The organism is Waterburya agarophytonicola KI4 (assembly GCF_020640915.1).
GTDB lineage: Bacteria > Cyanobacteriota > Cyanobacteriia > Cyanobacteriales > Xenococcaceae > Waterburya > Waterburya agarophytonicola.
Map to the genome: position 1 here is coordinate 57,672 of NZ_JADWDC010000004.1, position 87,893 is coordinate 145,564.

At 38.7% G+C, this 87,893-nt stretch carries 80 protein-coding genes and 2 pseudogenes (1 of these 82 only partly in view); 38 read left to right on the plus strand and 44 right to left on the minus strand.

Annotation, left to right across the window (positions count from 1 at the left end; genetic code table 11):
* The 6 genes from I4641_RS02560 to I4641_RS02585 form a co-directional block, all read left to right on the plus strand.
* Positions 1-1,497: the 3' portion of a phosphopantetheine-binding protein gene (locus tag I4641_RS02560; RefSeq protein ID WP_229638861.1), read on the plus strand. 114 nt of this gene lie to the left of the window's left edge; only the last 1,497 of its 1,611 coding nucleotides appear in the window; its start codon lies off the left edge, out of view; the stop codon is at positions 1,495-1,497.
* Between the two features lie 9 nt (positions 1,498-1,506).
* On the plus strand, positions 1,507-3,429 hold the full coding sequence (locus tag I4641_RS02565) for an NAD(P)-binding domain-containing protein (protein ID WP_229638862.1): 1,923 nt from the start codon (positions 1,507-1,509) through the stop codon (positions 3,427-3,429).
* Positions 3,430-3,501: 72 nt separating this feature from the next.
* On the plus strand, positions 3,502-4,437 hold the full coding sequence (locus I4641_RS24080; RefSeq protein ID WP_229638863.1) for a VOC family protein: 936 nt from the start codon (positions 3,502-3,504) through the stop codon (positions 4,435-4,437).
* 92 nt (positions 4,438-4,529) lie between these two features.
* Positions 4,530-5,324 carry a hypothetical protein gene (locus I4641_RS02575; RefSeq protein WP_229638864.1) on the plus strand — a complete coding sequence of 265 codons (795 nt, stop codon included), beginning with the start codon at positions 4,530-4,532 and terminating at the stop codon, positions 5,322-5,324.
* Between the two features lie 67 nt (positions 5,325-5,391).
* A complete protein-coding gene (locus I4641_RS02580) occupies positions 5,392-6,753 on the plus strand; it encodes an efflux RND transporter periplasmic adaptor subunit (protein ID WP_229638865.1) in 1,362 nt (453 codons plus the stop codon).
* Between the two features lie 6 nt (positions 6,754-6,759).
* A complete protein-coding gene (locus I4641_RS02585) occupies positions 6,760-9,873 on the plus strand; it encodes an efflux RND transporter permease subunit (protein ID WP_229638866.1) in 3,114 nt (1,037 codons plus the stop codon).
* Here the strand turns inward: I4641_RS02585 and I4641_RS02590 are convergent.
* The gene (locus I4641_RS02590) at positions 9,868-11,553 is read right to left on the minus strand and encodes an MFS transporter (RefSeq protein ID WP_229638867.1); all 1,686 of its coding nucleotides are present in this window, start codon (positions 11,551-11,553) and stop codon (positions 9,868-9,870) included. The two genes, I4641_RS02585 and I4641_RS02590, sit on opposite strands and share 6 nt — an antisense overlap.
* 303 nt (positions 11,554-11,856) lie before the next feature.
* On the opposite strand from I4641_RS02590, the gene I4641_RS02595 reads away from it, so the two are divergent.
* Positions 11,857-13,440 (plus strand): ShlB/FhaC/HecB family hemolysin secretion/activation protein, encoded by a 1,584-nt coding sequence (locus I4641_RS02595; RefSeq protein WP_229638868.1) that lies wholly within the window; start codon positions 11,857-11,859, stop codon positions 13,438-13,440.
* On the opposite strand, the gene I4641_RS02600 is transcribed toward I4641_RS02595, so the two are convergent.
* Positions 13,434-15,437 (minus strand): CHASE2 domain-containing protein, encoded by a 2,004-nt coding sequence (locus I4641_RS02600; protein WP_263858100.1) that lies wholly within the window; start codon positions 15,435-15,437, stop codon positions 13,434-13,436. The genes I4641_RS02595 and I4641_RS02600 overlap by 7 nt on opposite strands.
* Before the next feature lie 61 nt (positions 15,438-15,498).
* On the minus strand, positions 15,499-16,179 hold the full coding sequence (locus I4641_RS02605) for a DUF928 domain-containing protein (protein ID WP_229638870.1): 681 nt from the start codon (positions 16,177-16,179) through the stop codon (positions 15,499-15,501).
* 218 nt (positions 16,180-16,397) lie between these two features.
* On the opposite strand from I4641_RS02605, the gene I4641_RS02610 reads away from it, so the two are divergent.
* Positions 16,398-18,689: a CHAT domain-containing protein gene (locus I4641_RS02610; protein WP_229638871.1), complete on the plus strand. Its 2,292-nt coding sequence runs from the start codon at positions 16,398-16,400 to the stop codon at positions 18,687-18,689.
* Between the two features lie 21 nt (positions 18,690-18,710).
* On the opposite strand, the gene I4641_RS02615 is transcribed toward I4641_RS02610, so the two are convergent.
* The 10 genes from I4641_RS02615 to I4641_RS02660 form a co-directional block, all read right to left on the minus strand.
* Positions 18,711-19,289, minus strand: coding sequence for a DUF2808 domain-containing protein (locus tag I4641_RS02615; RefSeq protein ID WP_229638872.1), 579 nt, complete (start codon positions 19,287-19,289; stop codon positions 18,711-18,713).
* 47 nt (positions 19,290-19,336) lie between these two features.
* Positions 19,337-20,092, minus strand: a complete 756-nt coding sequence (locus tag I4641_RS02620; protein WP_229638873.1) for a hypothetical protein — start codon at positions 20,090-20,092, stop codon at positions 19,337-19,339.
* Between the two features lie 6 nt (positions 20,093-20,098).
* Positions 20,099-20,260: a hypothetical protein gene (locus I4641_RS02625; protein ID WP_229638874.1), complete on the minus strand. Its 162-nt coding sequence runs from the start codon at positions 20,258-20,260 to the stop codon at positions 20,099-20,101.
* A gap of 106 nt (positions 20,261-20,366) precedes the next feature.
* Positions 20,367-20,660 carry a PepSY domain-containing protein gene (locus tag I4641_RS02630; RefSeq protein WP_229638875.1) on the minus strand — a complete coding sequence of 98 codons (294 nt, stop codon included), beginning with the start codon at positions 20,658-20,660 and terminating at the stop codon, positions 20,367-20,369.
* Positions 20,661-20,708: 48 nt separating this feature from the next.
* A complete protein-coding gene (locus I4641_RS02635) occupies positions 20,709-20,891 on the minus strand; it encodes a hypothetical protein (protein WP_229638876.1) in 183 nt (60 codons plus the stop codon).
* A 44-nt stretch (positions 20,892-20,935) separates the two neighbouring features.
* A complete protein-coding gene (locus I4641_RS02640; protein ID WP_229638877.1) occupies positions 20,936-21,631 on the minus strand; it encodes a rubrerythrin family protein in 696 nt (231 codons plus the stop codon).
* A 150-nt stretch (positions 21,632-21,781) separates the two neighbouring features.
* Positions 21,782-22,222, minus strand: coding sequence for a QcrA and Rieske domain-containing protein (locus tag I4641_RS02645; RefSeq protein ID WP_229638878.1), 441 nt, complete (start codon positions 22,220-22,222; stop codon positions 21,782-21,784).
* Positions 22,223-22,373: 151 nt separating this feature from the next.
* The gene (locus I4641_RS02650; protein WP_229638879.1) at positions 22,374-23,105 is read right to left on the minus strand and encodes a rubrerythrin family protein; all 732 of its coding nucleotides are present in this window, start codon (positions 23,103-23,105) and stop codon (positions 22,374-22,376) included.
* A gap of 237 nt (positions 23,106-23,342) precedes the next feature.
* Positions 23,343-23,948, minus strand: coding sequence for a carbonic anhydrase (locus I4641_RS02655; protein ID WP_229638880.1), 606 nt, complete (start codon positions 23,946-23,948; stop codon positions 23,343-23,345).
* Positions 23,949-24,137: 189 nt separating this feature from the next.
* Positions 24,138-25,175, minus strand: a complete 1,038-nt coding sequence (locus I4641_RS02660) for a bestrophin family protein (RefSeq protein ID WP_229638882.1) — start codon at positions 25,173-25,175, stop codon at positions 24,138-24,140.
* A gap of 254 nt (positions 25,176-25,429) precedes the next feature.
* Between I4641_RS02660 and I4641_RS02665 the strand changes: the two are divergent.
* Positions 25,430-26,605, plus strand: a pseudogene (locus I4641_RS02665) (IS4 family transposase).
* Positions 26,606-26,752: 147 nt separating this feature from the next.
* Here I4641_RS02665 and I4641_RS02670 read toward each other — a convergent pair.
* From I4641_RS02670 to I4641_RS02715, 10 genes are all read right to left on the minus strand, one after another.
* Positions 26,753-27,508: an MIP/aquaporin family protein gene (locus tag I4641_RS02670; protein ID WP_229638883.1), complete on the minus strand. Its 756-nt coding sequence runs from the start codon at positions 27,506-27,508 to the stop codon at positions 26,753-26,755.
* Positions 27,509-27,609: 101 nt separating this feature from the next.
* Positions 27,610-28,512: a metallophosphoesterase gene (locus I4641_RS02675; RefSeq protein ID WP_229638884.1), complete on the minus strand. Its 903-nt coding sequence runs from the start codon at positions 28,510-28,512 to the stop codon at positions 27,610-27,612.
* 142 nt (positions 28,513-28,654) lie between these two features.
* On the minus strand, positions 28,655-29,356 hold the full coding sequence (locus tag I4641_RS02680; RefSeq protein WP_229638885.1) for a VIT1/CCC1 transporter family protein: 702 nt from the start codon (positions 29,354-29,356) through the stop codon (positions 28,655-28,657).
* A gap of 59 nt (positions 29,357-29,415) precedes the next feature.
* Positions 29,416-30,762 carry a sensor histidine kinase gene (locus tag I4641_RS02685; protein ID WP_229638886.1) on the minus strand — a complete coding sequence of 449 codons (1,347 nt, stop codon included), beginning with the start codon at positions 30,760-30,762 and terminating at the stop codon, positions 29,416-29,418.
* Positions 30,731-31,408, minus strand: a complete 678-nt coding sequence (locus tag I4641_RS02690) for a response regulator transcription factor (protein WP_369426710.1) — start codon at positions 31,406-31,408, stop codon at positions 30,731-30,733. The genes I4641_RS02685 and I4641_RS02690 overlap by 32 nt, the downstream gene beginning before the upstream one ends.
* A gap of 582 nt (positions 31,409-31,990) precedes the next feature.
* On the minus strand, positions 31,991-34,921 hold the full coding sequence (locus I4641_RS02695; protein ID WP_229638889.1) for a two-partner secretion domain-containing protein: 2,931 nt from the start codon (positions 34,919-34,921) through the stop codon (positions 31,991-31,993).
* 94 nt (positions 34,922-35,015) lie between these two features.
* Positions 35,016-36,548, minus strand: coding sequence for a hypothetical protein (locus I4641_RS02700; RefSeq protein ID WP_229638890.1), 1,533 nt, complete (start codon positions 36,546-36,548; stop codon positions 35,016-35,018).
* Between the two features lie 109 nt (positions 36,549-36,657).
* Positions 36,658-36,852 (minus strand): hypothetical protein, encoded by a 195-nt coding sequence (locus tag I4641_RS02705; protein ID WP_229638891.1) that lies wholly within the window; start codon positions 36,850-36,852, stop codon positions 36,658-36,660.
* 41 nt (positions 36,853-36,893) lie between these two features.
* A complete protein-coding gene (locus I4641_RS02710) occupies positions 36,894-37,916 on the minus strand; it encodes an ABC transporter substrate-binding protein (RefSeq protein ID WP_229638892.1) in 1,023 nt (340 codons plus the stop codon).
* A 221-nt stretch (positions 37,917-38,137) separates the two neighbouring features.
* Positions 38,138-38,986: a hypothetical protein gene (locus I4641_RS02715; RefSeq protein ID WP_229638894.1), complete on the minus strand. Its 849-nt coding sequence runs from the start codon at positions 38,984-38,986 to the stop codon at positions 38,138-38,140.
* 306 nt (positions 38,987-39,292) lie between these two features.
* Here I4641_RS02715 and I4641_RS02720 point away from each other — a divergent pair, with 306 nt between their 5' ends.
* The 15 genes and pseudogenes from I4641_RS02720 (at position 39,293) to I4641_RS02790 (ending at position 55,859) form a co-directional block, all read left to right on the plus strand.
* A complete protein-coding gene (locus I4641_RS02720; RefSeq protein WP_229638895.1) occupies positions 39,293-44,212 on the plus strand; it encodes an NACHT domain-containing protein in 4,920 nt (1,639 codons plus the stop codon).
* A gap of 277 nt (positions 44,213-44,489) precedes the next feature.
* Complete coding sequence (locus I4641_RS02725) at positions 44,490-45,503, plus strand: tyrosine-type recombinase/integrase (RefSeq protein WP_229638896.1); 1,014 nt, start codon at positions 44,490-44,492, stop codon at positions 45,501-45,503.
* Positions 45,504-46,141: 638 nt separating this feature from the next.
* Positions 46,142-46,432 (plus strand): annotated as a pseudogene (locus I4641_RS02730) (multicopper oxidase domain-containing protein); the annotation flags it as partial.
* Between the two features lie 255 nt (positions 46,433-46,687).
* Complete coding sequence (locus tag I4641_RS02735) at positions 46,688-47,023, plus strand: four-helix bundle copper-binding protein (protein WP_229638898.1); 336 nt, start codon at positions 46,688-46,690, stop codon at positions 47,021-47,023.
* Positions 47,024-47,120: 97 nt separating this feature from the next.
* Complete coding sequence (locus I4641_RS02740) at positions 47,121-47,624, plus strand: DUF305 domain-containing protein (RefSeq protein WP_229638900.1); 504 nt, start codon at positions 47,121-47,123, stop codon at positions 47,622-47,624.
* 110 nt (positions 47,625-47,734) lie between these two features.
* Entirely contained in the window at positions 47,735-49,789 is a 2,055-nt protein-coding gene (locus tag I4641_RS02745) for a copper-translocating P-type ATPase (protein ID WP_229638902.1), read from the plus strand.
* A gap of 73 nt (positions 49,790-49,862) precedes the next feature.
* The gene (locus I4641_RS02750; protein ID WP_229638903.1) at positions 49,863-50,240 is read left to right on the plus strand and encodes a hypothetical protein; all 378 of its coding nucleotides are present in this window, start codon (positions 49,863-49,865) and stop codon (positions 50,238-50,240) included.
* A gap of 16 nt (positions 50,241-50,256) precedes the next feature.
* Positions 50,257-50,652, plus strand: coding sequence for a hypothetical protein (locus I4641_RS02755; RefSeq protein WP_229638904.1), 396 nt, complete (start codon positions 50,257-50,259; stop codon positions 50,650-50,652).
* Between the two features lie 3 nt (positions 50,653-50,655).
* Positions 50,656-51,327, plus strand: coding sequence for a hypothetical protein (locus I4641_RS02760; RefSeq protein WP_229638905.1), 672 nt, complete (start codon positions 50,656-50,658; stop codon positions 51,325-51,327).
* A 189-nt stretch (positions 51,328-51,516) separates the two neighbouring features.
* On the plus strand, positions 51,517-51,708 hold the full coding sequence (locus I4641_RS02765; RefSeq protein WP_229638906.1) for a hypothetical protein: 192 nt from the start codon (positions 51,517-51,519) through the stop codon (positions 51,706-51,708).
* 145 nt (positions 51,709-51,853) lie between these two features.
* Positions 51,854-52,255: a hypothetical protein gene (locus I4641_RS02770; protein WP_229638908.1), complete on the plus strand. Its 402-nt coding sequence runs from the start codon at positions 51,854-51,856 to the stop codon at positions 52,253-52,255.
* Between the two features lie 160 nt (positions 52,256-52,415).
* Entirely contained in the window at positions 52,416-52,610 is a 195-nt protein-coding gene (locus tag I4641_RS02775; protein WP_229638910.1) for a heavy-metal-associated domain-containing protein, read from the plus strand.
* A 24-nt stretch (positions 52,611-52,634) separates the two neighbouring features.
* A complete protein-coding gene (locus I4641_RS02780) occupies positions 52,635-54,917 on the plus strand; it encodes a heavy metal translocating P-type ATPase (RefSeq protein WP_229638911.1) in 2,283 nt (760 codons plus the stop codon).
* A gap of 21 nt (positions 54,918-54,938) precedes the next feature.
* On the plus strand, positions 54,939-55,454 hold the full coding sequence (locus tag I4641_RS02785; RefSeq protein WP_229638912.1) for a cupredoxin domain-containing protein: 516 nt from the start codon (positions 54,939-54,941) through the stop codon (positions 55,452-55,454).
* Positions 55,455-55,514: 60 nt separating this feature from the next.
* Positions 55,515-55,859, plus strand: coding sequence for a hypothetical protein (locus tag I4641_RS02790; protein WP_229638913.1), 345 nt, complete (start codon positions 55,515-55,517; stop codon positions 55,857-55,859).
* Positions 55,860-55,951: 92 nt separating this feature from the next.
* Here I4641_RS02790 and I4641_RS02795 read toward each other — a convergent pair whose 3' ends face one another.
* The 15 genes from I4641_RS02795 to I4641_RS02865 all read right to left on the minus strand — a co-directional run bounded on the left by I4641_RS02795 (position 55,952) and on the right by I4641_RS02865 (position 69,067).
* Positions 55,952-56,605: a tetratricopeptide repeat protein gene (locus I4641_RS02795; protein ID WP_229638915.1), complete on the minus strand. Its 654-nt coding sequence runs from the start codon at positions 56,603-56,605 to the stop codon at positions 55,952-55,954.
* 140 nt (positions 56,606-56,745) lie between these two features.
* On the minus strand, positions 56,746-57,900 hold the full coding sequence (locus tag I4641_RS02800; protein WP_229638916.1) for a ZIP family metal transporter: 1,155 nt from the start codon (positions 57,898-57,900) through the stop codon (positions 56,746-56,748).
* Entirely contained in the window at positions 57,897-58,976 is a 1,080-nt protein-coding gene (locus I4641_RS02805) for a multicopper oxidase domain-containing protein (RefSeq protein ID WP_229638917.1), read from the minus strand. The genes I4641_RS02800 and I4641_RS02805 overlap by 4 nt, the downstream gene beginning before the upstream one ends.
* 146 nt (positions 58,977-59,122) lie before the next feature.
* Positions 59,123-59,290 carry a hypothetical protein gene (locus tag I4641_RS02810; RefSeq protein WP_229638918.1) on the minus strand — a complete coding sequence of 56 codons (168 nt, stop codon included), beginning with the start codon at positions 59,288-59,290 and terminating at the stop codon, positions 59,123-59,125.
* Position 59,291: 1 nt separating this feature from the next.
* Positions 59,292-59,891, minus strand: coding sequence for a SanA/YdcF family protein (locus I4641_RS02815; protein ID WP_229638919.1), 600 nt, complete (start codon positions 59,889-59,891; stop codon positions 59,292-59,294).
* A 108-nt stretch (positions 59,892-59,999) separates the two neighbouring features.
* Positions 60,000-60,641 carry a cation diffusion facilitator family transporter gene (locus tag I4641_RS02820; RefSeq protein WP_229638920.1) on the minus strand — a complete coding sequence of 214 codons (642 nt, stop codon included), beginning with the start codon at positions 60,639-60,641 and terminating at the stop codon, positions 60,000-60,002.
* A gap of 49 nt (positions 60,642-60,690) precedes the next feature.
* On the minus strand, positions 60,691-61,221 hold the full coding sequence (locus I4641_RS02825; RefSeq protein ID WP_229638921.1) for a carboxypeptidase regulatory-like domain-containing protein: 531 nt from the start codon (positions 61,219-61,221) through the stop codon (positions 60,691-60,693).
* 14 nt (positions 61,222-61,235) lie between these two features.
* A complete protein-coding gene (locus I4641_RS02830; protein ID WP_229638922.1) occupies positions 61,236-62,294 on the minus strand; it encodes a tetratricopeptide repeat protein in 1,059 nt (352 codons plus the stop codon).
* Positions 62,295-62,432: 138 nt separating this feature from the next.
* On the minus strand, positions 62,433-63,359 hold the full coding sequence (locus I4641_RS02835) for a vitamin K epoxide reductase family protein (protein ID WP_229638923.1): 927 nt from the start codon (positions 63,357-63,359) through the stop codon (positions 62,433-62,435).
* Positions 63,360-63,402: 43 nt separating this feature from the next.
* Entirely contained in the window at positions 63,403-63,741 is a 339-nt protein-coding gene (locus tag I4641_RS02840) for a SpoIIAA family protein (RefSeq protein ID WP_229638924.1), read from the minus strand.
* 51 nt (positions 63,742-63,792) lie between these two features.
* Entirely contained in the window at positions 63,793-65,766 is a 1,974-nt protein-coding gene (locus I4641_RS02845) for a heavy metal translocating P-type ATPase (protein WP_229638925.1), read from the minus strand.
* 92 nt (positions 65,767-65,858) lie between these two features.
* Positions 65,859-66,254, minus strand: a complete 396-nt coding sequence (locus tag I4641_RS02850) for an ArsR/SmtB family transcription factor (RefSeq protein ID WP_229638926.1) — start codon at positions 66,252-66,254, stop codon at positions 65,859-65,861.
* A gap of 141 nt (positions 66,255-66,395) precedes the next feature.
* A complete protein-coding gene (gene rppB, locus I4641_RS02855; protein ID WP_229638927.1) occupies positions 66,396-67,745 on the minus strand; it encodes a two-component system sensor histidine kinase RppB in 1,350 nt (449 codons plus the stop codon).
* Positions 67,738-68,457: a two-component system response regulator RppA gene (gene rppA, locus I4641_RS02860; RefSeq protein WP_229638928.1), complete on the minus strand. Its 720-nt coding sequence runs from the start codon at positions 68,455-68,457 to the stop codon at positions 67,738-67,740. The genes rppB and rppA (I4641_RS02860) overlap by 8 nt, the downstream gene beginning before the upstream one ends.
* 364 nt (positions 68,458-68,821) lie before the next feature.
* Complete coding sequence (locus I4641_RS02865; protein WP_229638929.1) at positions 68,822-69,067, minus strand: hypothetical protein; 246 nt, start codon at positions 69,065-69,067, stop codon at positions 68,822-68,824.
* An 86-nt stretch (positions 69,068-69,153) separates the two neighbouring features.
* Between I4641_RS02865 and I4641_RS02870 the strand changes: the two genes are divergently transcribed.
* Positions 69,154-69,957, plus strand: coding sequence for a glutaredoxin family protein (locus I4641_RS02870; RefSeq protein WP_229638931.1), 804 nt, complete (start codon positions 69,154-69,156; stop codon positions 69,955-69,957).
* 39 nt (positions 69,958-69,996) lie between these two features.
* On the opposite strand, the gene I4641_RS02875 is transcribed toward I4641_RS02870, so the two are convergent.
* The 3 genes from I4641_RS02875 to rppA (I4641_RS02885) all read right to left on the minus strand — a co-directional run bounded on the left by I4641_RS02875 (position 69,997) and on the right by rppA (I4641_RS02885) (position 73,049).
* Entirely contained in the window at positions 69,997-70,620 is a 624-nt protein-coding gene (locus tag I4641_RS02875; protein ID WP_263858102.1) for an NYN domain-containing protein, read from the minus strand.
* Between the two features lie 322 nt (positions 70,621-70,942).
* Complete coding sequence (locus I4641_RS02880) at positions 70,943-72,334, minus strand: sensor histidine kinase (RefSeq protein WP_229638933.1); 1,392 nt, start codon at positions 72,332-72,334, stop codon at positions 70,943-70,945.
* Between the two features lie 28 nt (positions 72,335-72,362).
* A complete protein-coding gene (gene rppA, locus I4641_RS02885; protein ID WP_229638958.1) occupies positions 72,363-73,049 on the minus strand; it encodes a two-component system response regulator RppA in 687 nt (228 codons plus the stop codon).
* A 347-nt stretch (positions 73,050-73,396) separates the two neighbouring features.
* Here rppA (I4641_RS02885) and I4641_RS02890 point away from each other — a divergent pair, with 347 nt between their 5' ends.
* Complete coding sequence (locus tag I4641_RS02890) at positions 73,397-73,945, plus strand: DUF2808 domain-containing protein (RefSeq protein WP_229638934.1); 549 nt, start codon at positions 73,397-73,399, stop codon at positions 73,943-73,945.
* Positions 73,946-74,026: 81 nt separating this feature from the next.
* On the opposite strand, the gene I4641_RS02895 is transcribed toward I4641_RS02890, so the two are convergent.
* Positions 74,027-74,746, minus strand: coding sequence for a cytochrome b/b6 domain-containing protein (locus I4641_RS02895; protein WP_229638936.1), 720 nt, complete (start codon positions 74,744-74,746; stop codon positions 74,027-74,029).
* Positions 74,747-75,071: 325 nt separating this feature from the next.
* Here I4641_RS02895 and I4641_RS02900 point away from each other — a divergent pair, with 325 nt between their 5' ends.
* The 12 genes from I4641_RS02900 to I4641_RS02955 all read left to right on the plus strand — a co-directional run bounded on the left by I4641_RS02900 (position 75,072) and on the right by I4641_RS02955 (position 87,030).
* On the plus strand, positions 75,072-75,632 hold the full coding sequence (locus tag I4641_RS02900) for a manganese efflux pump MntP (RefSeq protein WP_229638937.1): 561 nt from the start codon (positions 75,072-75,074) through the stop codon (positions 75,630-75,632).
* 248 nt (positions 75,633-75,880) lie between these two features.
* Complete coding sequence (locus I4641_RS02905; protein ID WP_229638938.1) at positions 75,881-77,668, plus strand: efflux RND transporter periplasmic adaptor subunit; 1,788 nt, start codon at positions 75,881-75,883, stop codon at positions 77,666-77,668.
* 105 nt (positions 77,669-77,773) lie between these two features.
* Positions 77,774-78,208, plus strand: a complete 435-nt coding sequence (locus I4641_RS02910) for a FixH family protein (protein WP_229638940.1) — start codon at positions 77,774-77,776, stop codon at positions 78,206-78,208.
* Positions 78,209-78,260: 52 nt separating this feature from the next.
* On the plus strand, positions 78,261-81,446 hold the full coding sequence (locus I4641_RS02915; protein ID WP_229638943.1) for an efflux RND transporter permease subunit: 3,186 nt from the start codon (positions 78,261-78,263) through the stop codon (positions 81,444-81,446).
* 67 nt (positions 81,447-81,513) lie between these two features.
* Positions 81,514-82,092, plus strand: a complete 579-nt coding sequence (locus I4641_RS02920) for a DUF411 domain-containing protein (protein ID WP_229638945.1) — start codon at positions 81,514-81,516, stop codon at positions 82,090-82,092.
* Positions 82,093-82,097: 5 nt separating this feature from the next.
* A complete protein-coding gene (locus I4641_RS02925) occupies positions 82,098-83,555 on the plus strand; it encodes a multicopper oxidase family protein (RefSeq protein ID WP_229638946.1) in 1,458 nt (485 codons plus the stop codon).
* A 101-nt stretch (positions 83,556-83,656) separates the two neighbouring features.
* Positions 83,657-84,097: a heavy metal-responsive transcriptional regulator gene (locus I4641_RS02930; RefSeq protein WP_229638948.1), complete on the plus strand. Its 441-nt coding sequence runs from the start codon at positions 83,657-83,659 to the stop codon at positions 84,095-84,097.
* 35 nt (positions 84,098-84,132) lie between these two features.
* The gene (locus tag I4641_RS02935) at positions 84,133-84,465 is read left to right on the plus strand and encodes a hypothetical protein (protein WP_229638949.1); all 333 of its coding nucleotides are present in this window, start codon (positions 84,133-84,135) and stop codon (positions 84,463-84,465) included.
* 35 nt (positions 84,466-84,500) lie between these two features.
* Positions 84,501-85,061, plus strand: coding sequence for a Spy/CpxP family protein refolding chaperone (locus I4641_RS02940; protein WP_229638950.1), 561 nt, complete (start codon positions 84,501-84,503; stop codon positions 85,059-85,061).
* A 28-nt stretch (positions 85,062-85,089) separates the two neighbouring features.
* On the plus strand, positions 85,090-85,380 hold the full coding sequence (locus I4641_RS02945) for a PepSY domain-containing protein (protein WP_229638952.1): 291 nt from the start codon (positions 85,090-85,092) through the stop codon (positions 85,378-85,380).
* Between the two features lie 445 nt (positions 85,381-85,825).
* Complete coding sequence (locus tag I4641_RS02950) at positions 85,826-86,623, plus strand: ParA family protein (RefSeq protein WP_229638953.1); 798 nt, start codon at positions 85,826-85,828, stop codon at positions 86,621-86,623.
* Positions 86,620-87,030, plus strand: coding sequence for a carboxysome distribution maintenance protein McdB (locus I4641_RS02955; RefSeq protein ID WP_229638955.1), 411 nt, complete (start codon positions 86,620-86,622; stop codon positions 87,028-87,030). The genes I4641_RS02950 and I4641_RS02955 overlap by 4 nt, the downstream gene beginning before the upstream one ends.
* Before the next feature lie 206 nt (positions 87,031-87,236).
* Here I4641_RS02955 and I4641_RS02960 read toward each other — a convergent pair whose 3' ends face one another.
* On the minus strand, positions 87,237-87,458 hold the full coding sequence (locus tag I4641_RS02960; protein WP_229638956.1) for a hypothetical protein: 222 nt from the start codon (positions 87,456-87,458) through the stop codon (positions 87,237-87,239).
* 112 nt (positions 87,459-87,570) lie between these two features.
* On the minus strand, positions 87,571-87,893 hold a 323-nt coding region (locus I4641_RS02965), incomplete at its 5' end, for a hypothetical protein (RefSeq protein ID WP_229638957.1).

Below are 87,893 nucleotides of genomic sequence, written 5' to 3' on the forward strand. Positions count from 1 at the left end.
TTATATTCTTACGGGTTAGATTCCTTAAGAGTGGCTAAAATTATTGGTGAGATAGACAGCAATTTTCAAGTTAAGCTTTCTTTTGAAACTTTTGAGGAATTAAACACTGTTGAATCATTGGCAAAATTTATCTCAAAGGAGCTAGCAAGAGATATTCAGCCAGATTCAGAGTTAGTGCCTACTGGTGAAAGAACTTCTTCAAATGTTACTCAAGGTGTTTCTCGTACAACTGTTGTTGCTGATAGCCAAGTTTCCCCGAATAAAACTACCAAGGATACTGGAAATTTTTGGGAGCAAATTAATAAATTCCTAAAATCGGCTGGGCAAAAACCGTTGAACCAAGTTAGTTCCACCAAGAATGCACCAAAAATTGTTGGTATTGCTAGTAACTTTCCTGTTGAATATTTTGAGCAAAGAGATTTGACAAGTATATTTCTTGATAATCTCTTATCAGAAAACATAGATGTAGATCCAGAAGAAGTGAATCGTTTCTTTACCAATGTTACTCTCAAAGGTCGGCATTTTGCCCTATCACCTCTTAATGATTTAGAAAATAAGGAAGCACTAAGGGAAGGGATCGAAGCAGCAGTAGATTTGGCAGAAAATGCGATCGATAACTTGTTGCAATCTAAAGGTCTTAAACCTGAAGATATTTCTATGGTAGTTGAATCAAGTATATTACCAGCTACACCCTCCATATTTTCGAGGGTTATGAGTCGGTCTTCTTTCTCTAGTAATATCAAACGAATGTCTTTATATGGCGTTGGTTGTATGAATGGAGTTCATGGTCTATCAAAAATCAATGATTATCTTGAGGGGCATCCAACTGAAGCTGTAATTTTAATATCGGTAGAATTAGCTTCAGTACTTTGGCAGGGAAGTTTTCGGCAAGATCTACATCAATATTTAGCCAAATATTCCGAACATCCCGAACAGTATAGTTCATCGATCAAAATGACTCTTGTCACGGCAGCACTTTTCGGAGATGGTGCTGTAGCTCTTTTAATTGTCGGTTCTAAGCATCCCTTATACAAAAAATCTCTGGGAACAATTCAACCACAAATAATTGATACTAGAAGTAATTTAATTCCCAATACCAGCGATCTAATTGGTGTTGATATTTTGCTGAAAAATAGCTCCTTTAGAGCTATTGTCAAACCAGAAGTTCCAGATCTATTGCCTGACGCGATCGCTCAAACCATAGAACCTTTACTTGAGAAGAATAATCTGTCTCTCAAAGATATATCTCACTGGATTTTGCATCCTGGTGGTCCTAAAATTGTGCGGGCGATTGAAGAGAAATTTAACTTGAGTGAAGAGGCACTTTCACTATCATGGTTGACTTTGTTTGAAAAAGGGAATTTATCTTCAGCCCATGTTCTTTATATCCTTGAGCAGCTTTTATCGTCTTCTTGTCCACCTAATAGCGGTGAATTTGGACTCATGATAGCTATGGGACCAGGACTATCTCAAGAGGCTATTCTCCTAAAATTTTAATTACTAATCATGAATGCTACTCAAATAGGCTTTTTCAGTATAGTTGCTACGATTGTTATACAAAGAATTTTGGCAATGTGTCTTGGTAAAAAAAATGCCAAGTATCTGTATTCAGTTGGCGGTATAAAGAAAAGTGATAATTTAGTCAAATATGTCAGAGTCACGCAGATTTCTTGGTTATTAGCCGCTACTATTGAAGTCTATCTGACCGATCGTCGGGTTATCTATCCTTTAGCAATAACCGCAATCGGAGTAACGATAGCTAGCCAGATAATACGTATGCTTTCTGCGAAAGAACTTGGCTATTTCTGGACTCATCCTATAATTATCAAGAGCGATCGCTCAATAGTAAATACAGGAATCTACAGTTACATTAGACATCCAGCATGGTTGGCGATGGGTCTAGAAATTACTTTCGTACCGTTGATTCATAATGCCTATCTAACTGCCTTTGTTTTTACCGCGATTAATTTCTTTTTGAGCAGTAAGCGTATTGCAACAGAAGAAAAAATCTTGAGCGAAACAACAAACTACTCTATCTTATTGGGAAATACTCCTCGCTTTATTCCTCGATTTTCTCAATCCAAAACAAAAAATATTAACTGCTGCGATAAGCCTAACGGCATGGCTTCGAGACCGATAGGGAATCCTTTAGGGCAACGTGCATTAGTTATAGGTGCTGGTGCTGCGGGTTTGGCTGCAATGGACTCTTTGCAAAAAGCTGGTATTCTTTTTGATGCAGTCGAAAAATATAGTGAAATCGGTGGACTATGGAACTACAACAAGTCAGATAGTCCAGTTTCCCAAAATACTCATGCAATTGGTCATAAATCAATGCAAATGTATTCTGGATTATCTATGCCAGAGGATTATCCAGCTTACCCCAGTAATCAACAAATTCTTGACTATTTAATCGACTATGCGAAAAATAGGAAATTATATGAGCATATTCAATTTGGTATCTCGGTTGATAACCTTGAGAGGTTAGAGCAAGCTTGGCGTGTGACCCTGAGTAATCAAGAAGTGCGTACTTACAGGTGGGTTTTGATCGCATCGGGGCAACATAACGATCCTCATATTCCGCAATTTGAGGGAGAATTTACTGGAGAAATTATTCATTCTAGTAAATATAAACAACCCGAACAGCTTCTCGGGAAAAAAGTTTTAGTTGTTGGTGCTGGACAGTCAGCTATGGATATTTTGGAAGATTCGGCAACAACAGCCCAAAAAACAATACATAGTAGCCGTAGCAGCTTTTATATTGGTAATAAATTTATCTTTGGTTTTCCCGCTGAGAAAATTGCCAATTTTCCCATCATTAAAAGCATTCCCACTCAATTGATATTTAAGACATTAGCTTATGTATCTCCAATATTATTGCTGCTTCAGGGAATTAACCTGAGTAAACTAAATATTCCTCAGAATGACTTTAAAAATAGGGCTATCAAGCCAGTATTCAACCAAACAATCTACCAATATTATCTCCAGGGTGATTTAATTCATAAACCAAAAATTCAAACTCTCAAAGATAATTGGGTCATATTTGAGGATGGGTCTGCTGAAGAAATAGACTTTATTGTATGTGCTACGGGATTTAATGTAAGTTTTCCCTTTATAGAGAAAAAGTTTTTAAATTGGAGATCGGGAAAAAAGTTTCCCAGTTTATATCTCCACTGCTTTCATCCTAATTATGACAATCTTTTTGTTATAGGCATGATTCAGCCAATTGGTACGCATTGGCAGGTATTTGAAGCTCAAAGTCGCTTAGTTGCCAGCTACATTCAATCAAAGATTCAAAATGTACCTTTTTGTAAGATTGATCGACTAAAGCAAAATTTTGATTCAAATATTAAAGGTAAAAAGCTTAGTAACGAGTCTTTATTAGTTGATAAAAGATTGTACATTAAGCAAATTCAAAAATTAATTGCCTAACTACACAAAGCTTGGCAGGTAAATATTCTGTAAATTTTTGACGCGCAAAATTTAGCTTATTTGAGTATGAACGTGAATATAAAACCAGTTGATATTGCTTATGTTCGATATCAGCATCCCGATTTAGATTTGGCAGTAGAATTTCTCCAAGACTTTGGTTTTACGGTGACTCAAAAGTGCGGTCGCAAAATCTATTTAAGGGGAGAAAATTCTTCACCATATCTATATGTAGTAGAAAAAGGTGAATCACCAAGATTTATTGGTTTTGGATTAGAAGTACTGAATATCAACAGTCTTAAAGCGATCGCCAATTTAGAACAAGCTTCTCAGGTATATGAACTTGACGCACCAGGAGGAGGATATGCTGTAACGCTTAACGATCCCAATAATTTTAAAATTGATTTAGTTTGCGGAATTCAGAAAAGTGAGAGGACTGACCTTGAAGTCAACCCCTTACTGTTCAACAGTCCCACAGAGAAGAAACGTTTAAATAAACCCCAAAAGCTCAGGCAGCAACCAGCGAAAATAATGCGTTTGGGTCATATAGCTCTAGATGTCTTAGATTTAGCTCGAAGTCATGAATGGTATACAAATTTGTTGGGAATGCTAACTAGCGACCGAGTTTACTATGGACATCCTAGTTATCCTATAGCAGCTTTTTTGCGCTGTAATAATGGCAAGAATTTTGTAGATCATCATACTATTGCCATCAGCCAAAGTCAAAGTGCCATAATTCACCACGTTGGCTGTGAAGTACGAGATTTTGATGATCTACAAATTGGACATCAATGGTTGAAAAACAAACAATACAAGCACGTTTGGGGTGTAGGTCGCCACCTACTAGGCAGTCAAATATTCGACTACTGGCAAGACCCTTTCGGCAGTTTAATTGAACATTTTAGCGATGGAGATGTATTCGATGCAGATTTTCCAACTACCACACATCCTGGAAGCCTGGATATTTTATTTCAATGGGGTGGCCCTGTACCGCAAACATTTTTGGGGTAGCAATTTTAAAACATAGCTGTAGCCATAGAATTTTAAGACTTTGAAGTACTGAAAGACATAAATTATTTACACTCTTGACATAGAAATTAAAGATGAAAAACAAAAAAGTACCAGAAAAAAGAATTATATTAGGCGTTTTCTCTGCTGCACTATTTACTATAATCGGCATCCCATCGGTTATAGCTAGTGAAATTAGCCCGACAGTTAAAACGTTGTGTCGTAAGTTTCCTTTGAACTCAAAATGCCAAAGTTCGTTAACTCAAGCCTCAGCAATTGAACTTAATTTAGAGGCAAAAGTTGAGTCATTTAAAGACGAAAGTCTTTGCCGAAAATTTCCCCTAAATTCTCGTTGTGATGCTGTTCGAGGAAGTCAATCCCAAGAAACATTACACGCAATTAACCGAGAAAGCTTTTGTGGCAAGTTCCCCTTTAATTCCCAATGTCAAGAATCTGTAATTAAAGTATTCGAGCTTAATTTAAACCGTTCGGGAGAAGAAGACGAATGGGTTCGGATCGAACAGCAAGATAATAAAGTAAAGCTATTACACACTACTCAAGTCAAGAATGCTCTGGTTTCACAAGTGTTGAATAGTGGGTTGGAATTAATCCCTATTCCTATTCCACTGCCTCTTCCAGAACTGAATAAATATAGCTGGGATGACCATAGCACGATGCAAGTCGCTTTTAAAAGCGATCGCTGTAGAAGTAAAAACTGCATTATTTTAGGGAAAGATACTTTAGTTCTTCCCCAAGGCGTTGATGTATATGGTGGAGAATTTACTATTGATTATCGTGAAGAAGGTCTTGAGCGATCGGTGTCATTTAGAGTCCCTCCCAAAGTCAAAGCAAAGACTGAAGAGATGATAACGGTGAGATTCAATAATTAAGCAAAAATCTAGCCTTTATCAAAGCATGAAAATAAATCAACAGATTCATATCCCAAAATTATTGATAGTGGCAATAATTTTTCTGGGGTCTAGTATTGTTATTACTCAAGGATTGCTCCCCAGTGAAACAAAAGAGCAAGTAAATTCTGAAGTAGACAATCAACAGTTTGATTCTCAATCTGATTTTGATGTTCGTGGGGCAGCAGGTGCGAGAGTAAAAGAACAAAAGACAGAAAAAATTTCTGTTGAAACTGTAGGCAGCAACATTAAAGCAAATATCTTGCCTGTTGAAACTACTACTTTAAAATTAGTTAATTCTTATTCAAGGCATCAAACCTATACGGGGGAGGTAGTTCCATCGAGAACAAGTGAAATTGGTTTTGAAAATGGGGGGAAACTAGTTCGGATCTTAATTGAGGAAGGCGATCGCGTTTCTCTCAATACTCCTCTAGCTCAATTGGATACAGCAAATTTAGAAGCACAGCGTCAGGGATTAACTGCTCAAAAAAATGAAGCCCAAGCTAGGCTAGCTGAACTTAACAATGGCGCGACAAGTGAGGAGATAAACTCAGCCCAAGCTCAAGTCAGAGATCTAGAGCAACAGCTCGAACTAGAAAATATTAGAGCTAAACGTCGTGAATATCTATATTCTGAAGGTGCTGTTAATCGTGAAGAACTAGAAGAAATAACTTTCAACAGTAAAGCTCTTGCCGAACGATTGGCGAATGCGACCAGTAACTTGAAGCAACTGCAAAATGGATCTCGCATAGAGCAAGTAAATGCAGGGCAAGCAGTTGTCGATCGCCTGAGTGCCGAAATCAAAAATTTGGACATCACTATTGCCAACAGTACTTTACGTTCTCCCTTTGAAGGTATAGTTTCGGCTCGTAATTTTGATGAAGGTTCAGTAGTTAGCCCAGGTCAAGCAGTATTGAGACTAGTGGAAAACGAGGGGCTAAAAGTAAAAGTTGGTGTCTCGATTGAAGCAGCTCATCAACTACGAGTGGGAAGCTCCCAAACGCTTACTATAGGGCAGAAAGAGTACAAAGCCAAGATCGCCTCAATTTTGCCAGAGGTAAATGCTTCTACTCGCAATCTTACTGTAGTTCTGAAATTAACTTCAGCAGAAATTGGGCAAGTATCGCCCAAGCAGATTGCTAGACTCGATCTTATTCAAAAAAGCGAAGGGGAAGGGTATTGGTTGCCTGTTACTGCTTTAGTTAAAGGAGATAAAGGATTATGGTCTTGTTTTGCTTTAGATAAGAGCCAAGAAGACTTGAAGGTTGAGCGAAGATTGGTCGAACTAATAGAAACTCAAAATGAGCGAGTATTGGTTCGGGGGACACTTCAACCTGGAGATGAAATTATTACCGAAGGTACTCATCGTCTAGTTCCAGGTCAAGTAGTTAATGTTGCAACTGAGGGATAAATAAGTATGCTGACTTTGCTATATCGCAACAGTCGTTTATTGGCTTTAACAGTTATTTTAATTTTGGTTTGGGGCATTTCTTCTTATTTAGCTTTACCCAGATTGGAAGATCCAGAATTAGTATCTCGTAACGCTGTAATCAAAACCTTTATTGGAGGTGCGGATGCAAAAAGAGTAGAGGCATTAATTACCAATAAAATAGAAGAAAAACTAACAGAAATAGAGGAGATCGATAATTATCAATCGACCTCTAGTGCGGGAAGTTCGATTATTAGTGTTGAGCTAGAGGATAGTACTGAGAAAGAAGAAGTTGAAAAAGTTTGGGCGCAGGTACTTAATAAAATCGACCAAGTTAAGCCAGAGTTGCCTTCTGAGGCGAGCGAACCAGAACTAGAAAAAATTAAAGTAAAAGCCTTTGCCCTAATAACCTCAATAATTTGGCAGCAGGATAATGACCCAAACTATAGTATTCTTAATCGTCAAGCAGAAGTACTAAAAGAACGATTATCCAATATTTCAGGAACGGAAGAAGTAGAGCTTTTTGGTTTACAGCCTGAAGAGGTCTTGGTAGAACTAAATCAAGGAGCGATCGCCCTTTATAACCTTTCTGTTAGCGATATCTCTCATCAGATTGAGCAGAGTGATTCAAAAGTGTCAGCAGGTAGAATTAGCTCTAATCAGAGTAATTTGGCTATTGAGGTAGCTGGAGAACTAGATACAGTAGATCGAGTCAAAAATATTCCTTTAATTTCTAGCGATGGAGCGAAACTGATTCGTCTTCAAGATGTAGCAACGGTAACAAAAGGGGTTGTTGCTCCTGCTAATGAACTATCGGTAATTAGCGATCGTCCTGGAGTAACTTTAGCAGTTCATGTAGATCCAGAAGCAAGGTTAAATGTGTGGATCGAAGATGCTAATAAAATACTGGATGAGTATGGCGACCAATTGCCCCAGGGAATCAAGTTAAAGACAATAATCGATCAAAGTAATTATGTTTCCGAGAGAATTAACAATCTTATTTTAAATCTGCTATTTGGCGGAGCTTTAGTCTTTATTGTCACGACTGTCATGATGGGTTGGCGATCGGCAACCATTGTCGGAATTTGTTTGCCGTTATGTATTTTGATGGTCTTTGGTTGGATGAACGTAATGTCTATTCCTTTACATCAAATGTCAATTACGGGACTAATTGTGGCTTTGGGAATTTTAATCGATAATGCGATCGTCATGGTTGATGAGGTCAATGAGCGTTTGCGTCGTGGCTTAAAGCCAATCGGTGCTATTAAAAGCAGTATTTCCTACCTATTTGTGCCTCTGTTTAGTTCGACAATTACCACCGTTCTGGCTTTTCTACCTATCGCTTTGTTGCCTGGACCAACAGGAGAATTTGTCAGTACCATTGCTATAAGCGTTATTCTAGCGGTATGTTCGTCATTTTTGTTAGCAATGTTAGTTATGCCCACTTTAACTGTAAAGCTATACAAACAGGAGACGATCTATCAGCAATATTGGTGGCAGACAGGTATATCTTTACCATCTTTAACTCGTTGGTATAAAAAAACAATTAAGTGGTCTACTGCTAGACCAGTATTGGGTATTTGTTTGGCTTTATTCTTACCATTGATGGGATTCTTGAACGTAGGTAGCCTAAGACAACAATTTTTCCCTGCTGCCGATCGCGATCAATTGCAGATCCAGTTAGAGTTACCAGCAGCTACTGCAATTGCTCAAACTCAAGAAATTACCAAAAAAGTCCGTAAAAGCTTGTTGAAGTTTGAAAATATTAGAGATGTTCACTGGTTTATTGGTAGAAGTGTACCAAGATTCTATTACAACATAGCAGGCGATCGCGAACAAGAATCAAATTATGCCCAAGCCATTGTTCAATTAGATTCATTTGCTACTAGTAATTTAGCTAAAGATATACAAGCTCTACTAGATCGTTCTTTCCCTACGGCACGTATTCTAGTTAGACAGTTAGAACAAGGACCACCTTTTGATGCCCCAGTCGAAATGAGAATTTATGGCTCTAACTTAAATCAATTAAAACGATTGGGTGAAAAAGCACGAAATATCTTACTAGAAGTCGATAATATAACCCATACCCGTGCTAGTTTGGCTGAGGTAATACCCCAAATTAAAATAGAGCTAGATGAAGAGGAAGTAGTATTAGCTGGTTTAGATCGCAGAGCAATTGCTTCTCAGATTCAATCAAATTTCACAGGAGCAACTGGAGGATCGATCTTAGAAGCAAATCAAGAGTTACCAGTTCGAGTTAGACTGAGTGATTCGCAACGCGCTTCAAATATCAATTCTCTCAATTTACTACCCAACTTTAATCGAAGCGACGGTGAAATGACAGACATTTCTCTATCATCTTTAGGTCGTACTAGCCTCAAGCCAGAGTTAGCTCAAATTACACGCTACAACGGAAAGAGAGTTAATGTAGTCCAAGGTTTCTTAACTCCTGGAATTCTTCCAGAAGAAGCACTGAGCAATTTTGAGGAGAAATTGAAAGAGGCTAATTGGCAACTCCCAGGTGGCTATAGTTTTGAATTTGGTGGTGAAGAAGAAGAAAAAGAAGATGCTTTAAGCGGATTAGTTTCCACTATAGGTGTTCTGGTAATAATGATGATAGCTACTTTGGTATTATCTTTAAATTCTTTTCGTTTGGCTGCCGTTATTGGGGTGGTTGCGATCGCATCTTTTGGGCTGGGACTATTTTCTATTTGGCTATTTGACTATCCATTTGGATTTAATCCTATTGTTGGTACGGTTGGCTTGATTGGAGTAGCTATTAATGATTCAATTGTGGTGCTATCTGCTATTGGGCAACATTCCGAGGCAAAAAAAGGTAATAAAAAAGCTATTAGAGAAGTAGTTTTGAAATCAACCCGTCATGTAGTTACTACTACTCTGACTACTGCTGTTGGCTTTGTTCCACTATTACTAGTTGGCGGAGAATTCTGGCCACCCTTAGCAGTTGCGATCGCAGGAGGAGTTATCGGAGCAACCTTTTTGGCACTGTACCTGATCCCCGCAGCTTATTTGGTAGTCATTCCAGGCAAAGGAAAGAGGTTAGCCTATCTTCCTTGTGCAGAGCCTTTGGAGACTTCATAGATTACCTCTAACAAATTCTAGCTTCAGATTGAAAGCAAAAGCAGCGACAAGAATTGTAAATGCCCCTGTTATCAAAAAAGGAGTGCTGTAACTTTGGCTGACAAGAACCCCAGAAATCACAGGACCGATCGCGCTGGATATGCTGAAGTAAGATGAGTTAATGCTCAAAATTTCTCCTTGGTCTTGATTATCAGAATTGAGTGATAAAACTGTATCAATCAAAGGCATAGGGAAAGAATTTACCAAACCGAATGCAATGAGAATAATCACAAACCCCTGATAAGTTGGAAAAACGGGTAACAGCAAAAATGTTATTCCTCTTATGAAGAGAGAAACGCCAATGATATCAATCAGATTAAATCTCTTTCTCAATGGTTCGAGGGCAAATATCTGGGAAATAAAACCTAAGATACCTACCGAAGCAAATACAATGGCTAAACCTTTCGCATCTTGGTTCAGAACGTTGAGGAAAAATGGCTGGAAAGCAAAGGTAAAAATAGTAAAGCTAAGACCACTAAAAAAAGTCAAAATAAAAAGTTTTCCTATTCTGGGTTTACTGAGTGAGAAGACAACTTTGCCAAAAGTAAAATCTGACCAATCTAGTTGGAATTTTTGGCGTTGGAAATTAGTTTCAGGCAGAAAAAGTATAGTTAGCACTGTAGCAAATGCTGCGATCGCAGCACTGATCATAAAACTCATCCCCAAAGATGAAATCCCAGATAAGGTAGGTAACTGCTGCGCCAGATAACTTAATATTGGACCAATAACAAACCCCAATCTAAAAGTAGCTCCAAAGATACCAAAAGCCTTTGCACGTTGCTCTGGAGTAGTTATATCACTAATGACAGCACTAGCAACTGAGTTATTTCCTCCAGTTAAGCCATCTAATATACGGGATAAATATAATAGCCAAGCTACTCCTGCCATACTTGCAAGCAGATTAGCTATCACTGTACCCATCAAGCTAAAAACTAAAATATACTTACGTCCCAGGAGATCTGAAAGTTTTCCCAGAATTGGTGTACCAAAAAATTGAGACAGGGCAAAGGAGCTAATAAGTAAACTAGCCTGAAAGTCACTTAAAGCAAACTGTTTCGCATAAGGATAGATTAAAGGAATAATAATAGTAAAGCTTATTGAGTTAATCAAACCAATAAAGACTATTAACCAAAAAACTACAGGTAATCCAGAAGCAGGATTTACTTTACGTTGTTTACGGACAATATTCTCTTGTTCTGTGGATAAATAACCAGCAGAACTATTTTGAACTAGATTATTAATACTATCTGCTTGAACCAAAGCATATCCCTGGTGTACTGCTCGGATTACGGAAGCCAAATCTTCGCCAATATTATTCTTGAGAATATATCCTTTTGCTCCTAATTTGACGGTGTAGAGAGCAGTTTCAGGATTTTTGACATTGGTTAAGATAATTACTTTTGTTTTAGAAAAATGCTTATTAATTTCCTCAATAGCTTTAATTCCACCCATAACAGGCATGACCAAATCCATAATCACTACATCTGGTTTTTCTAAATTATTTTTCATTAGTTCTAATGCTTCAGATCCATTTGAAGCAAAGCCTAATAAAGTAATGTCTTTTTCTGTAAATAAAGATTTTTTAAGAATTTCCCAAACTAATTTGGAGTCATCAACAATTAATACTTTTACTTTAGTCATTTATATGTATTTTTATTCTTTGTTCGCCAAAGAGAAATTTATGTGAAAAAATTGCATTTAAAATAAGGAATGCTTATACTGAAGTGCCTAATTTAAGCTTTTAAATTGTATTGAATTTCTGTTAAATGTATTTGTGCGATCAACGGAAAAAGTATTAATATTCAATACTTTTTTAATTAAAATGACAATGTTGTCATAATACTTTTATTAGAAAAGGAAAAGTTTGCTTAAACATCTATAAAAAATAAGCTCAAATTAAAAGTTAATTTAAACCTTTTAAGTAAAACTATTAATATGGAATGAATGCTAAAAGGTCTGTATTTTATTAAGAAAATTGCTACTTTCTGTTTTGGGTTTACTGTTTTTGTAGTAGTTACATCAAGTTCTTCGTCAGCACAAGAAAAAGATTATTATTCAACATTAAATTTATTAATTACAGTAGATAAGTTAGAAATAACTGGAAATACTGTATTTAGCGATTTTGAATTAATTGATATAATTACACCCCTAGAAGATAATGAAGTCACACTAGATAGATTAATACAAGTAAGACGAGAAATTACTAACTACTATACGAAAAAAGGATATATAGCCACTGGTGCATTTATTCCTCCTCAAAATCTAAGTGATGGCAAAATTAAGATCGTAGTTATTGAAGGAAAGTTATCTGAAATAGTTTTCAAACAAGATAATATTGTTAACAAAAAATATATCATAAATCGCCTACCAGATAATGGCAAAGTATTAAACTATAACTCTTTAATAGCTTCCCTTAGTAGCTTACAAAAAAGCCGATTCATTGAAAATATTAAAGGAGAAACTACTTTTGTAGAAGTAGGTAAAATAAAGTTATTACTAGACATTAAAGAAAATCCTAGAATAACTAAAGAATTTAATTTGAGTAACACCTTCTCTTCTAGTATAGGTGAATTTGGGGGACAAGCTAAATTTCAGTTTAATGCTTTAGGAATTGGTGATTTATTAGAAACAAGTATTACTCGAACTCAAGGATTAGAGCAATTTACAGCTTTATATTCTCTGCCATTGAATCAATATGAGACTCAGTTAACACTGAAGTATATTACTGCTTCTAGTAATTTAGTTCTGGATGAGCTAGAGGAACTAGATATTAACGGAGAATTTACTTCTTATTCTCTAGAGTTAAATCAGCCAATTTCACTTGATATAAATCAGCAATTGGATATAAAAATTGGCTTTAATGTTGAAAGGAGTGAATCATTTATTCTAGATGATTTTTCTTTTTCTTTTGTTGATGGGTTTAATAATGGTATTAATAGAACTTCTGAATTATCATTTACTCAGCAATTTAGCAAAAAAGGGTTAAATAAATCATTTGTATTATTGTCTATATTTAATATTGGAGTCAATATTTTTGAGCCGACAATTACAGAGCAAGGAAGAGATTCGCTGTATTGGAACTGGCAATTTCAATCTCAAGGAATTGTTCGGTTAAGCTCAACATTTAACTGGATATCAGACTTTAAATTGCAGTTATCTCCCGATCAGCTTCTTCCAAGTAAGCAGTTCAGTTTGGGTGGAGTATCAAGTGTTCGAGGATATAATCGAAACTTATTTTTAGGTAATAATGGTATATCTATTGCCAACGAGATACAAACATCGATATATAAAACTTCAAACTCAGACTTTAGAATTATTGGCTTTATAGATAGTGGAAGAGTATGGAGTAGTTCAGCAGGTAATGCGATAAATCAAAATCTACTTTCATCTGGTTTTGGTTTGCAATATTTAAGTAATAAACTATTTAATATTAGATTAGATTATGCTTTTCCTCTGACTAATACAGATAATTTAGGTTCAGAATCATCCACTTCTAACCTTACTTTTTCAGTCCAGCTTTCTCAATAAATCTTCGGCAAGGAAATCATAAATATAGTGCCAGTCATTGAATTACTCTCTAAAGTTAGTTTTCCTTTTCGACAATTTATAATCTGAGAAACTAAATGTAAACCCATTCCATCCCCACGTCCCTCTTTAAAAGATACAAAAGGAAAAAATATCTTTTGTTGAAGTTCTTCTGGAATTCCCATGCCATTATCCTCTACTATGAGCTTAATATTTTTTGGAGTGTTAATAGTTTTTAATTTTATTTTAGGCTCAAAGCTTTTAGATTGATTTAATTCAGGATTAATTGCATATACAGCATTAGAAATGAGATTTTCAACTATAATCAACCAATCATCAATATGAACTTTTTGAGCTATGACTAATTCGTCATAGTTTGGCTCAATTGAGTAAGTATAATCTATACGCTGCTCGGATATAAATTGATTAATAAATTCATTTATTTTAAAGTTTAGGTCATGTACCTCTATATTATGAATAAAACTTGAATAAGTATAATTTAGAAAGTTCGCTGTGCGTTCTTGATAGCGATTAATTCTTATTATTCCTGCATCAATAGCTTGGTTTCTCGTAGTAATTGAGTCAATATTTTGTCTGAGTAAATTATCTAAAAACTCAATTTCGCTATTTTCAAAAAGAGATAAATTATCGTTTATTTTGCTTGCGATCGCCTTATTATTACGATGAATTCCCCTATTTGCCGAGGCAATTTGACGAGAAACCCCCCTAATATTATGTTTAAAGTCTTTCATCAATAACTTTAGGTAATGAAAATCTCGTTTTTCTTTCTGAGATTGACTAAATGTATTGAAACATATCCAACTCAATATGATGCCGATGATACTGGGGGTGATACTAATCCAAATTCCAAAGTTTTGAAAGCTAACTAGGCAAATAATGCAAAGTACTGCAATATATAAAATTCCATAAATAAAGGTTCTTAATCTAAGTTGACTAAGAGAGCCATTACTATTGAAGAAATCTTCGCACTTTTTGGCAATACTAAACATTGGAAGAATAAGTAGAGCATATTCGACCCATAAAGGAGCAGGATGTATCAAATTGCGATCGTCAAGGGCAGCACTGATTATAGAGCTTGAAACTTGTGCAACTATTTCCACTCCATTCATTAACTCTTCTCGCGTGGAAAACCGATCTAATGGTGTGCGATGAGTATCTCCATTATAGCTAGTTACATTACCTATAATTACTAAGCGATCGCTAAATAAGTTATCGAGATTTTTTGATTCTTTAAGAATTTCTGCTACTGAAATAGATTGAAAATTATCATCTAGCTTAGTCTTCCGCCAGTTAAGCAGAAATTTCCACTGAGAATCATCTTTCACAAATTTACTTGCACTTAGTTTTGTAGGAAATTTTCCTAAAACTATTGATTTATTATCTTTGTGGATATTTAATCCATCGATAATATTGTCTGCCAACCAGCCATCTTTAGCGAGGTATTGGTATGCCAAAGCGACTCCAATGTAAGGTATTTCCGTAGGATTTCCGTCTACGTCAATATTAGGAAAAGTATACGCCTTACGAACTCTAACATCAAGGTCTTGATATAGATCTGAAGCTGCCACACGACCATTTTTGGCAAGAACTGGTGTTGGTTCGATCTTGGGAAAGACAATTTTCTGAATTCCAATAATATTGGAATTATTCATAAACGTTCGGCTAAGAGAATTATAGGCTTGAATATTTGCTTCGCGATCGAGCTTAAATGATGGGACTGGAATGTCTCTATATAAATCCAATCCTAGAGTAATAGGATTATGTCTTAGAACTTTATTGAGTAAAAGATTAAGAGTGTTATCTGAAATAATAGATTCTTGCAGTGTATTAATGCTGTTTTCATCCCATTCAATTAAAGTAATTCTTCGATCGATAGGCTCTTGTTGCTGTATATAAAAAAGAAGGTCGTAATTAGCTAGCTCTATATTATGTATCATTCCAAATTGATGAATGGTAATAATAGAAAAGCTAAGATACATCGCCAGAAAAATAAATGGCTTTGCAAACTTCTTGGGGAGATTTTTGATTTTTTTGTTAAGGTTAAATATCCTTTTCAACTTTTAAATGCTTGAAAAATATGTTGTGACCTAAAAAAGTATTTACTTCTTGTTCTGGAGTATCCTGTACAACTAAATCAATTGTCTCGTACCAAAGACCATTTGCATTGTATATTTCTATTTTCTCAAGATTTGAAGTTGCATTGCTAAGTTTTGTAGCAATACTAGGAGCAATATTTACTCTTTCAATTCCTGCATTTAAAACTGTTTGATAATACTGTGGAGTATTTTTACAAGGAATTGCAATATACCACAAGTATACATTATTACTTTTTAGCTTTATATCCAGCGGTAAAGAAATTTTTTTGATTCCTGGTTCTTCAATCTTAATTCTTTTTTCCACTAAAGGTTGGGGAGTTGCTGGATCTATTAAGGTAAAAGCAACTGAGACAGATTCGTTAGCGCGAAAATATAAATATAATGAAGGGTTTTCAGAAATAGTTTGATGAGCTACTGAAAGGTTGGGTACAAGTAGCTCAATTCCATTGGCGGACGTTATTGATGGAATACATTTGGAACGAGATCCAGTGCCAATAGTTCGGCGTTGACTGACCTTAGTTGCCTTTTTAGATACTTTGAAGTTTCCAATCAAATTAGCTAAAGCAGTATCAGAAACAAAAAAAAAGTAGTTGAATACTAATATGCTTGTAAGTGCTTTCAACAAATTTTTGTGTATGATTATCAAAATATTTTAACCGTAAGGAGAGTAACCAGTATTAAGTTAATAGTTAATAATTTATAAGTCTCAATAGCTAGAATAAATGATACCTTAATAAAGCTCATAGTAAAGCTATCTGAGTTAAACTTTCATAATTGAAAATGGCAAGGCAAAATAACTGTTTAATATCATCTATTTTTATTTTTGTTACTGTTATATTCAGCTTGTTTTCATCTATCTCCGTTAATGCGATAGAGCGCGAAAAAGCTGATATTCACGAACGTGTAAATAAATTAGAAAAAGCAGGAAAATTTAGCCAAGTAATTCAAATATGGCAAGAACAAGCAGAGATATATAGAAATGAAAATAATTCAAATAAAGAAGCAGAAGTTTTATTTGCAATAGCTGAAGTATATAACAAAGTTGGTAATTTTGATCTTGCAATTGGTAAGCTAAACTACATCATTGATCTAAATATAAAAAAACCAAAGTTAAACGCTTTAGTTTTGGAAGAAATTGGTAATTCTTTTCAGGGGAAAGGTAAATATAAACAAGCAGTTTCTGCATATCAAAAAAGCCTAAGACTTAATAATTCATTATCCTGTTTAAATAATTTGGTTAAGACCTGGATAGTATTTATCGATAAGACTATGGTAGAACTGGAGGGAGTAAAGGAAAAAGAATACTTAGAATCTGATATATCACAGTATAACGATAGGTTACTGGAATACAATAGGGAAAAAAGATTATTTACCAATGCAGCTTCGAGATACAAGCTTGAGAAAAAAGTAGATATTTTGAAAAAATTAGCTTTAGAAAGAGCAAACGAAGCTGTAAAAATTAGAGTAGTTAATAATTCGTTGTCAGAAGTATATGCTCTGATTAATTGGCACAAATTAACCTCCCAATCTATTTCAAAAGCTCAATTATTTCATGCTCGTAAAATACTTGAGTCTGAGTTACCTTCTAGAGCCTTAGTTTTTTCCTTGATTAACTGGAGTAAAGTAGATATTGATAATAATATTTACTGGCTCAAAAAAGCAGAGGAGGTAGTTAGTTTAATCCAAGATCCAGTGGCTCAATCTCATGTAGCGCAGGAATTAGGACAATATTACTATGATAACGATCGGTTTGAAGCTGCATTACAGTACACGCAACAATCACAGTTAATTGCCCAATCCTATTTTTTGTTTGAGAACTTATATCGAGCGCAATGGCTAGCAGGAAAAGCTTATTTGAGGCTCAATCAGCGTAGTGACAGCCTAACTGCATATAAAAATGCGATCGCAGCTTTGGATACGGTAAATCAAAATATTACGTCCTGGGATTCTGTCCAAAAAGCAAAGTATAGGCTAGATACTAAGCCTCTTTATCATGAGTTAATCGATCTTTTACTAGGGCAGGAACGGGTAAGTAAGCAGGATATAAAGCAGGCTATATTCGTGGCTGATAAATTAAGATTTTCAGAGCTTCAGAATTATTTTGGTGATGACTGTTTTGAAGTTCGTAGCTTAGATTCTACCCAAGCTATTTTAGAAAAAGAAAAAAATGAGACGTTACTCTATTCGATAGTGCTAGATGATAAATCCTATGTAATCCTTAAATTACCTGACGGATCGTTTCACTTGAATAAGCTGGATATACCTAAGTCTGAAATTCAAAAGCTAGCTGTAGCATGGCGTAAAAATTTGACTGCTGGAAATACCAATAAATTTCAAATACAAGGTCGAGAATTATACGATTTACTAATTAGTCCTTTTGAGCAAAAGCTGGAATTATCAGAATTTGAGGTGCTAATTTTTATTCATGATGGTATTCTACGTAATCTTCCAATGGCAGCATTATATGATGGCGATCGCTATTTAGCCCAAAAGTGGGCAAGTGTTTCTTCTTTGGGTTTAAATATTGCAACAGAAAATCTCCCTTCATCTAATACTCAAGCTCTAATATTTGGATTGTCCCGCCCGAATCAGCCAGGATGGACAGATTTAGAAATGGTCGATCGTGAAGTTAATCTTGTTCATCAACTTATTGGAGGACAAAAATATCTTGATGATGATTTTACCGTTAGTAACCTAACCAATCGGCTGGATAAAAAATTCTATTCGGTAGTTCATTTGGCTACTCACGGCTACTTTGCGGGAAATGTAAAAGATTCTTTTCTGCTTGCCTATGATGGTCAAATATCAATTACAGATCTAGAAAAGATTTTGCAAAACCAAACAGCGATCGATTTACTAGTGCTGAGTGCTTGTGAAACCGCAATAACTAGCGATAGTTCATTACTAGGACTAGCTGGTGTTGCAGCTAGAAATGGTGTTAAATCTATTCTAGGAAGTCTTTGGCTGGTACAAGATGATTTGCAAAGTGAAATCATGGGAGACTTTTATACTTACCTAGCTAATTCTGATAATAATAAGGCTATTGCTCTACAAAAAGTTCAGCAGAAAATGATATCTCAATATGCCCATCCTCAAAATTGGGCTGCACTTAATTTAATCGGGGACTACCGATAATCAATTTTCTAATACGAGTCATTAAAGGCTAAAGTCATTATCGCTAGACTCGTCGAACTGCAAACGTGCTGCTCCCAAATATATCCCTTGAGATTTTTCTCCATCGGGATAAGCAGTAACGCCAAACAAATATGTACCACCAAAATCAGGATTGCGTTTCGGTTTAAGACCAACCGTAAAGGTAGTGCCAGCAGATATAGGTTTGGCAAAAGTTATCGTCACGGTTTCGGTTTCTTCATCAAAAGTAGCATTGGAGATCGCTATCTCTTCAGTTCTGTTTCTCGCTGTTCCTACTGCTGCAATCGTTTTATCGAGTTTATAATTAATATTATCTCCTCCTTGACGCAGATTTATAGTTATCTTTTGTACTGATTCTTTTGCTGCTTCAGGCAAAAAGAAGGTGAAATAATATTTAGCACCTCTTGCTCTAGTCGCTCTAAACGTAGTTATGGCATCGAGTAATTTAGGAGGATTAGCAAATGCCACTGTACCATCAGCTAGTTGAACCGCTTGAGTCGCTGGAATACTTGTCCCCCATAGACCTGCGCCCACTGCTATAAGAATTCCTAGTTGTTGGAAAGTCGATGTAATTTTGTTCATTGTGTTCTTTCTCTATTTATTAGTTTGAAATTGAATTGGAATACCGATTAATATCGGTTTCGACAGTATTTTGAAATTTCCGAACTACTTAAATCACCTAAATTTAGTGGTTTTAGTGGTTTATGATTACAACGATAGGCAACTATTAATCCAGAAATTTGAGGTAAAGTTTTCACAACGATACCCAAACTAATAACGACCATTGAAGCGATCGCTATTTTTTTGATTGATTTAGCATTAGCAGATTTTCTAGTTGAATTTAGCTTGGAATTGAGAATAAAAGAAGCTTTTGCATAAGATTCTGAAGTATTAACCGAGCTAGAGTTTTCTTCGATCTCGGCTAGTTGTTTCAGCAGCCATCGTTGAGTAAATACTGCTTTATATATAGGATTGGCAAATTTTAGCTTGCCAATTTTTTTTACTATTAGTCCAGAGCTTCTTAAGAGCAAATCTTCTGGAGAATTTATACTCGATAAAACTTTTTGCTGTAATATTTCCTGTAATCTAAGTAAAACTGCTTGTCGCTGTTTTCCTTCTCCCAAGGATTGCTCTATTTGCTTAAAATGGGATGCTGCTAGTTGATTTTGCCAGTCTCGAATGAGATAAGAATATACAAGTTGCTCGACAAATATCTTCTCTTGTCCAGGAGGTACTTTTCGTCGAGACTTAAGAACAAGCAGACAAATTTTATCGGTTAGCCAAGACTGAAATTCAGTCCAATACATAATTTCTTTGGCTATTGCACCAGGACGGCTTAAATTAGGTATTTTTTTGGCTTCAAAAACAAATTTGCCGATATCCATAGTTTTTTATAGACGAATTAAACCTGAATAAACCCGTTTGATCGCAGGATCGTCTGCTGTCCAATTAAGTTTGACCCAATCGTATTTACTATTCAGCATCATCACACGGTTAAAGCGATGCCTGCGGCTAGCTCCGCAATCGCGCTTGTCTGGTAAAGCGGGAATCACCCTAAAAACAATAGATTCACTATTTTAAAAAGCAACTTGCCACAATTGGGGATTGATTTGAAGTATTTCGATTACTTGTTAAATTTCCATCAATAAAGCGATCGCATCAAATTTTAGAGTTACCTCTATAAACCCTGCGTGACTTCCACCACATAGAAATACCCGTTACAGTCAAAAACAGTAATCCAATTCCATTAAGAAAAGGAAAACTTCTTTGAAAATCAATGTAGCCAAAGTCACCTTTATGCCAGTGAATAGCCCAACTAACCTGTTTGACAAAACCGCCTATTTCTCCAATTTGATAGATGATTCCCGTAATTGTTGTTAGCAAAATGGGAAGTAGCATAACTGGAGCAAGCCAGCGATGCCATTGACGTATTTTTGCAGCTTTAATTTTCATAATTAAATCAGTTCACAGTGAAAAAATTAATTTTAATAATTGATTAGATTAACTACCTTCCCCACCTTCACCGCCTTCATCTTGTTGAGGGACGGTTTGTTCGGTTTCTGCACCATCTTCGCCGCCTTCTCCACCTGCACCACCAATTTCGCAGCCTGCCAAAGAGGACATCATACCTAGAGAAAGGAATAGCGCAATCGCTTTAGAAGTTGTTTTGTGAGAGTCGTTCATAATAATTTCTGAATGTTAATTGAAATTTTGTTGAACCATATAAGTTATTTTGGCGAGCAAGCTTCAAGTCCTGGATGACTATCAAATATTTCACCCGTGAGCTGACATACATACAATTGATGATCGGCTAGTTTCCAATCATCTAAGTTGCCCTTAACTTGACCCAAAATTTGGGAGTGTTTATGTTCTGCAACTAAAGCCGTTTCAAATGTCTCTAAAGCTGCTGAGTTGTTGTCTAATTTAGCTTGCTTAATAAATTGAGCATACATTTGCCGTTCGTCAGATTCACCATTAACTGAATTGTTCAAATCATGTTGGACTAATGTAGATAAATTATCAGTAGTCTCAACTTCCTGATCGACAGTAGAAGCTACTTGAGGAACAATCATTATTTTTTCAGGTGCTGCTCCCATTGCTTTGATTACTCGTGCATGATTATCTAGATGAATTTTTTCAGCACCAGCCAAAGTTTTAAAGAGAAGAGCCAAGTCTTTGTAACCCTCCTCTCTGGCTTTTTCAGCAAAGTTCAAATACATAACATGGGAATTAGCTTCAGAGTTGTAGGCTTCTTGTAGATTATCCAATGTGGGAGAAGCTTTACCCTTCAAAGAGTCTTCTGCTTGAACTTTGGGAGGTCGAGAACGACTGAAATATACCAAAAACAGGATTACCAAACTGGTGATGACTGTCCATATTTCTACTTTTTGGACAATAGAATCAAACTCCGAATCCTCAGTCATATTAGTAACTTCTCCAAATTTAGTTTTGATAACCACAACCTGTAACTGGTTAGATTAGTTATGCGATTTAGCTGTGGTGGGAATTTTATAAAAAGAATGAGGTAGAAATGGGGGTAGAGGGAAAAACTATATTAGGTGTTTGTAATTAATTTAGGTGGTTTTAACCAAAATTGAATCTCCTTCTACCTTGACTTCATATCGAGTTAAAGGTTCTGTAGCAGGAGCTTCTAGGACTTCTCCACTGCTACTAAATTCCGAATCGTGACAAGGACAAAGAAATTTTTGTTGGTCTGATTCCCAAGTTACGGCGCACCCTGCATGGGGACAGGTAGGATTGACGGCAATTAATTTATCAGCGTTGATAGGGTCTTTAATGACTAAAGCTGCTCCATTAGCTAATTCTTCGTTGAGAATTTGTCCTGTTTGCTCCAATTCGCTCACGCTGCCAACTTCTTCAAAACTACCTCCAGAAGTAGCAATCTCAGCAGTAGCCTTGTTTTTAGTTTGAGCATCACAAGCAGTCAAAGCTGTTGGTAAGATGCTCATTCCTACTCCTACACCTACAAAACTAGTAAATTCTCGACGTTTCATTTAATAAAACCTGTTGCTAAGATGAATAAAATTTTCGGACAGTAATTGATTCGATTAATTGGGGAACAATATCGTTATCGTTATGCCGAACCAGATCCGTTCCCCAAGAAAATCACGTTTTTATAGTTTAAACAAGTAATCTAAATACCTTTTAAATTACTTGTTCTAAACTTTCTCCATTAGGATTTTGTGGACAAGCTTCAGCTTCTGGTTGGCGATCAAATGTTTCACCAGATATCGTACAAACGAAATAACTATTGCTAGCTTCTCTTCTATTATCCAAATCTTGGTTTACCTTGGAAAAAAGATCGGCGTGTTGAGTTTCTGCTGCTAGAGCCAGTTCAAAAGTCTTTAAGGCTGCGGAATTATTTTCAGCTTGGGCTTGCTCGATAAATTCAGGATACATTGAGTCGCGTTCGTAGGATTCTCCTTTAATTGCATTACTCAAATTTCCTCCCACCGCTTTCTCTAGGTTATCGGCAGTAGAATTTACTTGGGGAGTGGTGATCTTGTTTTCAGGTGTTGCTCCCATTGCCTTGATTACTTCGGCATGATTATCTCGATGGATTTCCTCAGCACGGGCGACAGCTTTGAAGAGATTAGCCACATCTTGATAACCTTCTGATTCAGCTTTATCAGCAAAGGCTAAATACATGACGTGAGCATTAGATTCTCCGTTATAGGCTTTTTGGAGATTTTCTAAAGATTGAGAATTTTGTTTGGCGGAAACTAAAGTGGCTTGAGCAGGTTTTGAAGATTCTACTCTTGCTTCTGGCGGTTGAGCTTGACTACAGCCTACTAGAGTAAGGGCCGCTAAACTGGTAACGATTGACCATTTTCCAGCTTTTTTAAGAGTTAAACCAAAATTTGAATAACGAGTCATGGCATTAATTTCCTTGAATGTAATTATGGCAATCAGAAGCTATTAGCCAGTTAAATTGATTCTGCTTTCTAGCTATATGAATAGATTACAGAGCAAATGAGGTGGAAATTAGGGTAGAGGAGAGAAAGATTTTTCCTTCACTTAACTCTTGATAAATTGAAGCAGCTTGGGGATAGTTCCTAATTTTCTTAATTTGAGAAAAAGAGAAAAGGGCTTCAGTTATTAGTTGGCAAAATCTTAGAATTTGAATAATGGAACTTGCAGATCTTTAATTAAACCAGTTTGAAGATTAATCACCCAACCATGAATTTGGGGTGCATTATCTTCTCGCAAACACTTACGCAAAATTGATGTTTGGTAGAGGTTTTTAACTTGGACAATGACATTTAATTCTGCCAAGCGGTTGATTTTATCTTTTCTGCTAGATAGAGAGTCTATTTCTACTTGTTTTTGCAGATATATCTCTCGAATGGGATTAACCCAGTTATCAACCAATCCAGTTGTGCGTCCTTCTAAAGCAGCTTCAATCCCTCCACAACCATAATGTCCGCAGACGATAATGTGCTGTACTTCTAAATGAGCGATCGCATAATCTAAAATAGATAGAAAGTTAATATCGGTCAGGGATACTTGATTGGCTATATTGCGGTGAACAAAAATTTCTCCAGGTTCGGTTTGGGTAAATCTGGTTAAGGGCATACGACTATCAGAACAACCAATATATAAATAAGGTGGCTTTTGTCCCGCACTTAATTCGTTGAAATACTCAGGTTCAAAAGCAAGTTTTTGGGCAGCCCAGGATTGGTTGTTTTTTAGTAATTCGTCTATGGTGTAATGAATCATCTATTTACTACAATCTCCTCAAATTTAATTTTGTAAATACAAGTTATTAGCCAAATCCTTTTTTTAAAAACTACACAACTGAGATTACAAAACTATTGGGGAAGAAATTGAGGTAGATTAAAGATTATTTCACTATGACCGAATATCGACTTGTATATATTTTCGCTTCTTTAGCTCTCAATTTGGAGTTTAGTCAGTCAGTCTAGCTTGATTTGATTTAATCAATTCTTGAATATTTCCTGATATAGTATTACAGATAAAATCTAAAGGTAAATCATTAGGATCTCGCCCAAAAGGATTTTCTAGCTCTGAGCCAATTTCTTCAATTCCAAACAAAATTAAACTAAATAAAGCCATAATTAAAATTGTCCAAAAATTAAAATGGACAGCTAGCTCAATTGGCAAAATTAAACAATAGATTACTAAAAGCTGCTTTAGAAATAGTGAATAAACTATGGGTGTAGGTGTTTTCAGAATACGTTCGCAGCCTCCTAAAATATCAACTAAGTCATCTAGTAATTTGTGTAAGGTATTTAACTGATAAAGGTTTATTCGGTTAAGAAGATACTGTTCTTGCAAATATTCTCCCAGCCAAAATACAATTTTTAGCGGAGGATGACCGCTTTTATAAAGTTGCCTATATCGGGAATTACTCATTAAAATCATCAATTCTTCTTCGACAAATTCTTCCTGGCGCAAATGAATTTTCATGGCGACACAAAATGCATCTATAAGCTTCATATTTTCTTCTTTAATAGGACTGTCTATTGGAGAAGATTCGCGGTCAATTGTTATTGATATACCACGAGCTAAGTTGCGTGTTGTATTGACTAAAGAACCCCAAAGTTTACGACCCTCCCAATAGCGATCGTGAGCTGCATTGGTTCTAAAAATTAGTAAGAAACTCAGAAGTAAATTGATGCTTAAAACAATATGAGCTATTCCGCCCCCTACATCAAAAGATGAAGTGAGTTCAAGTCTCTGTGCTAGCAACACAATTAAAAAACTATATCCACTGTAAAAAGCTACCCAAGGCAAAACCTGACTAGTAATAGCTCCTTGGAGTAACCATGCTATTTGAAAACCGTTTTTATGTTCACCAGTGTAATTCTGGAATTTTCTTTTCCATGACCTGGAAAATTTGCGTCTTTTAAAAGCTGATTTTGTACGATCTCTTTTGGAAGAGCGCGGATATAAAGGCATTTTCTCACCAAAGAATAATAACACAGAAACAGATGATTAAATGAGGTGGAAATTGGGGTAAAGAAAAAAACCTTATACCCAGAGATCTAAAGCGATCGCTTTAGATTTAGATTTAGCTTTACCTGATGCTGGATTGCGTTTCAATACTTCTTGTTTAAGCCCAAAATCAAGTTAAAGTAAGAATTATTTAGAGCAAAAAAAAAGTGCAGCTCAAAGAATTCTCCTTGATCAACCCGAAGTTGGAAGCATCATTAGTCTTCCAAGCAATTAAAACAGTAATTTCGCCAGAGGTAATCGCCCAAGAATTAGAAAAAAGTAACAGCGTAGAAAAACGTCAACGCAAGCTACCAGCTAGCTTGGTGGTATGTTTGGTAATTGCGATGAGTTTGTCCTAAAGGATACCGCTTCGCATATGGTCATCAGATTCGATGGCAACGGTTTTGAAAAATCTAGTTAATGGGCTAAATCGGCAGTGGACAAAATTAGGACAATACTGGATTGCGCCGAATAGTTCTTCGATTAGTATCGCTAGACAAAAACTAGGATGCCAAGTAATGAGTCGATTATTTGATTCAATAGTAAGACCATTGGCAACTCCCGAAACCTTAGGAGCATTTCTGGGTGGATTAAGAGTGATGGCAGTGGATGGAACGGTATTAGATGTTCCAGACAGCGAAGCTAATGCCAAGGTTTTTGGATATCCAGGGAGTCGAAAAGGAACAAGAGCAGCTTTCCCTAAAGTGCGTGTAGTATTGTTAGTTGAAGCAGGAACACATTTAATTACAGATGCCTTGATGTGTCCCTATCGAATTGGAGAAAGAGTCAGAGCTTTGAAACTACTGCGTTCGGTGAGCGAATCAATGCTGTTAATGTGGGATAGAGGATTTCATTCTTATCGAATGGTCAACACTACACTAGCCCAAGGATGTCAATATCTAGGAAGAGTTCCTGCCAACGTTAAGTTTCCTGTTCACAAAGTCTTAGACGATGGTTCATATTTAAGTTGGATTAATCCCGATCGCAAATCAAAGAAAAAAGGTTTAACTAAAATTCAAGTTCGAGTTATAGAATACACCATTGAGACTGATGGAGAATTGAAAACTTACCGTTTGATTACTAGCTTAATCGACTTGGCTTTGTTTCCTGCCTTATTGTTGGCACAGCAGTATCATCGACGGTGGGAAATAGAAAATACCATCGATGAACTGAAAACTCATCTTCTCGGACGTAAGACTCCGATTCGTTCCCTTAAACCCCGTGAAGTTGTTCAAGAAATTTATGGTTGGCTCTTAGGTCACTATGCAATTCGTTCTTTAATGTTTCAAGCCTCCCAACAAGCTGGTATTTCTCCTTTACGCTTGGGGTTTACTGGCACTCTCAAAATTATTCGCCGAGCAATGGGTGATTTTCAAGACCTCAACCAAGAGCAACTGCCCTTTTTTTCTCACGGTTAATTCAAGATATCCTAGCTGAAAAAATTCCTCCCAGACAAGGCAGACATAATCCCAGAGTAGTCAAAAAACCCCGTTCTAAATTTCCTTCTAAAAAGCCAATTCATCGAGAACTGTCTCCACACTCCAAACAGCTTACTTTTTCGATTTTTAACTCTGTTTAATCCTTAAACAAGAAGTATTGGATTGCGTTTCCTCTATCTCAGCAGAACGAATTATAGCTCCACGCTTGTCTTCAAGCACATGGTGATAAATTAAAGCAGCAGTAGCACCGCCAGCCAGTGGACCAAGCCAATAAAGCCAAAAATCTTTTAGTCCACCTCCCATTAAAGCTGGTCCCAAATAAGGAGCGGGATTCATTGCAGCACCAGTTAACGGACCACCCGCAAGAATATCGAGAGCTACAGTCAAACCAATAAACAAACCTCCCATTTTAGGAGCGCGAAAATCAATTGCCGTACCAAAGACGACAAAGACTAAGAAAAAGGTGAGGACAAACTCCATAACCAAACCCATCACTGGAGTTTCCCCTTTGCCTAAGATTGGAGTTCCCATGCCAACTGCCTGAAGTACTTCTAAAGGAAAAGCTAACTTAATTAAACTGGCAGCGAAAATTGCTCCTAAACATTGAAAAATAACGTACCCGAAAGCATTTTTTAGGTCGATTTTGTTAGTCAGCCAAGCTCCAAAGGTAACGGCTGGATTGAGATGTCCGCCACTGACAGCAGCAGTAGCACTGACCATAACTGCAATAGTAAAACCGTGGGCGAGGGCAATAGCAGTGATGTCTACTGCCGTTCCTGTAATTCCGTCTCTAATAATATAGTTGGTGGCGATTGAACCTACTCCAACAAAAATTAGGGCGAAAGTACCGATAAATTCGGCAATTAAAGCTTTGGTGTTCATGATTGATAATTTCTCCGAAGCTTGATTTAGAAAAGTTATGTTGCTAGATTACCGAGCAAATGAGGTGGAAATTGGGGTAGAGGAGAAAAAAACTTTGCTCATTAAGTTAGTGACTGCTGATATATAGCAGCACGGTCAAAGATATTACCTTTACGATCGATACCTTGAATTTCTAAACGTTCTGGATAAACTTCAATCACAGCAAAGCTTAATTTGGAAACTGAAAAAGCCGTCCAGTCGGATTTACCTACAGGACGCAGTTTTGCACCTGCACCACAGGTCAAATAGGTCGTTCCTTGTAATGGGTTTGTTCTTTCGTAATGATGGTCGTGACCATTGAGATATAGCTGAACGCCATAGCGAGAAAACAAGGGGGTAAGCCGTTTGACCAGATTGAGATGAGTTCCATGTTTTCCCGATGAATAAACAGGATGATGACCAAACACAATTTTCCAAGGCTGGATGGATTTTGATAAATTAGCTTCTAGCCAACTTAATTGTTCTAGCCAAGGTGCTTCTGGATTGGTATCGAGAGCAAAAAACTGGACGTTTTTTTTTGTGAAGGTATAGTAACGTCCTTGCATATTGAAGTTTTGATAGTTAATCTGATCGATACCGTTATTGGTCAAAATATCATGATTGCCGATCGCTGCATAAAATTGAATCTGTTGCTTGAGTAAATCCTGATAGGGCATTTCAAAAGCGTCATGGATTTTAGTGATTTCGCCGTATTCGTAGATATTGTCTCCTGTTAAGAGGACTAAAGGAAAGGGATTAACATTGGAGTAGCAACTGATGGTCTTAGCCACTGAATATTGATGATTATCCCCCGTTCCTACATCGCCAACTGCTACAAAACGGAACTGGGGTGAAGATGTAGTAGTAGGGAAGGAAGAACAAGCTTGAAACTTTAATGGGTATTTATAAGCTCGGTAGCGATGACTGCCTAAAGCCAATCCTAAACTACCTAAAGCTGTAAGTCCTAAAAAATTACGCCGTTTCACTAATTTTGCTGATATTTTCCCAGATTACGTTGAATTAATCTAGGTTACAGACTAAATGGGGTAGAAATTGGGGTAGAAGCAATTTCAATCAGTAACTAATTTTCTCCAGCCAATTAATCGATATTTAGGATGCGCCGATAGTTCACGCTACTGTGCCAAATAACGTCCCAACAACTATTGTAAGAGCCATTGCCAACGCCCCTAAGAGTGTCATCCTCGCTACTCCCACAGCAATATTTGCACCACCTGTACGGGCAGCTAATCCACCTAAAAGTGCCAGAAACATGAGTGAACCAACTACTACACTAGGAATCATGAGATTTTTCGGACTCAGCACAACTAGAATTAAGGGTAAACTTGCTCCCACTGCAAACGTGGCAGAAGATGCCAGGGCAGCCTGAATCGGGCGTGCCTGGTGTATTTCTGATAACCCCAGTTCATCACGGGCATGAGCCGAAAGGGCATTGTGAGCCATTAACTGATTAGCTACTTGCCGAGCTAGAGACGGCGTTAACCCTCTGCCCACATATATATTAGCCAGTTCATCTTGTTCGGCATCTTTATTCTCCTCTAGTTCGTACCGTTCGCGAGTCAAATCGGCTAGTTCTGTATCGGCTTGAGAACTGACCGACACATATTCTCCTGCTGCCATAGACATAGCTCCAGCTACTAGTCCTGATACCCCAGCGACAAGTACACCGCTCTTTACAGTATTGGCAGCAGCTACGCCTACTACTAAGCTTGCGGTTGAAACAATGCCATCATTTGCGCCAAGCACTGCCGCTCGCAACCAACCAATTCTGTCTGTGTAGTGACGTTCCGAATGTTTACCTGTCCTGGGCATATTTTCTTTCCTCATGGATACACTTAGTCTAGTAAATTTGAGAGCTTGTACTTTTTCCTTTAATCAAGCGGTAATTTGACTCTAAAACAACTACCTACATCAATTTGACTAGTTACCGAAATTTCTCCCTGATAACGTTTGGCGATCGCCATCGCAATAGCTAACCCCATGCCCATTCCTCCAGATCTTCTAGTTCTGGCTCGATCTGCTCGCCAAAAGCGATCGAAGATTGAGGATAGATGTTCTGGTGCAATTCCTACGCCAGTGTCTTTGATGTTGACATAAACATTTTGCCCTTCTTGCTCCATACTGACCGTGACTTTCCCACCTGAAGGAGTATATTGCAGGGCATTTTCTAGTAAATTTCTAAATAGACGGGCTAATTCTGCGCCATCTCCCTTGAGCATCACATTTGGTAGCAGATACGATTCTAAAGTAATTTCCTTAGCTTGAGCAGATGATTGAAATAGTTCGAGTAAATCCTCTAGAATTTCGGATAAAGAAAGTTCAACCCAAGTTACTGTTTCCTGAAGAACGTCTGAATCGATTCTAGTGAGTAAAAGCAAATCTTCTACCAATTTAATTGTATGGTCGGTAGTTGAGGCGATCGCGCCAACTTTTTTCAAATCTTGAGGATGAAGTCTCTCTGGGTAATATTCCATTACCTGAACCGAGGTTTTAATTGCAGCTAAAGGACTACGTAGCTCATGGGCAGCATCAGCAGTAAACTGTTTAAGTTGCTCAAAACTTTGCTCGATTGGCTTAAGAGACTGTTTGGTTAACCAAATTCCCCCCAAGCCAGTTAAGCCTATAACACCAATCCCACCAAGACCAAGACCCCAACGCAGACGAGTCAAAATCACTTCGATCTCGTCAGTAACCTGGTTAGCACGAATATAGCCTTCTAACTGTTTTTGACCATCACTACCGCTGTAAGCTGGTAAAGTTACGGTTCTGATTTTCTTTTGTCGTCCAAACTGCCATCCTGGTTGGGGAGGTAAATCATTTAATAATGTTCCTGCATTACCTACTAAACGCTTTTGAGCATCAAACCATTCCACTCCCTGATCTGGTTGACGTAAATGTTGCCAGGGAATATCTAAATCTCCATCATCGTCAAGATAACATCTAGTTTTGGCAGAGGTTGGATTGCCGATTAAGCCTCTTTGCTGACGTTTACTATAGTGAGCTTTAATTGCTACCAAATTATGAGAAGCAGCTTGGGCTAAAACTTCTAAACGCCGATCCATTTGTTCGTAAAGATTATGACGGGTATATTGGTAAATTGCTAAAGCGGAAATCCCCAAAATCGTCATCATTACGCTCATATAGGATAGTAGCAACCGCCATCGTAATGCTTGGGAACTAAAATTTTTAGATTTGTTTGAGACGATACCCAAAACCATAAACTGACTCCACTAAATCGGCAGGCGCACCAACCGCTTTTAACTTTTTACGTAATGTTTTAAGATGCACTTTGACCGTTTCTTCTGAAGGAGGATCGTCAAATGTCCATAGGCGATCGATTATAGTACTGCGACTTACCAACTTTCCCTGTTGGCGCAATAGCAGATCCAGTAGACCATATTCTTTGGGAGTTAGGTGTATCGGTTGTTGTTGGTAGATAACTTGGCAACTACTACAGTCTAGAAACAAATCTCCCCATTCAAGTATTGGTAATAAATTAACGTTACCCCGTCTTAGTAAGGCGCGAATTCGAGCTAGTAACTCAGGTAAATCGAAGGGTTTGACGACATAATCATCTGCTCCTACATCCAAGCCCATAACGCGATCGCTACTCATATCTCTAGCTGTTAGCATCAATACAGGAGTCATACTACCTGTTCGCCGTAATCGCTGACATAAACTAATGCCATCTAACTTGGGTAACATGATGTCTAGAATAATTAAATCGTAAACAGTAGCTTCCATAAATGCCCAACCCGTTTCTCCATCAGTAACAGCATCTACAGCATAATATTGTTTATCAATTAAAACTTCTATTAATGCTGCTGCTAATTGCTCGTCATCTTCGACTAATAAAATTTTCATGGCAGTTTCAATCGTAATTCCCATCGATAATTGGCTAAATCGAATTTATAACTAAGATTAATCTTGAAACGTAAAGAAATTAAGGTAGTTCCTTAAAAGACAGCCTTTTGTTAGATAAAAATATTATTCTGGTTAAGAATGAAAAAGAAATATTTTTGCTTTGTCAAATTTTAGTAAGAGACTGAGTAGCTAAAAAAATTGATGAGAGGTAAGTAAAAACTTATCATCGAATTAATTCCCCCTTATTCACTTTTTGAGAACTTAACAACTGGACAGCAGATAATTCACTCTGTTGGACAATGAGCGATCGCACGAGCTTCTTATTCAAGTACTTTAGTGTTGGCAGTTGTATTTACAGGAAGATAGTGGGGAAAGTTAAAGTAGACAAAATCTTCAACAGAAGTAAGCATTGATAAATTTGGAATCGCTCTTGACAAAAAACTAATTAGCTACTGTCTAAAATATAAAGCAAATCTTAAACCGTTTCACAAATGACAGCTTATGCTTCAACTTACGACAACTTATGGTTCAAATGAATCTGTATAAGCAAAATTCATTTATTTGTTTGCTCGCAATCAATGTTTACAGTTTATATTGGCAAATTTTATCTCGAACACCTTGCAACTCGGTTCGAGCCACTAAATATTGATTACCATCTGAGCTAGTTTTGACTTCATTTGCTTCAACAACAGGATCTCCTGGTTGCCAATCTTGTATAAATTCGCTCTTTTGCTCATTATGGGCTTGATTAGAAAAAGTTGGTTTCATTAAATTCGACCCATCATCAAAATAATTATTTGGATTCTCCGTGATTCCTCCGCTACCGTAATTTAAGAGCGTTCCCGTGTTCTGAGTATTGGAATTGAAACAGCTTTGAGCAACTAAATTCTCTGAAGAACTAAAATCAAGTTGACGCGATGATATTAACTCTTCACTAGTTGAGTTATTAGTCGGAACTAGCTGGATATCTCCATTCAAACCAAGTTCAGAACTAGCAGTTATATCGTTTTGCTCAGTGGTTTCATTTCGGGCAACTAAGCCAAAAATATAGTTTGAGGAAATAGTTATATTCCCACCATTTCCTCCTACTGAATTAGCAGTAATATCGCTATTCTCAATCCCCAGAATTGAGTCAGAATCAATTGAAACGTTACCACCCGATCCATTATTAGCGTTAGCTGCAATTGCACTGTTTTCTGTCAAGATAATGGCATCCGAGCTTACTTCAAGATTCCCACCATCACCTTCTCCTCTTGTTGAAGTTCCAATACTAGCGCGATCATTAACTGTTATCAAATCAGAATTAATGGAAATGTTCCCGCCATTTCCTCTCAAAGATCCTGTATTTATCTTACTAATTCTCTGTGGCACTACTGGGATATCAGCAAAGCGATCGATTTCTGATATTTCGATGGTGTTTGCGTCAATGGTAATGTTTCCAGCATCACCGTCACCTAAACTAATTGCTCTGATTATCGAGCCATTTATTACTCTCAGAGAACCTGTATTAATATTAATATCACCTCCATTGCCAAAGGAAGATCCTCCTGTAGAAGTTGATATTCCACCAATAAAATTACCAACTTTAGGTTTTGTACCGTTTAACTCAATATTTTCGGCATTAATATTGATATCTCCAGAGCTTCCTACGTTGTTAACGGCTTCGATTTTACCACCATCGAAGATTCTAAGTTCTGCTGTATTGATATTAATTAGACCTGCTTCTGGATTTGTTTCAGTAATACTATCGATATCGTTAGGATTTCCCCTCAATTCAACTGAAGCAACAATCGAACTGGGAACAAATATACCATTAGGAATAAAGCCCGATACATTAATTAATTCAGCTTCAATATCTATTTCTCCCGCATTGCTCTGTCCAAAAGTGGCGGTACTAATTCTTGCTCCATCTAAAATGCTGAGGGTACTAGTTTTGATACCAATGTTGCCACTGTCATCATCTATTGGCGAACTGGCAATTAAGCCAGTATAGATAGGTATAAAAGGGCGTACTGAACCACTTAAAAGGATGTTTTCTGACTCTATACTTAAGTTTCCCGCACTCCCGACGTTGAAAGAATCTACTTTTATTCTTCCACCGTCTAAAACCTGCAAAGATTGAGTAGAGATATTAATATCCCCACCGTTTCCTCTGCTGCTGCTACCCGTACTTGAAGTAATTACAGAAGTTAGTAAATTATCAATATTATTTGTTCCCTCTACTACAATATTCTCCGCATTAACATTGATATCTCCAGCAGTACTTCGATCTGCTGAAAAATTGACAGTACGAATCTCTCCACCATCAAATATCTGTAAATTTTTTGTATTGATGTTAATGTTATTTCCCGTACCAGTCGAATCTGAGAATATGTCTGCTCCAATTAAGCTAACAGAATAATTATTATTTATATCTTCTCTGGGCATATTGCCAGCAGTAATCTGTTCTATTTCATCGAATGATTTATCATCATTAAATTCTCCTGAAGTTCCTTGAATTGTGAGAGCTTCAGATGCATTAATATTGATCGCATTATTAGATGATAGAGAAGTATTTGCTAAAATTACCGAACCTTCATCAAGGCTAATTTCTCGTCCACTAATATTAATATTGCCAGCTATTTCACCGCTAACGTCGATATAAGCAGCTTTGGTAAAATTGATATTTCCCAACTCGAACGTATTACTCAAGCTAGTATTAAACCAATCATCAGTCGATATAAAGTCTATATTTTCACTGCCATTTGTGCCAATTAGTTCAATATTACCTCCAGGGGCTTGTAAGCCTCCTCCACTAAAATTGATATTGCCTCCAATTAAGGAAATGCTTTTACTAGGGTTAACTTTAATTCCTGGCGGAAGATTATCAGTATTAACTTTAAAACTAGGAACTTCAACTACTACGTTATTTTGGAGACCTTCAACGATAATATCCCCAGGACTGCTACCAAACCCTAAGCCGATGGGAAAGTCGAGCAAAATGGTTGATTGCTCAGGAGCGATCGCGCTAAACTCGCCATCGCCGAATTTGATTGAATCAGCAGTAGTAGCAAGGAAAGAACCACCAATATCTAACCTGGCATTTTCAGTAAAAACTATACCCGCTGGATTAATTAGAAATAAGTTAGCACTGTCATTTGCTCTAATTAATCCATCAATATTGGAGATATTCCCACTAGTTACGCGACTGAAAATATTGGAAATATTACTAGCATTATCAAAAAAAACTTCATTTCCTGTAGGTATGGAGAAATTTTGGAAACTATGAAATAAATTATTTCCTTGTGTTTCTCCTCCTGTTATTTCAGATACGTTTTGATTTTGATTGACTTGAGTATTGATGCTGTTGTCGGGAATAACCTGAGCAAGTATCACTTCGTTTGAAGAAAAGAAACAAGCAAAAGTTGTAATAATTAGTGGGAATAGAGGAATTTTGCCTGTTGAAAGAATATTGTTTAAGTTTGACTGTTGCCATGAGGGTGTAAGGCGAAAAATAACTTGCTTTTGCTTCATTTAGGTAATTGTAGCGATTTCAAAATTTAAGATTCCCAAAAAGATATTACTAGCAAGATAAAGTATTCTGGAATATATTCGATATTCTTAAAATTTAATTCACGTTTTGAAAAAGTTCGCGAGCGTCTTGAGGGATTACGTTAAGATTTTCACAACTTTTAAGACTCTTAGCAGTTTTCAGGCTGTAGTCATACCCAATTTCTGGATGAAAATAAGAACTGTAGTAAAAAGCGTGCTGGATTGCAGCAAATGGACTTTTACCTGGATTGGCAGTGTGACGACTGATTATACAGTTTTTTTCGTCAGGAACGATGTGCTGTAGAAGTTCTAAATTAAGATTGTTTTTAAAAAAACTTTCAACGGTACGATTATCTTTTATTAAATAAAAACTCCTAATTTTGATACACATTACGATGAAAAATATCAGATAAACCAGCATGAACAGCTTTGACTTGAACCACCCCCAACCATTATTGTGTAGAGACACAACAAGAAAAAGATTTAAAGATACCAGAGTAATCATCCAAAACATAAAGTAGCGTAACTCATGCGATTGAGGAAAATTAGCTGGCACTAAGGATATTAAGAGTATTGTAACTAGGGCAATCGTGGCATCATTCGATCTGTTATTGGAAGATTTTTGCTTAGTCAATTGTTCTCTAATACTTAGCCCTAAAAGCATCAGCAAATTGAAAGCTACATAAGCTCCAAAAAACCCGCCTCCTCGTCCCAAGAGTTGTCGATCGCCACCATCGTTTGACTGATCGGCAGACCACTGGGGAGTATTTATTTCAAAGATAGACTGTAGCCATTTTTGAGGTCGATTACCCTGGCTGTAAGTTTGTGGGACTAATTTGTGGTTTAGAACAACTCCTGCTATCTCAATTTTGATTGGGTAAAAAGGATTGCCATAAAGGGCTACATTTTTGATGGGCGTAAAAAAAATTAAACCTGAAGCAAGTATTGCTAAAAGTATAGTTTGCCATAGTTTACGCTGTATCTTTTTCGTATGCCTAAAATATAACCAAACTAATCTAATTCCAATTACCCAGTAGAGAATGAAAATTAGAGGCTGTAGCTGAGGTTTTGTATTGGCAGCAGCAGCAGCAGCCAAAAAAGTAATGAGTAGTTCTTTTTGTTGGGGCAAACTAGATTGACAAAAAAACAGATATCCCATCATCATTACTACTGAAACTCCTATATTTCCTGGTAAATCTACAAAGCTAGTAGGAGCATGGGTTATTACTGCTGGAATAGTAAAAATAGCGATTGCCGATAAATATAGCGGAATCTTAAAATAAATTTTTAGGAAGAAAAAGTAAACTATTAAACTGAAATAACCTACTAAATTAGTCGCCTGAATTCTGCCAGTTATCTTCCATAATAATCCTTGGAAAAAGTGTGCCAGGAGAGGAAAACCATCGTAGCGAAATTCGATTTTGCTCTCTGAAGTAAAAGATTCGGCAGGAATTATTCCCCAAATTCTGGCAGCAAAAGGCAAATGATACCAGCTCACATCATAGTTTGGATCGATATCAATAATTGCCTTGAGAAATATAGAGATAGTAATTCCAAGAGCAAAGATGCTTAATATACTCTCTATAAAACCAAATTTTCTGTTCTGCATTCAAATTTGTGTCTGACTGGTATTCAGACATTTAAGTTCATTCAAGTTAAGTAGCAGAGTATACTATATTGTTACCTTTCCTTGTAAAGAGTTTATTGTTTACGTTAGGCTAATCGGATAAAGTATTTACAGCCTTTCTTGCTTCAGTTTCTGCTGCTTCTACCGTATAAAAAACTTCAGGGTAATCGTATGTACATTCAAACTCGTCGATAATAGAGAACTGATAGCAATGACCAGTTGAATGGTAGATCATAAAAATACGATTTTTAATTGCTATTACTACTTCAATCCTGATTTGGTTCATTACTCTTGAGAGAAATGTATCTGGCAAAATTAGCCATTTGTTCAACTAGATTTCGAGTAAGCCTCGACAAACTGAGAATCTAATAAGCGTGATATATCTGGTTTTTCATCAATTATGTCGAGTTTTTGCTGAAGAAAATCTGTAATCTCTTTTGACATATTAAAGAGATTTGTAATGTCATTACTCTTATTAAAAGTAACTAAGTTATCTTCCAAGCTGAACATTTTCGTACCTGACTTGAGTAGCTGAAGCTCTTGGGGGCTAACTCCCGCCCGACTTGCCATAATTTGGTCTGCCTCTTCAATATTTTTAGTCATGAAATCAAGAGTATCAAACCATGTATCGACCAATGCTTGAACTTTTTCAGGATGCCAATCTATTAATTCTCGACTTACTATCAACAAGTCGGGAATTGCTCCAGGAAATTCAGCCGAAGAGGTTATTTCATGCGCTCCTTCTTTCTTCAGCGCGGTATACCAAAAAGGTGGGAATGCGCCTACTGCATTTGCTTGACCTGCTATAAAAGCTTCCACTGCTGCGCCAGTTTCCACATCTAAAATTTGAACGTCTTTGCGTGACATTCCTACTCTGTCTAATGCCAAAGTTAAGAGAAAGTCATCGACAACTCCCGCTTCTACTGCCACCATTTTGCTTTTCAAATCCTCAACTTTATCAATCCCTGCCTCAGCAATAATTTTGTCATTTCCCGCCGAATTATCGTTAACTAAAACTACTACCTCCCCTTTTACTGCCTCAGCAGCAAAGGAAATAGTGTCATTAAGAGTTTGACAATTACCGTCAATGTACCCCGCAGCTAAGTCTTCCATCGATTGAGAATAATCGTCGTACCATCTAAGCTCAACTTGAAGATTATGCTTGGCAAATAGTCCTTTTTGTTCGGCGATCGCCCAGGGCCACCATCCAGCCCAGTTACTATATCCAATCGTAATAGTTGAATTAGCTAGAGGTGGTGTAGTTTCTGTGGTATAAAAATTATTTTGCCAATTAAATAATAGAAAACTTCCTATAAGTAGGAAAGCTAGTATCCAAAGTTTTTTTAACATTTTAATTGCCCAAAGCGCAATAGCTATTGCGTGATTTTAAAGTGTGGATTATTTTATTTTCACGTTTTACCATAAAATATAACGCAATCCTAAAGCAGTAATTTATAGATTATAAAAATTGTTATTTGATAGTAAAAATGTATCTTGTAAATTTGAAAAGATTTGAATAATTTGTTATCTTAATTATATCATTTTGTCTATAGTAAGAATGATGTAATTTATTACTTTAAATAGAAATTTTCCAACAGTTGCAAGAGATTTTCTTCTAAAGTAGTTAAATAGGGTTTGTCTAATTTAGCTAAACCATTAAGCACCCACAAAGCAGCTTTATCTAATTTTCCTGTTTGATGAAGTTCGGTCATACGCACGCCTATATCTTCAATATTCTGATATTGTTCCGTATCAAATTCTGTTGATTCTAGATTACCTAGTGGTACTTCTAACTGGTCGTTCCAAGTATTGACGATACAATTACCATCGTTGACCTTCTCTACGATGCACCAACTGCCTCCTTTACCTTTTAGCTTGCTGTTGTTTTTAACCATAATTCGGCAAATTTCGCCTTCGGTAAAAGGATTTAATTGGGTATTATCTTGATCTAAATACAAATTAACTGCTTCAGTGACAACAGAGCCACTTGGAATTTTACCATCAGCTAAAGCGATCGCCATTTGCCAAACCTCTACTTGGGCATCCGCGTCTAACTTTGCCTTGACAATCGGTCTTAACTGTCTTTGACGAGTTGGCAGTATTGAATGCCGACCATTGGTCGGTAGACTATCTATTAGGTTTTGATAGACTCTAGCTGCTGCCATTTTGAGATAAGCATAGTCACTGCTATAACCGAAAACATCTTGACAAAATTCCTCGAAGCTAAGGTGGGTGCTGCGATAAAGCCTTAGTTGATTCAGTTCAATGAGAGCGAGTCCCGAACGATAAAAAGCAGTTTTAACATCTTGCTCTAGAGATAAACGCAATTCGGTTTCTTGAGCATTCAATGGCTCAAAGACAGATAAACGCAATTCATCTTTAGTAGTTTTAGAAGCTTTGTATCTTGACCTTCGACCCACAATAAATTGACATTGAATAGATTGATTTATCAATAATTATAGGTTGCTGAGGGTATATCTGACTGAGAAAACTGAGAGAGTAGAAATCCCTATTATCACTTTCTCAACTCCCACAACTACTGTAAAATCGTAGAGCTTTGTCGTGTCGGTTAACGCATAAGCTGCAAATAATAATTCGAGCATAGGATTAGAGGTAGTCCATCTCGATAATAAGAGGACAATCGCATTTCTAAATCATTCAGAATCTGGCAAATGTCAATATTATTGGTCATTATTGAGTAGGAATACATTAGTAGATATCAAAGTATGCCTTTATCTGGTGGAGCTACTGACAAATTTGGCAATCGATATGAAGGACTGTGGACAGTAGATTGCATAATAGATGTTATAGACGAAAAGGCTAGCTCAATTCGCCTAGAGCCACCAGGAGAAGAAGGGGAAGGAGTAGAGTTTTGGTTAGACAGGGATAATTGTCGTGAATATCATCAGGTAAAACGGCAAAACACACAAGGTCGTTGGTCGATTAGCGATTTAGCCAGCAAGCAAATATTGTCAAATTTTTACAAGAAACTGATTGAACCTAGCTCTAAATGCGTTTTTATTTCCACAGCTAAAGCTTATCAATTAGATGAATTAGCCGATAGAGCCAGAGGCTCGCAATCCTGGCAAGAGTTTAAAAAAGAGTTTTTTAGCTCTAAAGATTTGGAGCAAAGTTTTTACAAAATTGCTAGTCATTGGAGCGAATATAGCGACAAAGAAATTGAAGAGGCAATCTCAGCAATTAATAATAGTAAACCAAGCTCTACCCATATACAGATAGATGGAATAGCGCAAAACGCATATAAATTTCTCAAAAGAGTTGATGTTGAAACAGAAAGTGAAAGTAGACTAAGAAAAATTTTAGAAACTCGTCTTAGATATTTAGTAGAGAAAAATACTAATGATCTATCTTTTCAAGACGAGTCGCCAACAATCGTAGATATATTAGCTCAATTTGCTTTAGACAAGGTTCATCATGAGTTAAATACTGTTGATATTTGGCATCATCTTAAACAAAGGGGATATCGTCATCGCAATTGGAGCAAAGATTATCACGTATTAGCTGCTGTTCAAAATATTAATAATAGCTATGTTTCTAGACTAAAAGATATTGCGATCGCAGATAAGATAATTGCCCGTGATGAAACTCAAACTGTTCTGGAAAAACTAAAATACAGCTATGAAAAAAGAGCTTTACTGGTAACGGGAGAAGCTGGAGTTGGCAAAAGTATAGTAATGCTTCAGGTGTTAGAAAATCTAATTAATGAAGGTGTTCCAATCCTATCTTTTCGCGTTGACAACCTCAATCCAGTAGCTCATCCAGATGATGTCGGTAAGCAGTTACAATTACCTGGTTCTCCTGCCACTGTATTAGCTAGTATTGCCCAAAAAAGAGAATGTGTTTTGGTAATCGATCAATTAGATGCAGTTAGCCTAACCTCTGGTCGTCATCCAGATTTTTTTGAGTGCATTAACGAAATTATTCAGCAAGCTTTAATTCATTCCAACATACATTTACTGGTAGCTTGTCGTAAATTCGATTTAGATAATGACCATAGATTAAAGAAGTTAACTGGGGAGCAAGGGATTGCTGAAACTATAAACATTAATCGCCTTACTCATGACAAGGTTAAAGAGCTTGTTACAGAATTAAATTTAGATGTAAGTCGATTAAGTAGAAAACAGTTAGATTTATTATCGATTCCTCTACATCTTTATTTACTATCACAGATTGCTGAGGATTCAGACTTTAGTACTTTAAACTTTCAAACAGCTAAAGATCTATTCGATCGCTTTTGTGATTACAAACAGGCAAAACTAAGAGAGCGTCTTGGTTATTCAGTAAAGTGGACTAAGGTAACTGACTCGCTTGTTAAATATATGAGTGATAAGCAAACTTTATTTGCTCCTGAAAATGTAGTCCGACACTACAAAGATGACGCAAAAATAATGACATCAGAGAATATATTAACTTGGAGTGGAAACAAAATTTCTTTTCTACATCAAAGTTTTTTTGACTATTTATTTGTTGATTTTTTTGTAGAAAGTAATATCAATTTATTAGAGTTTCTGCAAGGCAATGAACAACATTTATTTCGGCGTACTCAAGTCAGACAGATTTTAATTCACGAAAGAGAAACCGATCCTGATGAGTATATAGAACATCTTGAAGAATTGCTTACAAGTAATGATATTCGGTTTCATATCAAACAAATAGTTTTTGCATGGTTGGGAACTTCAGAAGATCCGAAAGAAGAAGAATGGGAAATTTTAGCTTCTATTTTTGAAAGTGATGATACTTATAGTATCAGTTCGGCTTGGTCGGCTATTTGTATGTCTATCTCTTGGTTTAGATTACTGCATTTAATAAGCGTAATAAAACAATGGCTCAATAGCGATCGAGAGCAAGATATCAATCGGGTAATTTATTTATTATGGAATGCTCAAAAAGGATCACCTGAAGTTGTTGCAGAAGTTTTAATTTCCTACATTAACGTTTCAGAAGAATGGGATCGACGTATTAATAAGATAATTAATCGCCTTGAGCTTGGAAATAATCATCAAATCTTCGATCTTTTTGCATATCTAATAAAAAAAGGTCATTTTGTAGGAAAGAGTAAAACCGTTAATCATGAAAGAGATTTTTGGTCACAAATACATTCTTTAGTCAGAAAAAGACCTGATTGGGCTTGTGAGGCGATCACAATTTATCTAAATCATTATCTAGATTTAAGCGTTGAAAATGGGCAAAATAATTTGTTCGCAAGAGATAATGATATTTATCCCTACAGTCAGAGTGCTGATAGTGCGATTAATGAAACTGCCAAGAAATCTCCTAAATCTTTTGTTGTTAATGTTCTTCCATTTATTATTAGAATTGTCAAATTAAATGTAATTACTTCCGACGAGAAAATATTGAAAGATAAAGTATGGAAATACAAACATTATGGCTCTTATTACAATTTTGAGGACGTTCTTTTAATACATTTAGAAAATGCACTTCGCAACTTAGCAATTAATCAATCAGATAAATGTTCTGAAATTATTAATAATCACCTCATCCCGAATCGTGGTTACGACACCATAAAATATTTGTTGATTCGTACTTTTGCTGCTGATGGAGCTATATTCGCCAATGAAGCTGCTGATTTTCTCTGCGAAGAGCCAAGTAGATTAGCTACGGGATACGAGATTTGTAATGGTAATATTCATGCTTCTCCATATTGGGCAACACATCAGCTCTTAGTTGAGATAATTCCTTACTGTTCCACAACAAAACTAAAACAAATTGAAAGCTTGATATTAAATTATTATCCGCAGTGGAATGGACTAAAGCAATATCAGTCTGATTTAATTTTGACTTTGCACAGTCAAAAGATAGAAATAATATTTAAGTTTTTGAATCTATATCCAGAGCTACTTTACTGCATATATGTTTGTCAAACATATCAGTATTTAGAAAAAGTTCGCAAATATATCAAGTATACTCACCATCTATTAGGATATCCACAGTTTACGCTATTAAACAGTTTTCGAGTTAGTGTTATCTCGCAATTGAACACTATATTGCCGAAGATAGTTGCATTTTTACTATCTGTTAAAGCCAATTATTTTAAGATTTCGTATCTAATTTTATTAAGTAGTAACAGACTTTTTGACTTAAGCGATGTTGTTGTTAATCGTTTGAGTGAATGGCAACGTAAGTTTAAATCAATAGGATTAATAGAAGATATAGAAGTTATTCAGCCTCCTGAAGCCATAGAAGCTTACGCAGTAGGTTCTCCAATTGAGCAGGATTCAGCAGACTACATGACAGATAAAGAATGGCTTAAAGCAATTTCTGCATACAGTGAAAGCGATATGAGATATAGATCGGACTTTACTAAAGGTGGAGCAGTAGAGCTATCGCGAACTTTAGAAAAATGCGTTCAAAAAGAACCTGTTCGTTTTGTTAATTTAATTGGACTTTTACCCGATGATACTAATACATCTTATTTCGATGCGGTGCTTCGTGGCATTGCAGAAGTAGAAGAAATAGACATTAGAATTGCTTTAAGTGCGGTTCAGAGGTGCGATCGATTACCTGGAAAACCCTGTGGAAGTTCTATTAGTTGGCTGTTCCAAAAATTAGCACGCTTACCTTGGTCTATTGGAGCTTTAAACATAATAATCTGCTATGCAACCACCGATCCAGATCCAGATCGAGAGCTATGGCGTACTGAGGCTTCAAATGGTCAGGTTTACTATGGTGGTGAAGTTTTTACGGCTGGCATAAATTCTGTTAGAGGTGCTGCGGTACAAGCGATCGCAAAACTAATTTTTGCCGACAAAACTCGTGGTGCTTATTTCCAATATGCCCTAGAGCAAATGGTTAGGGATAAATCTCTGGCTGTGCGTTCTTGTGCTGCTGAAGCATTAGTAGCCATGTTAAATTACGATCGCGATTTGGCAGTCAAATTATTTTTGACGCTTTGCGATACAGAAGATATTATTTTAGGAACACAAACTGTTGATAGATTTTTATACTATGCAACACATAATCATCTTGAGACTCTCAAACCAATCTTAGAGAGAATGATATACTCTGATTCTCCACAAGCAGTAAAAGCGGGTGCGAGACAATCTTGTATAGCAGCTTTGGGAAATGAACAAGCCCAATCTTTAGTAGATTATTGTTTATCATCAGGAACTACCGCACATCGAAAAGCTTTGGCTCAAGTTTTTGCGAGTAATTTTAAATCCGCAGATTTTCGCCAATACTGCGAAGATGGATTGATTAAGCTTTTTCAAGATTCAGACGAAGAGGTTCGTTCTCAAGCAGCTAGATGTTTTTATGAACTAAAAGAAAATGAATTAGAAAATCATACAAATCTGCTGAAGGCATTCGTTAACAGTCCTTCTTTTGCTAGTGATTCGGAAGACTTAATCTATGCACTTGAAAAAACTACAGCCAAATTGCCAAAAGAAACCTACTTAGTTTGCGATCGCTTTGTCAAAAACCTTCAAGCGCAACAGCCAGAACAAAAAAGTTACATCAGAGATGGAGATCGAATTAGTCAATTACTTATAAGACTCTACACTCAATCAAAGAGACAAATGCGAGCGCAATGCTTAGATTTAATTGATCGCCTGTGTGAAATGAATGTTTATGGCTTAGATCGAGCTTTACTTGAATATGAAAGGTGAGTCCTCAATTGCGATTGCTTAACAGCAAAATATTACGCCAGATTTTTGCAACTTATGGTTTATTCAGTTCGGATATTATCAATTTATGTGTTAATTATTTTCAACTTATGCGTTAATAACTATACTCAAAGCATTAAAAACCCATAAAGATATTTGCAACTTATGAGTTAACCAACACGATTGAGTCGTAAATCGAAAATTAAGGTAGACCTGAGATACATAAATAGTTAGACGTTTAATGGGATAATTCTTAACTAAATATATATTGAGAATTTTCATGTCCGAGCTGACGAGTGTTGTTACTCGTTTAGAAGCATCACTAGTTACCCCTATTGGTTCGTCATTCCCGATTGAAAGCGAACCAGATGTTGTTGCTCAATTATTAGCCCTAAAGCGATCGCCAAATACTAGAAGAGCTTACTCAAAAGATATCAAAGATTTTTTTCAAGTAATAGTAGAATCCGAACCGACAAGAGATTTAGTTCTAGAATTTCTTCACCTGGAACAAACTCAAGCAGTACAGTTGGTTCTCAACTATAAAGCTAAATTAATTAATAAAGAATTAAAAGCTGCGACAATTAACCGCCGTTTAGCTGCGCTCAAATCTCTGACAAAAATTGGTCGAAATATTGGAGTTTGTAACTATACTCTTGAAAATATTCCTAGAGAGAAAAATCAACCCTATCGAGATACGACAGGAGTTGATAAAGATGCTATTAACCGAGTGTTTGTTTTGGCAGAACAAGTTAAAAAAGCAAAAACTCATCGCTCTAGATTAAAAGGAATTAGGGACTACGCATTGCTAAGATTGCTATGGGGCAACGCCCTGCGTCGAGGAGAAATATCATCAAGCAATATTAGTGATTTTAATTTTGGGGCTAAAACTCTCTTGATTATAGGTAAAGGAAGCGGCGGAGAAAAACAAAAAATTACCTTACCTCCAAAAAGTGCGATCGCTATTTCCGAATGGTTATTAGCAAGAGGAGAAGATGCAATTGACGCACCGTTATTTACTGCGGTAGATAACGCTAATTATGGCAAGCGATTGAGTGGGAATGCTATTTATACGATGGTTGATAAGCTGTGTGTCGCTGCTGGTATTCCGAAAAAAATGTCACCCCATAGAATTAGACATAGTGCCATTACTGCTGCTTTAGATGCGACAGACGGTAATATTAGAAAGGTACAAAAACTAAGCCGTCACAAAGACATCAATACGGTAATGACTTACGACGATAACCGTAGTAATGACCAAGATGAAATGAGTCAATTACTCGATGATTTAATTTAGTATGATTTGATGAATAGTCAAAAAAGAACTACTGTAACTTGAAGGATAAAATGGCACCAATGTGGCACTAATGGAATCATAAAATGACACTTCTCTGAAAGTTCATCTAGGCGTTGTGACAGCAAACGGACAAAATAATGCTCTCTCGTATAATTCGATAAAATAAATTTCTGAAACCTTTACTCCATAGTGCTTTTGATTTTTGTTGGCAAATACTCTGTGGAATAAGCTTCCTACTAGGTGTGCATCTCTCACCATCAATTAAGAATCTATATTCCAAGTTCCAGAACCTTCTTGAGATTCAGCCCAAGCTAAAGCTTCCGTATCTCTTTTTTTTGAACCAACATCGTAGTAATTCCACAATTCATTTTCAGATAATCTTCCGAGTCCATCACACCAATCACACTTATTGTCGGCGTAATTGTCATCAACTCCAGTCCCATTACAGGCAGGACAATCATGTATGAGACATAATTAAATCATATTCATCACGTTATTATTTAGCTTAAATTACTTCGAGTTCAACTGTGCATATAAGTAAACTTGTACGAAAGAGCATTGTTTTTTGTCCGTTTGCTGTCCCAACGCCATTTATGGTTCTCCGATAACATTCCGATTAGGCTGACGAACTCCAGGGCGATCGCATTCACACTCAAGTAAAACTCAATACTGTTGAAGATTGGGAATTAATTAATACGGGAGTAATGGATCATCCCTTCCACGTTCACGGGAATGCTTTTCAAGTCATTAGTCGCGACGGTCAACCAGAATCTTTACTAGCTTGGCGAGATACGGTGCTAGTAAAAAGAGGAGAAACCGTGCGTATCCGCATACCTTTTAATGATTTTACGGGTAAAACTGTCTATCACTGTCATGTTCTCGACCACGAAGATTTAGGCATGATGGGTAATTTAATGATTGAATCTTAATTGTTAGCAATTGTTTAAAAAAGTAGTTATAAATTAACTATTTCCAATAAAAAGGTAATTATAAAATTGGCATGAAATATATACATTATTTCTTAGCTAACTGTTGCTGAGTTTATTAATAGACAATAATGAAAAAATGATGAAATGCAGCTATATCTAAAGCAATAAATACAGTTTATAGCGATCGATAGAAGTATTAATAACAATCAATTCCTATTATTTTGATATTGCCAATTAAGTAATAGGAAATATCTAATGTTATTAGTTCACGAAGAATATCAATCCAGCTTCGATGTCGCGATGAAATGTGCAGTGGAATGCGAACACTGTGCTGAAGCCTGTATGGGCAATCCCGATATGCTCCAGTGCGCTCGCACTTGCCTCGACTGTGCGGAGATATGCCGTACTATCTCTACGTATATGGTGCGCGGTTCTCGCTTCATTCCCAACTTAACCAAAGCCTGTGCCGAGATTTGTACCGCTTGCGCTGAAGAATGCGGTTCTCATGACATGGATCATTGCCAAAAATGCGCTCAGGCTTGTCGCGAAGCAGTTGAAGAATACAACAAAATTGCTGCTGTAGCTGCCTAGAAAAAAATAAGCGGAGGCTGAAAAGTTTTTAACATTTAGCTTTTCTCTTTCCGCTACACACTTTTATTTATCGACATCATTAAATCTCTCATTCGCTATGAAATCTACTTACGACTCTAAATCTAAATCCGAGATGAAATCAAAATCGAGCATGAAGCCTTATATTACTTTGTTTATTTCATTGGTAATTTCCTACGTGGTGATGTTTGCCATCATGTTTTCGCGGGTCAACGAGTGGAGTAACTTGTTTATCAGCTTAAACCAAGTGTATATGACGGGATTAATGATCTCGACGATGCTCATTATTATGCTGCTGACAATGGGTTCTATGTTTGCCAACAAAACCCTAAATCTCGTGCTTCTGGCATCGGGAGTAGCACTGATCTTAATGTTCTGGACTTTAGTAAGAAATCAAGTAGGAGTTGGAAACCAACAGTTTTTGCGCTCGATGATTCCCCACCATGCTGCTGCAATTCTCGTCTGTCAGCAATCATCTTTGACTAATCCCCGCATTGAAGAATTATGTGTGGAGATCGTTAAGACTCAAAAGGAAGAGATTGCAATTATGAAAGAACTGATGGAGACACCCGATCTAAGTTGAGGGCTGTATAGCGATTACGCTGCGCTTATTAAAGATCGTAAATAATTATTGACTCTCTAGCTAGGTAGAGATTGAAAACTAAATATAGTTGCTTTTTAGGTTTAACTTCTATGCAAAAGGTTAAAGAAGAACACCATCACAACCATCATTCAAAACACCATCATAGCGAGCATCATAGTCATCACGAGCCTCATGGACATGGCGGACATGACAAACACGCTGGTCACAGTCCCGAAATATTCAAGCGTCGCTTTTTTATCTGTTTAATCCTTACTCTACCAGTTCTCTATTTTTCCTCACAGTTACAAAATTGGTTAGGTTATCAAGCCATCGAGTTTCCTGGTTCTAACTGGGTCAATCCCATTCTAGGCATCGTCATTTATTTCTATGGTGGCTGGGTATTTTTGAGGGGTGCTTGGCGAGAATTACATAGCAAAGTAGGGATGATGACCCTGATTGCCCTGGCAATTACGGTAGCTTTTGTCTACAGTCTGGCAGTCTCTCTGGGACTGCGGGGTAAGCCTTTCTATTGGGAACTGGTGACATTAGTAGATATTATGCTGCTGGGTCACTGGGTTGAGATGGCATCAGTTAAGGGTGCATCCCAAGCTTTAGAATCCCTCAAAGAATTAGTCCCCGCCCAGGCGCATCTTTGGCGTAATGGGAGAGTAGAAGATATTTCTGTCACCGAAGTAAGAGCCGAAGACACCATATTGATTCGTCCTGGGGAACAAGTTCCCAACGATGGAGAAGTCATAGAAGGGTCAACCGAAGTCGATGAAGCTTTCTTAACTGGTGAATCCCGTCTCATACCCAAACAAGTAGGAGATGAAGTAGTAGCGGGTTCGGTGAATAGCGCGGGTTCGATTAAAGTTAAAGTCACGCGCACGGGAGATGAAACCACCCTCAGCCAAATTATGCGTTTGGTGGAAGAAGCACAAAACTCCCGCAGTAACTATCAAGCTTTAGCCGATCGCATTGCCTATTGGTTGACTATTATTGCGATCGCAGCAGGAACTTTAACCTTTGTGGTTTGGTTATCCATCTCCGATTTGGTATTTGCCATCAATCGCGCCGTAACTGTGCTGGTGATTACCTGTCCTCATGCTTTGGGTTTAGCAATTCCTTTAGTTATTGCCAACTCCACTGCTTTAGCTGCCAAAAACGGCATTCTGGTTCGCAATCGCGATGCTCTAGAAAGAGCTAGAGATATTAAAACGATGGCGTTTGACAAGACGGGAACGCTGACGGAAGGACATTTTGGAGTCCAAAAAATCTATGTTTACGGCATGGGTGAAGATGAAGCACTAGCGATCGCAGCAGCTTTAGAAACTTCTTCGGAACATCCTTTGGGTAAAGCGATCGTCGAAGCAGCAGAATTTGAAGAGTTAAGATTACCTCAGATGACCAACTTTGAAACTGTAACGGGCAGAGGGGTAAAAGGAGTAATTAAAGGCAAAACCTATCAAGTCGGTAGACCTGAGTGGATTGAGGAACAGCAGCTATATCTGCCGAATTCTTTGCAAAAAGGCTTAGATATTGCCGATGATAGGGGTGAAAGTGCAGTAGTGCTACTAGATGAATCCCAAGCAGTAGCGGTGATTTCGATGGCAGATAAAGTCAGAGAAAGAGCCAGAGAAACCATCAACAAACTCAATCAAGAAGGTATACAACCCGTAATGATTACAGGGGATGCCGAAGCTGTTGCCAGAACTGTCGCTCAAGATCTGGGTATCGATCGCTATTATGCCCGTGTCTTACCCGAAGATAAGGTAAACATCATCAAACAGCTAAAGCAAAGACAGCCCACCGCTTTTGTTGGTGATGGGATTAACGATGCTGCTGCTTTGCTAGAAGCCAATATGGGTTTAGCCATTGGTGCGGGAACAAATGTAGCGATTGAATCTGCGGATTTAGTTTTGATTGAAGATGATCCTTTAGATGCAGTTAAAGCCCTCAACCTTGCCAAGAAAACCTATAGCAAAATGATTCAAAATCTTTTCTGGGCAACGGGTTACAACATTGTTGCTATTCCCCTAGCTGCTGGGGTGCTGTCTGCCTGGGGTTTTGTGCTTTCACCAGCTATAGGTGCGTTGTTGATGAGTCTATCAACCGTAATTGTGGCAATTAATGCTGTTCTGTTACGTCGAGCTAAACTTGCCTAACTATCGGTGATAAAAGCTCAAACTCGATCTAATTAACAAAACATTTGAAGAGCAAAACAATGAAATATGCGACATGGATAAGAATGAATCTTTAGCCAAAAATGCCTCAAAAATAACCGAGATAGTAAATCCCACAACCCCTCCAGAAACTCCGACTAAAGAAACATTGACTGGTTATAGCGGTCTATTGGAAGTGTTGCTTATGGGCATGGTGACAGTAGCAGGATTTTATTTGCTGTACCGCAAATCTAAACTACATTTAGATAAAGCTAACCCTCCAAAGCCAAATGTTTTCAAGCGGTTTTCTCAACAAAGTTGTAGTAAGTGTCGTTTCTTTAATAAAAACGAGCATCTTAAATGTGCGGTACATCCAGTTTTAGTAAGCAAAATTAAAGCTAAAGATTGCCCTGACTATTGGCAACGCGATCGCCCTAAATTCCTACATCGTTAATCCAATTAGTAATTTAATGAACTGGTTAACTCAAACAATTGGCACGGGACTAATAATTATTGCTGCAATCGATATATTTATTACCGTTTTATATCCCCGCACTGGCAATAGTATTGTAAGTTTGCCTTTGGGTAGGGGAGTTTGGCACATATTTCGTTGGTTAGCACGCTGGACGAAGAGCGTTCGCCTGATGGCTTACTGTGGTTCGGTTGTTTTGGTAGTCGTAGCCATCTTTTGGATTGCTTTATTTCTCATCGGTTTTGCCTTAATTGTTTGGTCGATGTTGGGGGAGGAGATTGTTGCCAGCAGTGGAAAAACTCCTACCGATTTTGGTACTGCTATTTACTATAGTGAATTTAACTTTACTACTTTGGGAATTGGCGATTTAGTACCTCAAAGCACTGTTTGTTGATTATTGACTATCTTACAGGCAGGATTGGGATTTGCCACTTTTACCGTTACCCTAACCTACCTGCTTTCGGTGCTAAATGCTCTGACTCAAAGAAACCTCTTTGCCCTGAGTCTGCACCATCGCACGGGTACAAAAGGCAATGCTGCCGAATTGTTGTTAGGTTGGGGGACGGGCGGTGAATTCGATAATGCCAAGCAAGATATTACCAACATGGCACAGGATTTACTGCAATTACTCGAATCTCACAATTCCTATCCCGTTTTACACTACTTTCGCTTCCCAGAGGCTCATTACTCTCTGGCGCGAATGATTTTGATAACGATGGATACGGCTACGTTAATTAAAACCGCACTGTGCGATCGAGAATATAAAAGCTTAATCTACTCTACTGCTGTCACCGAATTACAATCGAGCGGTTTATATACCTTAAAGCAGTTAGCAGATTCCTTTTTGCCTCAAGGTGCGATTGCATCCTACTCCTGTGAAGCTCAATGGCGTGAATGGTATTACTACGTTATTCGACGGCTACAGTCTGAGGGCATCAAAACCCCAGAAGATATCGAAACTGGTGCGGATAAATATGTTTCTCTGCGACGGGAGTGGAATAGTGAGGTAGCAGCTTTTGCCAAGCACATGGCATACAGATGGAGCGATATTGCCCCAGCACAACCATAAATTATTACTTCTATAATTATTGCTTCTATTTGTCCTTCCGTTCAGAAATTTAGAAGTTATCAGCAAATAATGAAATCAATATGAAATTGCTCTCCAACTTTAGCTATAAATCCAGCTTGTTTCTAAGGTTAGATGCATTTTTTGCTATTACTTTTTAAAGTTATTAATGTTAACCAAAAATCAAAAAAATTGGAAGAAATTATGAATATAAAACCGATAGTTTACGGCATAGTTGGTTTGGTTTCAGGAGCATTACTTATAGTTTTGCTGGGCTTTTTAGGCATGAGAAATATGATGTGGGGAACAGGAGGAATGATGAATGATGAAATGCATAATACAAGTGAAAATTATAATCGTTTTGAATATACCGAACGTAATTGAACATAAGTTTAAAACTGATTAATTGACGAACCAGAACAAACGGAAATTGCGAGGCTAGATAATTTCCACTTGACTCTCTAGTTTATTAGAGAGTTTAAGTTAATTTCAGAACCAAATAAACCAATCGTAAATAAGAGGAATAAAAATGAATCTGAAGAATAAAACCTTTCGTATGGCTGCCATCGCTGGAATTATGTCGATAATGCTGAGTGCAACTTCATCGCGGGCGCAAACAAACCCAGAAATGCCGACAACACCTAATAACACCATGTCGGAGTCTATTACCCCAGAGCAAATGCGACAACAGCATCAACAAATGATGGGACAGATGCAGCAAAGAATGGGGCAGATGCAGCAGCGAACCGCTCAAATGACCCCAGAACAGCTACAACAGCACCACCAACAAATGACGGAACAGATGGAACAGATGGAGCAAATGATGGGACAGATGGACAGCATGATGATGCAGGATAATTCCATGATGGAGAATGGTTTTGATATGCCTGGAAATCCCAACTATCAACCTGGGCAGGAAATGAACGAGTAAACAAAAGAATAATAGCCATCATCACCGTATATCTTTACAGCAGATATCCCTATCCAATTGTCAACAAACCTAAATATGTTTTCAATTTTACCTTGACTCTATACCTGACTAGAGAGTTTAAGCTGACTTCATAGCTAAATAAACTAGGGGATATAAAAATATGACCATAGAATTAAAAGTTCCTAACATGGCTTGCGGTGCTTGCGCTAAAACTATTACTCAAGCAGTCATCGAACTAGACCCCAAAGCTTCAGTTAAAGCCGATCCGAAAAATAAACAAGTAATAGTAAATAGCAAAGTATCTGAGTCATCTGTAAAAGATGCGATCGCTGCTGCTGGCTATCCTGCTGCTTAAATAACCTCTTCTCCCGTACTAATTATGAACGCAACTACCAATTTAGAAAAAATTAATCTCAAACTCAGGGGGATGAGTTGTGCTTCCTGCGCTAGCAGCATAGAAGAAGCAATTAGTAATGTACCTGGGGTAGCTCGATGTAACGTAAACTTCGGTGCAGAACAGGCTGCTATTGAATACAATCCCAAAAGAACCAGCATTGAAGATATCCAAGATGCAGTAGAGGAGGCTGGTTACTCGTCTTATTCCCTCCAAGAACAAGAAATGATTACGGGAGAGGATGATGCTGAAAAAGCAGCCCGAATAGCCGAATCGCAGGATTTACTGCGTAAAGTGATTGTAGGTGGAATAATCAGCCTGATTTTAGTTATTGGTTCTTTACCAATGATGACAGGGCTAAATATCCCATTTATTCCTGCATGGTTGCATAACCCTTGGTTGCAATTAATTCTGACCATTCCCGTACAGTTTTGGTGTGGTTATGGTTTCTATATCCATGCTTGGAAAGCATTTAAGCGTCATGCTGCGACTATGGATACTTTAATCGCACTGGGTACGAGTGCAGCCTTCTTTTATTCGATATTTGCTACTGTCTTTCCTTTTTTCTTTCTCAACCAGGGTTTAATGCCAGAAGTTTACTACGAAATCGCAGCCGTAGTGGTGACAATGATTTTACTTGGGGAATGGTTTGAGAATCGGGCAAAGGGACAAACCTCAGAAGCGATTCGGCAACTGATGGGGTTACAGGCTAGGGATGCTAGAGTAATTCGCAATGGTCAAGAAATGGATATTCCCATCAGCGAAGTGCAGATTGATGACATTATCTTAGTCCGCCCTGGGGAAAAGATTCCCGTAGACGGCGAGATTGTCAGTGGGAGTTCTACTATCGATGAAGCAATGGTAACGGGAGAAAGTATTCCCGTAAAAAAACAGCCAGGAGATGAAGTAATTGGCGCGACAATTAATAAGACAGGTAGTTTTAAATTTCGGGCTACTAAAGTTGGTGCAGATACAGTATTGGCGCAGATCGTTAAATTAGTTCGAGATGCCCAAGGTTCAAAAGCACCTATTCAAAGACTTGCTGACCAAGTAACAGGTTGGTTTGTCCCCGCAGTAATTGCGATCGCCATTTCTACTTTTGTCGTGTGGTTTGTCATTATGGGTAATGTTTCTCTGGCAATGATTACTACTGTCGGAGTGTTGATTATTGCTTGTCCCTGTGCTTTAGGTTTGGCTACCCCTACCTCTGTAATGGTAGGTACGGGTCAAGGTGCAGAAAACGGTATTCTGATTAAGGGTGCAGAGAGTTTGGAACTGGCGCATAAAATTCAAACCATCGTCCTTGATAAAACTGGCACGATTACTCAAGGCAAACCTACTGTAACTGATTATCAAGCTGTTCGAGGTATTAGCGATGGTGCAGAACTAAAATTACTCCGTTTGGTGGCAGCAGTAGAACGTAACTCCGAACATCCTCTAGCAGAAGCAGTTGTCAGATACGCTGAATCTCAAGATGTGGATTTGACTGAATGCCATGACTTTGAAGCCGTAGCGGGTAGCGGAGTACAGGGGACAGTTTCAAACCGCTTAATTCAGATTGGTACTCAACGCTGGATGAGTGAATTGGGTATTAAAACCGATACTCTACAGCAGCAAAAAGACACCTGGGAAGCAGAAGCCAAAACCGTCGTGTTGATTGCCGTAGACGGCGAATTAGAAGGCATTATGGGGATAGCTGACGCAATTAAACCATCTTCCACCGCAGCAGTCAGGGCATTACGCAACCTGGATTTAGAAGTGGTGATGCTGACGGGAGATAACCAAAAGACCGCAGAAGCGATCGCCCGTCAAGTTGGTATAGTCAGAGTAGAAGCCGAAGTACGCCCCGACCAAAAGGCAGCTAAAGTCAGGGAACTACAGCAAGAAGGAAAAATCGTGGCAATGGTAGGGGATGGTATTAATGATGCCCCCGCACTAGCCCAAGCAGATGTAGGAATTGCGATCGGTACGGGAACGGATGTGGCGATCGCAGCTAGCGATATTACCCTGATTTCTGGAGAACTACACGGCATTGTCACTGCCATCGGGTTGAGTAAAGCGACGATTAGTAATATCCGTCAGAACCTTTTCTTTGCCTTTATTTATAACGTCCTGGGTATTCCCATTGCAGCAGGTATCTTGTTTCCGTTCTTTGGTTGGTTACTCAATCCGATTATTGGTGGGATAGCAATGGCATTTAGTTCGGTTTCGGTAATAACTAATGCGCTACGTCTACGTAACTTTAGTCCGTCTCATCCCAGAACATAATTAAGGAGGAAAGAATTAGCCATGTTTAATAAAAGCAAAATGGTTGGCAGTTTGCTAGGGTTAGGGTTTTTCTTAGCTTTAACTCCCAACATTGGGTTAGCAGAAATGGAAATGCCCGCTTCGGCGGAGAAACAAACTAGCCAATTTCAGAAGCTCGAACAGCCCTTGGGTTTGAAGCTGGCTGTGGCTTTGGGAGGATTGGGTTTAATTGGTGCAGAACTGTGGTGGTTTATGTTTAGTAAGACTAAATCTCAAAAAGCTCAGGTCAAACAAGGTATTCAAGAGATAGATATTGTCGTCGATGGAGGCTATACACCTGACAGAATTGAAGTAGCTGCTGGCGAACCTGTTAAATTAAATTTTTATCGTCAAGATCCTAGTAGCTGCTTAGAACAGGTTTTGTTACCAGACTTTAGTAAGGCATTAGATCTGGCTTTGAATCAAACTACTTCTGTCGAAGTTGTGCCAGAGAAATCGGGTGAATATACCTTTACCTGCGGGATGAATATGTATCGTGGGGTAATCAAAGCCGAATAATTTTTACCTTAATTTATTTTCTAATGACTAAAAATTGTGTGCGACTTTCAGTAATCACTTATGAATAAACCTCAACCAAGAATTTCTCAAGAACATACCGATGAAATTTTTGCTTTAGCTGCCCAACTACAAGCCAAGCACGAGCAAAGCTACTCCTTAGCAGAACTCAAGAAAATTGGGGCTGAAGCTCACATATCGCCAGAGTTTATCGAACGAGCAACAAAGCAAATTCAGAGGAAAAAACAAAGAGAGTCAAGACTTGAAACAATCTTGGAAAGTTTGAGTAATGCTGTAGCAGTAATGATTTTATTCAGCTTTGTAACTGGCTTTGTTGGATTACCTAACGGACATTGTTCTCTAGCCAAAACTCAACCAGAAAATACTAGAGTATTGCCTGACGGTTAATAATTCAGTGGTACACGTAAGCACTAAAAAACAATAAGAATATTTCTAAATTTTTATTATGTTTTTATCATCAGACTAATCAATCAAACTCGCTACCGTTCGATCATTTGAATATACGCAAGGGTCTGTTGATATCCAGCCATATTTCCTGAATCTAGAAAAAGTGTGGCTGCCTGTTGTAAATCTTTTAAACCTTTCTGTTTATTTCCTAGCCGAGCGCGAACAAATCCACGATTGCCATAAGCCTCAGCCAGATTGGGGTTGAGCTTAATCGCTTGATTATAATCAGCGATTGCTCCTTGAAGATTTCCTAATTCGGTGCGTGCTTTACCTCGATTGTAGTAAGCATCTACAAAATTAGAATCAAAATTTAAAGCTTGGTCAAAGTTCTCTACTGCTAGCTCTAGATTGCTTTGCTGTGCGAAAACAATTCCTTTTCTGTTGTAGGCATCAGCGTGACGGGGTGCAACTTCTAGAGCCAGTTCAAATTCGGCGATCGCTCGATCTAAATTACCCAAGCTAAAGTGCGCCATTCCCCGACTGCAATAGGCTTCAATATAGTTCGGATTAAGAGCAATAACGCGGTCAAAGTCACTAATTGCCCCTTGGTAATTTCCGCGATTGATTTTCTCTGTACCTCTCTCAAATAAGCTTTCAGCATTCATTTGGTCGAACTGCTGCTGATTAGTTGAAATAGCTAAAGCTGGACTGACAGAAGCAAACAATCCTCCGAAAGCTATTGTCATTCCTAATATGATGCCTGATGCCTTAATCGGTTTCATGAATTGATTTTCCCTGCTGTAACTCAGAACAAGAAAATTACCTCTCAATACCATTCTAATAAAAGAATATAAAACCAATAGGATATCGGACTTCTTTGTGAAAGCTAAAAAGTTACTAGTAATGCTGTACCGTACATTATTATCAATCCCGCACTAAATCCAGCCAAACTAACTTTAGATAACCAAGTATCACCAATTTTACTAGCGGTTCGTGCTAAATACGAACCTACTTCCACGATTACTTGTAAGATTGCTCCTGCACCGATGCCCATAAATATTGCGCCCCAATGAGGAGAAAAGGCAAATACGCCAATCCACGTTCCCAGTACCGCAGGTAATCCTGCTAAAGCAGTCAAACCAACAAATGTAATCAGTGAAGGTTTGGATTTAACCAAAGGTGCAGCAATACCGATTCCTTCTGTTAGGTTGTGCAGGGTAAAACCAACTACCAAAAGCGAACCCAGGGCTGCTTCACCCACAGCAAAAGCCGTACCGATTGCCAGTCCTTCGCCTAAATTATGAATGCCAATACTAAAAGATAGATAAATAGATAGGCTTTGTCCTTCAGGAGCTTTACCCCGACTGCGCCCCAAAGTTAGAATTGTTAGAAAAGAAATAGCTGCGATCGCCCAAACTAAAATACTGCCCGAAAAGGCATTTGCTGCACCCCTAGCGAGTTCTAGCCCTTCTTCAATGGTATCTACCAAGAGAAAAGCCAACATTCCCAAGGTTAAAGCGAGAATAAACTTCATTCCTTCCCCACCTAATGTTTTAAGAGACGGATAAAATAACATTCCCAATCCTACGGGTACGACACCTACGTATAACCCCAATAAAGTAAAGCCCCAAAGACGACTGAAGGAGAATTGAGGAGTTGCCACCGCTACATCGATAGTGTGTTCAAAACTAATTCCTGTACTGGTAACGAAGTTGAGATGATGGGTTTCATTTTCTACCCAAGGATAGGGAATATCGAGCCAAACAGTTGATAGTCTGGGTATTGCACCTGGAGGCTTTTGAGTAAACGTCCAGTAAGAACCGTCTACCTGTACTTGAGCAATCTGCATTGGTTCTGAACCTTCCGCCCTCACTAACAAGGATATACCGCGATCGCTCAATACGGTTCGCTCTACGGTCAGATTTTCTAGAGGGGGTGCAGAAACGCCCAAAGGACTGAGAGGATCGGTAGAGAGAAAAATACCAATCGAAGCTAATAGGGCAATTAAGGGTAAAATTGCCCACAACCAAGTTTTCTTCATGCCACCACCTCAAAAGCACTCATCCAGCCGAGTTCGAGAAATTCTGATTGGTGGGCATGGAACATATACTGTCCTGGGGCGTGTTCTTGAAAGGAAAATTCTAAAATACCTCGTTGTCCCTGACACTGCATCACAGTATCGATAGTGCGGAGGGAAGGAGTTAAGGTAGTTCCGCTATCATAATAGTCAAAGAAATTACCATGAAGATGAAAAGAATTAATGGGATCGAATTCAGTTACGTTAATTAAATAAACCCGCACGGGGCGATCTCGTTCGATGCGGAGGGGTCGCTTCATAAATTCGTGAGGAATTGTATTAACGGCGTAGAATTCGTTTTCCTCATCGAAGTTGGTGTCAAAAGCATTCATCACCATTAAAAATTCTTGCCACTCTTGATTTTCAGGAGTCCCTAATAAACGTGATCGCGCTGCTGCTTCATCTTCGGGATAGCGTTTGGGGTCGGGATCGACAATAAATGCGCCGTAGAGTCCTTTATGCAGGTGTCGCTTAAAAGGTGCAGAATGACAGTGATAGAGATGACAGCCAAAGGGTTTAGCATCAAAATCGTAAACGACCTCTTCTCCTGGCATCGCTTCTAACGTTCCTGGAACGCCATCTTGTCTGGCAGAATGAATGCCGTGAAAGTGAATCGTATGGGGATGTCGGCTACGATTGCGGAAGTTAATCTTAACGCGATCGCCCTCGGTAACTCTAATGGTAGAACCAGGAACGCGACCGTTATATGTCCAGGCGGGATAAACCACCCCAGGGGCGATTTCAATTTCCCGTTCTTCTACGGCAATGTCGTATTCTCGCAAGGTCTGACCGTTAGGCAGTTGAGAGACTTTTCCCCCATCCCAATCGGTTAAAATATCGCGGGGGCTAAAACCATTACGTTCATTGTCCACATCACCTACTGTAGTGCTGCCACCGTGAACCGCACTGCTAGTAAAGTGATTATTGCGCTCTTTGGGTTTTTGGGCTAATGCCTCACGGGGTAAAAACTTGCCGAAGATACTTCCCCCTCCAAGTAATCCCATTCCCAACAGCGATCGCCTGGAAACATCAAATCTCATTTTTATTCCTTTTCATAATCTTCTCATATTTTAGCAGAAGCTATTAAATATAGGCTGTTTGGAGAAGTAGTTTTGAACCTACAAAACATTCAGTACGCCAAAGAGTATGACGGCAAGATAAACGAGGTAAACGCAGTCCAGGGCTATTACTTGCCAAAGCTTAAAGCCATGTTCTCTACTCCCCCAATGAATAAAGCCTGAGTCAGTCCCCACTGTTGTCGTAATTTTTTGAGGGTTTCATCTAACTGTTCTGCCCCCCAATGGGCTGCCCAGACAGCAGCAATCAGAACTACAACCCAGATCCAAATACTCATATCATAAAAAAGTAGGGTCAGGACGAGTAATGTGAATTTCCCACAGGGCTTTGACGTTAGCTAACATTTCCCGTAACCAATAGGGACTCATTCCACGAAGTCCATATCTTTCTCGATCTGGAGTTCCTAAGCCAGCTACGTTTACTCCTAAATGACGACAAGTATAGACAGCACGAGGCAAATGATAGCGTTGGGTAATAACAACCGCCCGATGTACGTCAAAGGTTTTGTGAGCGCGGTAACAACTTTCGTAGGTGCTAAAACCTGCATAATCTAAAATAATATCTTTAGTCGGTACACCTAGATCGTGGGCATATCGCTTCATTGCCATAACCTCATTGTGAAAGATCGTGCTATTGTCTCCCGTCATGAGCAGCTTATGAATGCGATCGCTCTGGTAGAGTTCGACAGCATATTTCACTCGGTCAGCTAACATTGGGCTAGGAGTTCCATTTGCTGACAAACCCGCACCAAATACAATAGCAATATCTTCTTGGGGAACTCGATCCGATTGAGAATAGCGATCGCTACTGGTGACTAAAGTAATATAGCCCGTAGAACTTACGGGTACTGCCAACGCAACAACTAACAACCAGAGCATTATTGTTCGCAGTCGAGCTAACCTTCTTAAAGATAGATGGGATTTTCTTCGTCTCCTATAAGATTTGTTTTGAAACATGATTAAAATGACGATCGCCTAAATATTCAATTACCGCTCGATCGCGTGCAGACTATCTTTGAGTAGGGAAAAAGCACTTATCAGCATGAAAATTACCAGCAAACAGCTAGCTGCCGTATCCGCCCAAAGCCAATGAAAGGAGAAAATAGCTAGTGCTGCTATCAGTAAACCCAACGAGCTTGCACCATCGGCGATCGCATGAAGGAATACGCCCCGCACATTCAAGTTATGGCGATCTTCGTAAAGCAAATTGGCATTTATCCCTTTAACTATCAGTCCTAATGCTGCTATAGCTAACATCGGCAAACCAGCTTCAGGAGTAGAAGCCCGAACGTCATGCGTAATCCCCCAAAGGATCGACGTTGCTACTGCTAATAAAATCAAGCTATTAACGGAGGCTGCTACAGCTTCGATTTGCTGTGGATTTAGTGGTAATTTGCTCCGATTAAAATGCTCGACTAACCAAGCAGCAGCTATAGCGATGGCGATCGCACTTAGATCGACAAAAAGATGTCCAGATAGAGCGATTAGGGATAAACTATGTACCCGAAATCCTGTAATTAATTCAGCCAAAAATAGTCCGCTTCGCAGACATAAAACAATCCACAAGAGTTTGAGTGGTTGAGTTTTAGATTTTGTTTTAGATATATTGTTCGTTTTGATATCTAGCATTAATTCTTCAATATTCGGGCGACTCTTTACAGAGTGCTTTTTTGCCGACCTAAGACTTGCCTGTTTCTTCGGAACTACCAACGTTTTGCTTATAACGAGCAAAAAATAGAGCAGTACCAATAAAGCCCCACACAGTTGTAGAGATCATCAAGACCTTTTGTAGGGGCAGAATTTCTTCAAGATTCGCTCTTATCCCAGCTTTGTTCTCTGTTGTATTTGGATTGGTATCAGATGCACTATTTTCCTGCTCCAGCGAAATGCTAGCAATGTCGCCATGCCCAGCTTGACGCACCTTAACATCCCAGTTACCCGACACCTGAGATTCTGGAACAAAAGTGAATTTTCCTTCGCTATCAGTTGTTCCTTTAAGCCAAGGATTAGAAGGATCATCAGGGGAATAGACTATAGCTTGAGCATTTGCCATCGGAGTTCCATCATCAAAAGCTGCCCTGATGACAATAGCGGGTGTCTGTTGATGTTTAATGTTTGCTCCGTGAGCCAAAACAGAATCGGCAATTGCAGCATTGGCAATGACCAGCGCAAAAAAATACCATTTGTTGATGTTGGAAAACATTTTCATGTGTTTGGTAAAAATTATTCTTGTAGTTCGTCTAAAATAGTTTCTACAGCCACTACCTGCTCGGTTTTACCCTGCTGTTGATAGAGTTTTATAGCTTCTTCGAGGGCAGTAATGGCTTCTTCGATGCGCTCTCTTTGTCTTAACGCCACTCCGAGATGGTGATAAGCTTTGGCATCCTTGGGAGCAAGAGCGATCGCTTGACGATGTTCGACAACCGCCATTAGGTAATCCTGCTGTTCTAGGAGAATATCGGCGATCGCTTTTCTGGTTTCCACCGCATCGGGTTGTATGTTGGCAGCTTTACGATACTCGACTAAAGCTGCATCTACATCGCCTTCTATCTGTAAAATTTGACCCACCTGAAAATGAATCTCGCCGTCATTAGGATTTAACTCGGCAGCCCGCTCAAAAGCTGCTATGGCTTTAGGAGTATTGTTTAGATTCAACCAAGCTATTCCGATATCCAGTTGAATAGTACTTTCAGAGGGAGCGAGTTTAGCTGCTTGCTGTAAAACCTCGATCGCTTTGGCATACTGTTCTTTCTGAAGTAAAATCGTTCCCATAGTGCGATAAGCGAGGGCATTATCTGATGCGAGGGTAGTTACCTGTGAAAAAGCATCCAATGCGCCATCGTAGTTTTGTTGGCGTAGCAGCACTATTGCCAAACCTAAATGAGCATTTACCAAATTGGGATCGAGTTTGATAGTTTGATTGTAGGCATCGGCAGCATCAGCATAAGCTTCAGAATTAGCGAGGCTGTAGGCTAGCCCTAAATAAAAATGAGCATTGTCACTTTCTATAGCGATCGCTTTTTGAAAAGCATCTGCTGCTGCGGGAAAGTTAGACTGGGTTGCTTGCACATAACCAATTGCCGAAAAGACTCGCGGGTTTCTTTGTTCTAAACTAATGACGTGCTGGTAAGCATTTAAAGCCTCATCCAGTTTACCCTGTTCTACTAATTCATTGCCTTGGCTCAAAAGCTGATTGATTTCTACATCAGCTTCCCATTTTTCTAATGTCTCATTAGGTGAATGAGCATATACAGGAAGCATCGTTCCGATTATTCCGTTCACTAGAACGATCTTAAATATAAGTAGCTTTAACTGCATTGATTGTTTTTGATTGATGCTGAAAAACCACCGCTTAGTCTTCAGCAAAAAATTCTCGATCATTTGGTTTAAAAGTATAAAACTGTCTTGGAAACAATAGCATTAATGATCGTGTTCGGAAGCGTTAGCGAAATTGCGATCGCCCTGATAGCCTGATAAATCTGCTAATTCTGCTAGCGTTTTTTCTCCTTGATACGATTTCCCCTCGATTTCCCAGGTGGGGAAAGCCTGAATACCCGCTTTCATACAAAGGTCAGGTTGGGAATTTTCTCCCTGGGGATGGCACTCAATATAATTCAATTGAGCTGCTGCCTCTTTACCAAATAGCTGTTTTTGATTCTGACAGTGAGGACAGGTAAAAGCCCCATACATTTTTGCCCCAATCTGCTTTAAATGTTCTGCTAGACCGAGTTCGGCAGCACTAGAAGTAGTAGAAATGGCATAGCCATTAGTGGGTTCAGCTTCAACACGAGGATTATTAACGTTGGCATACACCCCCAGCGTTCCTACTATGACGACCAGAGCTACGATTACCCCCGAAAACAACAGTTTTCCGATGTCTTCCCAGTAGCGACCGATAATCGACAAAATAAACAGACAGGCTGAAAATACGGCAGAGACTATACAGTACATACAGGGAGCTTTGATGACAAAGGCGAGTAAATACATCAGATAGCTGCTAAACACCACCATTGCCGTTCCCCCCAGAAACAGCAATAAACCCGTCCACTGTTCGATATTGGCGCGTAGTTTCTTTTTCTTCGGAGAAGTTAGCAACAGAGGCGCGATGGCAAAAACAATCATGCTCAAATAGCCCAAAAAACCAAAGAGAGTCAGGGGTAAACCAAACACAGTGGCATAAGGACTCGATAGCACCACATCGCAACCACCCGTCGGACAAGCTGCCGTTCCTTGGGTCAGTTTAATTACTGTCAAATATCCCGTTCCCACCGCGCCAATGCTGGCGATTCCTGCCATCAAAGGACGCGACCATCGATAAATCCAGGGAGTAGAACCTCTTCGTCTCATTAAAAACCTCACATCAACCTTTTACTTAACTGCTATAACCGATTTATTCTCGAACCCAATTCCAGGCTTCAGTAGCGCGGTCGCGATCGAAGTATTTAGCTTCAAAGAATAGTTTTGTGGGTTGTGAAATCCACTTTTCCCATTGTTTATCGCCGACCAAAGCAAGGCGTTCAATGTTGTCTTTGTGTTTAGTGTCAAATTTTAAATCTTGCCAGAGAGCATCCAAATTCCAACCTTCAAAGTTGTCCATGTCCCAAACCAAGCGGATCTTTCCTTGTTTGCGAATCGTTTCTTCTAGCAGTGGGATTAGAGTTTCAAAATCTTTTTCCGTGAGTTTTTCGCTCACTTTAATCCCGATAACTTTTTCCGAACTTTGATTCATTAATTTATACATTTGTGATTCTAATTGCTTTTGTATTTACTGTTTTCAACTTCAGTTAACTTTCAAAACCCGACTCGCATTGAAAATCGCTAATAATGCAACCCCGACATCGGCAAATACCGCTTCCCAGAGAGTCGCCAAGCCGATCGCACCGAGTAAAATAAAGAGTGCTTTAACTGCCATTGCCAGAATGATGTTTTGCCAGACAATAGAGTGGGTTTTACGAGCGATAACTATTGCCTCTGCTACTTTGGAAGGGGCATCGTCCATTAACACCACATCGGCAGTTTCAATCGCTGCATCCGAACCTAATGCCCCCATTGCCATTCCTACATCGGCTCTTGCAATTACGGGTGCATCGTTAATCCCATCCCCCACAAACGCCACTTTGCTTTTTTTATCCGACTGACGAAGGTACTGCTCGATCGCGTCTACTTTATCTTCTGGGAGTAATTCGGCTTTGTAGGTATCTAAACCAAGTTTATCGGCAACATTCCGAGCCACGACTCGGTTATCTCCCGTCAGCATTACGGTTTCGGTAACTCCCGCTTTTTTGAGTCGGGCGATCGCGATTGCTGCATCTGATTTGATTTTGTCGGCGATTAGGATATAGCCAGCATATTTCCTATCTATAGCTAGGTGAACTACCGTACCTTCAACGTTGCAGGTATCGTGGTCGATATTGGCTTTGTGTAACAGGCGATCGTTTCCTGCAAAAACCTCCATCCCCCTAACTTTGGCTCTTATACCGTGTCCTGGTATCTCCTCATAATCAGTGACATCAGAATTGGTAAGAGTAATGTCAGACGCGCCAATTTCGTTGTCGTAGGCTTCCACAATCGATCGCGCTACGGGATGATTTGATTGAGATTCGGCGATCGCAGCAGTGGTTAATACTTCTTTTTCGCTATAGCCGTTGTACGGTGCTATCTGAGTTACTTGAAACACCCCTTCGGTTAACGTTCCCGTTTTATCAAAAATTACCGTTCTGACATCGGTTAAAGCATCAAGAAAAGTCGAACCTTTGACTAAAATTCCTCTTTTAGCTGCACCACCAACTCCACCAAAGTAACCCAGAGGAATACTGATAACCAATCCACAGGGACAGGAGATAACCAACAAGACTAATGCTCGATAAATCCACAGTTCGCTGGTTTGGTCGGGAATTAATAAAGGCGGTAATATAGCAACTGCTAAAGAAAGAAAAACTACTACGGGAGTATAGTAACGGGCAAAGCGAGTAATAAATTTCTCTGTCGGGGCTTTTTTACTGCTAGCGTTTTCTACCAAATCTAAAATTTTAGCGATGGAAGATTCGGCAAATAGTTTGGTGACTCGAACGGTCAAACTACCTGTTTGGTTAATTACCCCCGCTAGAATTGTTTCCCCTTTTCTGACAGTGCGAGGTACAGATTCCCCTGTAAGTGCCGAAGTATCTACCTGCGAACTTCCCGACAATATTTCCCCATCTAAAGGAACTTTCTCCCCTGGCTTGATAACAATCGTATCTCCGACTTCAACTTTTTCGGGATCAACCTCCCTAACTACTCCATCAATAATTAAGTTTGCCGTATCTGGGCGAACCTCTAATAATGCCTTAATCGAACGACGCGATCGTCCGACGGCAAAACCCTGAAACAGTTCTCCGATCTGGAAAAACAGCATCACCGCTACAGCCTCGGGTATTTCGTGAATCGCGATCGCTCCTAAAGTAGCAATGGTCATCAAAAAGTTTTCATCGAAGATTTTACCCCGCAGTATATTACGTCCCGCACTGGTTAAAACACTCCAACCACTTATTAAATAGGCAGGAATTAAAACTGCATACTCGGCGATTGCACTAGGAGTATCGTGTAAAGGCTGGTTAAAGATCAACCCGACCAGAAATAGAACGGAAGCAATACTAAGGGGTATTAGCTCTCGACGTAAATTAAACTCACCATGTTCGTGGCTGTGGTCGTGTCCGTGACTGTGATTATGACTTTCATCGGTAGAACAACAACCAGGGGAATGTTGGTTTGACATTATCTAAACATTTAAACAGTTTTATATTTGAACAATTGAGTACTTGTTCAGATAATATCCAAAAAAAACTAATTTAGCAATGGAAGAAAGAATTAAACTTCGTCTAAATGCTCGGCTACTTCCCGATATAGATTGGCAATATGCGCGTCTGCTAGGCTGTAGTAAACATTACGACCTTCACGGCGATGCTTGACTAAGCGAAGATTTCTTAGCAACCGCAATTGGTGAGAGACAGCAGAATCACTCATCTTAACTACTGCTGCCAAGTCACAGACACAAAGTTCGGTACTAGACAAAGCCGAAAGAAGTTTGAGCCGATGGGGATCTGCCATTGCCCCAAAAAACTGAGCCATCTGCTGTGCTTTCTCTGTGGTAACGATTTCAGACTGCACCTGACGTACTTGCTCTATGTGAACTAAAGGCGAATCACAAGTTGGTGCGCTTGATTCTGGAGAGGATTGTTTTTTTGATTTACTAGCTTTGCTCATTTGTAGACTCTAACCCCGATCGGCTTTGTTAATAACAATGCTGGGTTAATAGATTTTTGGGTTTGCTCTTATGATAATGATACTCATTTTAAACTTGAGTGTCTATTCAGATGAACAAATAAAATGATCGCTCATGCTTTTTTAGTGATATTTAGGCAGTCTGATTATGAAACTGCTTCCTCGATTAATCTCGCTTTGTACCTCGATACTACCATTGTGTGCTAGAGCGATCGCCTTGGAAATCGCCAAACCCAATCCCGAACCACCTGTTTGCCGAGAGCGATCGCTATTGACCCGATAGAAGCGATCGAATATCTTCTTTTGTTCTGGTGGGGCGATGCCAATTCCCGTATCTCTGACGCGAATTACAGCTTCATTGTGTTCTGATTCGAGAATTATCGTTATTTCCCCCGAACTAGGGGTATATTTGATGGCATTGATAACTAAATTGGATACTAAACGGTATAACTGTTCCGAGTTCCCTTTTACCGTAAGGTTTTGGGATGTATTAATTTGCTGCTTTAATTGCAGATTGGCAGAAATAGCCAAGGCAGCGAATTCTTCTGCTATGTCGCTAACTAAATCGTTAAGGATGACAGATTCGATTTCATTTGAACTTTTGACACCTGATAATTGGCGGTCTAAACGGCTTAATATCATCAGATCGGAGACAATTTGCGATAACCTTTGATTCTGTCTGCTTACAGTTTGTAGAGTATTTCTAGCGTTAGCGTCCGTTAGTCTTGGTTTCATTAAGCTAGACTCTACCGTCGCTCTAATCGCAGCTAAAGGGGTTCTCAGTTCGTGGGCAGCATCGGCGGTAAACTGCTGTATCTGACGGTATGAACGATAAATCGGTTGCATGACTTTACCAACTAGCCACCACGCCCCAACAGCAATCAAACTCAAAATAAACGGGAATCCTACGATTAGCACTCGCCTCATCGTACTGGTGTATTTCTTTACCTCTTCAAGCGATCGCCCTACCTGAAGATATCCCCACACGAGATTATCTTTGGTGTGTAGAGTTAAAGTGGTTTGTCGATAGGGGAAACCATCGTCATCCAATAGTTCCAGCCATTCAGATTTAGTGGGAGTTAGAGGTAGAGATTTAATCCGTTTACCTGCGATCGCTACAGGATTTCCTTCAGAACTCAGTAAGCTCACATAATATTCAATCTTGTAAATTGCTTCGACAGGCATCAATGAGGAGTTATCTGACTCATAGCAATCATCGCTGTAAGGACAAATATCTGGTAATAAATTACTTACATTCGACTCTAATGTTCCTGGACGATCGAGGATAGTGACAAACCCATTGTGCAGAGTATTCGCAACAGAAGTTAATTCGCGATCTAAAGTAGCTTTGTATGCTTGAGAGAGGGCGCGATCCAGACTGAATTCGCAGACAATTAGAATTATCGCCATCACGCTGACAAACCAGATTGCTAGCTGACGACGAGTTTTACTAAACAGTAAATTTCTATTCATCACTATCTTGAGCTAAACGGGGATGAGAATCAAATCGATAGCCCAAACCATAAATACTTTCAATTGGGTTAGCACAACCGCACTGTGCTAGTTTGCGTCTTAGCAACCTAACCTGGGCAGCCACTACATTACTCATGGTTTCGGCATTCCAATCCCAAATCTGCGATAAAATCTGGTCGCGACTGACAATGCGATCGGGGTGACGCATAAAATATTCTAGTAGTTGAAATTCTTTGCTGGTTAGAGGAACTTCTTTTTCCCCCTCTTCAGGATTGCAAACGCAGACGCAGTTATTGCTATAGTCGAGAGACAGACAACCCAAACTTAACTTTGCAGGTGCGAGTTCGGGCGATCGCCTTTGTAATGCCCGTATGACAGCCAGTAACTCTGCCATGCCAAAGGGTTTGACTAAATAATAATCAGCACCACTATCTAAGCCCGTCACTTTATCTTCTACCGCACTTTTAGCGGTCAACATCAACACGGGTAAAGGACTGTTTTGTTTTCTCAACCGTCGTAATAATTCAACACCCGATAATCCAGGCAGCATCCAGTCAAAGATCGCTACGTGATAATTAGTCCACTTAGTTTCCAGATAGTTCCAGGCTTCACCTCCATCCTTTACCCAATCAACTACGTAGTTATGTTGATTCAACATATCTTTGAGGGCTGTACCCAAATCTGGCTCGTCCTCCACTAAAAGTATTCGCATTTATCATATAACCTATTAAATTCTGCCAACGTTGTTATTTAAAATCTAATTTGTCAGACCAATGTTTTTTTAATAATCTGTTATTCATTGTCGAGTAAATAGTAATTATTTTAATCGACTAAAGTATATATTTTGATTTTTAAAGCACTCATATTGCCGAAAAATTATTAATAATCTTTTTACTTACATAAGATATAAAAATGAAAAAATGATGAAATTACTTTCTCTCTACAGTCATAAATTGCAATTCATTCATTAGAAAGATGCTGATGTAATTCAAGCCCTATAGCTTAGATATTATAGATAACTACACCGTATTGAATTAAAGAAAATTATGACTGCTACTCAAACTCAATCATCCAATCTAGACTCCTGTATTCAGGCTTGCTTGGATTTGTCTAAAAGACTGTGAAAACTGCGCTACCGCCTGTCTCAATAGCGATATGGTGCAAGTGCTGAATCTTGCCGTCAACACTGCGATTAGAGATGCTCTCTGACCGAGAGCCTCTCTCGCAGTCAGATGGCATCCGCATAAGCTTTGACCGTTACTGGCTGTCGAAGCGCGAGTATTTACCAGCCAGTAATTATGCTTCCATTTGGTATTTCCCAAAAAAGCTCAAGCATACCCTTGACTCTACAGTTGACTATAGGGTTTAGACTAAATTTAATTCCCAATTTATACATAGATTAAACAAGATGAATAGTGCCACCTTAAAACAAGAAAAAGTCAGAGTCTACAGAATGCTTACCCCAGAACATGAATGTCCTTGGGGAGTAAAGACAGTCAATCTACTTGAAGAACAAGGGATTGATTTTGAAGATCATAAACTGCGATCGCGTGAAGAAATAGACGCTTTTAAAGCCAAGCATAATGTGAATACTACGCCTCAGATTTTTGCAGGTGACGAACGTATTGGCGGATATACCGATTTGGCAGAAAAGTTAGATGTCGAGGTAGAAGAGGAAGAAGAAGAAACCTCATATGTTCCTGTCATCGCTGTATTTTCCACGGCAGGATTGATGGCTTTAGCTACGACGTTGGGTATTACTGGCTTTATGGGTTATTCTTTGTCCTTGCTAGCTACCCTAAAGCTAATGGACATCGAATCTTTTGCCCAGGGATTTGAGAAATACGATCTGATAACTAAAAAAATTAGACCCTATGCCAAGATATATCCTTTCGCAGAACTGGCAATTGGATTGGGCTTTTTATCGGGGGTTGCACCCATAGCAACGGGAATCACTTCTTTATTTATCGGTGTAAGTGGTGGGATTTCGGTATTCAAAGCAGTCTATATCGATAAGCTAGACCTAAATTGTGCCTGTGTTGGTGGAGGTTCGAGAACCCCATTAGGTGTTGTTAGCTTTGCCGAGAATGCGATTATGGCAGTCATGGGGGGAGTTCTGCTGTTCAATACTTTTACAGGGGAAGCTGAAACAACCAAAATTAAAGAAGCCGAACCTGCTGCTGTGGTTAGATTGCAGGATGCTAGTAATTAGCAATAAGTTATAGTAGGGATAATCAATCTAATCTCATTCTTACCAACTTGAAGGTTTATTAATTGTTTGTCCTGAATTGTTTATCAAGCTGTTAGGAAATTGTGTATTTTTAAACAGTACTGTCGGCAAGGTCTTATTCTTATCTGCTGCATTTCTTAGCTCAGTGGCAGCACCTCTTCTCGGATGTCGAGAGGGAATATAGACCGTTACTTGAATTTTAGGAAATCTTTGTTTTACTAGCTCTACAGCAGGAACTAAATCGGAATCTCCAGAAACAACTATTATGCGATCGCAGTTGTTTTGATAAGCATCGTCAAGCATTTGTAGAGCAATATTAACGTCAGTGCGTTTTTCTTCGTAATCTGAGTAGCTTTTTTGTGGATTTGTACAGTTTGATACTCTGCATTTTCTTTGTCTAGATTTGTACAAACCATAAATTATTTGTACCAAATTTAAAGTTTGTAGAGCTTGAAAATATATATCTTGTCTTACTTGGGCATTGCCACTTACTTTGGCTGTGAAGTAATAAATTTTTTGAATATCATCATCTTGCCTAAGCAATTGGAAATAGTGTTCGAGATTCAACCATTTATCATTACTATTCTTCATTACGCCATAGTAAAAATTGAATCCATCTATGTAAACTATGCTGCGATTACCCAAAATTATTTTATCAATCTACGATACACCAAACACCAATTATATATTCAGTTTTTTGGAGTTTCTGAAAATAAATCGGATTCGGTCTAGATAATTTTATGTAATCTGAAGTTTTTCGGGTTTATTTGCTTATGTAGTTGTAGCTTCGCTGAAATGAGAAACCGCTCTAACAAATTGCTAGAACGGTTTTTTAAATTCTTTTGTGACAGGTATCCATGTAGGATACCCAACCAACATAATGTTGGGGAGTTGTATATATATATTACCACCTAACAACTGTATTTGCCACTTTATCTTTTGACGCTTGCAGAATTTCAATATTACTTCAGCTACTCTTAGGTAATTTAGTCACAAACCTACTTCCTTTCCCGAACTCGCTTTGCACTTCCAGACTGCCATTGTGAGCTAGAGCGATCGCAAGAGCAATAGCTAACCCTAACCCAGAACCGCCCTTACTTCTGGAGCGAGCCTTATCTACGCGATAAAAACGGTCAAAGATACGCTTCTGGTCTTTTTTTGCAATACCAATGCCCGTATCGCGGACACTAATTACCACATCATTATGTTCTTCTATCACACTCAATGTTACTGTTCCCCCTGCTGGGGTGTATTGAATCGCGTTAGTAACTAAATTAGTAATTAAACGATATAGCTGAGTGCGATCGCCGACTATCTCTACAGGTTGAGATATTTTTATCTGGGAACTAAGCTCAATCTCTGAAGCCATCGCTAGGGCTGCCAAATCTTCTTCTACTTCAATAATTAAGTTTGCCAAAGCAATTTTTTCTCTCTTTTCGTGGGAGGTATTACTATTTATCTCACCACGGACATCTCGCGCACCTGGGGCAACCCCAGGTGACGTGTCCTTATCTATACGACACAGGATTAATAGATCTGCCACTAAATAAGATAATCGCTTGTTCTGACGCACGATACTTTTGAGGGTATCTTTGGCTTTATTCTCAGATAGATTGGGTAGCATCAGATCGGATTGAGCCGTAGCTTGAATAGCTGCGAGGGGGGTTCTGAGTTCGTGGGCAGCATCGGCGGTAAACTGCTGCATCTGCTGATAGGATTGGTAAATAGGGCGTATCGCTAATCCAGATAACCACCAGCTAGCCCCTGCTACCATTAACACTACCAAAGGCACTCCCAGCAGCAGCAACCATCTGACATTACCAACATAAGTATCAAAATCTTGCAGACTTCTACCAACTTGAAGATAACCCCAGTTCTTACCTCGCTGAGTGTGTAAGAGAAAAGAAATTTGTCGATAGCGAGTACCTTCAGCATTGCTTAGGGTTTCCCATTCCTGCTGATTAGACACTTGAGGTAATTCGGGCTGCATTCCTGCTACCGCTACTAATTTTTCACTTAGATCGAAAAGACGTAAATAATATTTATCTTGCCCGATTACTCCTAATCGCAGAGATTGAAAGCGATCGCGCCTGTAGCAATCTGTTTCGACGAGGCAGGTATTTGGCAATAATTCTTTTACTTCAGGTTCTATTTCACCTGGCTGTTTGAGAACGGGTAACAGACTGTCGTGTAGAGTCCCCGCTACCGATTTTAATTCCTGGTTGATGGTAATACGATGGGCATGGGCAACAGCTTCATAAAATCCCAAAGCACAGATAAACAAGACTATACTCAGGATTGCTGCATACCAGGTAGCCAATCGCCAGCGAGATTTAGAAAAAAGTCGGTTTTGCTTCACATCAAAAGGTTAACTTAAAAATTCCCGATTATGCTTGAGGCTTGAAACAATAGCCCAAACCGTAAACTGTTTCTAACATCTCATCGCATCCATATTTGGTTAACTTGCGCCTTAACAAACATACCTGGGCTGCTACTACGTTACTAGGTGGTTCTGCACCAAATTCCCACAGGCGATCTAAAAGCTGTTCGCTGGTAACGATTTGTTCGGGATGCTGCATAAAATACTCTAGTAGCTGAAATTCTTTTTTCGTTAGCAATACCTGCTGTTCTCCCGATTCTTCTTGCAGCCAAAAGGTATTAGTAGCGTAGTCTAAACTGAGATTACCTACCTGCAATCTTTTAGGTTGTAATTGAGGGGTTCTTCTCTGTAAAGCTCTCAATCTTGCTAATAGTTCTGGCATATCGAAGGGTTTAACTAGATAATCATCTGCCCCTGCGTCCAAGCCAGTTATTTTGTCCTCCATGCTGTCTTTTGCCGTCAACATCAGTATGGGTAAAGCCTTTTGCTGTTGCCTAACCCGCTTGGTTAATTCTATTCCCGACATTCCAGGCAATAGCCAGTCAAAAATTCCCAGATGATATTCTTTTAGTTTAAAGAAATCCCAAGCATCAAGACCATCTACAGCCCAATCTACAACGTGATTGCTATGGTTTAAACTCTGCTTAATCGCAGCACCTAAATCTGGTTCATCTTCAACTAGCAATATTCTCATACAGGACATTAGTTCTAGGTCATCAACACTATTTTGAGGCAAGCTTATTTGCTCAAAACTGTAACTATTTATTCTGTCATGGATTTATTAAATGAAGATGAAATATTTTTTTTCTCCGCTTTTTTTCTTATTTCATTCCGATTTAATTGTCGTATGTCAAAGTTGCAATTAATAGATTTATACCTTGCTTTGTTACTACGTATTCATTGAATCAGTTAATTTATAAAAAAAATTACTGAGCCGATTTTTAAAGCAAAAAAACAGATTTAAAGGCTGTTTTTTGAGTTGAAGCTGTAATAGCACAAGGTCTAAATAAGCAAACATTTGTAACTTTTGGGATAATAACTGTGCTAAAAAATGTATTTGTATCTTCTGCATTGACAATTTCTACTTTATCAATTGGGATTAATTCTTTAGTTCTAAAACCCTCAAGAGCCGTGGAACTAACTGATGGAAGAAGAGCTTTTGAAAGTTCTCTTAATCTCACTCGCGCTGCTGCCAATTTTAACAGTCGTAATAATTCAGCAGCCAGATATCAATTTACAATCGAAGTTCCCGAAGATGCAGGAGAGGCTCTAAAATCGGTCAAGATTACTCAGAAAGAAAATTCCGATACTGTTATTTTTAAAACAGACAAATCAAAGGCTTCACTGGGTAGCAGTTTATCAGGTGATAATATTCCTTTGGCTGCGGTGGGAGGAGAGTCTCAGCCTGGAGAAACCACCGTTGTCTTTGATACTCCTGTAGAGCCAGGAAATACAGTCACAATATCCGTCAAACCAAAGCAGAATCCTTCTGTGGACGGAGTATATCTATTTGGTATTGCTGCCTATCCTAATGGAGAAAATAGTCCAGGTTTATACCTTGGTTCTGGTCGAATTCACATTACCGAATAATCTTTTTAAAGAACGAGAGCGATCGGGCATAGTCTATCAGCTACGACGATCGCCGCAATTTTTTTCTTGAGGATTATTAACTCAACCAATTTCTTTGATTAGCGAAATTATCCAGGCTAAAACAATAGTAATTAAGACAAAAAGTTCTATTATTTTAAGCAAAGAGATAAATAATAGCCATTGCTTAACTTTCTCAAACCCTAAATTAGAACGCCATTGAGAAAGATGTTTTTTCCACAAAGCAGGACTATCTTTACTGCGAAATCGCCAATTAATGATTGATAAGATTAAGGGCAGACCTCCGATTTTAACACTCATTAATAAATGAAGTGAGATACAAGTTAATAAAATTAGCCAAGAAATGAGATGGGCATAATACCAGGTATGATTAAGTTCTCCTTGAGGTAGCCACTTTTCATCCATCATCTTGCCAGAAAAAACAGCAAAAGTTAGTGCGAAAATACTCAAAGTATTAACTAAGCGATGCAGAGTATACCACCAGATTGGTTGTCCAAATTGAGTCAGTTTATTAATTGAATCTGACTGAATTAGTCTTCGTTGACCCTGATGAAAAGCATAGACAACAAATAGAGGAAAGATCAATAAAGTCCATAACCCAAATGTCCCATGAATACCCTCAATTTCTGTATATCTAGGTAACGGAATTCTCCCCCAACGTCCATCATAAACATCATAAGTCCAAAAAGCAGTAATTATGGCTGCGAGCGCAAATAAGCCAGTTAAACCGTGAAGAATACGTAGTAAGAATGGTTGATAAGGACTTGTAAATTTCGCCGACATAAAATTTGCTTATCATGAATTATTTATAAGTTATTTTTTAGTCTAACGTGAGAGTCTAACCAGCAGAATTTGTTTAAACTGTAATAGTTCGATTCAGTAATTGGGAAAGAAGTTTTATTGAGAAAGAGAGTGCTAATTCTCAAAGGTTTTAACTGTTCTTCTTGATTTATATCTCAAGCACATAGTTTTTGCACGCCTGCTTAGCAAATGTCAGCAATTACTGACAATAGGGAAAAAATGAAAAAAATATGAGAATAAAAAGTCAGTTCTAACATTTATAATAATAGACAATTTAAGATTGTTAAAACACTTTAAATCATAATTAATGAATTTAACCTCAACAACTTTTTTAGCTTTAGGGCTAGCAGCCGATGCCTTTGCTGTTTCTCTTACGAGTGGTTTGCTAATACAAAGAATTAAAATTAATAAAGCTCTAAAAATTGCTTTGTTTTTTGGTGCTTTTCAATGTTTGATGCCTTTAATTGGTTGGGGAGCAGGGATTAATTTTAGTAATCTTATTGCCGATTATGACCATTGGATTGCTTTTGGGTTGTTGAGCTTTATTGGAGGCAAGATGATTTATGAATCATGCCAATTAGAAAGCGAGGGCAAAAAATTTAACCCCCTAGATTCCTACACTCTGTTAGTTCTGGCGATCGCAACTAGCATCGATGCCTTGGCTGCTGGTTTAGGACTATCTTTACTAAAAAGTTCCATTATTTTAGCAGCAAGTTTAATTGGTATAATCACTTTTTGTTTATCTTTTGTTGGAGTTTTTATTGGTCATAAAATTGGCGATAAACTAAATAATAAAATTGAAATTATGGGGGGATTGATTTTGATATTTATCGGTAGCAAAATATTATTTGAACATTTAACTGCCTGAATCGGTATCAATACAATAAACGTATTAATAGCCTTTATTCTTTAGTCGATGACTTATCTTTAAGAGCGATCGCTGGCATTTATTTCACATTGTCAGATTGATACTACTTACTGTTGGGACGAGTAGTTTAATCGGTTCTGTCTTATTTCAAGTTTCTAATCTACAGCCAACTCAAGAGATTTCATACTGATTTAATACTCTTATGTCATCTTAGTTTGAAGATACGACTTTAGCTTGAAACTTTGCCGATGACCGCAAATACTACAAAAACTCAAGGGTCAATGTCAGATGATAATGAGAACTCACCAGAAGATTCTCTAAAATCAGATCGCGTAACCGAAGAGGTTACGTATCCTTCAACTGTCGAACCAGATAAATTAACAGAAACCGATTCTCAACAGGAATCAGCCTCCAATTTTAAACTTGGCAAAACCCTTTTGGGACTGGGCGTTTTCGCCCTGCTGACAGGAAATATTTTGGTATTAACCAACCACCTCAAGCCTTCTAGCTCAATGGCAGAGATGGAAGGAATGGATCATGGCAATATGTCTCATGATGAGATGATGGCGGTAGATGGTTCGTTTAATCCCAATCCTGTCCGAGTAGAAACCGTCAAACCCCAGGTATTAGAAGCCAGCGTGAGCTATACGGGAACGATTAAACCCTATGAAGAAATTATGGTTTATCCCCGTGTGGCGGGACAACTGACAAACTACTCGGTTTACCCAGGCGATCGCGTTACCGCAGGACAGCCTATAGCTACCTTAGATGCTTCAGAGTTGACTACGGGTGTCGCTGAAGCAGCAGCAGAGGTTAGCACGATGGAAACTGACCTGGAGATGAGCAAGATTGAGGTAGATGAACAGAGAAGCGCGATTGCCCAGATTGAAGCCGATCTCGACTATCTCAACCTAAAAAAAGACCGCTTTGCCCGACTGGTCAAGGATGGGGTGATTTCCCAAGATGAGTTTGATGTAGTAGATAGCGAAGTCAGAAGTAAAGAAGCTGCCCTCAAGCAAGCACGGGTGAAATTGGCGAGGATGTCAGCGATGGTAACTAATAACCGCGCCAAGATTAATCAAGCTAAAGCTAAAGTCGATACTGCCAAAGTGATGCAGGGTTACACCACCATTACTTCTCCCATTTCGGGCATCGTGCAGGAACGGAACGCCGATCCTGGGGTAGTGGTTCAACCGAGTATGGGCATAGTCAAAATCGGCAACTACAATCGGGTACGCTTACAGGCTAACGTCGCTCAAAGCGATGCGGTTAATATTCGTCCTGGGGCGACAGTGATTGCTACTGTTCCTGGTAGTAACATTGCGCCAATCAAAGGAAAAATTACCAGCATCTTTCCCCAAGCTAATAGTCAAACTCGGACGGTAACTGTAGAGGCGGTTATCGATAATCTCGATGGGCAATTACTGTCTGGTAAGTTCCTCGAAATGAAGATCCTCACCGCCCGTAAACCCAGTGCCATTACCGTTCCTCAAGCTGCGGTAGTGGAATTTCAAGACCAGCCTTCAGTTTGGGTAGTCGAAGGGGATACGGTAACAGCCCAACCAGTTACTTTGGGAATGTCAACGGGAGAAAGGGTAGAAGTCACCAGTGGTTTAGAATCGGGACAAGCGGTAGTAACTTCGGGTCAAAATCGCTTGGTAGAAAATGCCCCCATAGCGATAATTAACCAGTCCGAACAACCTATCGCATCTAATAAAGCTGCTACTCAAGATATTCAAATTCAGTTAATCAGCCCCGACAATAACGAGGTAGCGATGGGGGATGCCCAACTGGTAATCGAAGTAAAAGATGCTCAGGGTCAACCATTGGATATTAAAGACCTAGAAATGAGCGCGTCTATGCCAATGAAAAACATGGCACCGATGTCTGCCCCCGTAGAAGTTCAGCCAGACGGTAAGACAGGTAGATTTAAAGCCGATACCTATCTCAGTATGAAAGGGGATTGGACAATTACTGCCCAAGTCAAAGACCCGAAAAATAGAGGTAAGCAAGAGTTTACCGTCAAAGTTCAGTAGCAACTCAAAGCTGCACAAGTTTTTCCCTCAGTCCATAAAACCAACTATCCCAGACAGGGACAGTTTACCCATACAAATTTTTATCTACTAACAAAAATACCAACCATGAAAAAACTAATCTTAATCTTACTTCCTTTAAGCTTTCTCACTTTAGCCTGTAGCCCCGCTCAAAGTGATACTAACGTTATTTCTACCGCTCCAACGGAGAAGGCTCAAAATAAACAGGATAGTACCGCTACCGTAAATCTAGTCAGCCCCGATCCCCAAACAGAAATTCCGATGGGTGAAGCGCAGATGATTTTAGAAGTAGTGGATAGTAACGGCGAACCAGTCAAAGTAGAGAGCTTAGATGTTAGCGCGATGATGCCAATGGACGGTATGTCAGACATGATGGGCAAGGTTGAGGTGACACCAGCAGAAGAACCAGGACGTTTTAAAGCTACTACCTATTTCGGAATGCAGGGAACTTGGAACGTAGTTGCCAGCGTTAAAGACCCTCAATATCAGGCAAATCAAGAGTTTTCTTTTGAAGTTAAATAGTTTGATTCTTTTAATTCACACAGCTATCTAATCTGTCCAAATCCTCCACCTCATGAAAACGTTTTTTACCCGTTGGTCAATCCGCAATCCCGTTATTACCGTTGCCCTGTATATTGGGGTGCTGATTCTCTCTGTTCTAACCTTAATCGTTATCCCCGTGCGGATGATGCCCTATGTACAGAGTCCTCTGGTGGCAGTAATTACTAGGACTCCTGGTTCATCGCCAACAGAAGTAGAAACCTATATCAGCAAACCCATCGAACAGCGCATGACTGTCCTCGACGGAGTGCGTTTTGTACGTTCTAGTTCCCAGCAGGATTTATCTATCGTAACGGTGCAGTTTGCCTGGGGTGGAGATGTAGATAAGGCAGTTCGAGATGTACAAAGTGTAATGAAGTCGGCAGAGGGAGACTTACCTATTGATGGGATTAATACCCGTTCTTATTGGGTATTGCCCATCGATCCTTTAAATCGTCCCGTCCTAACTTTGGCACTAAAAGCTGAAGGTTGGGATCGGGTAAAGCTAAGAGAGTTTGCCGATAATACTTTGGTCGATCGCCTGACGAGCGTGCAGGATGTCCAGTCAGTATTTATTACAGGCGGTTATCGCCGACAGCTACAGGTAAACGTAGATCGCCAGAAGTTAGCAGCCTACGGACTTTCGATTCTTCAAGTTAGAGATGCGATCGATAATAATAACGTTAGTAAGGGTGCGGGGGTATTAACTCAGGGGGGAGAGGAGATTTTAGTCCGTGCTGACGATCGCGCTCTTAATGCTGGAGTAGTTAAGAATTATCCGATCTTGGAAATAGAGGGACAGATTGTTTATGTTAGAGATGTGGCTCAGGTAAAAGATACTTACGAAGAGCGTCGCAGTGCCTATCGTTACAATGGCGAACCCGCTTTGGCAGTAAACGTCATTCAAAAACCCGACTCCAGTTCTCCACAAGTGATTGCCAGAGTTAGAAAAGAACTAGAGAAAATCGAATCTCAGTATCCTGGGCTTGAATTTGAAGTGGCTTATGATAATTCCTTTTTGGTTGAGTTAATCAAAGATAGCACTACGGGAGAACTGTTAATTAGTGTGGCACTAGCGGGGTTAGTTATCCTGCTATTTTTAGAAGATTTTCGGGCAACGGCGATCGTCATGATTTCTATCCCGACTACTCTGGCTCTTTCGATGCTGCCGTTTATTCCTTTTTCGATGTCCCTCAATTCCTCAACTCTGGTGGGGATGATGATGGCAATAGGAAAACTGGTGGATGATTCGATTATTGTAATTGACTCTATCGATCGCAAGTTAAAAGAAGGTAAAACTCCCCGACAGTCAGCTATCCAAGGTACAGGAGAAGTATTTTTAGCCAGTGCTGCTGCTAGCTGTGTGATGATTGCTGCCTTGTTACCGACTATTTTATCGGGAGGTTTAACGGGGTTGATGTTTGCAGGGTTAATTCTGCCGATGGTGTTTGCCTTTATCGCCTCGCTAGTAGTTTCAATTACTTTAATTCCCCTCTTGGCAGCCTTTTTTCTTAAGCCGATTGGCGAAACAGAAAACAATCGTCAGACATGGTTGCAATGGTTATTATCTCCCTTCCGTTTAGGTTTTCAGGCGTTAGAAAAGGGTTACGGCTGGTTACTAGATATTTGCCTGAGAAATCGAGAAATTACTTTAGCGCTCGCAGCTGCTACTGTTGTGTTAGCCTTTGCTCTTTATCCCTTTGTCCCTCAAGAGATGATGCCCTTGGGAGATTCGGGGCAGTTTACCGCCACTATCGAACTGGAAGCAGGAGCATCTTTTGAACGCACAAACCTAGTAGCACAACAGTTTGAGGAGATACTGTTAGAACAGCCTGAAGTCGAAAAAGTATCTTCTAATGTCGGCTTTGAAATTACCCGCAACAGTACCTACTTTAGTGGTTACAGCATGGGTAGCGTCAATACAGCTTCCTCCGTTGTCACTCTCAAAGATTTGAACGAACGTAACCGTGATATTTGGCAGATTATGGATGGGGTAGAAAATAAAGCCCGTCGCACTATTCCAGGTTTACGGCGCATTGCTATTAAAGAGATGGGTGTAGATGTGATGGCTACTTCTGCTGCACCAATCCAAATTGCCGTATACGGTGAAGATTTGGATATTCTTTATCCTTTGGCAGATAAGGTACTAGAAATTGCCAAAGACACTCCTGGGCTAGTCATGGCGCATACTAGTTCGTCATTATCTCAACCCGAATATCAACTCCAGATAGATCGCCGTCGCGCTCAAGAATTGGGCTTGAACATCGAACAAGTAGCCGAACAAGCCCGTTACGCTCTTAATGGTGGATTTACTCGCAAATACTATAACCGTCCCAACCTGAGACAGAATGACATATTGGTTCGATACCAAGAAAGCGATCGCGCATATGCTCAAAACCTCGCAGCTACCTATATTACTACTCCTAACGGACAGCAAGTACCCCTCAGTACCGTTGCGACGTTAAAGCGGGAAAATGGTCCAACTTTAATCGAACACGTAAACGGTAAGCGAGTAGTTTATGTCAACGGTTACTATCGTAAGTCTAGTCCTGCTTCGATGGATTTATCAATGGCGATCGCAATGAAGGCTGGTGAAGAATTAGATTTTCCTCCAGGCTACGGTTTAGATTCGATGGGAGATATGACCGATATGATGATTGAATTCGATCGTCTGCTCAAAGGTTTAATCGTTTCTATTGTTCTGATTTACTTAATTTTAGTAATTCAGTTCGGCTCATTTATCCAACCTTTAGTTATGATGCTATCTATTCCCCTACAGTTAATTGGGGTATTTGGTGCGTTAATGTTAGCCCAACAAACTCTTTCTTCTGTCTCCATTCTGGGAATTATTATTCTCTCTGGGATTTCTGTTTCTTCTGCCATTCTGCTACTCGAACTCATCCTTACTAAGCGACAAGAAGGAGTACCCAGAGCCGAAGCCATACGCCAAGCGGGACCAGTAAGACTCAAAGCGATCTTTATGACCACCTTGACTACTATGATCGTGATAGTGCGACTGGCTTTTTATCCCGAAACTGGCATGGATGCTTATTCTCCCATTGCTACAGTAGTTTTAGGTGGACTGACTGTTTCTACCTTGCTGACTCTAATTGTGATTCCCATTGTTTATACCTTCGTTGATGACATTACTCAGGGGTTAGGTAGATTACGGAAAAAGTCACGTTCTTCTCGCAAACGACTACCTCAAGTAGAGTCTTGACTCTCTAGCTGACTAGAGAGTTTAAAATAGAAATCTCATCAACAAATCACTATAAATAGAATTAACTATGTCAAAACTATTATCTAAAATAACCGTTACTTCCATCGCTGTTGCAGCCGTTCTAGGTGGAGCATACTATTTTACTTCTACTCAAGGAGCTAATAAAGCAGTCAGCGTCAATAATTCTGCGATTGCCCAAGATACCGCACAAGCTACTCTAGTCAGCGTTTGGGACAAAGAAACCGAAGCAGATTACTCAGGAACAACTGAGATGACCGTTTATCGCTCTCCTACCTGCGGTTGTTGTGGCGTTTGGGTAGACCACGCTCAAAAACATGGCTTCACAATTGAAGATATCAAAACCGATGAGATGGAAGCGTTGAAGCAGAAGCACAATGTTCCCCCAGAACTAGCATCTTGCCACACGACTATTATTGACGGCTATGTCATGGAAGGACACATTCCTGCTGATGATATTAAACGTTTCTTGGCTGAGAAACCCGACAATATGGTCGGATTAGCCGTACCAGCAATGCCCATCGGTACGCCAGGAATGGAAGCTAAGGATATTAAACAACCATTTCAAGTATTAGCGTTCAACGATAAAGGAGAAGTGGAAGTATTCAACGAATACGAGTCCTACTAAAAGTCGTGATTAAACTCAACCGTCGTCAGTTTATAGCCTTGGGTATAGGAGGTGCAGGGGTAGCTATAGCAGGAAATTGGTTACGCCAAGAAACTATCTCAAGTCAGCCCGTACCTCAATCATCTGTCGATCTTACTCCTATTTATCAGAGTAATGACGGTTTGTTAGAACTGGATTTAGAAGCTAGGGAACGTATCGTCGAGTTGGCAGGAAGACAGGCATCTCTTTTAACTTACAACGGACAGATTCCTGCACCGCGTTTGGAAGCTAAACCAGGGGATAAAGTTCGCATTTACTTTACCAATAATCTCCAGCAGCCCACTAACATCCACTATCACGGGCTGCATATTCCCCTGACAGGTAATGCCGATAATGTCTTTCTCGAAATAGAATCAGGAAAAAAACTCACCTACGAATTTCAAATCCCCAACAATCATCCTTCGGGTACATTTTGGTATCATCCGCACCTGCATGGTTTAGTTGCAGAACAACTATTTGGTGGGCTAGCGGGTTTATTTATCGTGCGGGGTAAAGATGATGAAATTCCCGAACTTAAAGCAGCCCAAGAAGAGTTTTTGGTACTCCAAGACTTCTCCATTAACGCAGATGGAAAGCGTACAAACTCAGCACATATGTCTCTCATGATGGGGCGAGAAGGAGAGTTAATTGCTATTAATGGTCGAATAAACCCCAGTATTGCTCTATCTAAAGGTGGACTATTACGCTTACGTATTCTTAATGCTTCTCCTTCCCGTTTCTATCGACTAGCTTTAGAAGACCATTCTTTCTATCAAATTGCTACCGATGGTAATAGTTTGAGCGAACCAATTGAAGTAGCCCAATTGCTACTAACACCAGGACAACGAGCCGATGTTTTAATAAGAGGAGATAAAGAATCGGGACAGTATAGCCTACTCAATTTACCCTATGACAGAGGTAGCATGGGCATGATGGGCGGTAGGGGAATGATGGGCAGAAATAACCGAGATGAGCCAATAACATTGGCAACGGTCAACTATGAATATGCAGTTGAATCTATGGCTTTACCTAGCAAACTTAATTCTATCTCTGCATTACCAGAACCCCAGACAGTGAGACGCTTTGAACTCAATCACGGCATGAGTCCTGCGGTTGGTATGGCTTTTTTAATTAACGGAGAACCTTACAACCACGACGTAATTCATACTCAAGTAAAGCTCAACACTATCGAAGATTGGGAATTGATTAATACGGGAGTTATGGATCATCCCTTTCATATTCACGGCAATGCTTTTCAAATTATTAGTCGTAATGGTCAACCTGAATCTTTACTGGCTTTGCGAGATACGGTGCTGGTTAAAAGAGGTGAAACTGTTCGCATTCGCATTCCTTTTAGAGATTTTGCGGGTAAAACTGTCTATCACTGCCATGTTCTCGACCACGAGGATTTAGGCATGATGGGTAATTTGATGATTGAGGCTTAATTATCTGTAGATATTTGTCATTCAATCGTTTAACCAAATACTTGACTCTACAGTTAACTAGAGTGTTACAAATAAATTGATAGAAAAACATCGCAACCATTATGAGTAAAACACCCAATCTCAAAATTGGCGAACTGGCAAAACAAACAAATCTGGCTGTAGGAACTTTACGTTATTACAGCGATATGGAACTGCTGCAACCAGTACAAAGAGGCGATAACGGGTATCGCTACTATAGCCAGGATGCGAGTAAACAAGTTGAGTTTATCAAGAAAGCTCAAGCTATTGGATTTAGTCTTGAAGAAATTAAGACCATTCTGGATGTACGCGATCGCGGTGAAAAACCTTGTGGTTTGGTACAAAGTTTACTAGACAACAAAATCGGGCAACTAGAGATTCAAATTAAGAAGATGAGCTTGTTTAAGCAGGAACTGGAAGAATACCGTACAAGCTGGGTTAATCACCCTAATCCCGAATCGGACTCTCAAGAAGTATGTCCCCTAATTTCTAGTGTGTCTTTAGATTCTGCACCACCAAACTAAGGCATCTATTGTCGTTTTTCATTCTAGGTAAATCAATGAGTTTTCAGTCTTTAATTGCCCATAACGGAGTTACCCATCAAAAATCTAATCCCGTCGAACAATCAAAGGGATCGACTATTGAGAATAAACCTAATAAACAGCCAAACACTAATTCCAAAACTGTCCTACCTGAAGGCAAATTAAGTTCTGAAAAACAGATATTAGAAGCTCCAGAAAGTAAAACAGAAGCTTTACCCGTTACAGAAACTCAATCTTTGCCTATCTTGGCTAGAGCTACTTTATTTCCTGGGTTTGGAGAATCTATTTTTACTTTATTAATTGCCAGTCCATTCTTGTTGTTTGGATTGAAGAAATGGCTGCATAAATAGGTTTTATAGATCGCCACTTTATCTATTTACTCAAAATGAATAAAAGAATAATTACCTACTTTCTAATAGGAATTGCTACGTCTTTAGTAAGCGTCACTACAGTCTTTGCTCAACAACATCAACATGGTGAGCAACATAATAGTTTTCGTTCTCCTTACGCAGAGCAATTAGACTCTCCAGTACAGGGTTTAAGTTCGTCAGAAGTTGACAATCTTCTTAACGGCAGAGGTTCTGGCTATGCTCGCATGGCTGAACTTAATGGCTATCCAGGCTTGCGTCACGTTTTAGATTTAAGCTCTGAACTAAACCTATCTACCCAACAGACTGAAGAAATTGAAGTGGCTTTTGCACAGATGCAGTCTCAAGCGAAAAGTCTCGGACAAACCATAGTAAATAAGGAGCAGAAACTAAGTGAAGCATTTGCTTCAGGAAAAATTAGCGATGATGAATTGAAAAGAGCAACTAACAAGTTGTCACAACTCTATGGAGAATTAAGAAAAACTCATCTGCAAGCTCATCTAAACATTAATCCGCTTTTATCTGTCGAACAAATTCAAAAATACAATCAACTCCGAGGTTACGAGGCAGAAGAGTAATCTAATCTAAACATACTTATTATTTTTTATGGCAATTAATAAAGCCCGTTTACGCCATTTTCATTATATTCTTGCCCCGATTATGTTTTTGCCAATCTTTTTGACAGCGATTACAGGTTCGCTATTTCAGGTAGCAGTAATCACAGATAAAAGTGCAGATTATCTTTGGCTGTTGGAATTACACCGAGGTAAGTTTGGTATTATCGATCTAGAGCTTATTTATCCCTTAATTAATGCTTTTGGAGTTTTGTTTTTAGCTATCACTGGAATTACGATGTGGCTACAAATCAATAGAAAAATCAGAAAGCTGCATAAATAATGCTAAATATTTCATTTAATTGGTAATTATTAAAGATCGTCAAATTATACTAAATCTTTCTAGTTAATGACATAAATTAGTAACCTCAAATTATTCATTCAAATATCGATAAACACCAGCCTTTGATAACCCCCGTAATCAGCCATCAAAGTTTTAATCAGTACTCCTAATTTTCTTTTTTCCCCTAAGCTCTTCTATCTTTAAGAACAGCAGCAATAGAATTATTAGTGCGATCGCTCATTTGATTCACAGTAGATAGAGAATTTATACAGGAAAAGCTATTTGGCTTTTAATTTATATAAATAAACAATTAAGTAAATTAAGAATAAAACAATTAAGTATTTAAGCTAATACATAAATTAATGTTTACATATAAAAACAAAGTATTGACAAAATAAATAGTTAAGCTAGTATTTAGTGGAATTTACAAATGGATTGAAGAACTTTGCTAACCATAACTTCGACCAGTCTGAGTGGAGGACAAGGAAAAACAACTTTAATTTATTTTCTGGGCAAGAAACTAGTTTCCAAAGGACATAAAGTTTTAGTTGTGGATTTAGACCCTCAGCACAACTTATCTACTTACTTAAGAGTAAATGTGGACCGCGATGACCCTAGCTGCCTAGAATTTATTCAGGGAAATTTTAATTCCGTTGCAGACTGTATCTATCCAGTAGAAGAGGTAAAAAATCTGTTTATTATCCCCAGTGATGAAGGTCTAGAAATAGCTAACGATTATCTAGCTTCTAGCGGATTTGGAATAGTCAAATTACGCAATCAGCTAGATTTAGTAAAAAATGAGTTCAAATTTGATTACTGTCTGATTGATACTCCCCCTCAGAAAAGCCAACTTTGCCAAACAGGAATCGGAGCTTCTGACTATGTTTGTGTTCCTGTAGAGACGAAGAGTAAAGGTGTGATTTGTCTTGATCGAACCCTCGATGCGATCGAAACTTTGAATAACTCTAAAATTATTAACACCAAACTATTAGCAGTATTACCGTTTCGCGATCGCTTATTCGGTATGAATCGTTCAATTGAAGGAAAAAAAGCATTAGAACAGATATCTTCGAGGATTGAACCAGAGCGACTTTTACCTCCTTGGGTAGAATCAGTTCAACCAGAGAAAGCGGTCAATCGAAATATTACCCTAGAAGATATTGATTTTGGGGAGCTTTCTCATCCGTTTGATGTATTAGCAGAGCAGCTAGAGCAGTTAGAACAGTCAGAACAGTTAGTATGACCGACGATATATACGATCAGTTAAGTAAAAAGAAGACCGATAAAAAAGTTCCTCCTCGGTCGGAAGATGGATTTAATCTCTCTCAACAGCCTTCTCCAACTTCGGACACTCCAGCAAAAAAAGCAGCAGCAAAAAAAGAAAGTGATGATTTGGATTTGGTGACTACAGCCAAATCTAAATCTATAGCTTTAGAAGTGAATGTTCGGAATCAGTTAGACGAATATTTATTTCATCATAAAGAGGTCAGTTGGGACACTTTTATCGAAGCAGCCGTACATCATGCTTTAACTTCCAAAGCTCATCATTCTATTGTTGAAGATGCAGCTTCACGATTAGCAAAACGAAAACTATCTTCTACCAAAAGAAGAATTAAAACAATGACCGCTAATGTCTATAACTCTAAATAACTATAAAATTAATTGTTAAGAGTTTTAGTTTTATAAACAGCTATTTATCTAAACAATCTGTTAATTAAAGCAATTTTTAAATAAATAATCGTAGATTTATATGATTATTTATTTATACAAATCAAAAGCTGTAAGCATTTGTTTTGCGTATAAAGTTTTAGCTATGCTGCATTAGTCAGATATGAATATTTTTGGTATGGTCAATATTACGAAAATTCAGAAGAGTGAAGATTGACATCCCAACCCATATCTTTGAAGTACCAGAGGATTAACTGGTTTCGAGTTGGGAAAGTATAGGGAACGATAGGATTATCGGGAGACTCGCCGAAGTCATAAAGACCCCAAAGCCCATCTTGCTGATTAAGATAAGAGCCATCCTGGTTGATGGTGTAAGCAGCAGAATCAAAATCAATGTTGTCCAATTTCATGAGGAAAAGTAGAGGTATTTTTTAGAATCGGGGGGGCGTTTAATGGTGGGAGGCTTAGAAGAACGTCGGTTAGAAGCAGAAAATGTCATAGGTAGAGAGTGAATGGTAGAGGTTAATCAAAATCCATTGAATCAAGGGCGAAGTGAATAGAGTCCCAGGAAATACCGATATTTGCATCATGGTTAGATTCGATATAATCTAAAACATCTAAACAACGGTCATCAGTGAGTTGGAGATTGCGATCGCTGGCTACTCCTTTAACATCATCAATGTCCCAAGTAATCGAGATAAAGCTAGAATGCCGTCCGAGATAATCATGCGCGATCGCTTTAGCTCGTTCTTGGTTATCAGGGGAAATAATACCAGCATCATTGAGAAGTTGTAGAAGATCGGTAATGGTTTCAGTGTAAGGGCTAGAAGAATTGGACATAGTAT

Bases quoted from the DNA above. Each gene is read 5' to 3' on its own strand.
- I4641_RS02565 (WP_229638862.1), top strand. From the start codon at position 1,507: ATGAATGCTACTCAAATAGGCTTTTTCAGTATAGTTGCTACGATTGTT.
- I4641_RS02575 (WP_229638864.1), top strand. From the start codon at position 4,530: ATGAAAAACAAAAAAGTACCAGAAAAAAGAATTATATTAGGCGTTTTC.
- I4641_RS02585 (WP_229638866.1), top strand. From the start codon at position 6,760: ATGCTGACTTTGCTATATCGCAACAGTCGTTTATTGGCTTTAACAGTT.
- I4641_RS02590 (WP_229638867.1), bottom strand. From the start codon at position 11,553: ATGACTAAAGTAAAAGTATTAATTGTTGATGACTCCAAATTAGTTTGG.
- I4641_RS02595 (WP_229638868.1), top strand. From the start codon at position 11,857: ATGCTAAAAGGTCTGTATTTTATTAAGAAAATTGCTACTTTCTGTTTT.
- I4641_RS02600 (WP_263858100.1), bottom strand. From the start codon at position 15,437: ATGTATCTTAGCTTTTCTATTATTACCATTCATCAATTTGGAATGATA.
- I4641_RS02615 (WP_229638872.1), bottom strand. From the start codon at position 19,289: ATGAACAAAATTACATCGACTTTCCAACAACTAGGAATTCTTATAGCA.
- I4641_RS02620 (WP_229638873.1), bottom strand. From the start codon at position 20,092: ATGGATATCGGCAAATTTGTTTTTGAAGCCAAAAAAATACCTAATTTA.
- I4641_RS02630 (WP_229638875.1), bottom strand. From the start codon at position 20,660: ATGAAAATTAAAGCTGCAAAAATACGTCAATGGCATCGCTGGCTTGCT.
- I4641_RS02635 (WP_229638876.1), bottom strand. From the start codon at position 20,891: ATGAACGACTCTCACAAAACAACTTCTAAAGCGATTGCGCTATTCCTT.
- I4641_RS02640 (WP_229638877.1), bottom strand. From the start codon at position 21,631: ATGACTGAGGATTCGGAGTTTGATTCTATTGTCCAAAAAGTAGAAATA.
- I4641_RS02645 (WP_229638878.1), bottom strand. From the start codon at position 22,222: ATGAAACGTCGAGAATTTACTAGTTTTGTAGGTGTAGGAGTAGGAATG.
- I4641_RS02650 (WP_229638879.1), bottom strand. From the start codon at position 23,105: ATGACTCGTTATTCAAATTTTGGTTTAACTCTTAAAAAAGCTGGAAAA.
- I4641_RS02655 (WP_229638880.1), bottom strand. From the start codon at position 23,948: ATGATTCATTACACCATAGACGAATTACTAAAAAACAACCAATCCTGG.
- I4641_RS02670 (WP_229638883.1), bottom strand. From the start codon at position 27,508: ATGAACACCAAAGCTTTAATTGCCGAATTTATCGGTACTTTCGCCCTA.
- I4641_RS02680 (WP_229638885.1), bottom strand. From the start codon at position 29,356: ATGCCCAGGACAGGTAAACATTCGGAACGTCACTACACAGACAGAATT.
- I4641_RS02685 (WP_229638886.1), bottom strand. From the start codon at position 30,762: ATGGTTTTGGGTATCGTCTCAAACAAATCTAAAAATTTTAGTTCCCAA.
- I4641_RS02690 (WP_369426710.1), bottom strand. From the start codon at position 31,408: ATGAAAATTTTATTAGTCGAAGATGACGAGCAATTAGCAGCAGCATTA.
- I4641_RS02695 (WP_229638889.1), bottom strand. From the start codon at position 34,921: ATGAAGCAAAAGCAAGTTATTTTTCGCCTTACACCCTCATGGCAACAG.
- I4641_RS02700 (WP_229638890.1), bottom strand. From the start codon at position 36,548: ATGCAGAACAGAAAATTTGGTTTTATAGAGAGTATATTAAGCATCTTT.
- I4641_RS02705 (WP_229638891.1), bottom strand. From the start codon at position 36,852: ATGAACCAAATCAGGATTGAAGTAGTAATAGCAATTAAAAATCGTATT.
- I4641_RS02710 (WP_229638892.1), bottom strand. From the start codon at position 37,916: ATGTTAAAAAAACTTTGGATACTAGCTTTCCTACTTATAGGAAGTTTT.
- I4641_RS02720 (WP_229638895.1), top strand. From the start codon at position 39,293: ATGCCTTTATCTGGTGGAGCTACTGACAAATTTGGCAATCGATATGAA.
- I4641_RS02725 (WP_229638896.1), top strand. From the start codon at position 44,490: ATGTCCGAGCTGACGAGTGTTGTTACTCGTTTAGAAGCATCACTAGTT.
- I4641_RS02735 (WP_229638898.1), top strand. From the start codon at position 46,688: ATGTTATTAGTTCACGAAGAATATCAATCCAGCTTCGATGTCGCGATG.
- I4641_RS02740 (WP_229638900.1), top strand. From the start codon at position 47,121: ATGAAATCTACTTACGACTCTAAATCTAAATCCGAGATGAAATCAAAA.
- I4641_RS02745 (WP_229638902.1), top strand. From the start codon at position 47,735: ATGCAAAAGGTTAAAGAAGAACACCATCACAACCATCATTCAAAACAC.
- I4641_RS02750 (WP_229638903.1), top strand. From the start codon at position 49,863: ATGGATAAGAATGAATCTTTAGCCAAAAATGCCTCAAAAATAACCGAG.
- I4641_RS02755 (WP_229638904.1), top strand. From the start codon at position 50,257: ATGAACTGGTTAACTCAAACAATTGGCACGGGACTAATAATTATTGCT.
- I4641_RS02770 (WP_229638908.1), top strand. From the start codon at position 51,854: ATGAATCTGAAGAATAAAACCTTTCGTATGGCTGCCATCGCTGGAATT.
- I4641_RS02775 (WP_229638910.1), top strand. From the start codon at position 52,416: ATGACCATAGAATTAAAAGTTCCTAACATGGCTTGCGGTGCTTGCGCT.
- I4641_RS02780 (WP_229638911.1), top strand. From the start codon at position 52,635: ATGAACGCAACTACCAATTTAGAAAAAATTAATCTCAAACTCAGGGGG.
- I4641_RS02785 (WP_229638912.1), top strand. From the start codon at position 54,939: ATGTTTAATAAAAGCAAAATGGTTGGCAGTTTGCTAGGGTTAGGGTTT.
- I4641_RS02790 (WP_229638913.1), top strand. From the start codon at position 55,515: ATGAATAAACCTCAACCAAGAATTTCTCAAGAACATACCGATGAAATT.
- I4641_RS02795 (WP_229638915.1), bottom strand. From the start codon at position 56,605: ATGACAATAGCTTTCGGAGGATTGTTTGCTTCTGTCAGTCCAGCTTTA.
- I4641_RS02800 (WP_229638916.1), bottom strand. From the start codon at position 57,900: ATGAAGAAAACTTGGTTGTGGGCAATTTTACCCTTAATTGCCCTATTA.
- I4641_RS02805 (WP_229638917.1), bottom strand. From the start codon at position 58,976: ATGAGATTTGATGTTTCCAGGCGATCGCTGTTGGGAATGGGATTACTT.
- I4641_RS02810 (WP_229638918.1), bottom strand. From the start codon at position 59,290: ATGAGTATTTGGATCTGGGTTGTAGTTCTGATTGCTGCTGTCTGGGCA.
- I4641_RS02815 (WP_229638919.1), bottom strand. From the start codon at position 59,891: ATGCTCTGGTTGTTAGTTGTTGCGTTGGCAGTACCCGTAAGTTCTACG.
- I4641_RS02820 (WP_229638920.1), bottom strand. From the start codon at position 60,641: ATGCTAGATATCAAAACGAACAATATATCTAAAACAAAATCTAAAACT.
- I4641_RS02825 (WP_229638921.1), bottom strand. From the start codon at position 61,221: ATGAAAATGTTTTCCAACATCAACAAATGGTATTTTTTTGCGCTGGTC.
- I4641_RS02835 (WP_229638923.1), bottom strand. From the start codon at position 63,359: ATGAGACGAAGAGGTTCTACTCCCTGGATTTATCGATGGTCGCGTCCT.
- I4641_RS02840 (WP_229638924.1), bottom strand. From the start codon at position 63,741: ATGAATCAAAGTTCGGAAAAAGTTATCGGGATTAAAGTGAGCGAAAAA.
- I4641_RS02845 (WP_229638925.1), bottom strand. From the start codon at position 65,766: ATGTCAAACCAACATTCCCCTGGTTGTTGTTCTACCGATGAAAGTCAT.
- I4641_RS02850 (WP_229638926.1), bottom strand. From the start codon at position 66,254: ATGAGCAAAGCTAGTAAATCAAAAAAACAATCCTCTCCAGAATCAAGC.
- rppB (WP_229638927.1), bottom strand. From the start codon at position 67,745: ATGAATAGAAATTTACTGTTTAGTAAAACTCGTCGTCAGCTAGCAATC.
- rppA (WP_229638928.1), bottom strand. From the start codon at position 68,457: ATGCGAATACTTTTAGTGGAGGACGAGCCAGATTTGGGTACAGCCCTC.
- I4641_RS02870 (WP_229638931.1), top strand. From the start codon at position 69,154: ATGAATAGTGCCACCTTAAAACAAGAAAAAGTCAGAGTCTACAGAATG.
- rppA (WP_229638958.1), bottom strand. From the start codon at position 73,049: ATGAGAATATTGCTAGTTGAAGATGAACCAGATTTAGGTGCTGCGATT.
- I4641_RS02895 (WP_229638936.1), bottom strand. From the start codon at position 74,746: ATGTCGGCGAAATTTACAAGTCCTTATCAACCATTCTTACTACGTATT.
- I4641_RS02900 (WP_229638937.1), top strand. From the start codon at position 75,072: ATGAATTTAACCTCAACAACTTTTTTAGCTTTAGGGCTAGCAGCCGAT.
- I4641_RS02905 (WP_229638938.1), top strand. From the start codon at position 75,881: ATGACCGCAAATACTACAAAAACTCAAGGGTCAATGTCAGATGATAAT.
- I4641_RS02910 (WP_229638940.1), top strand. From the start codon at position 77,774: ATGAAAAAACTAATCTTAATCTTACTTCCTTTAAGCTTTCTCACTTTA.
- I4641_RS02915 (WP_229638943.1), top strand. From the start codon at position 78,261: ATGAAAACGTTTTTTACCCGTTGGTCAATCCGCAATCCCGTTATTACC.
- I4641_RS02920 (WP_229638945.1), top strand. From the start codon at position 81,514: ATGTCAAAACTATTATCTAAAATAACCGTTACTTCCATCGCTGTTGCA.
- I4641_RS02930 (WP_229638948.1), top strand. From the start codon at position 83,657: ATGAGTAAAACACCCAATCTCAAAATTGGCGAACTGGCAAAACAAACA.
- I4641_RS02935 (WP_229638949.1), top strand. From the start codon at position 84,133: ATGAGTTTTCAGTCTTTAATTGCCCATAACGGAGTTACCCATCAAAAA.
- I4641_RS02940 (WP_229638950.1), top strand. From the start codon at position 84,501: ATGAATAAAAGAATAATTACCTACTTTCTAATAGGAATTGCTACGTCT.
- I4641_RS02945 (WP_229638952.1), top strand. From the start codon at position 85,090: ATGGCAATTAATAAAGCCCGTTTACGCCATTTTCATTATATTCTTGCC.
- I4641_RS02955 (WP_229638955.1), top strand. From the start codon at position 86,620: ATGACCGACGATATATACGATCAGTTAAGTAAAAAGAAGACCGATAAA.
- I4641_RS02960 (WP_229638956.1), bottom strand. From the start codon at position 87,458: ATGAAATTGGACAACATTGATTTTGATTCTGCTGCTTACACCATCAAC.